General features: G+C 68.0%; 108 protein-coding genes and 1 tRNA gene (1 of these 109 running past the window's edge). 50 read left to right on the forward strand and 59 right to left on the reverse strand.

All coding sequences use genetic code 11. The annotated features are described in order from the left end of the window. Positions 1 to 369: 369 nt before the first annotated feature. Positions 370 to 1476, forward strand: coding sequence for a lycopene cyclase family protein (locus QH195_RS16455; protein WP_280436021.1), 1107 nt, complete (start codon positions 370 to 372; stop codon positions 1474 to 1476). Continuing rightward, positions 1476 to 2402 (forward strand): Ku protein, encoded by a 927-nt coding sequence (locus QH195_RS16460; protein ID WP_280422896.1) that lies wholly within the window; start codon positions 1476 to 1478, stop codon positions 2400 to 2402. Before QH195_RS16455 ends, QH195_RS16460 begins: the two co-directional genes overlap by 1 nt. 7 nt (positions 2403 to 2409) lie before the next feature. On the opposite strand, the gene QH195_RS16465 is transcribed toward QH195_RS16460, so the two are convergent. Then, on the reverse strand, positions 2410 to 2907 hold the full coding sequence (locus QH195_RS16465; RefSeq protein WP_280436022.1) for a GNAT family N-acetyltransferase: 498 nt from the start codon (positions 2905 to 2907) through the stop codon (positions 2410 to 2412). A gap of 175 nt (positions 2908 to 3082) precedes the next feature. Between QH195_RS16465 and QH195_RS16470 the strand changes: the two genes are divergently transcribed. Continuing rightward, complete coding sequence (locus QH195_RS16470; protein ID WP_280422898.1) at positions 3083 to 3988, forward strand: universal stress protein; 906 nt, start codon at positions 3083 to 3085, stop codon at positions 3986 to 3988. Between the two features lie 12 nt (positions 3989 to 4000). Here the strand turns inward: QH195_RS16470 and QH195_RS16475 are convergent, their stop codons facing one another. Next, the gene (locus QH195_RS16475; protein ID WP_280436023.1) at positions 4001 to 4912 is read right to left on the reverse strand and encodes a TIGR03564 family F420-dependent LLM class oxidoreductase; all 912 of its coding nucleotides are present in this window, start codon (positions 4910 to 4912) and stop codon (positions 4001 to 4003) included. Between the two features lie 180 nt (positions 4913 to 5092). On the opposite strand from QH195_RS16475, the gene QH195_RS16480 reads away from it, so the two are divergent. From QH195_RS16480 to QH195_RS16515, 8 genes are all read left to right on the forward strand, one after another. Further along, positions 5093 to 5983 (forward strand): alpha/beta fold hydrolase, encoded by an 891-nt coding sequence (locus tag QH195_RS16480; protein ID WP_280436024.1) that lies wholly within the window; start codon positions 5093 to 5095, stop codon positions 5981 to 5983. 375 nt (positions 5984 to 6358) lie between these two features. Then, the gene (locus QH195_RS16485; RefSeq protein ID WP_280436025.1) at positions 6359 to 7252 is read left to right on the forward strand and encodes an alpha/beta fold hydrolase; all 894 of its coding nucleotides are present in this window, start codon (positions 6359 to 6361) and stop codon (positions 7250 to 7252) included. A gap of 175 nt (positions 7253 to 7427) precedes the next feature. Then, positions 7428 to 7763 (forward strand): histone-like nucleoid-structuring protein Lsr2, encoded by a 336-nt coding sequence (locus tag QH195_RS16490; RefSeq protein ID WP_280436026.1) that lies wholly within the window; start codon positions 7428 to 7430, stop codon positions 7761 to 7763. 239 nt (positions 7764 to 8002) lie between these two features. Then, positions 8003 to 9070 (forward strand): alpha/beta hydrolase, encoded by a 1068-nt coding sequence (locus QH195_RS16495; RefSeq protein WP_280436027.1) that lies wholly within the window; start codon positions 8003 to 8005, stop codon positions 9068 to 9070. Between the two features lie 95 nt (positions 9071 to 9165). Beyond that, positions 9166 to 10221 carry a fused (3R)-hydroxyacyl-ACP dehydratase subunits HadA/HadB gene (locus QH195_RS16500; protein WP_280436028.1) on the forward strand — a complete coding sequence of 352 codons (1056 nt, stop codon included), beginning with the start codon at positions 9166 to 9168 and terminating at the stop codon, positions 10219 to 10221. Positions 10222 to 10297: 76 nt separating this feature from the next. Further along, positions 10298 to 10747 carry an SgcJ/EcaC family oxidoreductase gene (locus QH195_RS16505; protein ID WP_280436029.1) on the forward strand — a complete coding sequence of 150 codons (450 nt, stop codon included), beginning with the start codon at positions 10298 to 10300 and terminating at the stop codon, positions 10745 to 10747. Positions 10748 to 10810: 63 nt separating this feature from the next. Continuing rightward, a complete protein-coding gene (locus QH195_RS16510; RefSeq protein ID WP_280436030.1) occupies positions 10811 to 11113 on the forward strand; it encodes a hypothetical protein in 303 nt (100 codons plus the stop codon). Next, positions 11103 to 11432: a hypothetical protein gene (locus tag QH195_RS16515; RefSeq protein ID WP_280436031.1), complete on the forward strand. Its 330-nt coding sequence runs from the start codon at positions 11103 to 11105 to the stop codon at positions 11430 to 11432. The genes QH195_RS16510 and QH195_RS16515 overlap by 11 nt, the downstream gene beginning before the upstream one ends. Before the next feature lie 142 nt (positions 11433 to 11574). Here the strand turns inward: QH195_RS16515 and QH195_RS16520 are convergent, their stop codons facing one another. After that, complete coding sequence (locus QH195_RS16520; RefSeq protein ID WP_280436032.1) at positions 11575 to 11955, reverse strand: hypothetical protein; 381 nt, start codon at positions 11953 to 11955, stop codon at positions 11575 to 11577. A 171-nt stretch (positions 11956 to 12126) separates the two neighbouring features. Here QH195_RS16520 and QH195_RS16525 point away from each other — a divergent pair, with 171 nt between their 5' ends. Further along, complete coding sequence (locus tag QH195_RS16525) at positions 12127 to 13908, forward strand: thiamine pyrophosphate-requiring protein (protein ID WP_280436033.1); 1782 nt, start codon at positions 12127 to 12129, stop codon at positions 13906 to 13908. Between the two features lie 64 nt (positions 13909 to 13972). On the opposite strand, the gene QH195_RS16530 is transcribed toward QH195_RS16525, so the two are convergent. Continuing rightward, positions 13973 to 15076: a hypothetical protein gene (locus QH195_RS16530; protein WP_280436034.1), complete on the reverse strand. Its 1104-nt coding sequence runs from the start codon at positions 15074 to 15076 to the stop codon at positions 13973 to 13975. Positions 15077 to 15303: 227 nt separating this feature from the next. On the opposite strand from QH195_RS16530, the gene QH195_RS16535 reads away from it, so the two are divergent. Together QH195_RS16535 and QH195_RS16540 are read left to right on the forward strand one after the other, a co-directional pair. Continuing rightward, a complete protein-coding gene (locus QH195_RS16535; protein WP_280422911.1) occupies positions 15304 to 16143 on the forward strand; it encodes an SDR family oxidoreductase in 840 nt (279 codons plus the stop codon). Between the two features lie 112 nt (positions 16144 to 16255). Beyond that, on the forward strand, positions 16256 to 17617 hold the full coding sequence (locus QH195_RS16540; protein ID WP_280436035.1) for a cytochrome P450: 1362 nt from the start codon (positions 16256 to 16258) through the stop codon (positions 17615 to 17617). A gap of 240 nt (positions 17618 to 17857) precedes the next feature. On the opposite strand, the gene QH195_RS16545 is transcribed toward QH195_RS16540, so the two are convergent. From QH195_RS16545 to QH195_RS16565, 5 genes are all read right to left on the reverse strand, one after another. Beyond that, the gene (locus QH195_RS16545; RefSeq protein WP_280436036.1) at positions 17858 to 19390 is read right to left on the reverse strand and encodes an FAD-dependent oxidoreductase; all 1533 of its coding nucleotides are present in this window, start codon (positions 19388 to 19390) and stop codon (positions 17858 to 17860) included. Positions 19391 to 19453: 63 nt separating this feature from the next. Next, entirely contained in the window at positions 19454 to 20350 is an 897-nt protein-coding gene (locus QH195_RS16550; RefSeq protein ID WP_280436037.1) for a glycosyltransferase family 2 protein, read from the reverse strand. Between the two features lie 4 nt (positions 20351 to 20354). Continuing rightward, a complete protein-coding gene (locus QH195_RS16555; protein WP_280436038.1) occupies positions 20355 to 21368 on the reverse strand; it encodes a glycosyltransferase family 2 protein in 1014 nt (337 codons plus the stop codon). After that, on the reverse strand, positions 21365 to 22252 hold the full coding sequence (locus QH195_RS16560; RefSeq protein WP_280436039.1) for a polysaccharide pyruvyl transferase family protein: 888 nt from the start codon (positions 22250 to 22252) through the stop codon (positions 21365 to 21367). The genes QH195_RS16555 and QH195_RS16560 overlap by 4 nt, the downstream gene beginning before the upstream one ends. Positions 22253 to 23039: 787 nt before the next feature. Next, the gene (locus tag QH195_RS16565) at positions 23040 to 24428 is read right to left on the reverse strand and encodes an aldehyde dehydrogenase family protein (protein ID WP_280436040.1); all 1389 of its coding nucleotides are present in this window, start codon (positions 24426 to 24428) and stop codon (positions 23040 to 23042) included. A 124-nt stretch (positions 24429 to 24552) separates the two neighbouring features. On the opposite strand from QH195_RS16565, the gene QH195_RS16570 reads away from it, so the two are divergent. The 11 genes from QH195_RS16570 to QH195_RS16620 all read left to right on the forward strand — a co-directional run bounded on the left by QH195_RS16570 (position 24553) and on the right by QH195_RS16620 (position 37160). Beyond that, on the forward strand, positions 24553 to 25524 hold the full coding sequence (locus QH195_RS16570) for a glycosyltransferase (protein WP_280436041.1): 972 nt from the start codon (positions 24553 to 24555) through the stop codon (positions 25522 to 25524). 44 nt (positions 25525 to 25568) lie between these two features. Then, complete coding sequence (locus tag QH195_RS16575) at positions 25569 to 26789, forward strand: glycosyltransferase (RefSeq protein ID WP_280422919.1); 1221 nt, start codon at positions 25569 to 25571, stop codon at positions 26787 to 26789. Between the two features lie 87 nt (positions 26790 to 26876). Beyond that, on the forward strand, positions 26877 to 27869 hold the full coding sequence (locus QH195_RS16580; protein WP_280436042.1) for an NAD-dependent epimerase/dehydratase family protein: 993 nt from the start codon (positions 26877 to 26879) through the stop codon (positions 27867 to 27869). Between the two features lie 171 nt (positions 27870 to 28040). Further along, the gene (locus QH195_RS16585) at positions 28041 to 29663 is read left to right on the forward strand and encodes a carbamoyltransferase family protein (RefSeq protein ID WP_280436043.1); all 1623 of its coding nucleotides are present in this window, start codon (positions 28041 to 28043) and stop codon (positions 29661 to 29663) included. Continuing rightward, a complete protein-coding gene (locus tag QH195_RS16590; protein ID WP_280436044.1) occupies positions 29660 to 31159 on the forward strand; it encodes an HAD-IIIA family hydrolase in 1500 nt (499 codons plus the stop codon). The genes QH195_RS16585 and QH195_RS16590 overlap by 4 nt, the downstream gene beginning before the upstream one ends. Before the next feature lie 91 nt (positions 31160 to 31250). Next, positions 31251 to 32267: a glycosyltransferase family 9 protein gene (locus QH195_RS16595; RefSeq protein WP_280436116.1), complete on the forward strand. Its 1017-nt coding sequence runs from the start codon at positions 31251 to 31253 to the stop codon at positions 32265 to 32267. Then, positions 32264 to 32827, forward strand: a complete 564-nt coding sequence (locus QH195_RS16600; protein ID WP_280436045.1) for a D-sedoheptulose-7-phosphate isomerase — start codon at positions 32264 to 32266, stop codon at positions 32825 to 32827. Before QH195_RS16595 ends, QH195_RS16600 begins: the two co-directional genes overlap by 4 nt. After that, the gene (gene rfaE2, locus QH195_RS16605; protein ID WP_280422924.1) at positions 32824 to 34200 is read left to right on the forward strand and encodes a D-glycero-beta-D-manno-heptose 1-phosphate adenylyltransferase; all 1377 of its coding nucleotides are present in this window, start codon (positions 32824 to 32826) and stop codon (positions 34198 to 34200) included. Before QH195_RS16600 ends, rfaE2 begins: the two co-directional genes overlap by 4 nt. Positions 34201 to 34220: 20 nt before the next feature. Beyond that, a complete protein-coding gene (locus QH195_RS16610) occupies positions 34221 to 34910 on the forward strand; it encodes an SDR family oxidoreductase (RefSeq protein ID WP_280422925.1) in 690 nt (229 codons plus the stop codon). Then, entirely contained in the window at positions 34901 to 35851 is a 951-nt protein-coding gene (locus QH195_RS16615; RefSeq protein ID WP_280436046.1) for a glycosyltransferase family 9 protein, read from the forward strand. The genes QH195_RS16610 and QH195_RS16615 overlap by 10 nt, the downstream gene beginning before the upstream one ends. After that, on the forward strand, positions 35844 to 37160 hold the full coding sequence (locus QH195_RS16620; protein ID WP_280436047.1) for a UDP-glucose dehydrogenase family protein: 1317 nt from the start codon (positions 35844 to 35846) through the stop codon (positions 37158 to 37160). The genes QH195_RS16615 and QH195_RS16620 overlap by 8 nt, the downstream gene beginning before the upstream one ends. Positions 37161 to 37677: 517 nt before the next feature. On the opposite strand, the gene QH195_RS16625 is transcribed toward QH195_RS16620, so the two are convergent. Next, positions 37678 to 39717: a catalase gene (locus tag QH195_RS16625; RefSeq protein WP_280436117.1), complete on the reverse strand. Its 2040-nt coding sequence runs from the start codon at positions 39715 to 39717 to the stop codon at positions 37678 to 37680. Positions 39718 to 39981: 264 nt separating this feature from the next. Between QH195_RS16625 and QH195_RS16630 the strand changes: the two genes are divergently transcribed. The 3 genes from QH195_RS16630 to QH195_RS16640 all read left to right on the forward strand — a co-directional run bounded on the left by QH195_RS16630 (position 39982) and on the right by QH195_RS16640 (position 42980). Beyond that, positions 39982 to 40143 carry a hypothetical protein gene (locus QH195_RS16630; protein ID WP_280422928.1) on the forward strand — a complete coding sequence of 54 codons (162 nt, stop codon included), beginning with the start codon at positions 39982 to 39984 and terminating at the stop codon, positions 40141 to 40143. A gap of 89 nt (positions 40144 to 40232) precedes the next feature. Beyond that, a complete protein-coding gene (locus tag QH195_RS16635; RefSeq protein ID WP_280436048.1) occupies positions 40233 to 40949 on the forward strand; it encodes a PAS and ANTAR domain-containing protein in 717 nt (238 codons plus the stop codon). A 42-nt stretch (positions 40950 to 40991) separates the two neighbouring features. Further along, a complete protein-coding gene (locus QH195_RS16640; protein ID WP_280436049.1) occupies positions 40992 to 42980 on the forward strand; it encodes an erythromycin esterase family protein in 1989 nt (662 codons plus the stop codon). 14 nt (positions 42981 to 42994) lie between these two features. Here QH195_RS16640 and QH195_RS16645 read toward each other — a convergent pair whose 3' ends face one another. The 3 genes from QH195_RS16645 to QH195_RS16655 all read right to left on the reverse strand — a co-directional run bounded on the left by QH195_RS16645 (position 42995) and on the right by QH195_RS16655 (position 46656). Then, positions 42995 to 45040: a CocE/NonD family hydrolase gene (locus QH195_RS16645; RefSeq protein WP_280436050.1), complete on the reverse strand. Its 2046-nt coding sequence runs from the start codon at positions 45038 to 45040 to the stop codon at positions 42995 to 42997. A gap of 2 nt (positions 45041 to 45042) precedes the next feature. Then, a complete protein-coding gene (locus tag QH195_RS16650; protein ID WP_280436051.1) occupies positions 45043 to 46311 on the reverse strand; it encodes an ATP-grasp domain-containing protein in 1269 nt (422 codons plus the stop codon). 159 nt (positions 46312 to 46470) lie between these two features. Then, entirely contained in the window at positions 46471 to 46656 is a 186-nt protein-coding gene (locus QH195_RS16655) for a DUF2795 domain-containing protein (RefSeq protein ID WP_280422933.1), read from the reverse strand. A gap of 294 nt (positions 46657 to 46950) precedes the next feature. Between QH195_RS16655 and QH195_RS16660 the strand changes: the two genes are divergently transcribed. From QH195_RS16660 to QH195_RS16670, 3 genes are all read left to right on the forward strand, one after another. Continuing rightward, positions 46951 to 47493 (forward strand): STAS domain-containing protein, encoded by a 543-nt coding sequence (locus QH195_RS16660; RefSeq protein WP_280436052.1) that lies wholly within the window; start codon positions 46951 to 46953, stop codon positions 47491 to 47493. 124 nt (positions 47494 to 47617) lie between these two features. Continuing rightward, complete coding sequence (gene hrpB / locus QH195_RS16665; RefSeq protein ID WP_280436053.1) at positions 47618 to 50074, forward strand: ATP-dependent helicase HrpB; 2457 nt, start codon at positions 47618 to 47620, stop codon at positions 50072 to 50074. A gap of 109 nt (positions 50075 to 50183) precedes the next feature. Beyond that, positions 50184 to 51137 (forward strand): peptidase, encoded by a 954-nt coding sequence (locus QH195_RS16670; RefSeq protein ID WP_280436054.1) that lies wholly within the window; start codon positions 50184 to 50186, stop codon positions 51135 to 51137. A gap of 40 nt (positions 51138 to 51177) precedes the next feature. On the opposite strand, the gene QH195_RS16675 is transcribed toward QH195_RS16670, so the two are convergent. The 4 genes from QH195_RS16675 to QH195_RS16690 form a co-directional block, all read right to left on the reverse strand. Then, a complete protein-coding gene (locus tag QH195_RS16675) occupies positions 51178 to 51810 on the reverse strand; it encodes a hypothetical protein (RefSeq protein WP_280436055.1) in 633 nt (210 codons plus the stop codon). Between the two features lie 207 nt (positions 51811 to 52017). Next, positions 52018 to 52434, reverse strand: a complete 417-nt coding sequence (locus QH195_RS16680) for a DUF5313 family protein (RefSeq protein ID WP_280425874.1) — start codon at positions 52432 to 52434, stop codon at positions 52018 to 52020. Continuing rightward, a complete protein-coding gene (locus tag QH195_RS16685; protein WP_280425873.1) occupies positions 52431 to 52901 on the reverse strand; it encodes a MarR family winged helix-turn-helix transcriptional regulator in 471 nt (156 codons plus the stop codon). The genes QH195_RS16680 and QH195_RS16685 overlap by 4 nt, the downstream gene beginning before the upstream one ends. 326 nt (positions 52902 to 53227) lie before the next feature. Beyond that, positions 53228 to 53301 (reverse strand) — tRNA-Pro (locus QH195_RS16690). Positions 53302 to 53879: 578 nt separating this feature from the next. On the opposite strand from QH195_RS16690, the gene QH195_RS16695 reads away from it, so the two are divergent. Beyond that, positions 53880 to 54671: an alpha/beta fold hydrolase gene (locus QH195_RS16695; protein ID WP_280436056.1), complete on the forward strand. Its 792-nt coding sequence runs from the start codon at positions 53880 to 53882 to the stop codon at positions 54669 to 54671. A gap of 181 nt (positions 54672 to 54852) precedes the next feature. On the opposite strand, the gene xylB is transcribed toward QH195_RS16695, so the two are convergent. The 9 genes from xylB to eltD all read right to left on the reverse strand — a co-directional run bounded on the left by xylB (position 54853) and on the right by eltD (position 65183). After that, positions 54853 to 56298, reverse strand: coding sequence for a xylulokinase (gene xylB, locus QH195_RS16700; protein WP_280436118.1), 1446 nt, complete (start codon positions 56296 to 56298; stop codon positions 54853 to 54855). Between the two features lie 71 nt (positions 56299 to 56369). Beyond that, positions 56370 to 56831 carry a ribose-5-phosphate isomerase gene (locus QH195_RS16705; RefSeq protein ID WP_280436057.1) on the reverse strand — a complete coding sequence of 154 codons (462 nt, stop codon included), beginning with the start codon at positions 56829 to 56831 and terminating at the stop codon, positions 56370 to 56372. Further along, the gene (locus tag QH195_RS16710; RefSeq protein ID WP_280436058.1) at positions 56828 to 58546 is read right to left on the reverse strand and encodes a dihydroxyacetone kinase family protein; all 1719 of its coding nucleotides are present in this window, start codon (positions 58544 to 58546) and stop codon (positions 56828 to 56830) included. The genes QH195_RS16705 and QH195_RS16710 overlap by 4 nt, the downstream gene beginning before the upstream one ends. A 10-nt stretch (positions 58547 to 58556) precedes the next feature. Further along, on the reverse strand, positions 58557 to 59678 hold the full coding sequence (locus tag QH195_RS16715) for an ABC transporter ATP-binding protein (RefSeq protein WP_280436059.1): 1122 nt from the start codon (positions 59676 to 59678) through the stop codon (positions 58557 to 58559). Next, on the reverse strand, positions 59675 to 60808 hold the full coding sequence (locus tag QH195_RS16720) for an ABC transporter ATP-binding protein (protein ID WP_280436060.1): 1134 nt from the start codon (positions 60806 to 60808) through the stop codon (positions 59675 to 59677). Before QH195_RS16720 ends, QH195_RS16715 begins: the two co-directional genes overlap by 4 nt. Next, positions 60808 to 61674 carry a carbohydrate ABC transporter permease gene (locus tag QH195_RS16725; protein ID WP_280425867.1) on the reverse strand — a complete coding sequence of 289 codons (867 nt, stop codon included), beginning with the start codon at positions 61672 to 61674 and terminating at the stop codon, positions 60808 to 60810. Before QH195_RS16725 ends, QH195_RS16720 begins: the two co-directional genes overlap by 1 nt. A 3-nt stretch (positions 61675 to 61677) precedes the next feature. Continuing rightward, on the reverse strand, positions 61678 to 62637 hold the full coding sequence (locus tag QH195_RS16730) for a carbohydrate ABC transporter permease (protein WP_280490138.1): 960 nt from the start codon (positions 62635 to 62637) through the stop codon (positions 61678 to 61680). Positions 62638 to 62668: 31 nt separating this feature from the next. After that, on the reverse strand, positions 62669 to 64075 hold the full coding sequence (locus QH195_RS16735; protein ID WP_432278430.1) for an ABC transporter substrate-binding protein: 1407 nt from the start codon (positions 64073 to 64075) through the stop codon (positions 62669 to 62671). A gap of 31 nt (positions 64076 to 64106) precedes the next feature. Then, complete coding sequence (eltD, locus tag QH195_RS16740; RefSeq protein WP_280436062.1) at positions 64107 to 65183, reverse strand: erythritol/L-threitol dehyrogenase; 1077 nt, start codon at positions 65181 to 65183, stop codon at positions 64107 to 64109. Positions 65184 to 65301: 118 nt separating this feature from the next. Here eltD and QH195_RS16745 point away from each other — a divergent pair, with 118 nt between their 5' ends. After that, the gene (locus QH195_RS16745) at positions 65302 to 66294 is read left to right on the forward strand and encodes a sugar-binding transcriptional regulator (protein ID WP_280436063.1); all 993 of its coding nucleotides are present in this window, start codon (positions 65302 to 65304) and stop codon (positions 66292 to 66294) included. Continuing rightward, positions 66291 to 67052 carry an SDR family NAD(P)-dependent oxidoreductase gene (locus QH195_RS16750; RefSeq protein ID WP_280436064.1) on the forward strand — a complete coding sequence of 254 codons (762 nt, stop codon included), beginning with the start codon at positions 66291 to 66293 and terminating at the stop codon, positions 67050 to 67052. Before QH195_RS16745 ends, QH195_RS16750 begins: the two co-directional genes overlap by 4 nt. Here the strand turns inward: QH195_RS16750 and QH195_RS16755 are convergent. Next, on the reverse strand, positions 67045 to 68523 hold the full coding sequence (locus QH195_RS16755) for an FGGY-family carbohydrate kinase (RefSeq protein ID WP_280436065.1): 1479 nt from the start codon (positions 68521 to 68523) through the stop codon (positions 67045 to 67047). The genes QH195_RS16750 and QH195_RS16755 overlap by 8 nt on opposite strands. Before the next feature lie 345 nt (positions 68524 to 68868). Next, positions 68869 to 69456, reverse strand: a complete 588-nt coding sequence (locus tag QH195_RS16760; protein WP_280436066.1) for a TetR/AcrR family transcriptional regulator — start codon at positions 69454 to 69456, stop codon at positions 68869 to 68871. A gap of 87 nt (positions 69457 to 69543) precedes the next feature. Here QH195_RS16760 and QH195_RS16765 point away from each other — a divergent pair, with 87 nt between their 5' ends. After that, positions 69544 to 70545 (forward strand): saccharopine dehydrogenase, encoded by a 1002-nt coding sequence (locus tag QH195_RS16765; RefSeq protein WP_280436067.1) that lies wholly within the window; start codon positions 69544 to 69546, stop codon positions 70543 to 70545. An 81-nt stretch (positions 70546 to 70626) separates the two neighbouring features. On the opposite strand, the gene QH195_RS16770 is transcribed toward QH195_RS16765, so the two are convergent. The 4 genes from QH195_RS16770 to QH195_RS16785 all read right to left on the reverse strand — a co-directional run bounded on the left by QH195_RS16770 (position 70627) and on the right by QH195_RS16785 (position 73432). Then, positions 70627 to 70884: a DUF4235 domain-containing protein gene (locus QH195_RS16770; protein ID WP_280436068.1), complete on the reverse strand. Its 258-nt coding sequence runs from the start codon at positions 70882 to 70884 to the stop codon at positions 70627 to 70629. Next, positions 70881 to 71273: a DUF3618 domain-containing protein gene (locus QH195_RS16775; protein ID WP_280436069.1), complete on the reverse strand. Its 393-nt coding sequence runs from the start codon at positions 71271 to 71273 to the stop codon at positions 70881 to 70883. Before QH195_RS16775 ends, QH195_RS16770 begins: the two co-directional genes overlap by 4 nt. Continuing rightward, entirely contained in the window at positions 71270 to 71692 is a 423-nt protein-coding gene (locus tag QH195_RS16780) for a phage holin family protein (protein WP_280425857.1), read from the reverse strand. Before QH195_RS16780 ends, QH195_RS16775 begins: the two co-directional genes overlap by 4 nt. A 504-nt stretch (positions 71693 to 72196) precedes the next feature. Beyond that, positions 72197 to 73432: an FAD-dependent oxidoreductase gene (locus tag QH195_RS16785; protein ID WP_280425856.1), complete on the reverse strand. Its 1236-nt coding sequence runs from the start codon at positions 73430 to 73432 to the stop codon at positions 72197 to 72199. 255 nt (positions 73433 to 73687) lie between these two features. Between QH195_RS16785 and QH195_RS16790 the strand changes: the two genes are divergently transcribed. Then, entirely contained in the window at positions 73688 to 74365 is a 678-nt protein-coding gene (locus QH195_RS16790; protein ID WP_280436070.1) for a TetR/AcrR family transcriptional regulator, read from the forward strand. Between the two features lie 62 nt (positions 74366 to 74427). On the opposite strand, the gene QH195_RS16795 is transcribed toward QH195_RS16790, so the two are convergent. From QH195_RS16795 to QH195_RS16850, 12 genes are all read right to left on the reverse strand, one after another. Then, positions 74428 to 75381, reverse strand: a complete 954-nt coding sequence (locus QH195_RS16795; protein WP_280436071.1) for a LysR family transcriptional regulator — start codon at positions 75379 to 75381, stop codon at positions 74428 to 74430. A gap of 45 nt (positions 75382 to 75426) precedes the next feature. After that, positions 75427 to 76476, reverse strand: a complete 1050-nt coding sequence (locus tag QH195_RS16800) for an amidohydrolase family protein (protein ID WP_280436072.1) — start codon at positions 76474 to 76476, stop codon at positions 75427 to 75429. Next, a complete protein-coding gene (locus tag QH195_RS16805; protein ID WP_280436073.1) occupies positions 76473 to 77594 on the reverse strand; it encodes an FAD-dependent monooxygenase in 1122 nt (373 codons plus the stop codon). The genes QH195_RS16800 and QH195_RS16805 overlap by 4 nt, the downstream gene beginning before the upstream one ends. Before the next feature lie 31 nt (positions 77595 to 77625). Continuing rightward, the gene (locus QH195_RS16810; RefSeq protein ID WP_280436074.1) at positions 77626 to 78639 is read right to left on the reverse strand and encodes a cyclase family protein; all 1014 of its coding nucleotides are present in this window, start codon (positions 78637 to 78639) and stop codon (positions 77626 to 77628) included. Then, positions 78636 to 79622, reverse strand: coding sequence for a fumarylacetoacetate hydrolase family protein (locus QH195_RS16815; protein WP_280436075.1), 987 nt, complete (start codon positions 79620 to 79622; stop codon positions 78636 to 78638). Before QH195_RS16815 ends, QH195_RS16810 begins: the two co-directional genes overlap by 4 nt. Further along, a complete protein-coding gene (gene eno, locus QH195_RS16820; protein WP_280436076.1) occupies positions 79619 to 80932 on the reverse strand; it encodes a phosphopyruvate hydratase in 1314 nt (437 codons plus the stop codon). The genes QH195_RS16815 and eno overlap by 4 nt, the downstream gene beginning before the upstream one ends. Continuing rightward, positions 80929 to 81912, reverse strand: coding sequence for a phosphotransferase family protein (locus tag QH195_RS16825; protein ID WP_280436077.1), 984 nt, complete (start codon positions 81910 to 81912; stop codon positions 80929 to 80931). Before QH195_RS16825 ends, eno begins: the two co-directional genes overlap by 4 nt. Next, positions 81909 to 82901 carry a C-terminal binding protein gene (locus QH195_RS16830; protein ID WP_280436078.1) on the reverse strand — a complete coding sequence of 331 codons (993 nt, stop codon included), beginning with the start codon at positions 82899 to 82901 and terminating at the stop codon, positions 81909 to 81911. Before QH195_RS16830 ends, QH195_RS16825 begins: the two co-directional genes overlap by 4 nt. After that, a complete protein-coding gene (locus tag QH195_RS16835; RefSeq protein ID WP_280436079.1) occupies positions 82898 to 83842 on the reverse strand; it encodes a fumarylacetoacetate hydrolase family protein in 945 nt (314 codons plus the stop codon). Before QH195_RS16835 ends, QH195_RS16830 begins: the two co-directional genes overlap by 4 nt. Positions 83843 to 83891: 49 nt before the next feature. Continuing rightward, a complete protein-coding gene (locus tag QH195_RS16840) occupies positions 83892 to 84911 on the reverse strand; it encodes a VOC family protein (RefSeq protein WP_280425845.1) in 1020 nt (339 codons plus the stop codon). Between the two features lie 187 nt (positions 84912 to 85098). Next, positions 85099 to 85530, reverse strand: coding sequence for a GNAT family N-acetyltransferase (locus tag QH195_RS16845; protein ID WP_280436119.1), 432 nt, complete (start codon positions 85528 to 85530; stop codon positions 85099 to 85101). A 15-nt stretch (positions 85531 to 85545) separates the two neighbouring features. Beyond that, positions 85546 to 85710: a hypothetical protein gene (locus tag QH195_RS16850; RefSeq protein ID WP_280436080.1), complete on the reverse strand. Its 165-nt coding sequence runs from the start codon at positions 85708 to 85710 to the stop codon at positions 85546 to 85548. Positions 85711 to 85813: 103 nt separating this feature from the next. Here QH195_RS16850 and QH195_RS16855 point away from each other — a divergent pair, with 103 nt between their 5' ends. Beyond that, positions 85814 to 85951, forward strand: a complete 138-nt coding sequence (locus QH195_RS16855; protein ID WP_280436081.1) for a hypothetical protein — start codon at positions 85814 to 85816, stop codon at positions 85949 to 85951. 22 nt (positions 85952 to 85973) lie between these two features. Here the strand turns inward: QH195_RS16855 and QH195_RS16860 are convergent, their stop codons facing one another. Genes QH195_RS16860 through QH195_RS16870 form a run of 3 tightly spaced genes read right to left on the reverse strand, consistent with a single transcriptional unit; the run spans position 85974 to position 89193 of the window. After that, on the reverse strand, positions 85974 to 86846 hold the full coding sequence (locus QH195_RS16860) for a sugar phosphate isomerase/epimerase family protein (RefSeq protein WP_280425843.1): 873 nt from the start codon (positions 86844 to 86846) through the stop codon (positions 85974 to 85976). Continuing rightward, entirely contained in the window at positions 86843 to 88033 is a 1191-nt protein-coding gene (locus QH195_RS16865) for a dihydrodipicolinate synthase family protein (protein ID WP_280436082.1), read from the reverse strand. Before QH195_RS16865 ends, QH195_RS16860 begins: the two co-directional genes overlap by 4 nt. Beyond that, on the reverse strand, positions 88030 to 89193 hold the full coding sequence (locus QH195_RS16870) for a Gfo/Idh/MocA family protein (RefSeq protein ID WP_280436083.1): 1164 nt from the start codon (positions 89191 to 89193) through the stop codon (positions 88030 to 88032). The genes QH195_RS16865 and QH195_RS16870 overlap by 4 nt, the downstream gene beginning before the upstream one ends. A gap of 172 nt (positions 89194 to 89365) precedes the next feature. On the opposite strand from QH195_RS16870, the gene QH195_RS16875 reads away from it, so the two are divergent. The 5 genes from QH195_RS16875 (at position 89366) to QH195_RS16895 (ending at position 94512) form a co-directional block, all read left to right on the forward strand. Beyond that, positions 89366 to 90406: a LacI family DNA-binding transcriptional regulator gene (locus tag QH195_RS16875; protein ID WP_280436084.1), complete on the forward strand. Its 1041-nt coding sequence runs from the start codon at positions 89366 to 89368 to the stop codon at positions 90404 to 90406. Positions 90407 to 90628: 222 nt separating this feature from the next. Further along, positions 90629 to 91405, forward strand: a complete 777-nt coding sequence (locus tag QH195_RS16880) for an ABC transporter permease (protein ID WP_280436085.1) — start codon at positions 90629 to 90631, stop codon at positions 91403 to 91405. 44 nt (positions 91406 to 91449) lie between these two features. Continuing rightward, a complete protein-coding gene (locus QH195_RS16885) occupies positions 91450 to 92490 on the forward strand; it encodes an ABC transporter substrate-binding protein (RefSeq protein ID WP_280436086.1) in 1041 nt (346 codons plus the stop codon). A 17-nt stretch (positions 92491 to 92507) separates the two neighbouring features. Next, complete coding sequence (locus QH195_RS16890; protein ID WP_280436087.1) at positions 92508 to 93314, forward strand: ABC transporter ATP-binding protein; 807 nt, start codon at positions 92508 to 92510, stop codon at positions 93312 to 93314. Positions 93315 to 93354: 40 nt separating this feature from the next. Then, complete coding sequence (locus QH195_RS16895; protein ID WP_280436088.1) at positions 93355 to 94512, forward strand: glycerate kinase; 1158 nt, start codon at positions 93355 to 93357, stop codon at positions 94510 to 94512. 8 nt (positions 94513 to 94520) lie between these two features. On the opposite strand, the gene QH195_RS16900 is transcribed toward QH195_RS16895, so the two are convergent. Genes QH195_RS16900 through QH195_RS16925 form a run of 6 tightly spaced genes read right to left on the reverse strand, consistent with a single transcriptional unit; the run spans position 94521 to position 101255 of the window. Continuing rightward, complete coding sequence (locus QH195_RS16900) at positions 94521 to 95696, reverse strand: fumarylacetoacetate hydrolase family protein (protein WP_280436089.1); 1176 nt, start codon at positions 95694 to 95696, stop codon at positions 94521 to 94523. Next, the gene (locus tag QH195_RS16905; RefSeq protein WP_280436090.1) at positions 95693 to 96820 is read right to left on the reverse strand and encodes an extracellular solute-binding protein; all 1128 of its coding nucleotides are present in this window, start codon (positions 96818 to 96820) and stop codon (positions 95693 to 95695) included. Before QH195_RS16905 ends, QH195_RS16900 begins: the two co-directional genes overlap by 4 nt. After that, a complete protein-coding gene (locus QH195_RS16910; RefSeq protein WP_280436091.1) occupies positions 96817 to 98205 on the reverse strand; it encodes an aldehyde dehydrogenase (NADP(+)) in 1389 nt (462 codons plus the stop codon). The genes QH195_RS16905 and QH195_RS16910 overlap by 4 nt, the downstream gene beginning before the upstream one ends. Further along, positions 98202 to 98669, reverse strand: coding sequence for a MaoC family dehydratase (locus tag QH195_RS16915; RefSeq protein ID WP_280425832.1), 468 nt, complete (start codon positions 98667 to 98669; stop codon positions 98202 to 98204). Before QH195_RS16915 ends, QH195_RS16910 begins: the two co-directional genes overlap by 4 nt. Beyond that, entirely contained in the window at positions 98666 to 100015 is a 1350-nt protein-coding gene (locus QH195_RS16920) for an MFS transporter (RefSeq protein ID WP_280436092.1), read from the reverse strand. The genes QH195_RS16915 and QH195_RS16920 overlap by 4 nt, the downstream gene beginning before the upstream one ends. Before the next feature lie 25 nt (positions 100016 to 100040). Beyond that, positions 100041 to 101255 carry a CaiB/BaiF CoA transferase family protein gene (locus QH195_RS16925; protein ID WP_280436093.1) on the reverse strand — a complete coding sequence of 405 codons (1215 nt, stop codon included), beginning with the start codon at positions 101253 to 101255 and terminating at the stop codon, positions 100041 to 100043. A gap of 206 nt (positions 101256 to 101461) precedes the next feature. Here QH195_RS16925 and QH195_RS16930 point away from each other — a divergent pair, with 206 nt between their 5' ends. Beyond that, positions 101462 to 102502: a LacI family DNA-binding transcriptional regulator gene (locus tag QH195_RS16930; RefSeq protein ID WP_280436094.1), complete on the forward strand. Its 1041-nt coding sequence runs from the start codon at positions 101462 to 101464 to the stop codon at positions 102500 to 102502. 291 nt (positions 102503 to 102793) lie between these two features. On the opposite strand, the gene QH195_RS16935 is transcribed toward QH195_RS16930, so the two are convergent. From QH195_RS16935 to QH195_RS16945, 3 genes are all read right to left on the reverse strand, one after another. Next, a complete protein-coding gene (locus QH195_RS16935; RefSeq protein WP_280436095.1) occupies positions 102794 to 103714 on the reverse strand; it encodes a siderophore-interacting protein in 921 nt (306 codons plus the stop codon). Positions 103715 to 103895: 181 nt separating this feature from the next. Further along, positions 103896 to 104732 carry a mycofactocin-coupled SDR family oxidoreductase gene (locus QH195_RS16940; protein ID WP_280436096.1) on the reverse strand — a complete coding sequence of 279 codons (837 nt, stop codon included), beginning with the start codon at positions 104730 to 104732 and terminating at the stop codon, positions 103896 to 103898. 108 nt (positions 104733 to 104840) lie between these two features. Continuing rightward, positions 104841 to 105470: a TetR/AcrR family transcriptional regulator gene (locus tag QH195_RS16945; protein WP_280436097.1), complete on the reverse strand. Its 630-nt coding sequence runs from the start codon at positions 105468 to 105470 to the stop codon at positions 104841 to 104843. A 223-nt stretch (positions 105471 to 105693) separates the two neighbouring features. On the opposite strand from QH195_RS16945, the gene QH195_RS16950 reads away from it, so the two are divergent. Then, the gene (locus QH195_RS16950) at positions 105694 to 106971 is read left to right on the forward strand and encodes a cytochrome P450 (protein WP_280436098.1); all 1278 of its coding nucleotides are present in this window, start codon (positions 105694 to 105696) and stop codon (positions 106969 to 106971) included. A 48-nt stretch (positions 106972 to 107019) separates the two neighbouring features. Here the strand turns inward: QH195_RS16950 and QH195_RS16955 are convergent, their stop codons facing one another. Next, positions 107020 to 107697 (reverse strand): TetR/AcrR family transcriptional regulator, encoded by a 678-nt coding sequence (locus QH195_RS16955; protein WP_280436099.1) that lies wholly within the window; start codon positions 107695 to 107697, stop codon positions 107020 to 107022. A gap of 109 nt (positions 107698 to 107806) precedes the next feature. Here QH195_RS16955 and QH195_RS16960 point away from each other — a divergent pair, with 109 nt between their 5' ends. From QH195_RS16960 to QH195_RS16970, 3 genes are read left to right on the forward strand one after another with little or no spacing between them, the layout of a single operon-like run. Continuing rightward, positions 107807 to 108529, forward strand: a complete 723-nt coding sequence (locus QH195_RS16960) for a carboxymuconolactone decarboxylase family protein (protein ID WP_280436100.1) — start codon at positions 107807 to 107809, stop codon at positions 108527 to 108529. A 16-nt stretch (positions 108530 to 108545) separates the two neighbouring features. Continuing rightward, positions 108546 to 109376, forward strand: coding sequence for a mycofactocin-coupled SDR family oxidoreductase (locus QH195_RS16965; protein WP_280425822.1), 831 nt, complete (start codon positions 108546 to 108548; stop codon positions 109374 to 109376). Between the two features lie 38 nt (positions 109377 to 109414). Beyond that, a complete protein-coding gene (locus tag QH195_RS16970) occupies positions 109415 to 110893 on the forward strand; it encodes an aldehyde dehydrogenase family protein (protein ID WP_280436101.1) in 1479 nt (492 codons plus the stop codon). Positions 110894 to 110986: 93 nt separating this feature from the next. On the opposite strand, the gene QH195_RS16975 is transcribed toward QH195_RS16970, so the two are convergent. Then, positions 110987 to 111373: an MmcQ/YjbR family DNA-binding protein gene (locus QH195_RS16975; RefSeq protein ID WP_280436102.1), complete on the reverse strand. Its 387-nt coding sequence runs from the start codon at positions 111371 to 111373 to the stop codon at positions 110987 to 110989. A gap of 336 nt (positions 111374 to 111709) precedes the next feature. On the opposite strand from QH195_RS16975, the gene QH195_RS16980 reads away from it, so the two are divergent. Beyond that, positions 111710 to 112042, forward strand: coding sequence for a cupin domain-containing protein (locus tag QH195_RS16980; protein WP_280436103.1), 333 nt, complete (start codon positions 111710 to 111712; stop codon positions 112040 to 112042). A 52-nt stretch (positions 112043 to 112094) separates the two neighbouring features. On the opposite strand, the gene QH195_RS16985 is transcribed toward QH195_RS16980, so the two are convergent. Beyond that, on the reverse strand, positions 112095 to 112898 hold the full coding sequence (locus QH195_RS16985; RefSeq protein ID WP_280436104.1) for an IclR family transcriptional regulator: 804 nt from the start codon (positions 112896 to 112898) through the stop codon (positions 112095 to 112097). Between the two features lie 176 nt (positions 112899 to 113074). Between QH195_RS16985 and QH195_RS16990 the strand changes: the two genes are divergently transcribed. Then, positions 113075 to 113836: a CoA transferase subunit A gene (locus tag QH195_RS16990; RefSeq protein WP_280436105.1), complete on the forward strand. Its 762-nt coding sequence runs from the start codon at positions 113075 to 113077 to the stop codon at positions 113834 to 113836. Continuing rightward, a protein-coding gene (locus QH195_RS16995) for a CoA transferase subunit B (RefSeq protein WP_280436106.1) crosses the window boundary here: on the forward strand, positions 113833 to 114110 show its start. The gene runs 367 nt beyond the window's last position; only the first 278 of its 645 coding nucleotides appear in the window; it begins with the start codon at positions 113833 to 113835; its stop codon lies off the right edge, out of view. Before QH195_RS16990 ends, QH195_RS16995 begins: the two co-directional genes overlap by 4 nt.

The following is a 114110-nucleotide window of genomic DNA, read 5'->3' on the forward strand; positions in this document are numbered from 1 at the left end:
CCCCCCCCCCCCCCGCCCCCCCCCCCCCCCCCCCCCCCCCCCCCCCCCCCCCCCCCCCCCCCCCCCCCCCCCCCCCCCCCCCACCGGGGCGAGGGGCGGGCGGGCCCGCGTCGTCGTCGAACGACCCGTCGGATCCCGGACAACGCACCGACTGCTACTGATTGCGGCCGATCTACAACCGGACGCTGCGGCAGAATTCCTCACCACGACGGACGAACTGGTGACCGTGGGCGGAGATCGGCGATGGGATTCGTCATCGAAGAACGTCGATCGTCCCGGTCACAGCATCGTGAACGGCCGACCCCGGCAGAGACCTCGATCCGGCACCCCGCCGAGTCCGGGTCGCGCCGACCGTGTTTCCATCCTCCCGTGCACGCCGATATCGTGATCTGCGGTCTGGGCCCGGCCGGTCGGGCGCTCGCCCACCGGTGTCTGGCGAACGGTATGGCGGTTGTCGCGATCGATCCGAATCCACGGCGGCGCTGGCGAGCGACCTACGCCGCCTGGACCGACGAACTCCCGCCCTGGCTGGACAGTACCGCGATCGCGGCAACGGTCGCCCGGCCGCAGGCCCACGGCCGGCGCGCGCACGCTATCCCGCGGGCGTACACGGTACTGGATACCGCCCGGCTGCAGCACAGTCTCGACCTCGATGGGGCGACCGTGCTGACCGGGCGCGCCACCGCCCTCGGCCGGCACACCGTCACACTGGACACCGGTGAGATCTTGCGGGCCGGCCGCGTGATCGACGCACGCGGCCTGCGACGCGGGGCCGGCCGGGCCGAACAGACGGCCTACGGACTCGTGCTCGACGATCCCGGACAGAACGAACCTGCCCTGTTCATGGACTGGCGGTCCGACAACGGTGCCGACCCCGGCGCACCGCGGTCGTTCCTCTACACGATCCCGCTCGGCGGCGGCCGTGTCCTCTACGAGGAGACCTGCCTGGTGGGTACGCCACCGATCGAGCTCGGTGAACTCGCCGAGCGGTTGCGGTACAGGTTACGGGCTCGTGGTGTCCGAGTACGTGGGGACGAAACCGTCGAGCGGGTTCGCTTCGCCGTCGTGGGAGGCGCGCCGGGGGCGCGCCGATTCGGCGCCGCCGGCGGGTACCTGCACCCGGCCACCGGATACAGCGTCGGTTCGGCTCTGGCGGCGGTGGACGTTGTCGTGGCCGGTCACGCGGGAGCGTCGAATGCCGCGCGGGCCGTGTACCGGCTGCGCCGGGCCGGGCTGCGGGCCTTGCTCGCATTACCGCCGAGCGAACTTCCCGGTTTCTTCGATACGTTCTTCGACCTCGATATCGACCTGCAACGCGCGTATCTTTCCGGTCGCGACGATCTGCCCGGCACGCTCGCCGCGATGACCAGGTTGTTCGCGGCACTGCCCGGCCGTACCCGCGCGCGGCTCGCCGCGGCGACACTCCATCTTCCGGCTCTCTCGCACCCGGGGTCGGGTTCGGTCATCATGGAGTGATGCGGTCAATCTGGAAAGGCTCGATCGCGTTCGGGCTGGTCAACGTCCCGGTGAAGGTCTACACCGCCACCGAGGACCACGACATCCGGTTCCACCAGGTCCACGCCAAGGACGGGGGCCGGATCAAATACGACCGCGTCTGCACCGTCTGTGGGCAGTCGGTGAAATTCGCCGATATCGACAAACAATACGAATCGCCGGAAGGTGAGAAGGTCGTGCTCACCGACGACGATTTCGCGAAATTACCGGTGGCCGAGAAGCACGAGATCCCGGTTCTGCAATTCGTCCCGTCGGAGCAGATCGATCCGATCCTCTACGACAAGACCTACTATCTGGAGCCGGATTCGACCACCCCCAAGGCCTATGTGCTGCTGGCCGCCACGCTCGAGCGTATCGACCGCACCGCCCTGGTCCATTTCACGCTGCGGCAGAAGACCCGGCTGGCCGCGATGCGGGTGCGCGACGGAATGCTGGTGCTGCAGACGCTACTGTGGCCGGACGAGGTGCGCTCGGTCTCGTTCGAATCGCTGGAGGAGGCCAAAGCGCCCCGGCCGCAGGAAATCAAAATGGCCGAAACACTCGTCGAATCGATGTCCGACGATTTCGATCCTGATCAATACACCGACGAATATCAGGTCGAACTGCAGCGGATTCTGGAGGAGGCGATCGCCAGCGGTGACGGGAAGGTTCCCGAACGCGCCGAGGAACCGGCCGCGGAAGCCGATGCCGAGGTGGTCGATCTGGTCGCGGCGCTGCAGCGCAGCCTGGAGGCCAGCGGCGCCCGCGGTGAAGGAAAGTCCGGCGCCCGCGGTAGCGGAAAATCCGGCGGTACGAAATCCACCGGCGAGAAGAGCTCCGGCACCGCGAAGGCCCGCAAGACGACCCCACGCAAAACCGCGCAGAAGCGAACCCGTAAAGGCGCGTGAGCCCCGGTCACAGGGCTTGGATGAACCAGTCCAGGCAGCCCTCGGGGCCGATACTGCTGCGGTGGTAGTGGAATCCGAGCTGATGGGAAAGCGCGATCTCCGATTTGTTGTCCCTATCGATCCGCAGCACCGCTTCATCCGCCAGATCGTTACCGGCCAGATATCGGCAGGCCAGAACGACCGTACGGCCGGGCACTCCGCGGTCGCGCCACGGCGCGTGGATTCCGTAACTGATATCGGCCTGCCGTTTCGCCAGGAATTCCGGTTCCAGTGTCACATCCAGCGTCCCGGCCAGCGCATGCGACGAAACTTCTACCACGGCAAACGTTTTGCGAGGCCCGTCGGCTGCCCACTCCGCGGCGCACCGTTCGAATTCGGCCACCGTATTCGGTGTGCCGGGCCCGGCCGTCCGGCGCGCCGACTCCCGATCCTGGGCGGCCAAGTGGGCCGCGGCGTCGGCGACCTCGATCGGCCGTAGCCCGATCACCCCATCCGATATCAGCACGTGATCATGATCTGCATATTTCACGGCATTCGACAAGCCCCATGGACGGCGAGCCGCCGACGAGAATTCCGGGCCGCGCCGGAAAGACCGGCGGGCAACAATTCCGCGACACGCAATCGTGCAGACACGCCCGCAGTGCAGGGCCGGTGTGGTTTGCCGGGTGGATACTCGGCCTATGACCGATAACCCGGAGGATCCGCATCGGCTCGTATCCGCTGCCGTGGTGGTGGGCGTGGACGGAACTCCCGCCGCCCATTCGGCCATCCGCTGGGGCGCCACGGTGGCTGCCCGGCGAGGGCGGCGGCTCGTCCTGGCCTACGGGATGAATTCCACCCCGGCCAAAACCTGGCTGGTCGCCTATCAGCCGATGGTCGACGAGGCCGTGCAAACCCTGCGCACGCACGGCGAACAGGCATTGACCACCGGCGTGCAGGTTGCCCGCGAGGCGTCGCCGGGCCTCGCGCCCGACACTCTGCTCTCCGAGCACAGTCCCGCCAAGATGCTGATCGAATTGTCCAAATCCGCCCATATGGTCGTCCTCGGGTCACGCCGCGGTGGCGCCATCGCGCATCTGGGATCGACCATTCTGGCGGTCGCGGCGCACGGGCAGGGCACCATCGTCGCGGTCCGCGAGGACGCCGAGGACATCACGAGCGGCCCGGTGGTGGTCGGGATCGACGGCAGCCCGGTCAGCGATACCGCCGTCGCTGCCGCCTTCGCCGAGGCCTCCGAACGCGGAACCGAACTGGTCGCCGTGCACACCTGGAGCGATCTCACCTTCACCGAATTCGCCAGTACCGGGTTCATCGAGATACCGGCCGAAGACCTGCAGACCGCCGAACAGGCCGTACTCGCCGAGCGGCTGGCCGGATGGCAGCAGCGTTACCCGGAGGTCACCGTCCGGCGCGAGGTCTATCCCTCGACCCCGGCGCTGCATCTGCGCGAATGGTCCGAACGCGCCCAACTGGTCGTGGTGGGCAGCCGCGGCCGGGGCGGATTCCGTGGGTTGCTGCTCGGCTCGACCAGTCAGTCGCTGATCCAGCGGGCCGCCTGCCCGGTCATGATCACCCGGCCGGCCTGACCCGCCGCCCGCTCAGCCGAGCAGGCCGGCCAGTAGCGCCCGCGTACGCTGCGCCGCCGCGCCACCCGCGAAGACCGAGGCGACGAATTCGGTGGCGCCGGCGTCGAATACCTCCCGCACCCGGGCCTCGACCTGATCCTCGGTGCCGATGATCGCGAGGTCCGCGGGGCCGGCCGCGCCCTCGCGGTCCATCATCGCCCGGTAGGACGGCAGTGTGCCGTAGGTGGCGAACGTCCGCGCCGCCCGTTCGCGCGCGGCGTCGGCGTCGTCGGTCACCAGCACCGGCAGCGCGCACACGATACGGGCCGGTGGCCGGCCGGCATCAGCGGCGGCCGCGGTGATGGTCGGGGCGATATGTTCCCGGATCGTGGCCGGCCCGGTCATCCACAGCACGGTCCCGTCGGCGCGGCGCCCGGCCAGTTGCAGCATCCGGGTGCCCATGGCCGCCAGCAGAACCGGAATCCGGCCTTCGTCCGGGATCCCGAGTTCCAGATTCCCGGTCAGGGTTTCCCCGGTGTACGACACCGGCTGCCGCTGCAGCAGGGGGCCGAGAATCGAGAGGTACTCGCGCATATGGCGGGCGGGGCGCTCGAATCCGTACCCGAACATGTTCTCGATGACCACGCGATGGGACAGCCCGATTCCCAGGGTCAGCCGGTCCGGGCCCACCGCCAGCGCAGTCGTGCGGACCTGCTGGGCGAGCGCGCCCGGATGCCGCGGATAGGTCGGCACCACGGCCGTGCCGAGCTCGATATCCGGTATCCGACTACCTGCCACCGCCAGCGCGGTGAGCGCGTCGACGCCGAAGATATGCGACATCCAGGCCGATACGAAGCCTTCGTCGGCGGTCCGGCGCAGGTCATCGGTGAGCGCGCGCAGGGCGTCGCTCCCGGATCGTTCACTGAGCAGAATGCCGATCCGCACGGCGGGCCTCCTGGACGGCTCGTAGGGTATGGACCTCGAGGGGTTGCCGCCCCGACCCTAATGGACGGGGCGCGGTACGGCCCCGCGACGGACCGCGCGTGGCCGCAGCTGTTGCCGCGGTGACGCCGACGCGCCCGGGACCTGCTCGACCCGGGGACCGCGGCGGGGCATGCTGTGAGCATGGACGAGTTTGCGAGCTGGCGGTCGAACGGGCAGCGTTTCACCCATCGCGGACACCAGATCTTCTGGCGGCCCGGCGGGACCGGTTCCGCCGGAACACTGTTGTGCCTGCACGGTTTTCCCACCGCGTCCTGGGACTGGCATCGGATCTGGCCGGATCTGTGCGAACAATTCGCCCGCGTCCTGGCCCCGGACCTGATCGGATTCGGCTGGTCGGCCAAACCGCAGCACTACGACTACACGATCGCCGATCAGGCCGATCTGTGTGAACAGCTCCTGCGCGAACAGGGCGTCGACCGGTTCCACATCCTGGCCCACGACTACGGCGATACCGTCGCCCAGGAACTGCTGGCCCGCGATGCCGAACGCCGGGCCGGCAGCGATACCTCGCTGATCATCGAATCGGTCTGCCTGCTCAACGGCGGGCTCTTCCCGGAGGCCCACCGGCCGCGGCCCATCCAGCGCCTGCTGGCCGGACCAGTCGGCCCGCTGGTCGGCCGGTTCGGCACCGAGGGCACCTTCGCGCACAGCCTGGCCGCGGTTTTCGGTCCGGACAGCAAACCCGATGCCGACGAAATGCATCGTTTCTGGCTGCTGTGGTGCAGTAAGCACGGGAAACGCAACGGACACAAACTGATGGGCTATATGGCCGAACGGCGGACGCACCGGCAGCGCTGGGTGGGTGCGCTCGTCCGGCCGCAGGTACCGGTCCGGTTGATCGACGGCCTACGCGATCCGGTGTCCGGGGAGCGGATGGTGCGCCGCTATCGCCGTCTCGTCGACGAACCCGATGTGGTGGAACTGCCCGCTGTCGGCCACTACCCGCAACTGGAATCGCCGCAGGAGACGCTGCGCGCGTTTCACGAGTTCCACACGACCCGCGTCGGATAAGCGGGCTCGCCGGTCCACGTACGGACCGGGAGCGACCGAGCGCATCGCGAAGGTTCGGCGGTTTACCCCGCCGATTACCGGAAACATGACCGGTCGGCGCTCCGGGATTCGGTGCGCGGCATTCCCGGCACGGAGCCGTGTGAGGTACCGCCGGGATAATTCCGGCGGTACCTCACGCAGTTCGCGCGGTTCCGACCGGCCTCGCAAGAAACAACTTTCGCTGCCGCGGCCACGACCTCCGCGGGCCACAGCGCGACGAGGACCCGGTGTGTACCGCGCGGTGATACGGTACGGCCGGGTGCCGGGGTGGCGCCCGGGCTCCGCACCGGAGCCGCTCCCGGGGGCTCGGGGGAATTACCGACGAGGGGACGCCGCATGCTCGACCGCGAAGCCGTAACCGGGCCGGATCAGCACGGGCACGTCCAAGGGGTGTCGGAATGGGTGACCACCCGGGATGGGCGCCGGTTGCACACCATGGTCCTACCGGGTCCGCAGAACAACACGGCCCCGGTGGTCGTCTTCGAAGCGGGCGCGGCGGCCACCCGTTCCTCGTGGGGGCTGGTGCAACCGGAGGTCGGCCGGTTCGCTCGCGCCGTCGTCTACGACCGCGCGGGCCTGGGCCGTAGCCCTGCCGACCCGGCGGGCCGGAGCCTGGACCGGATGGCCGATGATCTGGTGGATGTGCTCGATCATTTCGGGCCCGGGCCGTTCGTGCTGGCCGGCCACAGCGCCGGCGGTGTGATCGCCCGGCTCGCCGCCGCCCGGCGGCTCGACCGCACGGCCGGGCTCGTGCTCGTCGATCCCACCGACGAGGCCGCGGATATGTTGTTCGGGCCCGCCTTCCGGCGGATGGAGCGCGTGGCGATCACGGTGAACGGGTGCCTCGCGCGGCTGGGCCTGCTGCGCCGGATGTTCGGCCGGCTGCTCGACGCGATGCCGGCGGATGTCCGTGCCGATATGGAGCGCGAGGCGTTCATCCCGGAGGTCATCCGTACGCAGGCGGTACAGGCCCGCACCTTTCTCGACGATCTCGCGGCCTGGCGTGAGGCACCTCCGGCTGCCGGCGATATCCCGGTCACCGTCATATCGGGCGCACGCGCGGGCGACGGGATGAACGCACGGGTCCGAGCGGCAGCCAATGCCGCGCACGCGCACCGCGCCGCCGTCACCGGCGGGCGCCATGTCCTGGCGCACAATTCGAGCCACTATCCCCCGATCACCGACCCCGGCGTCGTGGTCGAGGAGATTCGGCTCATCGCCGCGCCGTGAAGGCCGCGCGGCGGCAACCGGCACGGGATCGTCGCCGCAGGCTCCCCGGCCGACCGGATTCGATTCGCCGCCGCGGCGCAACGCCTGCCACCGGCCGCGACCGCCGCCGGTTCCGGTGCGCCGTAAGGATATCGCTACGATTGCCGGGACAATATGCCCACTTTCGGAGGACTGCATGGCGCGCAAGGTCATCGTTGAGCTGGTCGACGATTACGACGGAACTTCCCGGGCGGAGGAGACCGTCACCCTGGCTCTGGACGGTGTCACCTACGAGATAGATCTCTCGGCACGCAACGCCGGGAAACTGCGCGACATCGTCGGGGGGTGGGCTGCGCACGCGCGCCGGGTCGGCGGCCGGGTCACGAAGAGCAAACGTCCCGCCCAGGCCGCGACCGACACCCGGCAGACCCAGGCCATCCGCGAATGGGCCCGCGCGAACGGTATGGAGGTCTCGAACCGCGGCCGGATCTCCGCCGAGGTGATCGAGGCCTACAAAAAAGCGCACAAGTAGCCGGGGCGGGATTCCGGCGGCCATTCCGGCCGGCCGGAACCGGTCATAGGCGCACCGTCCCGGTGGCGTGACACATCACAAAAAGGTAACAGGACGCTCTCCGGAAGCGACACAGCAACCGGTATGCCGATGCCGTGGCAGGGCCACGCGTTGTTCGGCACCGGTCGGGAAGCGTACGGACGGCGGAAGCCGGCCGTACGCACGATGTGCTCACACCGGACGAAAGGCCCTGTTCTCTCATGCGATTGTCCCCGGCGACCCCCGCCCTCCGCAGCCGCCGCAGATTCTGGCTGGCCACCGCCGCGCTCGCCGTGATTATCCAGGCAATATCGCTGGTCAGCGGTGGCGCCCCCACCGCGCGGGCGGCCTTCGACCCCGCGGGTACGGATTTCTGGGTCGACTCCGCGATGGGCCCGATCAAATCCCGCGTGTTCCGTGCTGCCGACGGCAATACCTCCCGAGTGGTGTACGCGCTCGACGGTATGCGCGCCCGTGAGGACCTCAGCGGCTGGGAGATCGATACCGATATCGCCCGGGAGTTCACCAAATGGAATATCAATGTGGTGATGCCGGTCGGCGGACAGTCCAGCTTCTACACCGATTGGAACGCCCCCAGTACCTTCCTCGGCGTGCCGCCGGGAACCGGATCCGGGAACGGATCGTCGTCGGGTTCGGCGTCGGGCTCCGGCGGGTTGCAGGTCATGGCCGAGGGTCCCGGTAAGTCCTACACCTATAAGTGGGAGACCTTCCTGACCCGCGATCTACCCGCCGCATTGCGCGACCGGCTGGGTTTCGCGAGCCATCGCAACGGTGTCTTCGGCCTGTCGATGGGCGGTAGCGCCGCACTCACCCTCGCCGCGCACTACCCCGGCCAGTTCAGCTTCGCCGGTTCCTACTCCGGTTACCTGAACATTTCCGCGCCCGGTATGCGGGAGGCGATCCGGCTGGCGATGGTCGACGCCGGCGGTTACAACGTGGATTCGATGGCCGCCCCGTGGGATCCGAAGTGGCTGCATATCGACCCGTTCGTCGCCGCACCCGGTCTGGTCGCCAACAACACGCGACTATGGGTTTCGGCAGCCAGCGGGCTGCCCACCGCGACCGACGGCCCGAGTATCGGCACCGTCAACGGGATGGGCCTGGAAGCACTGGCGCTGGTGAACACCCGGGCATTCCAGGTACGGATGGCGACGCTGGGCGCGCAGAACGTGCACTACGACTTCCCCGCCCACGGGATCCACGCCTGGAACAACTGGGCCGATCAGGCGCTGCGGATGCTGCCGGACCTCTCGGCGCATATCGGGTAGCGGCCGTGGCGGGCACCCGGACGGCGACCAGCCTCGCGCCGGGTGCAAGGCACTTGCTCAGCATTGTTGTCATCGACTCGGTAAGGTTTGCACTCATGGGGCATGAGGATGTAATCGACTCCGCGGGCAGCACTTTCATCGCCGGCGAACTCCCGGTAGGAATGCGTTACCGCGCCCGCGACCATTACGTGGTCGGCCGGGAGAAGATCCGTGAGTTCGCCCGCGCCGTCCAGGATCACCATCCGGTGCACTGGTCCGAGGGCGCCGGGATCGATTACGGATACGACGGCCTGATCGCCCCGCCGACGTTCTTCTCCGTGCCCGGATTCCTGGCGCAGACCGAGATGTTCGAATCCGTCATGACCGGCTACGACCTGAGCCAGGTCATGCAGACCGACCAGGTGATCCGCTATCACCGGCCGATTCGGCCCGGCGACGCCCTGTCCTTCGAGGTCCATCTGGAATCGATGCGCCACGCGTTCGGTGGCGACCTCATGTCGTTCGAAACCGTGGTCACCGATCAGGACGGCGTGCTGGTTCTGGTTTCCCGGACCGATGTGGTGGGGCGTAGCGGTGTGGGCCCGGATCTCGGCGAGCTGGGCGCCGGTGTGCTCATGCACGGCTTCCGGCCTGGTGCCGGTCGGCCCGCCCCTGCCCCGCGGGCCGGTTCGCCCACCCGGACGGACGGTCCGCGGCCCGCGCTGCCCGGTACCGAGCCGACGGCCGGGCCGTATGTCCGCGATTTCGATACCGTCCGGGCCGGCGACGAGCTACCTGCCCGGACAGTGCGGTTCACGATCGGGGATCTAGTGAACTACGCCGGGGTATCCGGGGATCCCAATCCCATCCATTGGAGCGCCGAGGTCGCCGATCGCGTGGACCTGGAGTCGCCGGTGGCACACGGGATGCTGACCATCGGTACCGCCGCCGGTTTCGTCACCTCCTGGCTCGGCGACCCGGGTGCGCTCCGGGAGTACGCGGTCCGGCTGACCAGTCCGGTTTTCGTCACGCGGGAGGGGGCCGAAATCGAGTTCACCGGCCGGGTGAAGGCGACCGATCCGGCCACTCGGACCGCGACGATCGCGCTGACGGCCCGGTATCAGGGCCGCCGGGTTTTCGGGCGGGCGACGGCTGTCGTCCAGTTGCGCTGACCCGACCGAGCGTGTGCCGGTTGCCACAAACCGCCGTGCTTGACCACAACCTTTATTGAGGTTCCAAGCTGTTGACATGAGCGCAACAGCAGACGAACGCCCCACGGTCGAGGACAGCACGGTCGACCACACCGCCGATGTCGCCGCGATCCGGCAGTTGGTCACCGATGTCGAAACCGGCTACAACACCAACGACGCGCAACTGATGGTCAGCGGTTTCACCGCCAACGCCGCCGCGGGTAACGCGGTGGGCACGATAATCTCCGGATACGACGCCCTCCTGGACAGTGCCCGCCGCGGCCTCGCCGGTTTCCTGGCCGATGAATACGTCCGCTATGCGGTCACCGATATCGTCTTCCTCCGCCCGGATATCGCGATCGCCCACAAGGCCGCCCGCGCAGTCACCGCGGACGGCGAACCCATCGACCGCGATCCCGCGATGGTCGCGCTGTATGTCCTGGTCCGGGAGAACGGACGCTGGTGGGTCGCGGCGCGGCAGAACACCTTGGTGCCCGCCCCCGAATGACCGTATTCACCGGGACCGGCTCGTACCCGCGCGGGTAATACCGGGGTATTATCGTGATTGTCCGTGGATCACGGGCAATACGAATGGTGGGTCGGAGCGTACGACCTGCTCCACCGCAGCGGGATCGAGCCCTGGGAAGTATTGGAGGTGCTGTATTCGCCGCGGCGGTGGCCCCGGGCGGCGACGAGCCGCGAGGGACTACCCACCGCGACCGTCTGGGGTCGTACCGACGACGGTCGCGCCCTGATCGTGCTGCTGCGGTGGCTGCGCACCGATGCCAGCTGGCAGATCCTGCTGGCGAGCGCGATGCGGCCCCACCAGCTCGCCGAATACACCGCATGGGAGGCGACCCGAGATGATCGATGACGAACCCGACCCCGGCTACCCGCGGACTCCCGAGGCGGCCGAGGATTTCCTGAACACCCTCACCTACGACGACACCGCCGCCCTGCCGCCGCTACCGCCGACGACGGACCGTATCGAACAAGGCATGGTCGCCACCTCGTTCAAATGGACCCCGGACATGCGCGACCGGGTCCGGCGCAAGGCCGCCGAACACGGTGTGACGCCGTCCATCCTGATCCGCCAGTACATCGAAATGGGGCTGCTGGCCGAGCAATCCGAACGGATGATCCCGCTGGCGGACGCGGTACGCGCGCTCACCAGCCTGCCGCATTCGGCCTGATCCCGCCGAGGCTGCGTCAGCTCGCCGGAGCCGTCCACTCCGCGGGGCGCCGGCTCCGGACCGAGAGTTCGCGGCGGTGCGCTCAGGGCAGGTGCGGCACCGAGACCGGTCCGACCGCCGCGAGCGGAGCGGCACACCTTGGTCACGGCGCGGGCGGGGCTCCGGTCTGCGTACAGAACGGATGGCACGATCCCGGTGTCGGAGTCACCCGTGCGGGTTCGTCGCCGAAGTCCGCCGAACTCACCAGCACCATCACCACCAGCGCCCCACCGATGACGAGCCCGAAGATCAAGAGCGTGGGCCACAGCCAGGTCCGCATCGGCCGCTCCCGGACCACCGCCACGCGCGGTGCCATGGGGTCGGCCGGGTCCACCGGACTCACCGGGTCCCCCGCGTGCACCGGATCCACCGAACTCACCGGGTCGGCGGGGGTCATCGGGTCGACCGGATTCAACGGGTCGACCGGATTCAACGGATCGAGCGACCGCGCGGTATCGCGTTCGGGGCCACCGTGTTCGTTCATGCACAACCACCTCCAGGGGTTCTCCGGCACCGGTTACCCGAATACGGCCGCCGTTCACGTGCGCAGGTGATCCGGCCTACGGCGGCAGATCATGTCTCCGCTTGGTTGAACCGGCGTCGAGCGGGTAGGCCGCCCGCGACGCCGCGCCATCCACCAGAACCAGGAGGACACATGTCGCTGCAGGTGGGCGATTACGTACTGCAACGTCTCCGCGAATGGGGAGTCGACCAGGTCTTCGGTTATCCGGGCGACGGGATCAACGGTCTTGTGGCCGCCTTCGGCCGTGCCGACAACCGGCCCCGGTTCGTACAGGCGCGCCACGAGGAGATGTCGGCCTTCCAGGCAACCGGTTTCGCCAAGTTCAGCGGGAAGGTCGGGGTGTGCACCGCGACCTCGGGTCCCGGCGCCATCCACCTGCTCAACGGCCTCTACGACGCCAAACTCGATCATGTCCCGGTGGTGGCGATCGTCGGCCAGACCGCCCGCAGCGCGATGGGTGGTAGTTACCAGCAGGAAGTCGACCTGCAATCGCTGTTCAAGGATGTCGCCTCGGACTATCTCGTCGAGGTGAATGTCGCGAGCCAGCTGCCCAACGCGCTGGATCGTGCCTTCCGTACCGCGATGGCCCGCCGCGCGCCGACCGTCGTGATTCTGCCCGCCGACCTGCAGGAAGAGCCGTATCGGCCGCCGGAGCACGCGTTCAAACAGGTCCCTTCGAGCCCGCCCAGCAGCCAGCACAGCACCCTCACTCCGCCGGCGGCCGACCTCGAGCGGGCGGCCGAGGTGCTCGCCCAGGGCTCGCGGGTCGCGATGCTCATCGGGCAGGGTGCGCGCGCCGCGGCCGCGGAGGTGCTGGAGGTCGCCGAGCTCACCGGTGCGGGGATCGCCAAGGCGTTACTTGGCAAGGATGTCCTCTCCGACGAGCTGCCGTTCGTCACCGGGTCCATCGGACTGCTCGGTACCCGGCCCAGCTATGAGCTGATGCGGGACTGCGACACCCTGCTCATCGTCGGCTCCAATTTCCCCTACAGCCAGTTCCTGCCGGATTTCGATCAGGCCCGTGCGGTGCAGATCGATATCGACGGCGCGCTCATCGGGATGCGCTACCCCACCGAGGTGAATCTGGTGGGGGATGCGAAAGCCACTCTGCGGCAGTTGATCCCCTTGCTCGGGCGCAAGACGGATCGCTCGTGGCGGGACACCGTCGAGAAGAATGTCGCCCGCTGGTGGGAGACGGTCGCCCAGCAGGCGGCGGTGGAGGCGAAGCCGATCAACCCGATGCGGGTGGTCACCGAACTGTCCGAGCGGATTCCCGAGAACGCGGTCGTCACCGCCGATTCCGGCTCCTCCACCAACTGGTACGCCCGCTGCCTGCGCTTCCGCGGAGATATGCGTGGTTCGCTGTCGGGCACGCTGGCCACCATGGGGCCGGGTGTGCCGTATGCGATCGGCGCGAAATTCGCCCATCCCGACCGGCCGGTGATCGCCCTGGTCGGCGACGGTGCCATGCAGATGAACGGGCTCGGTGAGCTCATGACCATCGCGCGCTACCAGCACCTGTGGGAAGATCGGCGGCTTATCGTCTGTGTTTTCCACAACAACGATCTCAACCAGGTCACCTGGGAGCTGCGCGCCATGGGCGGGGCGCCGAAATTCGAGGAATCCCAGAATCTTCCCGATGTCCCCTACGCCGATCTCGCACACGAGATGGGTCTGGAGGGGATCGCCATCGACCATCCCGCCGATATCGGGGATATGTGGGACCGGGCATTGGCCACCGACAGTCCCACGGTGCTCGATGTGCGCTGTGATCCCGATGTGCCGCCGATCCCGCCGCACGCCTCCTACGAACAGATCAAGGATCTGGGGAAATCCTTACTGCGCGGCGACCCGGACGCCTTCCGTCTCATGGTGCAGGGCGCCAAGACCAAAGCCCAGGAACTCCGGATCTGAACCACTCGGTTCCCAAATCCTGCTCGTGACAGGCGGCGCCCATCACCGGATACCGCGCCGCCGTTCACGAGCCCTCCTGGTCACGCTGCCGATCGACCCAGCTGCGGCGCTCCCGGTCGCGGTAGCCGTAGGTGGCCTTACGGACGGTGAGATCGTCCTCCAGCCCCGACCCGACCGCGCCGGCCACGGTCCCCAGCGCGCTCGCCATCGCGGCAATGGTGAGATAGTCGCGTACCCCGACCGGCCCGCCGAGCACGGTCTCCAGATAAGCGGGCGGGATGACGAGAGTTACTGCCGCGCAGGTGATGACGAAGAGCACCGAGTAGAAGACCAGCGCGCCGATGGCCACCGTGACCGCTGTCCCGGTATTACGCAGCCGGAGCTCGCGGACCGGAATCGAGGCCTGGACATTCTGCCGTTCCCACAGGCTGTGGCCCACCACGATCCACACCGCCAGCGCGGTGACCGCCACGAGCACCACTCCGGTGAGCCGGAACCCGCCCAGTGCGGTCGCCAACTGCCAGATACTCGAGTAGAGCACGCCGAACGCGGTCCCGGCCAGTGATCCGGCCAGGGCCGAGGACAGTCCGACGAACAAACGCCACGGCCGGTTCGCGCGCACCATCCCGGCGAGCAGACCGGCGGACCGGAGCGGACCGCCCCGCTCCACGAGCACCGACCCCGCGCCGTCGTCCACGATCCGCACGCTCCGGAAAGGCGCCTGGTCCGCTGCCTTGTGCCCGGGATGCGTAGCTTCCGCGTCGTCGCGTAATGCCGCAACTATCCCGGCCGCCAGTGCCCGGAGCCGGGACCGCAGACGCAGGCCGCCGAGTGCGGGTAACGGAATCAGCGCGACCCGGTGCCGCAGATCCAGAGACGCCAGCACGACCCGGCCGTCACTGCGCAGCGGCAGGTCGGTCAGGCACAGGGCGAGATCCCAGGAGGTGTCGCGGACATGGCGGGCGGCCTTGTCGATCACGTACTCGACATCCGGATACATCGCCTCGAAGGGGTCGTCGAAAACCTCCACACGCCATTCGATTCCGTGGTCCTCCCCGGCCAGTGCCGCCGGCAGGGATTGCGCCAGATCTCGGGCCAAACGCGCGGGTAGGTCGGGATCCGCCACCACCCCGATGACCACTGTCCCGGGGCCCGAACTTCCTGTCACCACATCCTCCTGCTCCAGGGGGCTCGACGGCTCCGAAGTGGGCCGTGCCTCGAAGGAGGCGCTTCCCGATCAGGCCGAGCCCAAACCCGCGGCTCGGGCGCAGCGGCACACCGTGCGACCGGCCGGATCACGCCGGCCGGTTTCGATCACTACAGCGCGGCAATCCGGTGCTCGACCACTCCGGCATCGATACGGCGGGACTCGTTCGCCGCGGAAGGAGCACAGCAATGGGGTTCCCGGAACAGCAGCAAGAGGTACCCGGTGTCCAGTCGCGAATGACACCGATTCCGGATTGCGGCGAGCAGAGTTACCGCGGCAGCGGGAAGCTGACCGGTAAAACAGCCGTGATCACCGGCGGAGACAGCGGAATCGGCCGCGCCGTGGCCATCGCCTTCGCCCGCGAGGGCGCCGATGTCCTGATCTCCTACCTCGACGAACACGACGACGCCGGCGAAGTGGGCGCGCTGGTCGAGGAGGCGGGCCGCCGGGCGGTGCTGGTGCCCGGCGATCTGTCCGATCCGGCGCATTGCCGGACGGTGATCGACCGCGCGGTGGAGGCATTCGGCCGGGTCGACGTGCTGGTCAGCAATGCGGCCTATCAGATGACGCACAACACCCTCGAGGAGATCAGCGACGAGGAATTCGACTACACCTTCAAAACGAATGTCCACGCCTACTTCCACCTGGTGAAGGCTGTCCTGCCGCATATGCCCGCCGGCGGTTCGATCATCGGCAGTTCCTCGGTGAACTCCGATACCCCCTCCCCCACTCTGGCGCCCTACGCCGCCACCAAGGCCGCCATCGCCAACTTCTCCGCCAGCCTGGCGCAAATGCTCGGCGACAAGGGGATCCGGGTGAACAGCGTCGCGCCCGGGCCGATCTGGACCCCGTTGATCCCGTCCACCATGCCGAACGAAAAGGTCAGCGCGTTCGGCGACGATACTCCCCTCGGCCGGGCCGGACGCCCCGCCGAACTGGCGCCTGTCTACGTGATGCTCGCCTCCGACGACGGCAGCTATGTTTCCGGCGCGCGGGTGGCGGTGACCGGCGGCAGGCCGATTCTGTAAGACGGCCGCGCCACCGAGCCCGGATCGGGCTCTGTCCGCTGTTTCGCCGCGAGCGGTCCGGGTACGCGGACCGCGTCGGCGGGCGGCGCCGGCGACGGCGGAAGGAGACGGGATGGCCGATGTGCACGCGCACCGACTCACCGGGCTCCGGGCGGCCACCACGCTGGTGGACCTCGGTTTCCCGGCGATCAGCGCCGGGGTGATCGCGCGCCGCCGGCCCGTACTGGGCGTGCTGGAGCGGATCCAGGCCGACGAACGCGCGGCGCGGCGATGGGACAAACTGCGCGCCGAGTTCGGCCGCGGACCGGTCGAACTGGTCGTGCCCGGCCGGCGGGTGATCGTGATACTCGACCCCGAGGACGTGGGCCGGGTACTGGCCGGGGCGCCGGAACCGTTCGATCCGGCCAACCGGGAGAAACGGGCCGCGCTCGGGCAGTTCCAGCCGCACGGCGTGCTGGTATCGCAGGGACCGATCCGCGAACGGCGACGAGCCGTGAACGAAGCGGCGCTCGATACCGGTGTACCCCTGCACCATCTGGCCGAGCCGTTCGCGGCGAAGGTCGCCGGCGAAGCCCAGGACCTGCTCCAACAGGCCGGCCGGCGCGGCGTTGTGGGGGCAGCGGATGTCACGGCCGCGTGGTGGCGGCTGGTGCGCCGGGTTGTGCTGGGTGAGCGGGCCCGCACCGATGATGCCATCACCGATGAGCTGTGGCGGTTGCGTGGCGCGGCTAACGGGGCTTTCGGGGCGCCACCCTTGCGGAGAAGGCGAGACCGCTTCCTCTCCCGGTTGTACGACTATGTCGAGAACGCCGAACCCGGCAGTCTGGCCGGCGCCCTGGCCGATACCCCCGCGGGCGGGGCGATCGACCCGGTGGGGCAGATGCCGCAGTGGCTGTTCGCCTTCGACGCGGCGGGGATCGCGTTGTCGCGGGCACTGGCCCTGCTCACCGAGCATCCGGATCAGCGCGCTCGCGCCCGGGCCGACGCCGAGGATCCGGACCAGGTGCGGCTGCGGCCCTATCTGCGGGCGTGTGTTCTCGAATCGATCCGGTTGTGGCCCACCACCCCGGTGATCCTGCGCGACACCACCGAGTGGACCACGTGGCGTACGGGTTCAGAACAGTTCGCGCTCGAGCCCGGCGCGGCGCTGCTCATCCTGGTCCCGGCGTTCCACCGCGACCGCCGGTCGCTGCCGTTCGCCGACAGCTTCACGCCGGATATATGGCTCGATGGCCGCGCGGAACAGTATCCGCAGCTGGTGCCCTTCAGCGCCGGTCCGGCCGAATGCCCCGGACGGAATCTGGTCCTGTTCGTCACCAGCGCGCTGCTCGCGCACCTGCTGTCCGGACCCGAACTCCGGTTGTGCTCCCACCATCTCGCACCGGGTACGCCGCTACCGGCCACCCTGAACAATTACGGGCTGGAGTTCGCGGTCCAACCGGCGGGGTTACGGAGTGTAGCGCCACCACGCTGAGCTGGTTCCCCGGAATCGCTGTCATCATGTGACCGCCTCCGGCGGTGCGGGTCCGGCTCCGCACCGCCTTCTCGGTACGGAGCCGACGACAGGGGCCGTACCTCGGTGCCACGTGGGGACGTGGTTGTCGAGCTCGCAATCGTGACCCCACGCGCCGGCCGTTACGGTCAGTGCCGGTCGAGGATTCTCAGGCCCCGGGCCTGCATGTCGGCGCCGAGTTGTGGCGACGGAATACGGCGATCAGTCCTCGTCCGGATCGATCGGGTCCAGTGCGGTCGTCGCCGGGCCTTCCAGGACGTTGCCGTCGATATCGAAACGCGATCCGTGGCAGGGACAGTCCCAGCTGGTTTCGGCGTCGTTGAACGCGACCACACAGCCGAGGTGGGTGCAGACCGCCGAGACGGCGTGCAACCGGCCGTCGTGGTCCCGGTACACCGCGCTGCGCCGGCCGGACCGGCGCATCACCGCCCCGCTGCCCGGGGCGAGATCGGCGGCGGAATCGACGTATGCGCTCGGAGCGAGACGGTCACCGATCAGATGACGGCCCACCTCGAGACCGGATTTCAGCAGGGTGCCGGTCTCGACGCGAGGGTGCAGCCGGCGGGGGTCGTAGATTCCGGCCCACGGCAGCGGCTCTCCGGCCAGTTCGGCGGCGAGCAGCCGGCCGCCCATGATCCCGTGCGTCATCCCCCAGCCGCCGAATCCCGTGCTCACGTAGACGTGGCGAGTTCCGGGATGGAAGCGGCCGATATAGGGAAGGCCGTCGGTGGTGGTGTTGTCCTGTGCGCCCCAGTGGAAGTCCAGAGAGTCCACCGGGAAATGCGTCTGCGCCCAGCCGGCCAGGCGCTCGACGGCCGCCGCGGTCGATCCCACGCCCGGCCGCATATGTTCCCCGGTGACGATGAGCAGCCTGCGACCGTCACCGTACGGGGCGGTGCGGACGGAGCGGGTGTTCTCCTCGGGCGTGATGTACATCCCGTGCGGATCCGCGTCGGTGGCCAGCGGACCGGCGACCGCCAGTTCCCGCCGGGGCTGCAATCGCGTGAAATGCAGTGCCCGGTCGAATATCGGATAGTGCGTCGCCACCACCACATCGCGGGCACGCACCGTGGCACCGTGCTCGGTGGTCAAGCGGCAAGGGTCGCCCTCGTCCAGTCCGACCACCCGCGTCCGCTCGTAGATCGTTCCCCCGGCGCGGACAAGGTTCTCGGCCAGGCCGAGCAGGTATCGCCGCGGATGGAACTGGACCTGATCGTCCACCCGGATCGCCGCGGCCACCGGAAACGGGAGCCCGGTCTCGGTCACCAGCGATGCCGGCAGCCCGGCCTCGGCCGCCGCCGCGACCTCCGCCCGAATGGTCGCGGCTTCGTCCGCGGAGGTGACGTAGGTGTAGGCCGGTGCCCGTTCCAGTTCGCAGTCGATACCCAGATCGGCGGCCGTACGCACCAGATGTTCCACGGCGTTCTGCTGGGAACGGGCGTACAGGCGGGCGGTGCCGGCATCGAACGACGACCGCAACGAGTCGTACACCAGTGTGTGCTGAGCGCTGACCTTCGCGGTGGTGTAGCCGGTCGTTCCGCTGACGATACGGTCGGCCTCGAGCACGGTGACCGACCGGCCGGTGCTCGCGATCTCCCAGGCGCAGCAGAGTCCCGCGATACCGCCGCCGATCACGGCCACATCGGTGTCGAGATCCTCGGTGACCCGCGGGTACGCGGTCGGCCCGGTCGAGTGCATCCAGTAGGACTCGGCCATTCCGGTGGGTGCGTTCATGGGGCGCGGATACCCCGGCCCCGCACTTCGACACTTCGCGGAACCGGACCGGGCGGGAGCGGTTCAGCCCACGTAACGCCGGGCCGGTGAACGCGCCTGGGAGTCCTCCAGCAACAGGAGACCCGCCTCCACCTCGGCCGGTACCACTTCGCGTTCACGCAACACCCACGGCAAGCCGCGGACGGCCGCCAGGACGGCGCGGACGGTCGCCGCGTCGGCCGGTGCGGAACGCAGCACCGCCGCGGTCCGGCGGGCCGCGCTGCGCACCGGCCGGCGTAACCACAGAGTCCACAGGGTGTTCCGGATCCCGAGACCGCGCCGCCCGGTCGAATCCCGGAGCACCGACGGCGCGTGGTGGATCACCATGTCCTCGATCCAGCACATCCACCAGCCGTGCGCTGCCAGATCCAGTGCCAGCAATTCCTCCTCGCCGCCGAACCACAGCCGCCGGGAGAACCCGCCGACCTCGCGGAACGCACTCACCCGGAACGCGGACAGGGCGGCCATCACGCCGAGCAATGCCGGACCCGGCAACCAATCGGGGCCGGGGACGGGTGAATCGCGCAGTTCCGGCGTGATCGGATCCTCGCGTAGGTCGGGAGCGACCAGGCAGCGCCCGGTCACCGAACCGAGACCGGGGTACCGGTCGAGCAGATCGGCGGCACGGGTGAGGGCACCCGGCTGCCATTGGGTGTCGTCGTCGCAGAACGCGACATACGGTGTGCGTACACGCTCGACCGCGAGATTACGGGCGAGCGCACCCAGGTTCTCGCGCGCCCGGATCACCTGCACCGACGGGAAGGCCGCGGATACCGCGTCGGCTGTTCCGTCGGTGGATGCGTTGTCCACGAGGATGATCGGCGCCGCGTCGGGCAGGGTGGTCATCTCGGCGAGCGTTTCCAGCAGTTGCTCCCGGCGGTCGCGGGTCATGATCACCACCGTGATGCGGTCGGTGCCCATCCGGTCACTTCCTTTCCTCGGCGAGTTCCAGCATTCCCGCACCCCGCTCGACTTCCGGCGGCAACCGGCACCGCTGCGCCAGCGCCCACGGCAGCCGGCCCAGGACCCCCGCCGCCACCGGAACCGTCCGCGGGTCCCGTACCGCGCGGCCGAGCAGGCCTGCCGTTTCCGCCGCGCACTTCCGCAGCGGGCGGCGCATCCAGGTGATCAGCGCGTTGTTGCGCTGTTCGGCGCGCCTGCGCCACCCCGGCGGCGGACGCTGCGCCGAAGGATGGTGGTGAGCGCGGATATCGGCTACGTAGCAGAGTTGCCAGCCGGCGGCCGCCAGGTCGAGCGCCAGCAGTTTTTCCTCGGCGCCGAAATGCAGCAGCGGGCTGAACCCGCCGGCCCGCAGGTATGCCTCCCGGCGCACGATCGCCGCGCAGGCGAGGAACCCGAGAACCGAGGGCCCCGGCAGGTCGGCGGTCTGTCCCAGCGGGCTGGTCGCCATCAGTTCGTTGACCGGATCGTCCCGGTTTCCGGCACCGACCAGTGTGCGTCCCGCGACGAGACCGAGTCGCGGACAGGCGTCGAACAGTCGTTCCGCGCGGGTCAATGCGTCACCGGCCCACCACGAGTCGTCGTCGCTGAACGCGACATACGGTGTGCGAGCCCGTTCGACGCCGAGATTGCGGGCCGCGGCCCCGAGATTGCGTGGCAACCGGATCACCGTGACCCCGTCGAAGGTTCCGGCCACGGCGGCGGTGTCGTCTTCGGACGCGTTGTCCAGCACAAGGATCTCCGGGCGCGGCCGCAGCGCGCGCAACTCGGTCAGGGTACGCGCGAGTTCAGGAGCGCGGTTGCGGGTCGCGATCACCACCGTGGTGCGCGCTCCCCCGCCGTCGGCGTTCGTTGCCGCCGCCGGCCCCCGGCCCGCCGACGCTGCTCCGTTACCGGACGAAGTATTCACCGCGCCGCCGGTCGGGTGCCGCGGTGCGTGGCGGGTCGCGGCCTTCGCCGTATCGTCGGCCGGGCTCATGCGGAACGTCCCGGGAGTAGTTCGTCGAGGAGCGCGGCCGCCAGGGAATCGGCGGCCGGGAAATCGTTGCGCCGGGCGTGTTCGCGGCCCGCGGTCGACAGACACCACCGCCACCACCGGTCGACCACATCGGCGTCGAGCGCCTGTTCGGCCGGAATCAGTGCAGGCCAGCCCAGAGCAGCCGCCTGCGCGGTCACCTTTCCCCCGCCCGCGACCGGGTCCACCGCCAGAACGGGCACGCCTGCGCGCACAGCGAATACGAGACCGTGGAGCCGGGTGGTGACCACCGCGTCTAGTCGCGCGAAAACCGAGGCGAGCTGATCGGGGGTGCGGCACTGGCGCCAATCGTCGCCGGCGAGCCGGGTGTCCAGCGGTAACCGGGCGCAGTCCAGGCCGCCCAGCCAGCGCTCCAACGCCTCGTGCACCGAATCGTGCCGTCGCGCCGAGCCGTATTCCGCCTGTCCCGGGGCGAAGACCACGCCGATCACCGGAACGGTGCCGGTGATCGCCGATACCGATATATCCGGGCGGGCGGTACCCGGATCGTCGCGCGCCAGCACCCGGTGGAATCCGGTGACCGCCGCGTCGGCGGGGTCGAGTACCGATACGCCGACGGCGATGCGGCGGCAGCTCGCATATCGTTCGTGCAGGGTGCGCACCTGTTCGCCGTGCGCCGGTCCGCAGACGAAGACGAGATGCGAGTAGCGGCCGGAGTCGGCGTCGTCGAGATGCAGCGCATCGGGCCGGAACCCGGGACTCCACGCGGTCTCGTACGGAATCCCGGCCCCGGCCAAGGTCTCGCCGACGCGGCGCATGCTCAGCACATCACCGGCCGTCGCTTCCCCGTGCACAAAGCTGGACCATCCGGTCACCAGTACGCGCATGGTGCGCGCTTACCCGGTTCGCCGCGCGCCAATCGACCGAGACGCCCGGCATCCCCTCTCGACGACACCGGGCGGCATTCTCCAGGCACGCCACCGTTGGTCGGCGCCATTCGGCCCGGCCACGGCAACCCGTCCGCACCGACTGCCGCGCACCGCGCCGGACGGGAGGCGCTGGGTGGATCGGGCAGCCCGCTCTCCGATGTCGAACCTGCCGGTGTGCTGTCCACCCCGACGCTGACGACGCGGCGCCACCGCCGGGGGCCACCGGACAGGTGTTCGCGCTCGGGCCGCGAGCACACCGCGCGACGGCGCACAGGTTCCTGCTACCTGCCGGAGATCGCCCGCAGCCGCGGCCACCGCTGCCGTGACACGCGGGGTACCGACGCCGGCACAGCCGGCCAGAGGATGGGACCACCCGATAGGCGTCGGCGACGAGCTCGGCGATCTCCGCCCAATCCACCGGAACTGAACCCGATGTTGAAGCTGCCGAGGTCCGGTCGCACTCGAGCGCCCGGATCCCGGCGAACGACTCGCCTGCCTGCCCTGTTGCCCCGGGATATCTCTGCACACCGGCGCATCGGGTGTCCGAACGCGGCTCGGTAACCGGGCCGCGGTGCGCCCCATCTGGCCGACGGGCATCACCCCATCCGGTTCGGTGCCGGCCATGCGAGACAACCCGCGTGTCACCGAGTGTGTGGCGCATCAGCTGGACAAGGTCCGTTCGAGCGGGGCACTGGGATACCGGCGAGGCACAGCAGGCCGGCATGGCGGCCGCGCAGCCGACCGATTACCGCGGTGGCGGTTGCAGATGCACCACCTTGGTCCGGGTCATCTCGTCGAGTAGTTCGGGGCCGTAGCCGTATCCGCTGCCGCTGGCGCCACGAGGGTGGGCGGCGCCGCCGGGTGCGCCCCCGAATACCGCGTTGATCTTCACCGTGCCGACCGGCAGCTGCCGCCAGGCGGTTTGGGCATTCGCCATCGAGGAGGTGAGCACGGTCGCGGCGAGCCCGTAGTCGTCGCCGGCGGCTTCGGCGAGGCCCTGCTCGAACGTCGGGACGACCCGCACGGGTGCGACCGGGCCGAAAGTCTCCTCACGCATGATCCGCATCGCCGGGGTGCAGCCGGCCAGAACGGTCGCCGGGTAATGGGCGCCGGGGCCGTCCGGCACGGTCCCGCCCGTCAACGGTTCCGCGCCGTCGGTCACCGCTTCGCGCACCTGGGTGTGTACCTGTTCGCGATGGCGGCGGTCGACCAGCGGGGCCGTGGTCCGGGTGCGGGCAGCGGTGGCCAAAGCCGCCAGGAAGGGTTCGGCGATCGCTTCGTGAACGAATATCCGCTCCACGGCGACACAGATCTGCCCGGAGTTGGCGAAGGCGCCGAGTGCGGCCTGTTCCGCGGCCCATTCCGGGTCGACATCGGCGTCGACGACGAGCGCATCGTTACCGCCGTTCTCCAGCAGCACGTGTGCGCCGGTCGTGGCCGCGCTGCGGGCGATCGACCGCCCCGCGGCGGAACTTCCGACATGGGCGACGAGATCGATATCGCGATGTGCGGCCAGCGCCGCACCGACGGTGCCGTCGCCCTGCAGTGTCTGCAGTACTCCGTCCGGCAGCATGTTCGCGAGCAGTTCGCCCAGGAGGGCGCCGGTGTGCGGGGCGCGTTCACTCGGCTTGTACAGCACCGTGTTCCCGGTGACCAGAGCCGCGCCGAGCAGGCCACAGGACACCGCGACGGGATCGTTCCACGGTGTCAGCGCGACCACTACGCCGCGCGGTTCCCACACCATCAGGTCGGTGGCGTCGATATCGCCCTGCAGGCTTCTGCCCCGGTGTACCGGGCCGAGTTCGGCGTACTGCTCCAGCGTCGCCGCACCGGCCGCAATGCCCTCGGCGCCCTCGGTCCGTGGGCGTCCGGTTTCGGATTCGGCGAGCGCGGCGATCTCGTCGGCGCACGCCCGGAGCCGGGCGGCTCCCGCGCGTACCGCCGCGGCGCGTTCGGTCGCCGGGGTGCGTGCCCAGTGTGATTGCGCATGACGGGCGGCAGCGACCCGCTGGTCCACTTCCGCGATTCCGGTCATGGGTATCGTGCCGACGGCGCCGCCGGTGGCCGGGTCGAGGATCTCGATGTCGGTTACCGGGTACCGGATGGGTTCTGTGACAGTGCTCGGTCCGCTCATGCTCCCCGGCTTTGCCTGGAACAGCCGATTCAAACACCGGTGTCCGGCCACCGCGGAACAGACCCGCATCTTCCGCTCGACAGCGGCATGTTTGAACCGGCGGGAACCGGCAAGAGCTACCGACATGGTCGAGACGAGGCAGCTCAGGGTTCTGCTCTGGCACGTCCACGGCTCGTGGACCACATCGTTCGTCCAGGGTCGGCACCGGTATCTCCTCCCGGTCCTGGACGGTGGCGGACCGTGGGGCCGGGGCCGGTGCGGCCGCGACTGGCCGGCCGCCGAAGAGGTACCCGCGGACGCAGTGCGCGCGGCCGAGCCAGACGTGGTCGTGTTGCAGCGGCCGGAGGAAATCGAACTGACCGAACGCTGGCTGGGCCGCCGCCCCGGCACCGATATCCCGGCCATCTATGTCGAGCACAACGCTCCCCGCGACGGCGCGGCCACCAGCCGGCATCCGCTGGCCGAACGCACCGATATCCCGCTCGTGCACGTCACCCATTTCAACGATCTGATGTGGGACAGCGGGCGGGCACCGACCCGCGTGGTGCCGCACGGCATCGTGGACCCCGGGGCGCTGTACACCGGGGAGTTACCGCACGGGGTCGCGCTGATCAACGAGGCGGTGCGCCGCGCCCGGGTCACGGGTAGCGATCTGCTGGCCGATTTCGCCCGCGCGGGGCCGATCGATCTGTACGGGATCGGCGCCGGCGAGTTCACCCCGGCCGGACCCACCGCGCATACGGTACGCGGGATCGGCGATTTCGCCCAGGCCGAGCTGCATGCCGAGATGGCGCGCCGCCGGGTCTACCTGCACACCGCGCGGTGGACTTCCCTGGGCCTGTCGCTGCTGGAAGCCATGCACCTGGGTATGCCGGTGGTCGCCCTCGCCACCACCGAGGCGGTCGCCACCGTACCGCCGGAGGCCGGTGCGGTCTCCACCGATATCGCGGCACTCACCGCGAAATTCCACGAATTCCTGCACGAACCGGATCTGGCGGTCCTGGCGGGTAAGTCGGGCCGGCAGTTCGCTCTGGAGCACTACGGGCTCGGCGCCTTTCTGCGCCGGTGGGATGTCCTGCTCGCCGAAGTCACCTAGCCGAACATATCGAGGCCTCGAGCCGGGTCGGAAAGGGCGTAACGATGAAGATCGCGATGGTATCCGAACACGCCAGCCCCCTCGCCGCACTGGGCGGTGTCGACGCCGGTGGACAGAACGTCCATGTCGCCGAACTCGCCGCGGGCCTTTCCCGGCGCGGATACGAGGTGACCGTCTACACCCGTCACGAACAGCCCGATGCGCCGCGCACCGTGACCACCGAACAGGGCTACCGGGTGACCCGGGTACCGGCCGGTCCGCCGCGGCCGCTGCCGAAGGATGAACTCCTCCCCTATATGGAGGAATTCGGCGCGTATCTGCGCGCCGAATGGCAACGCCGGCCACCCGATGTCGCGCACGCGCATTTCTGGATGTCCGGTCTCGCCACGCTGGCCGCCAGCCGCCCCCTCGGTATCCCGATGCTGCAGACATTCCACGCACTCGGGGTGGTGAAGCGCCGCTACCAGGGGCCGAAGGACACCAGCCCGCCCGGACGGGTGGATCTCGAACGGCGGATCGCCGAACAGGCCGACCGGGTCATCGCGACCTGCACCGACGAGGTGTTCGAACTGGCCCGCCTGGGCCTGCCGCGTACCCGGACCTCGGTGATCCCGTGTGGTGTCGATCTCGAGCGGTTCACACCGGAAGGTCCGCGCGCACCGCGGTCGGGGCGGCATCGAATCGTCAGTGTGGGCCGGCTGGTGCCGCGGAAGGGTTTCGATATCGCGATCACCGCGCTCACCGGGCTGCACGATACCGAGCTGCTGCTCGTCGGCGGGCCGGACGACGGCAATCTCGCCGAGGATCCGGAGGCGGTCCGGCTGCTGGCGCTGGCGGCGGAACTCGGTGTCCGCGACCGGGTGCGGCTGGTCGGTCAGGTGCCGCGCCAGGAGATGGCCCCGCTGCTGCGTTCGGCGGATGTGGCCGTCTGCACCCCGTGGTACGAACCGTTCGGCATCACCCCGCTCGAGGCCATGGCCTGCGGGGTGCCTGTGGTGGCGGCGGCGGTCGGCGGCCTGACCGATACGGTTGTCGACGGTGTCACCGGCACGCTGGTCACCCCGCAGGCGCCCGACGAACTGGCCGACGCGGTCCGCGAATTGCTGGATTCGCCGTCGACCCGGCAGCGGTTCGGCCGGGCCGGGCGGGATCGTGTCCGCACGCGCTATTCCTGGGATCGGATCACCGTGGAGACCTTGCGGGCATACCACCGGGTGGCCGCCGCGACCGCCGCCGCCGGAACAGACCGGGAACAGGCCCAATGACAACCCGCATGCACCCGTGACGAGTCAGGGCAGAGGCCGGGACCCACCGATCGAATCGGCGGCCCGCCTGCCCGGGTAGGAGTGGATATGGCCCGAGATCGTGAACGTGCGCTGGTGACCGGCGGTGCCGGTTTCGTCGGCTCGCATCTGTGCGCGCATCTGCTCGATACCGGCACGGCCGTGCTCGCGCTGGACAATTTCGTGACCTCGGCACCGGACAATATCGGCGCCCTGCTGGACCGGCCCGGTTTCGAGTTCGTCCGCCACGATGTCACCGAACCGTTTCCCGCGATCGGTTCGGTCGATATCGTCTTCCATCTCGCTTCCGCGGCTTCCCCGCCGGATTACCTCCGGCTGCCCCTCGAGACACTGCGGGCGGGGTCGGTGGGCACGGCCAACGCGCTCGAACTCGCAGAACGCCAACGGGCCCGTTTCGTACTGGCCTCGACGAGCGAGGTATACGGCGACCCGGGGGTCCACCCACAGCCCGAGACCTATTGGGGTCATGTCAATCCGGTGGGCCCGCGTAGTGTCTACGACGAAGCGAAACGGTACGCCGAGGCCTTGACCATGGCCTATCGCCGCGAACGCGGGGTGAACACGGCGATCGCCCGGATCTTCAACACCTACGGGCCGAGGATGCGGGTCGACGACGGCCGGATGGTCCCCACCTTCATCGCCCAGGCGTTGTCCGGGGCACCGCTGACCATCGCCGGGACCGGCGAGCAGACGCGGTCGCTGTGCTATGTCGAGGACACGGTGCGCGGGCTGCACGCGCTGGCGGGTTCCGGGCATCCCGGTCCGGTGAACATCGGCAATCCGCATGAACTCTCGGTGCGGGCGCTGGCCGAGGAGATCCGTTCGGCGGTCGGGAGCCGATCCACGCTGGAATACATCGAGGGCGCGGTCGACGATCCGCAACGCCGATGTCCGGATATCACAGTGGCCCGGCGTGAACTCGATTGGCAGCCGCGGGTCGACCGGGGAGAGGGCCTGCGCCGCACGATCGACTGGTTCGCCGGGCACACGGTATCGCCGGCGCACACGCTGAGCCCGGTGACCGGTCGCTCGCCGCACTGAACTTCCGGTGGCTGCGCGGCGCCGGAAACCGGCGTAATCGCCACGCTGAGCGATCCACGCAGTCGCCGCTGGGTAACGAAGCGAGGCGCCCCGGTTTGCCGCTCGATTCGCCGGGTAGCGCCTAGAACGAATCGGCGGGCCGAGCCCGCGTTCCGAGTGGAAAGGCAGCCGGTGCGCATATTAGGTGTGAACGCAGTGTTCCACGATCCCGCGGCCGCGGTGATCGTGGACGGCGAAATCGTCGCCGCCGCGGAAGAGGAACGATTCAGCCGTCGCAAGCACGGCAAGCGGCCCGTGCCGTTCTCGGCGTGGGAGATGCCCGAACAGGCCGCGGCCTGGTGCCTGGAACGGGCCGGTCTGCGGCCCGGCCAGCTCGACGCGGTCGGCTACTCCTACGATCCCGACCTGGTCGACCATTCCCTGGGCGGTCTGGATGCCTCCAGTGAGGAGACCCGCACCGATTACGCACGCCGGGCGCCCGCGTTTCTGCGGGCCGCGCTCCCCGGCCTCGACCCCTCGATCGTGCGTTTCGTCCGCCATCATGTGGCACATGCGGCGTCGGCCGCACTCGCCGCTCCGTTCGGTGATTCGGCCGTGCTCGTGGCCGACGGCCGCGGTGAGAGTCAGTCCTATCTCGCCGGGGAGTACCGGGACGGCAAATTCGTCGAGCTCGCGGCCCAGCGCCTCCCGCATTCGCTGGGACTGTTGTACGAGGACCTCACCGAACATCTGGGATTCGCCCGCTCCAGCGACGAGTACAAGGTGATGGCGCTGGCGTCCTACGGCACGCCGCGGTTCCTCGATCGATTCCGGGAGCTGATCTACACCACATCCGACGGTGGTTTCCGTACCGAACCGGTGCGCTGGGACGTTTTCGCGCCCGCCGTCACCGGCGGGGAACTCGGCCGCGACCACGCCGACCTGACGGCGAGTGTGCAGCAACGCCTCGAGGAAGTGCTGCTGGAACTCACCTCATGGCTGCACCGCCGGACCGGGCAACCGAATCTGACACTGGCCGGCGGTATCGCGCTCAACTGTGTGGCGAATACCCGGCTGCACGCCGAAGGCCCCTACGACCGGATCTGGGTCCAGCCCGCGGCAGGTGATGCGGGTACCGCGCTGGGCGCGGCACTCCAACTGGCCACCGAATTCGGGGAACGACCCGCCCCGATGCGCGGGGCCGACCTCGGTCGCGAATGGTCCGACGCCGAGCTCGAATCGGTGCTGCGAACAGCGCAGATCCACTACACCCGGCCCGCTGATATCGCGAGCGAGGTGGCGGAAGCGCTCGCGGCGGATCAGGTGGTGGCCTGGTTCCAGGGCCGGGCCGAATTCGGTCCGCGTGCGCTCGGGCACCGGTCCCTGCTCGCGCATCCCGGCCGGGCGGCGAACCTGGAACGCCTCAACGATGTGAAGGGCCGTGAACAGTTCCGGCCGGTCGCGCCGATGGTGCTGGCCCACCGCGCCGCCGAGATCTTCCACCGCGGCCCGTTACCGAGCCCGTACATGTTGTTCGTCCACGACGTTGATCCCGCTTGGCGGGATCGGATCCCGGCCGTGACCCATGTGGATCACACGGCACGAGTCCAGACCGTCGATGCCGCGGACAGCCCGCTCACGGCGCGGATGCTCGCGGAATTCGACCGCCGCACGGGACTTCCCGTCGTGGTCAACACGAGCCTCAACACCGCCGGGCGGCCGATGGTCGATTCCCCGCGCGATGCCCTCGAATGTTTCGGTTCCGCGCCGATCGATCTGCTCGCTCTCGGCCCGTTCCTGGTGCGGCGCCGATGAAGGGCCCGCAGCTGGACTACAGCATCGTCATCCCGACCATGGGCCGGGACAGTCTCCGGCTGCTGCTGGAAGCGCTCGCCACCGCCACCGGCCCCGCACCCCGGGAGATCATCGTGGTGGACGACCGCCGCGACGGCGAAGGACTGGCGCTGCCTCCGGGACTTCCACCGGCGCAGGTGATCCGCTCCGGCGGCCGGGGCCCGGCGGCCGCGCGCAACGCCGGATGGCGGCACGCCACGGGCACCTGGATCGCTTTCCTCGACGACGATGTGCTCGTCGGCCCCGATTGGCCGGCGCGGCTGGCCGGTGATCTGCTCGGGCTGGACGATTCCACGGGCGCGTGCACGGCACGTATCGAAGTCCCGCTGCCGCCCGATCGCCGGCCCACCGATGACGAACGGGGCACCGCGGGCCTGGCGAGCGCGCGCTGGATCACCGCGGATATGGCCTACCGCCGGTCGGTCCTCGACGCGGTGGGCGGTTTCGACGAACGGTTCCCCCGCGCCTACCGCGAGGACGCCGACCTGGCGATCCGGGTCTGTCTGGCCGGTTACGCCATCGCGACCGGCGAGCGGGTCACCGTCCATCCGGCGCGGAACTCGGGTCCCCTGGCCAGCCTCCGCGCACAACGCGGGAACGCCGACAATGCGCTGATGCGGCGCAAGTACGGCGCCCACTGGCGCCGGCGTATCGGCGAAGGCCCCGGCCTGCTCCCCCGGCACGCGCTCACCACGGCACTCGGCGCGGCCGCCCTGGCGTCCGGCATCACCGGAAAGCGCCGTACCGCACTGGGTCTGGCCGCCGCATGGGCGGCACTCACAGCCCATTTCGCGCTACGCCGCATCCTGCCCGGGCCCCGCACGCCCGGCGAGATCACGCGGATGACGGTGACCAGTGCGCTCATTCCCCCGGCCGCGTGCTGGCACCGGTTGCGCGGAGAACTCCGGCACCGCAACGCCACCCATCCCGCGCCGCACGCCCTGCTGTTCGACCGGGACGACACCCTGATCGTCGATATCCCCTATCTCGCCGATCCGGCCGGCGTCCGGCCGGTGCCGGGCGCCGCGGACGCGCTGCGGATATTGCGCGCGGCCGGTGTCCAGCTCGGTGTCGTGAGCAATCAGTCCGGCGTCGCGAAAGGACTGATCACCCCAGGACAGCTGGCAGCGGTGAACCAGAGGGTCGAGGAACTACTCGGCCCGTTCGCGACCTGGCAGGTCTGTGTGCACGGCGAGGACGACGGCTGCGCCTGCCGTAAACCGGCACCCGCCATGGTGCGGCGTGCCGCGGCCGATCTCGGGGTCGAGGTGGGCCGGTGCGTGCTCATCGGTGACACGGGTGCCGATATCGCCGCCGCGTTATCGGCCGGGGCGCGGGCCATTCTGGTGCCCACCGCGCGCACCCGGCCCGAAGAGGTGCGGCGCGCGCGGGCCGAGGCGCAAGTCGCGCGCGATCTCAACGAAGCCGTCCGATTGGCCTTGGCGGGTGCGTCGTGACGGGCCGCGCACAGGCGATGCCGGAGCTCACCGGAACCCACCTGTCGGTATCGGGAGGTGCGCTGTGACCGATCGTGTCCTGGTGGCGCGGATGGACAATGTCGGCGATGTCCTGCTGGCGGGTCCGTGTATCCGCGCGGTGGCCGCCGGAGCCGGCCATGTCACTCTGCTGGCCGGGCCCCGCGGCCGGGCCGGCGCCGAACTACTGCCCGGTGTGGATCGCATCGTCACCTGGTGCGCACCGTGGATCGATCCGGAGCCACCACCGGTCTCCGCGGCCGGGACCGGCGCATTCGTCGACGAGCTGCGCGCACTGGAACTGGATCGGGCGCTGATCCTCACGTCTTTCCACCAGTCGCCCCTGCCGCTCGCCCTGCTGCTCAGGATGGCCGAAGTCCCGTGGGTCGGCGCGATCTCCGAGGACTACCCGGGATCGCTGCTGGATCTCCGGCATCGGGTCGACGGCGATCCGCCCGAGGCGGAGCGTGCGCTTTCCCTCGCGACGGCGGCCGGGTTCCGGCTACCGCCCGGTGACGACGGGAAACTCGCGGTCCGCGAGCCGTTGCCGGATACCCGCGCGCTCACCGGCGGACCGGGTTATGTGGTGGTGCATCCTGCCGCATCGGTACCCGCGCGGCAGCCGTCGGCGTTGCGGTCGGCGGCGATGGTCACCGCGCTCATCCGGGCCGGACACCGGGTGATCGTGACCGGGGGTCCCGCCGACCGGCCGCTCACCGCCGCGGTCGCCGGAAACCATGCCGTCGATCTCGGCGGGCGAACCGGCCTCCCGGAACTCGCCGCGGTACTGCGGGACGCAACCGTTGTGGTGGCACCCAATACCGGCCCCGCGCATCTCGCCGCGGCCGTCGGCACGCCGGTGGTCTCCCTGTTCGCGCCGGTAGTGCCCGCCGAGCGGTGGGCGCCCTACGGCGTTCCGGTGATCGTCCTGGGCGACCAGGCGGCGCCGTGCCGGGACAGCCGCGCCCGGGAATGCCCGATCGCGGGGCATCCGTGCCTGGAGTCCATCACCCCGGATCAGGTGGTGCGGGCGGCGGAAGAACTCAGCGCGGACCGGGGTAGGGGTCTGCAGACAGGAGGTGTGTCGTGATCGAGGAACATTTCGCGGCGCTGTGCGCAGCGCTGCAGCGCACCAGTTCCTTCGCTCCGAAAATCAGCGGATGGGGGCGTGAGCTGGCGGCCGTGCTCGACAACGGCGGCCGGTTACTCGCCTGCGGAAACGGCGGCAGTGCGGCGGAGGCCCAGCACTTGACCGGGGAGCTGGTCGGCCGGTTCAAACACGAACGGCAACCGCTGTCGGCGATCGCCCTGCATGCCGACACTTCGGCGGGGACCGCCATCGTCAACGACTACGGCGGGCACGAATTGTTCGCCCGCCAGGTCCGCGCGCACGGCCGGCCCGGTGACGTGCTGATCCTGTTGTCGACCAGCGGTACCAGCCAGAACGTGGTGGCCGCCGCGAAAACCGCCCAGGAACTGGGGGTCACCACCTGGGCGATGACCGGGCCGGTGCCCAACCCGTTGGCGGCACTGTGCGACGACGCGATCGCGGTGGACGCGGCGACCACCGCCACGGTGCAGGAAGTGCATCTGGCGCTGGTGCACGCATTGTGCGCGGCGCTGGACGAGGCATTGGGGATTCCGGCGTGAAACCGCTGGTCGTCCTCGGCGATACCCTGCTCGACGTCGATATCGAAGGCGCCGCCAACCGGTTGTGCCCGGAGGCACCGGTTCCCGTGGTGGATGTGGAACGCCGCTGGTTGCGCCCCGGTGGCGCCGGACTCGCCGCGCTGCTGGCCGCCCGATCCGTCGCCGAGGTCGCGCTGATCACGGCCACCACCGAGGACGACGGCGGCCGCAGCCTGCTGCGGCTGCTCGGCGAAGAGGTCGATGTCGTGCCGATGGTGCTGCGTGGTGAGACGGTGCGGAAGACGCGGGTGCGGGCCGGGGGCCAGTCGCTGGTCCGGCTGGATACCGGTGACGGCACCGCGGATGCCGGGCCGGTGAGTTCCGCGGTGGTGCGGACGCTGCGGTCGGCCGGGGCGATCCTGGTCGCCGATTACGGCCGCGGGGTGGCCGCACACCCGCGGATCCGGCGCCTGCTCACCGAACTCGCCCGGGCCGTGCCGGTGGTGTGGGACCCGCATCCACGCGGACCGGCGCCCACACCGGGGGCCTCGCTGGTCTCGCCGAATCTGAACGAGGCCCGCCAGTTCGCGCCCGGATACGCCGAACCCGACGAATTGGCGAAGGTGCTGCGCGACGAGTGGTCCGCCGATTCGGTCGCGGTGACGCTCGGTTCGTCCGGGGCGGTGCTGGCCAACGGTAAACGGCTGGCGGCCATACCCGTGCCCGCGGCGATCCGCAGCGCGGACCGTATCGCGCCCGATACCTGCGGTGCCGGTGACCGGTTCGCCTCGGCCGCCGCCGCGGCCCTGCTGGACGGGTCCACGGTGGCCGACGCGGTGACCCACGCCGTGGACACGGCCGCGCGATTCGTCGCGACCGGCGCCGCCACCACCCTGTCGACCTGCGACGGTCCCGCGGCGACCACCGCCGAGGAGACCGAAACCGCCGGGTCGGCGTTCGAGGTGGCGGCCGCGGTCCGGGACCGGGGTGGCCGGTTGGTCGCCACCGGCGGTTGTTTCGATCTGCTGCATCCCGGCCATGTGAGCCTGTTACGCCAGGCGCGGGCCATGGGTGACGCCTTGATCGTCTGTCTGAACTCCGACGATTCGGTACGCCGGCTGAAGGGAACCGGCCGGCCGATCGTCGCCGCCCGCGACCGTGCCCGGCTGCTGCTCGAGCTTTCCTCCGTCGATGCCGTCGCGGTATTCGACGAATCCGCGCCGAGCGCCCTGCTGGATCGGCTACGGCCCGATATCTGGGTCAAGGGCGGCGACTATTCCGAGGCGGAACTACCCGAAGCCGAGGTGGTCCGCCGGCACGGCGGCGAGGTGGCGCTGATCCCCACTGTCCGCGGTTATTCGACGACTCAGCTGGTCAGCCGGTCTCGCGGCTGACCCGACCACGAAGGAGTGCGATGCGAACACTCGGCAACATCCTGATCACCGGTGGCGCCTCCGGACTCGGCGCGGCGGTGACCGCGGCGGTCCTCGAACGCGGGGGCCGACCGCTGGTGATCGACCGCGATCAGCCGGAGACAACGGTCGATTTCGTCCGAGCCGATCTCGCCGACAGCGCGGCCGCGGAAAACGCGGTACAGGAACTGTCCGACCGCGTGGACGGCCGGATCGACGGCGTGTTCACGGCCGCGGGCACCGATGCCTGCGGACGTCTGGACGAGGTGCCGGCCAAGGATTGGGAACGGGTGATCCAGGTGAACCTGCTGGGGACAGTCGCCGTGGTGCGGGCCGCGCTCCCGGCGCTGCGGGCGAATCGGGGCACCGTGGTGACCTGTGCGTCCACGCTCGGCATCAAGGCGGTGAGCGACGCGACCGCCTACTGTGCCTCGAAATTCGGGGTGGTCGGCTTCACTCGCGCCCTGGCCGCCGAAACCGCCGGCGAAGTGGGAGTCACCTTGCTGATTCCCGGCGGTATGCATACGGCGTTCTTCGACGGGCGTGCCGAACAGTACAAACCACCGCCGGACGCGAAACTGAACCAGCCCGCCGATGTCGCGCAATCGGTGTTGTTCGCGCTGAGCCAGCCACCGGGCTGCGAGGTCCGCGAACTCGTCGTCTGCACCTCGGAAGAGGGGTCGTGGCCCTGAGCGGATCGATTCTCGTGTTGCGGGCACTCGGGCTCGGCGATCTGCTGACCGCGGTGCCCGCACTACGTGGGCTGCGGGCGGCCTACCCGGACGACCGGCTGGTACTCGCCGCGCCCGAGTCACTGCGCGGGCTGGTGGAGTCCGTCGAGGCGGTCGACGAACTGCTGCCGACTCCGGGGCTGGGGGCGCTGCGGTGGCCGGGCCCGCCGCCCCGGCTGGCGGTCAATCTGCACGGCAAGGGTCCGGAGAGTATCCGCGATCTACTGGCGTGCGGACCGGATTCGCTGCTGACCCACCGCCATCCGGATTTCCCGGACCTACCCGGCCCGGAGTGGCGGGCGGATCTGCACGAGGTGGATCGCTGGTGCCGGCTGCTGGAACACCAGGGGATAGCCACCGATCGCGACGCGCTGCGGCTCCCGGCCCCACCGGTACCGGCGCCGGTCTCGCGGGCGATCGTGATCCATCCCGGCGCCGCCTATCCCGCGCGGCGCTGGCCGCCCGAACGTTTCGCGCGGGTGGCGCGCACCTTGAACGCCGACGGCCGGCCGGTCGTGATCACCGGGTCGCGGGCGGAGGTGCCGCTGGCGAACTCCGTTGCCGCGCAAGCAGGTCTACCGCCTTCAGCGGTGTACGCGGGCCGCACCGAGCTACCCGAACTCGCCGCGCTGGTGGCCGAAGCGGAACTGGTGATCTGCGGTGATACCGGCGTGGGACATCTCGCCACCGCATTCGGAACACCCTCGGTACTGCTGTTCGGTCCCACCCCGCCCCGCACCTGGGGCCCACCGGTCACCGCGCGGCACCATATCGCGTTGTGGGCGGGCAGGATCGGCGATCCGCACGCCGATCGCCCGGATTCCGGGCTGCTCATGGTGCGGCCCGAACGGGTGCTCACCGCCGCGGCCGAAGTACTCGGAAAGGGGGCACGCCATGGGTAGTCGCGTCGGCGTGGTCGGCGCCGGATATGTGGGACTCACCAGCGCCGCGTGTCTGGCCCATCTCGGGCATCACGTGATCTGTGTGGACAACGACGAAGCCAAGGTCGAGCGGCTCCGGGCGGGGTCGGTATCGATCGTCGAGCCGGGACTGCCCGAACTCGTCGGCGAGGGCCTGGCCGAGGAACGGCTCGCCTTCACCACCGATCCGGGGTCACTGACCGAGGCCGAAGTGGTGCTGTTGTGCCTGCCCACACCCATGGGCGAGGGCGGCGAGGCCGACCTGGAAGTGCTCGACCGTGCCCTCGACACGCTGGCCACTGTGCTGCGCCCGGACTGCACCCTGGTCACCAAATCCACCGTTCCGGTCGGAACAGCGGCCCGGCTCGCCGAATCGCCCGGTCTCGCCGGCCGGGCCGTGGTCAGTAACCCCGAATTCCTCCGCGAAGGTCACGCGGTGCACGATTTCCTGCACCCGGACCGTATTCTCGTCGGCGCCGGCGACGAGCACACCGAGGCCGCCGACCGGGTGGCCGGGTTGTACGCGGGCACGGGAGCCCGGGTCGTCCGATCCGATACCGCCAGCGCGGAACTGGCGAAATACGCCAGTAACGCCTTCCTCGCGGTGAAGCTCTCCTTCGTGAACACGATGGCCGATCTGTGCGAACGCGTCGGCGCCGATATCACCCGGGTCACCGACACCATGGGCATGGACGACCGGATCGGCCCCGATTTCCTCGCTCCCGGCCCCGGCTGGGGCGGCTCGTGCCTGCCGAAGGACACCCGTGCGCTTCTGCGCGCCGCGGAGGCCGAGGGCGTGGATTTCGCGCTCGTCCGCGACGCGGTCCGGGCGAACGACCGCCAGCAGGCGATGGTGGTGCGCAAGATCCGGTACGCGGTCACCGGAGCGGTGGACGGCGCCCTCGCTGGCACCCGGATCGGCGTACTGGGCCTCGCCTTCAAAGCCGGCACCGGCGATCTGCGCGACTCCCCCGCGGTGGCGGTCGCGCGGCAGCTCTGCCGCCAGGGGGTCACCGTTGTCGCCTACGATCCGTGCGTCCCCGCGGGAACGCCGGGCCTGAACCCCGTGCAGGTGGTCGACGACCCGTATCTGGTGGCAAAGGACGCGTCCGCACTCGTGATCCTCACCGAATGGCCCGAGTTCCGGGCGCTGGACTGGGCACGCCTGGAAGCCGTGGCAGGCCAGGCGGTTGTCGTCGACACCCGCAACCTACTCGATGGAAATACCCTGAGCCACACCGGTTTCCGGGTGATCGGTATCGGTACCAGCGAATCGGGACCATCCGCCTGAGTCTCGGATCCCCGGCGGCTCACGCTGTGCCGGAGATTCCAGTGTGCCGTTCCGCAGACCGCTGCCCGGGCGTTCGAGCCCTCCATCCCGGCACTGGCCGGTCAGAGCGAACTCCCACCGCGTTGTGGCTGACGGGAGGCCCGACGGCCGACTCACGTCGGCGCCCACGACCTCGGCCGGACTGGAAGCACCCGGATAGATCAACCGACTATCGGTCGCGGAGCATGGCAGGCGGGTTCGGTGAACCGGCGGGTCAACAGGTTGGCCGCGATGCTCGATCGCCTACGCCCACCGCGGATCTACCTGCCGAGGGGGTCGGCAGACAGCGGCCCTGCCGTGCGCAAGCGGAAAGCCACTGCGAATCGCCGCCGCACGAGTCGCGGAACCGAGCGGCCGATCAACACCTCGGATCTGCCGAGCTCGAGCCCGGTTACTCACGTACAACGCACAGTGCCCGGCCGGCGCGTGGTCCAGCGTCGGCCGGGCACCGCTCTCCGTTTACGCGGCGTCCGCGCGATCAGGCGGGTATCGCCGTGGTGTCGCGTTCCCAGACGCGGTGACCGGCGAGGACTGTGGCGAAGGATTCCACGAATCCGTCGGAGACCGTTTCACCGGCCTGGATCACACCGTCGACCGGAGTGTCCGGCTCGGATGGGACCGCGATACCCCCGGCCCGCAGCACTTCGGCACCCGCACCGAGCGCCGCCACCGGTTTGGCGTGCTTGTACGCCTCGGTCACGAAATGCACCGCGGGGCCCGCGGCGGCGAGGGCGCGGGCGGAGGCGTCACCCCCGGCCACGACCACTGCGTCGTAGAGCACCGATGCCATGGTCGCCAGGGTTTTGTCCACGGTCAGGCTCCCGTCGGCGGCGCCGCGGAGCTGACCGCCGTGTTCGGCCAGCACCTCGGTTTCGGCGCCGCGTTCGCGCAGCGCCGTGCGCAGCCGCTCGACGCCCGCCGCATCGACTCCGTCGGCCGCCAGGACGGCGATCTTGCGGGTGGCGATGGTGGGCGGTGGATCCTTCACCTGCGACAACGCCGGCGACAACGGCACGTCCTCCACCGGGCCGGCCTCAGGAGTGGGCAGGCCGAGCCGGTCGGCGACGCGGCTCGCCAGATCGGGGTCGACCAGGACCAACTGCTCGAGCGCATGCTCGCGGATCTCCACCCGCTGACATTTGCCCAGCTCGAAGGCGAACGCGGAGACGATGTGCTCGGCCTCGGGCGGGGTCATACTGCGCCAGAACATCCGGGGCTGACGGTAGTAGTCCTTGAAACTTTCGCTGCGCACCCGGATCGTCTCGCCCTCCACCCGCCGCGTGTAGTGGCGGAACACATCCTCGTCGGCGAGCGCCGGGCATCCGCCCCCGATGGTGTTCTTCGTGTAGAAGGCCTGGCCGTGCGGAATGTCGTGGCGACTGTATCCGTCCTGCTGATGCGTGCGGACATCGGCCAGCGGCCGGTTCACCGGGAGATGCGCGAAATTCGGCCCGCCGAGACGGATGAGCTGGGTGTCCAGATAGGAGAAATTCCGCAGCTGCAACAGCGGGTCGTTGGTGAAATCGATACCGGGGACCACGTTCGCCGTGTGGAAGGCGACCTGTTCCGTTTCGGCGAAGAAGTTGTCCGGGTTGCGATCGAGCACCATCTCGCCCACCGGGCGCACCGGCACCTGTTCCTCCGGGATTATCTTCGTGGCATCGAGCAGATCGAAATCGAAATCGAATTCCTGGTCTTCCGGAACCAGCTGCACACCCAGTTCCCAGCGGGGGAAATCACCGGCCTCGATACTGTCCCACAGATCGCGCCGGTTGTAATCCGGGTCGCGCCCGGCCACCTGCTGGCATTCGTCCCACACCAGCGAGTGCACGCCGAGGGCGGGCTTCCAGTGGAATTTCACGAAGGTTCCGCGGCCTTCGGCATCGACGAACCGGAATGTGTGGACGCCGAATCCCTGCATCATCCGGTAGCTGCGCGGCAGGGCCCGGTCCGACATCAGCCACATGATCGCGTGCAACGTTTCCGGCTGTTCGGCCACGAAATCCCACAGCGTATCGTGCGCCGATTGCGCCTGCGGGATCTCGTTGTGCGGTTCGGGTTTCACCGCGTGCACGAAGTCCGGGAATTTGATGCCGTCCTGGATGAAGAACACCGGGAAATTGTTGCCGACGAGATCGTAATTTCCCTGTTCGGTGTAGAACTTCGTGGCGAAACCACGCACATCGCGCACCGTATCGGCCGAACCGCGCGATCCGGCGACGGTGGAGAAACGGACGAAGACCGGGGTGCGCGTGCCCGGGTCGGTCAAGAATTTCGCGACCGTGTATTCCGCCAGCGAATCGTCGTACGGCCGGAAATACCCGTAGGCCCCGGCCCCGCGCGCATGGACGACACGTTCCGGAATGCGTTCGTGGTCGAAATGGGTGATCTTCTCGCGGGCATGGAAATCCTCGAGCAGCGTGGGGCCCCGCGCGCCGACGCTCAGCGCGTCGTCGGTGTGGTCCACCCGGACCCCCTGCTGTGTGGTGAGATACCCGCTCTCCCGGTCCTGCCGCAGTGGGTCGAGCTGTCGTTGTTTGGGGTCGGTATCGCCCCGGCCTTCGCCGAGCGGGCGCTGCGCCGCCTCCGACGCGGCGGGTGTCGCGGATCCCTGCTCCGGTGTTCGGTCCACGAATTGTCCTCCTCGATGGCGTGCCCGGCCGTACCGTGCCCGGCCTGTGAGCGTGGTCGTTTCCCGCTCGGCGGCTTCCCTGATCCGCGGGCGATAAACACCGGGCGCGTGGGCTGTGTGACGCGCCGCCGGGCGGGTATCCACCCGGCTATGAACAGACCGGACCCCGATCCCCGGACCGCGGACGATCGAGACGAACCCGATTTCGCCGAGGAGCACGCCGAGCCCACGCACGCCGACGAACACCCCACCGGCGAACAGATCGAAACCGACGAGTCGACACCGAGGGGACACAGCGGCATGGATTCGTGACCGGCGTTCCCCGGCGTCCACCGACCTGCCGGCGTGCTCGGCAGCGGTCGGCCGAAGCGGCGCGGGCAGCACGGAGGATAATCACAGCCATGAACGCGCGGGATGAGCTGCCGGAATCCGAAGTCGAACTCGTGGAGCGGGTGGTCGGCGCCGGCGATCCCCTGCAGGTCGGCCGCTTCCGGTACTATTTCGCGACTCGAACCTGGGAATGGTCGGCAGAAGCCGCGCGAATCCACGGCCATCCTCCGGAGGTCCGGCCCACCACGGAGTTGCTGCTCTCGCACAAGCACCCCGACGACCGCGACCGCCTCGAGGCGATGATCCTCTCGGTCGAGGACGGCGGCCCCTTCTCCAGCCGGCACCGCATCATCGATACGGCGGGCTACATCCGGGAGGTACTCGTGGTGTCCGAGCCCATGCTCGACGAGGCCGGCGAACCGATAGGTACCGAGGGCTTCTACATCGATCTGTCGGACACCGCCGCCGAATACCGCCGGGAAGCCCTCGACGACACCCTGCCGCAGGTGCTGGATGCCCGGATCGTCATCGAACAGGCCAAGGGTGCGCTCATGCTCGCCTACGGAATCAATGCCGATCAGGCGTTCCACGTGCTGCGCTGGCGGTCGCAGGAAACCAATATCAAATTGCGCCGGATCGCCGAACGAATGGTCGCGGCGCTACCCGGTATCGCCGACGAGGAGGTCCGACTGCGGACCCGCCTCGACCATGTGCTGCTGACCCTGCACCGCGATATCGAAGCGGGCGACACCGACGGCGACTCCGCCGCCGCGCCGGCACGTTCCTGACCGGCCCTGTTTGCCCACGCCGACACCGGGTAGCGCGGCCACATGGCGACAAGCGCTTTCCGTGACCGTCGCGAGGCCGGCCGGACGCTCGCGACGCTACTGGACCGGTTCCACGAGCCGGATACCGTCGTTCTGGCCCTGCCCCGGGGTGGTGTGCCGGTGGCCTACGAGGTCGCGCAGGCGCTGGACGCGCCGCTGGATGTGCTGGTCGTCCGCAAACTCGGTTCCCCCGGTAACCCGGAGCTGGCGCTGGGCGCGATCGCCAGCGGCGGCGTTCTGGTCACCAACGGCGATGTCCTGGCCGCGGAACAGGTGGGCCCGGATGTCCTGGAACGGATAGCCCGTGCGGAGGGCCGGGAGCTGCGCCGCCGGGAACAGGCCTACCGGGGCGAGCGGCCGCTGCTCGATGTCACCGGCCGGACGGTGATCCTGGTGGACGACGGCCTGGCGACCGGCGCGACGATGGACGCTGCGGTCCGCACGGTGTACCGGATGCATCCGGCCCGTGTGGTCGTCGCGGTTCCCGTCGCACTCGAGGCCACCTGTGCCGGACTGCGCGGACGCGTGGACGATATGGTCTGCGCGCACATCCCCGCCGGTTTCTCGGGGGTGGGCGCGGAGTACCAGGACTTCACCCAGACCTCCGACGCGGAGGTCCGCGACCTGCTCGACCGGGCCGCGCGCCTTCCGGCGGGCGACCAGGGCGCCGCCGCCACCGGCCCGGAGATGGCCGTCCGGACCGCCGCGACGCCGTTGCCCGACGGCGTCCCGTCCGACGAGGTCCTGCTGGACCTGGTGGGTGATGCCCGGTTCATGCTGATCGGCGAGGCCACCCACGGCACCTCGGAGTTCTACGCCGCCCGGGCCCGGATGACGCGCACCCTCATCGAACGGGCCGGGTTCGACGCGGTGGCCGTGGAGGCCGACTGGCCCGACGCCCACCGCGCGAACCGCTATATCCGCGGCACCGGTGACGACGGCGACGCCGAGCAGGCACTGCGCGGGTTCCAGCGCTTCCCGATGTGGATGTGGCGCAATACGGTGGTCCGGGATTTCGTCGAATGGCTCCGCGCGTACAACCAGCGCGATCCGGCGCGCACTGTCGACTTCTACGGGCTCGACCTCTACAGCATGCGCCGCTCGGCCGCGGAGGTGATCGCCTACCTCGACCGCGTCGACCCCGCCGCGGCGCGGCGGGCCCGCGACCGGTACGCCTGCTTCGACCAGCACACCGATGAACAGCACTATGGCTATGCCGCCGCATTCGGCGCCGGCGACGACTGTGCGGATGCGGTTGTCGCACAGCTGGCGGAGCTGCAGCGGATGAGCGCCCGGGAACTGCGCACCGACGGGCAGGCCGATCCCGACGAACGGTTCTACGCCGAACAGAACGCCCGTCTGGTCGCCGCGGCCGAACAGTACTACCGGGCGATGTTCGGTTCGCGGGTGTCGTCGTGGAATCTGCGCGACGAACATATGTTCGCCACCCTGACGGCATTGCGCGGGCATCTGCGCCGGCGCACCGGTTCCGACGCTAAAATCGTTGTGTGGGCGCATAATTCGCATCTCGGCGACGCGCGGGCCACAGAACTGGGTTCCGCGGGTGAATTGAACCTCGGGCAGCTGGTCCGGCAGAATTGCCCCGGCGAATCCCGCATCCTGGGCTTCACCACCCACACCGGCACCGTGCTGGCCGCCGACGAATGGGACGGCCCGCCCCGGGTGAAACGGGTCCGGCCGTCGCTGCCGGGCAGTGTGGAGAATCTGCTGCATCGCGCCGGGATCGAACGGTTCCTGCTGCGCTTCGACCGCGAGCCGATCCCCGCGCTCGACGCTCCCCAGCTGGAACGCGCCATCGGAGTGATCTACCGCCCGGACAACGAAAGGCGCAGCCATTACTTCCACGCCCGGCCGGCGGACCGGTTCGACGCACTGCTGCATATCGACGAAACCACCGCCCTGACACCGCTGGACCTCGTCGCGCACCGCGGGCCGGACGAGCCCGGGGACACCTATCCCCACGCCGTCTGACCCCCGGGCTCCCACTACACCAGGTCGCGAGGTATCCGGCGATGCCAGTTCTGTGAGTACACCCGCTTCTGGGCGGTGCGAGGATCGGCGGCCGGATCGTCCAATTCGTAGGCGTCGAGTTCGGCGTCGATAATGAACTCGGCCGCGGTACAGCGCAGCGTGGTGTGCGTGGTGACCTCGGTACGCCAGTCCGCCCGTTCGAACCGGCGCACGGTCCGGGTCTCACCCCACACCGAATCCGGGGCGTTGCCGCGGAAGCTGAACCATTCGGTGGTTGCCCGGCGCACGACGGTACCGGTGTCGTCTAGCCGGATCGTGCCTTGGTCGTTCTCGATCTCCAGCGTCGAAACTCCCGTGGCCAGATCGCGTTCGACCTTCCAGTGATGCCGGCCGGGTTCCAGATGCGTCGACGGCGCCTCGGGCGCGGCCTCGGCGGGTTCGAAGGGCCGCAACCGGCGGTCCTCGGCACGCGGCGGCCGGTGCGGCAGCGTCAGCGCGCTCTGCCCCGTGGTGATCGTGAGCGTGGCCGGTTCCGGCGACGGCCAGGCCAGCGGCCAGTACGACGACGAGATCGACAACCGGATCCGGTGACCGGGTGGGAAGGAATGCGCCAGCCCGTTCAACGGCACTCGCACGCGGTAGCTGCGGCCCGGTTCCAGTGCCTTCGGCGCCGCGCTGCCGTCCCGGTGGGTGAGGTTCAGCAGCCCGTAGGTCACCCGCGTGGCCTCACCGTTGGGTGCGACATCGGACAACCGCGCCGCCACCATGGCGTTCGGCCGGTCGGCCGATACCGTCAGCTCCAGGGCGGGCACGCCCAGCACTTCGAAAGTTCCGGCCAGGGGTTCGGTTTCGAACACCAGCGAGCCGCCGTCTTCTTCCCGCTGATCGGCGGGCAGGTCCGGAGTGGCCGCGTAGGAGGCCCATTTCCCGGCGAACATACCGACGCTCAGCGGCGACTGCACATCCATACGGCGGTGTTCGGCATGGTCGGCATCTTCGGTCAGGGCGTACCGGGTGAGCGTGAAGTGGCGCGGGGTCAGGTTCGGCGACGGCCAGCCGGGTTCGCCGACCCAGCGGCCGGGCCGGTCGGCGTAGGACGGGTGTGGCGAGACACTGTCCTGCATCCACGCCCGCAGCATCGGCTCGTCCATGACGCCGCTGTCGCGGCCCTTGAGCCAGTGATCCCACCAGCGCACCGTTTCCTGCAGGAACCCGATCGCCGGCCCCGGCACGCCCAGATGCGGGTACTTGTGCCCCCACGGCCCGATCAATCCCCGCCGCGGCACCTCGAGATGTTCCAGCAACCGGAAGATCGCGTTGGTGTACCCGTCGGCCCAACCGCCGACGGCCAGCACCGGGCACTGCACGGCTCGATAGTCCTCGTTCACCGACGCCCGTTTCCAGTAGTCGTCGCGATGCTGGTGTCCCAGCCAACGCTCGATCCACAGTCCGCTGCCGGCGAGGCGTTCGTGCCACTGCTCGCGCCAGCGGTCCCCGACGATCGCGGGGTCCGGCGGCAGGCTGTTGAACGCGAACATCACCGTCGCCTCGGACAAATTGTCCGACAGCAGGCAGCCGCCCATGTAGTGCATATTGTCGACGTAGAGGTCTTCGGTCGCCGACGCGCTGATGATCGCCTTCAGCGCGGGCGGACGGCGGGCGGCCACCTGCAGGCTGTTGAATCCGCCCCAGGAGATTCCCATCATTCCGACGTTGCCGTCGCACCAGGGCTGCGCGGCCAGCCATTCGATCACATCGCAGGCGTCCTCGTGTTCGACCGGCAGGTATTCGTCGGTCAGGACACCGTCGGAATCACCGCTGCCGCGCAGGTCCACGCGCACACTCGCGTAGCCGTGCCCGGCCAGGTACGGATGGTTCAGAGCGTCCCGGGCACGAGTGAGGTCCCGCTTCCGATAGGGGATGTACTCCAATACCGCGGGCACCGATTCGTCGGTATCCGGCCGCCAGATACGGGCCGCGAGACGGGCACCGTCGCGCATCGGGATGAACACATTCTCGATTTCACGCACCCCGTAGGGGAAAGTCTCGACGGTCTGCAACCTCAGTGGACCTCCTCGAATCCGAACGGCAGCGCTTCGATCGCGTCGTGGTAGCGCTGCTCGAGCTGGTCGGCGTCGGGCGCGCCGATATAGAGCGTGGCAAGTTTGTAGCGGTAGGCGTCCTGATTCGGCAGTTCGGAGAGCTTCTCCCCGACCTCCACATCGATCTTCACCACAGTTCCCGGAAAACGGCTCCGCAATGCGGCGATCTCTTCCTCACTCGGAACTTTGGTGACGATCCCGTCCTGGTAGCGCGGCACCAGGCACTGGGCGGCCACCGCGAATTCGCCCTTCCGGTGCGGCATCCGGGGCGGATTACCCAGCGCCACATCGATGGCGACACGATGGTTGGAACTGCCGTCCACCTTCGCGAACAGATCGCTGTGCGATTGCGAGATACGGGTGTTGACCTCGATCAGCCACAGTTTCCCGGTATCGGCGTCCCACATGAATTCGGAGTTGAAGCAGCCGTTGTCGAAGCCGGTGTGGCGCAGGTAGCGCTCGGTCACATCGATCATCCGCTGCTGGATATCCGGGGGCACTGTCCGCGCCGGGTAGTCGAGATGGGTGAAACTGCGTCCCTCGGCATCCTTGCGCATATCGAACACACCGTGCACGTGATACTCGCCGCGGAACATCGAACCCTCGGGCGCGGCCTGGGTGCCGGTGACGATCTGCTCGGCCAGGCAGGTGCGTCCTCCGGCCATCCGGATATCGCCGGGTATCTCCACCCGAGACAGCGCCTGGTCGAACGGGTCGGCGATCCGGCCGATCTCCGCCCGGATCTGCTGTACCGCGGACGCGAATACCTCCGCGTCCGGGACCTCGAAACCGAGCTGCGAGGAATGCGATTTGATCGGCTTCACCCAGAAGGGGAACGGGATGTCGATGCGGTCGAGCGCATTGTCGTCGAACGGGTCGAATGCGCAGAATTCGGGAACGCATTCGGGAACGACTTCACGTTGCAATATCCGGCTCCAGTATTTGTGCTCGTTCTTCAGCACACTTTCCAGGGTCGGTGCGGGCAACCCGTTTTCACGCGCGAGGATGGGCACGATCACACTGGTCGGGAAATCCCAATGCGCGATAATGGCATCGACCGACCCGCCGAAGGCACGGAGCTCCGCGCGAGCCCGATCGAGCAGTTCATCGAAATCGAGTTCCTCTGCGGATATCAGCGATTCATAATCGAGCAGTCCGTGCAGTGATATTCCCCCCGGGATATCGACCGTTCCAATTTCTCCGCGCTGGGTCTCGGTGAGAGCCGGCACAAAAATATTCTTCTTCACTCGCGCCGGATATCCCGGACGGTCCGGGCCAAACGTGCAGGGGCGGGTTCGGGTCGATACATCCGCGACAACGACCGGGTGGGGCCCACCTGCCGGTACGGCCCCACCCGGACAACCGCTGCACTCGCGGCCCGGAAAGACTCAGAATATTGCCTGGCTGACCGCGTTCGGTCCGTCGAACGTCTTGTCCGGAAGCGCCTCCAGGGCGTGCAACACCTCCGCGTCGGCTCCGTTGTTCTCCGCGGCGGCGACCAAGCCGTCACGATCACAGGGGTAGTCGATACCGGAGAGATACTTCTGGACTTGGATCGGGCTGAGCTGGCTCATGGTGAACTCCCTTCTCGAAGGTTCGGGGACGCACAGTGCCACGAAAGGCCGGCCCGGCCGTTCCCGGTACCGACCGGCGACAGCACGCTGCCGCCGGCGGGCGGCCTACCCGGCCACGAACCGGGCAAACCCGCACCGAATCGAGGTACCGAGATCGCCGGCGAACTCCGCCGACCTTCACCCGTAACCGGTTCAGTGGGCTAGGGTGGAAAACGGTCACCGGTTCGCCTTGAGACACGCAGGGTCGGTGTGACCGCGATGCGCGAACGCATCCTGAGCCGAGTCGGGTGCATTATGAATCCCAATACCAGCTCCTCGTCCTCTCCTTCGGCCCACGCCGCGTCCTCGTATACGCGCACACCCGAGCAGCGACTGCTCTTCCGGGTCCGGCGCCGCGGCGAGATCGTGGTCCTGTCCGTCCGCGGTCAAGCCGACGCGTACACCCTGGCGCTGTGGCGGCAGCAGGTGGGAAAAGCCGTCGAGACCGCGGCGGCCGAGCGCGGCGCGCTGATCGTCGACACCACCAGGCTCGAGTTCCTGTCGCTGCGCACCCTCGCCGCGCTGGCCGAGGACGCGCAACACTATCGGCGTGACGGGGTCGAGATATGCCTGGTCACCCCGAACCCGCGGATCGCCCGCCTCGCCGGCGCCGATCCGCGGATCGCCCACCTAGCGGTCTGCACGACGGTGGTCGGCGCACTGACCTCGCTGCAGCTTCGCCGCCGGACCGAACGCCCGCCGGACCGCCCGCGCCCGTACCGGACCCCGCAGATCACCCGCGAAGAACCGGAAACCGAACACGATCGCCTGCTCCGCGAGCTGGCGCGACGGAACTGATCCGCACACCCGCCGAACCACGGGCCGCTCGGCCGCCCGGACAAGCGAGAGGAGGCGCTGTCTTCTCGGGAAGGTGGAGCGGTCGATGGGGCAGCCCGGCGCCGAGGCATCACACTGTTCGGTGATGAAACTGCCCGAGCTTCCTGATCTACCGATCCGTGGTGTTCTCGATCGCCTTGTCGAGACGCTGACCGCACACGAGACGGCTGTCCTGGTCGCGCCCCCGGGAACCGGCAAGACGACCCTCGTCCCCTTGGCGCTGGCCGCGAGCGCCGAGGGGCGAGTACTCGTGGCCGAGCCCCGGCGGCTGGCGGCGCGGGCCGCAGCGGGGCGGATGGCCGCGCTACTGGGCGAGCAGGTGGGTGAAACGGTCGGCTACTCCGTCCGGGGAGACCGCCGGGCCGGGCGGCGGACACGGATCGAGGTCGTGACATCCGGGCTGCTGGTTCGGCGGTTACAGGACGATCCCGAGATGGCCGGGGTCGATACCGTCGTGCTGGACGAATGTCATGAGCGGCATCTCGACGCGGATCTGCTGCTGGCGTTACTGCTGGATGCACGGGCCGGGTTGCGACCGGATCTGCGGGTGCTCGCCACCTCGGCCACCGTCGCTGCCGACCGTCTGGCGACGCTGCTGGGTGACGACCGTCCGGCGCCGGTCGTGCGGGTCGAGGGCCGCACCCATCCCGTGGACACGACATATCTCCCGCCGTTGCCGCGGGAGCGCAGAGAAGCACACGTCGCGCGCGCCACCCGGGCCGCGCTCGCCGGGACCGACGGCGACGTGCTGGTCTTTCTCCCCGGCGCAGCCGAGATCCGGAAGACGACAGCACTGCTGGCCGGCCTCGACGGCGTGGATATCGTTCCGCTGCACGGGCGGCTGCCGGCGGCACGGCAGGACACGGCATTGCGGCCCGGCCCTCGGCGTCGCGTGGTGCTGTCCACGGCGGTGGCCGAGTCCAGCCTGACCGTGCCGGGCGTCCGGGCAGTCGTGGATTCGGGGCTCGCGCGGGTGCCGCGTATCGATCGGGCGCGGGGGCTGTCCGGACTGGCGACGGTCCGGGTTTCGGCGGCGGTGGCCGGCCAGCGCGCCGGACGGGCCGGTCGCGAGGCCCCCGGCCGCGTGTGGCGCTGCTGGCCGGAATACGAGCACGCCACCCTGCCCGCCTATCCCGAGCCGGAGATCCGTACCGCCGACCTGACCCGGTTGGCGTTGGAACTGGCGTGCTGGGGCACCGCCGACGGGCACGCCCTCACCTGGTGGGACGCGCCGCCGGCCGGCGGGCTGGCGGCCGGCCGCGAGGTCCTGCACGTGCTGGGAGCCGTGACCGAATACGGCGAAGTCACCGACCGCGGGCGGCGGATGGCCCGGGTCGGATTACATCCCCGGCTGGCGCGCGCCTTGCTCGACGGGGCGGCCGTGGCCGGGGCGCGCGCGGCAGCGGAAGTGGTCACCGTCCTCGACGACGACACCCATGTGTCGGGAGTCGATCTGGTAGCCGGTCTGCGAACGCTGCGGCGCGAGCAACCCCCGCGCTGGCGGCGCGAGGTCGAACGCCTGGCCCGATCGGTCGAGGGACCGGAGGGTGTCGACGACCCCGCCTATGTCGTCGCGCTGGCCCATCCCGAACGGCTGGCGCGCCGCCGCGGCCCGGGTTCGGCGAGCTACCTCATGGCCGGCGGCACCGCCGTGACACTGCCCGCCGGCGCCGGGACAGGGGATGCGGAGTGGCTGGCGGTCGGTGTCGCGACGCGTGATCCCGGGCGATCCGAGGGGTATATCCGGCTGGCGGCGGTCGCCGATGAACAGCTCGCACGGCGTGCCGCAGCGAACCTGGTCACGACCGCCGACGAAATAGACTGGGTCGACGGCGACGTGGTAGCGCGGCGGATCGAACGCCTGGGGGCGATCACCCTGTCCGAACGACCACTGCGCGACCCCGATCACCACAAGCTCGCCGCGGCCGTACGGCGCGGCCTGGCCTCCACCGGACTCGGCGTGCTGTTCTGGAACGCGGAGGCCGTCGCCCTCCGGCAGCGCCTCGGCTTTCTACAGCGCACCCTCGGCTCCCCATGGCCACCGGTCGACGACGAATCGCTGCTCGCCGCCGCCGACCTCTGGCTCGGTCCCGAACTCACCACCGCCCGCCGCCGCGCCGACCTCGAACGTATCGACGCCGGACAGGCACTCCACCGTCTGCTGCCCTGGCCGGACGCCGCCAGGATGGAGGAGCTGGCACCGGATCGCCTGGAGGTCCCCTCCGGTAGCCGCCTCCGTCTGGACTACTCGGCCGACCCGCCGGTACTCGCGGTCAAAGTGCAGGAAGTCTTCGGCTGGACAGAAACTCCACGGCTGGCCCAGGGCCTGGTCCCGATCGTGCTGCACCTGCTCTCCCCCGCCCGGCGCCCGGTCGCGGTCACCGCGGACCTGGCGTCCTTCTGGCGTACCGGCTGGCCGCAGGTCCGCGCCGATCTCCGCGGCCGCTATCCCAAACACGCCTGGCCCGAGGACCCCACCACCGTGCCCGCCCACCGGGGTACTGCCCGCAACGCGGCCCACAGCCGGCCCGGATCACCCTGACACTATCCAGCCGGGGCGCCGGAGCGATTGCGCTATGGTTGCCAGAGCGCTCCGCATCGACGTCGGGTAATTATCGAGCTCAGCTCGCACCGGGAGGTCAGGGGTGAGGATGTATCGCACGCTCACACTTGTCGCAGCTGCTTTGCTCGCCGTAGCGGGTTGCGGCGACGATCCGCACACCGGCGTGCCCCGCTCCCCGGAGATTCCCGCCCCACCGCCGCAATTCTGGTCGGCACCCGCCGATACCCCGCAACAACAGGCCGCCGTCGCCCAGGCGACTCGGCAGATCGACGTCTGCGCCCTACTCCCCCGCGATACGCTCGACGTCCTGGATCTCGGCGACATCCAGAACGTAACTGTCGGCCTGGACTCGTGCCGAGCCGCCCTCGGCGAACCGCCCCCGGCCGAAGCCGCCACCCTCACCTGGCATTCGACCCTGCTGCCCCCGCTTGCTCCCAGACTCGGTATCAACAAGCAGCTCGGCGACGTGAACGTCCTGCTGGTGCCCGATCGCGACCCGGGCGCACGCGCCTGTGGCGCCACCGCCCGCTTCCCGTCGGGCGCCGCGTTCTACCTCGGTCTCTCCGTCCCGAACCGGGATTCCTGCGCGGTCGCCGATAGTTTGCTGCCCGGTATGATCGACCGCTGGCGGCAGTCGCCGGCCCAGGGCACCTCCCCCGATACCGTCACCACGGTCCTGCTCGGCGCCGATCCGTGCGCCGTCCGCGCGAAACTGGACGGCACCGCCGATACCGACCAGCGCCGGCTGACCCAATGCCTGTTCCGGTATCGCAACGAAACCGTCACGGTGGCCTACGATTACCGCGTCACCGACCAGGTGCGCGCCCGCGCCACCGAGGAGAAGATCGACAACCGCACCGTGTTCCGCACGACATCGCTCTACGACAGCAGTATCCCCATCTACTCCGCCGTCGTCGGCCCCGAATTGCCTTCCGACAGCACAGCGTTCGTTCCCCGCGTACCGGCCGTCGAAGTCACCTCGGCCACCGACGACGTCGCCCGGCAGGTGATGTCGCAGGTTCTGACCCTCTTCCCTCAGTAGACGAGCGCGCGACCGTCCGGTCGCGCGGCCGCGGCCGTTCTCACGCCGACCCGCCGTGCAGTCCCGGTCGTCCCTGGAAGCCGGGCCGGTCGACCCGGGGATCGGTGGCAACTCGGGCGTGAGCCGGTGCATCGGCTACCCGGCGCCCCTCGACCGTCTCGACCTCGCGCCGCCCGAAGGCGATATCGCGAACGCTACGCACCGACAGCCTTCCGAGCGAGGTCGCGGCGAAGAACAGGATCAGCGCCCCGAGCCCGTAGAAGAACGTCAGCTGCACGAAGGCTTGCTTCCATTCGGAGCCCGCGACGGGTTCGCCGATATCGCCGAGTCCCAACGGACCGGCCAGCAACGGCCCGATCACGAACCACGCACCGGCCGCCACGGCCAGCCACGCTCCCGCACTGGCCACGACCCGGTTCCGGCTCAGCAGCATGAGCAGCCCACCGATTATCGCCACCACTCCCGGCAGCACCTGCAGCCAGCCGCGCGCCGCCGACCACACCCACGGCTCGTCCGGTGTATACGCAAAATCGAAATACGGCCCGATGAACGGGATGAGCGCGCCCCAGATACCCAGCAACAGAACGGCCAGCCCACCCAGGGCACCACGGCTGCGCGGAATATGCACGCGGCCCGCGCGCCCGGTGGTAACACTTTCGTCGACGTCTCTCATGACGCCTCCAATCATCGACAACAATGCCGACCTCGCAGTACCCGGGCCGGGCAGATCTACGCAGGTTCCGCCGCCGACACGGGCCGATGGATACCGCATCCGCCCCGGGAGCGCCGGTGCCACGTAACCGGTCGAGGGCGCGGCGCCGCCGACAGCATCTCGAGTCGCACGCGGGCGTCTCCGCGGCGGGCCGATTCTGCTGTCGTGTCAGCCGCGGTGGTAGCGCCTTTCATAGCTTGCGCGTTCCTCGGCGGCGCGGCGATGCCGGTCCGGGTCGGCCAGCGCGGGATCGAGACCGTGCTTGACCAGGACATGGCGCCGGTGCACATACACCAGCGCGACCGCGAAGAAGGCCAGCGGGAGGAACACCAGCGCGGCCATCGAGACACCCATCCACCACGGACCCGGCACCAGCGCGAACAGGCACAGGAACGGGATCGGGGGTAGCAGGAAACGTTGCAGGTACCGCCGGGTGGCGCCCGGACCGGTCTGGTCACGAAGAACCCACTGCTGCATCGAAGACGGCAGCGGCTCACCGAAGACGTAGCGGATTCGCTGGGTCGGTGTGGGAGTCCGGTCGCTCACCGGGCCCTCCTCCTGCCGGCGGCTCAGGGGTGCGTTCATGATTCCTTCTCCGGGTGCACGAGCGCTGCTCGCCGGGCCGCCTCGTTCACGCGGCCGAGCACTTCGCGAAGTTCCTCGAGGTCGCTCAGTTCCACACCGAGCCGATCGACCACAGCGGGCGGGATCCGCTCGGCTTCCCGGCGCAGCGCCCGCCCCGCCTCGGTGAGATCGACCACCACGGTCCGCTCGTCACCGGGGTCCCGCCGCCGGGTGACGAGACCGGCGCTCTCCAAGCGTTTGAGCAGCGGCGACAACGTGGGCGAATCGAGCTGAACAGCCTCCGCGACGGCCTTGACCGACATCGGCCCCTCACCCCACAGCGCCAACATGACCAGATACTGCGGGTGGGTCAGACCGAGCGGTTCCAGCAGCGGCCGGTAAACAGCAAGCACCGAGCGGTTCGCCACGGCCAGCGCAAAACACACCTGCCGCTCCAGCCGCAGCGGGTCATCGATCTCCGCGGTCATCACACCTCCATTGGTCGCTACCCACCCGAACATAACCCGCGAACAGTTAATGCACAAACTATTCGAGCGTGATCTCCGGCAAGGCTGCCCCATCGGTTGCCGGGACAGCCGGACCGACGAGCCGCCAGATCGCACAGGCACGGACTTCGGGATGTAATGGGCGACGATGATCGTTCGGCACGCTCTCATCCACGCGGACCAGCAGCCCGCAGACCCCCGAGCTTTTGGACCGTCAGAGGCGCACTGGTTCCGAGCAGGTCCCGATCTTCGATTGCCGCAATAGCAGAGAATCCCTCCCCACGCTGGTGGGAAGGGATTTCCGGTTGTCGGGCTGACAGGATTTGAACCTGCGACCACTTGACCCCCAGTCAAGTGCGCTACCAAACTGCGCCACAGCCCGCCGCACCCCTCCGGGGTGCTCGATGAGATTACCTCACAGTCGTTTGTGACTACTAATCGGCAGGTCAAAGGGGGTGAATCGGCCTGCGCAGGCAAACCGGCCAGGGACCTATCGCGGATCCGGCGTTCGGGACGTCGAAGCGGCTACCCGGAAGATCCAAAATCCGTTGAGAACATGGGCAAGAGCATGTTCAGTCAGCACATGGGAATTGCGCGCCGAGGAACACGGATCCTGAAACTCGATGGCGAACGCTACAGATGGGTGGTGTCACCGGACGATGAGCCGGGCTTGGGGATTGTCGTGGAGATAGCCGAGGGACACGGACAGCGGATGGTCACCTGGGTCGACCACGGCACGATAATCACTCCGCGCTTGGTCGCGCGGGCCGTACACAGAGCACTCCACCGGGGCTGGAATCCGACGCAGCGGGGTACGCAAGTCGTCTATCGGATCGAGGGCAGGGGACAGAAGCAACGTCCATGCAGGTCTGCGCGCATGGCTGCCATGACGGTCTCTGCGCAGGTAGACAGCTGAGCTACTGCACCCGCCGACAAAAGAGAAGAAGGGGCAGGCAGCCGATGCCATACGCGACAACACCGGACGGAATCCGCATCGCCTACCAACTCCAAGGCAATGGACCAGCGCTGGTCCTGTTATCAGGCCAGGCCAACAACCATCGCTGGTGGGACGCGGTCCGCGCCGACTTCCACCTTGCCCGCAGCACACTCACTCTCGACTACCGCGGCACCGGCGACAGCGACAAGCCGGACACACCCCACAGCACCGACCTGTTCGCCGAGGACGTCATCGCCGTCCTCGATGAGCTCGGCATCGACCGAGCCGATGTCTACGGCACTTCCATGGGAGGTCGAGTAGCCCAGCAACTCGCGGCCCGGCACTCGCACCGGGTCAGTGCGCTGGTTCTCGGCTGCACCTCACCCGGCGGCCCGCACAGCATCGAACGTGGCAACGATGTGCGCGAGACCCTGGCCCAGCCTCACCTCGCGGCCGCACGGCAAGCCCTGCTGGAGCTGATGTATACGCCGCACTGGCTCGCCGACCACCCCGGCCCACACCACACAGTCGGTGACCCCGGCATGCCCGCATACTCCCGACGCCATCACCTGGCGGCCAGCAACCGCCACAACGCCTGGGACCTGCTCCCACGCATCGGTGCACCTACTCTGGTCGTCCACGGAACGGGCGACTTGCTCAACCCCGTCGCCAACGCACCCTTGCTCGCCGATCGCATCCCGGGCGCCCGGCTGCACCTGATCCCCGAAGCCCGGCACGCCTACTTCGAGGAATTCCGCGCACACGCGAGCCCCCTGGTTCTGGACTTCCTCACCACCGGCCGGCACGGGCTGTAGAAGCGCCGGAGCCACCCAGCACTCGGCCACCGCGGACGCGAACAGTCCGCAGCGGCCGGATGTCTCAGAACCTTGGCAATGAGACGGTTGTTGCACCGACGGCTTCGTCGTCGCGCTCGTGAACTACATCTTGGAGGGAGTCTGCCCAAAGCAGAGTGGTCCGACATCGCTCGACAACACCCTAGGAACCGGCGACCTGGGCGGCCACTCGTCGATATCGGGCGAGCACCCCCGAGTTCCGCTGTGCGGTGTAGGTGCCGACGTCGGATACCGGCCAGGTCGGTGGTCGGTGTCCACCGGACAAGATCCACGCCGCTTGCCGTGCGGCACCGTCGGCGACATATTCGCCGGGTTGCGGAACATGCACGGAGACCCCGAGTACGGACGGGGCGATCTCACGAACCGCGGCCGACCGGGCGCCACCGCCGACCAGAGTGATCTGCTCGATCGAAACGTTCTGTGCACGAACAGCTTCCAATGCGTCGGCCATCAGGCAGAGCAGACCCTCGACCGATGCGCGCGCGAAGTTCTCTCTTGTCATGGAGGACAACGTCATACCATCGAGCACGCCGGTGGCGTGGGGAAGGTTCGGTGTCCGCTCTCCTTGCAGGTAGGGCACGTGGACCATGCCGCCCGCGCCCGGGGCGGCGCTCAATGCCAGCGCATCGAATTCGTCGTGGTTCACACCGAGTACCACGGCCATGGCGTCGAGAACCCGCGTGGCATTGAGTGTGCACGCCAGTGGCAGGAATTTGCCGGTGGCATCGGCGAATCCGGCCACCGAACCGGTGGGATCGGCCGATCGATGCTCCGAAACCGCGGCCACCACACCGGAGGTACCCAGCGAAAGGAAAACCCGGCCGACGTCCAGTCCGAGTCCCAATGCCGCCCCGGCATTGTCACCGCACCCGGGCCCGATCATCGTGCGGGAAAGGCCGAGTCGGGAACCTCCCATACCGGCCTGCTCACAGGGACCGTGGACGCGGGGCAGCATCAGGGAGCGGATATCTTCCTCGTGGCGCCGCAGAGCCAGTGCGAGCAGGTCACGTCGGTAGGTTCCGGACACCGCGTCGAAGTAACCGGTCCCCGAGGCGTCGGAGCGGTCGGTCACCAGATCGTCCAGGGAGCCGGCGCCGCGCAGGCGCCAGGTGAGCCAGTCGTGCGGCAACGCCACCGCCGCGATGCGCGCGGCATTGCCGGGCTCGTGGTCCGCCAGCCACCGCAGTTTGGCGACGGTCAGCGCGGCCACCGGCACCGTGCCGACAGCCTCGACCCAGCGGCGAGCGCCCAGCACACGGTCGCCGTCACCGAGTTCCCGGACGAGTGCGTCGGCCGCGTCGGCGGACCGCGTGTCGTTCCACAGCAGGGCGGGCCGGATGACCCGGCCTTCCTTGTCGAGACACACCATGCCGTGCTGCTGTCCGCCGACCGACACCGCGGCCACGTCGTCGAGCCCACCTGCTCGCTCGAAGGCGAGCTGCAGCGATTTCCACCAGTGCTCCGGGTCGATCTCGGTACCTGACGGGTGTTCGGCGGCACCGTGGCGAACCAGCCGGCCGGAGTCGGCGTCGCGTACCACTACCTTGCATGCCTGGGTCGAGGAGTCCACACCGGCAACCAGCGTCATCTGTCGCGTCACGAACATCCTCCAATCAACAGATCGGTCGGCACCGGGGCCGCCGACGGGGCGAGCTCGGATCAGTATTTTTCGTAGCTGCCGATGGCGGCGACCTTCGCCGCCGACGCCGATTCGGGGTCGAAGTGGTATCCGAGCCATTCCTTGGCCAGCCGGCGAGCCAGTTCGAGGCCGATGACGCGCTGCCCGAAGCACAGCACCTGTGCATCGTTGCTCAGTACCGAACGCTCCACCGAAAGGCTGTCGTGCGCGGTGACCGCGCGAATCCCCGGTACTTTGTTCGCGCTGATCGCCACACCGAGGCCGGTGCCGCAGATCAGCAGTGCGCGATCCGCTCCGCCGGCGGCGATCGTCCGCGCGGCGGTGACCGCAACATGCGGATAGGCGGTGTGCTCACCGTTTCCGATGCCCACATCGATCACTTCGGCGACCCGGTCGTCTGCCTCGAGATCGGCCTTGAGGGCGTTCTTGTAGTCGAGCCCGGCGTCATCGCACCCGACCACGATCCTGAGCAATTCGGTCATCGGTGCGCTCCTTCTGTGATGATCGGTTCGAAGAAATCGGCGACGACTCGCGCGCATATCGCCAGTGAGATCGCGCCCGCGTCGGGGCTGCCGATACTGCGTTCTGCGAGCGGGCGAGCCCGGCCCACTTTGGGACGCAATTCGGCCGTCGCGCGGGCTGCGGACTCGGCGGCGGCGGCCGCACTGCGCCAGGACGCACCGCTTTCGGCCACCTCGACGAGCGGCAGCAGGGCGTCGAGCATGGTCTTGTCGCCCGGTCGGGCTTTGCCCAGGCGAGCGAGCGAATCGTAGGCGGCGCGCAGTCCGGCGACGATATCGGCGTCGGTAGGGCGGCCGGCATCACCGAGCCGGTCCCCCAGTGCGGTCAGCGCCGCACCCCACAGCACGCCCGAGGTGCCGCCCGCCTGCGCCGCCCACGCTTCACCGGCCGCCTCGAGCACTCCGCCCTGGCCTGCCCCGGTTGCGACGGCCGCGTCGGCGGCAGCGCAGGCCGCGGCAGTGCCCCGGACCATGCCTCGCCCGTGGTCGCCGTCGCCGGCGATCGCGTCGATGCGGCCCAGTTCCTGTTCCGCCTCGACCATTGCCGACGCGACAGCGTGCAGCGCCTCGGCGAGGGCGACGCCGCCCTGTCGTGCGGCGTCATCCGCCGTCGCCACCGTATCCGCGTGGTGGTGGGTGTGGGTGACGGCGCTGCGGCGAGCGATCGGCGGAGCCTCGACGATGCTTCCGCGGCGATACGCCGGGGTATCCGCCGGCGCGGTCCAGAACCGCTCCAACTCCTCGTCGAGCCACATCACGGTCAACGAGCATCCGGCCATGTCGAGGCTGGTCACCAGCTCGCCGACCTCCGGCTGGACCACCGTGTAGCCTGCCGTGCGCAGCAACTCGGCCACGGTCGCCCAGACCACGAACAATTCCTCGTACTTGGTGCGCCCGAGACCGTTGAGAATCACCGCGATTCGTGAACCGGCGCCCGCCGGCTTCTCCTTCAGCACCCCGGTCACCAGCAGTTCGGCGAGTTCACCGGCGCTCGGCATCTCGTGCGTGGCGACGCCCGGCTCGCCGTGAATTCCGAGACCCAGCCCCATTTTTCCCGCTTCGACGGTGAACAGCGGCGTCGAGGCACCGGGCAGAGTGCAGCCGTCGAAGGCGACGCCGAGTGTCCGCGTGTTGTCGTTGGCCAGGGTCGCGACCCGGAATACACCGTCCAGGTCATAGCCCGCCTCCGCCGCCGCGCATGCGCATTTGAACACCGTGAAGTCACCCGCGATACCACGCCGCGCGGCGATATCGTCGGCTGATCCGCTGGCGATATCGTCGGTGACGGCCACGTAACGGGCCGGGATGCCCTCGGCGTTCAACTGCTCGACCGCCAAACCGAAATTCATCACATCGCCCGCATAGTTGCCGGTGGTCAGCAAGACCCCGGCGCCGCCGTCGGCGGCTCTGGCCACCGAGGCCGCGGCGGCTGCCGAGGGGGAGGTGAAAATGTTGCCGACCACTGCGCCGTCGGCGAAACCGCGACCCACCAGCCCGCAGAACGCGGGATAGTGGCCCGTTCCCCCACCGACGACCACAGCGACTTTGCCCGGCGGCGGCGCAGACGCGCGAACCACCCCACCCGGAACACCGGTGACGTATCCCGCGTTGGCGTCGAGAAATCCGGCCAGCATATCGTCGGTGAACGATGCCGGGTCGTTGTACAGCCGCGTCATCAGATGCCCTCTATCGCAATCGTTGTCCGGATTCGGGATCGAACAGGTACACCCGTTCCGGCGGTACCGTCAGCGCGACCTGCTGGTGCACCGCGAAGTTCTGCTGGGCCGGGGTCTCGACCAGTACGGGCTCCGCGACACCGGGTACCTCCAGCGCCGCGCGGCCGAACTCCATCAGGTGTTCGAAGTAGCGCACCGACGCCGTCAGCCGGCCGGGGCCGGCCGGCTCGGTGGAGAGCCGGCTGTCCTGTGGCCGGATACCGACCTCGACCTGCTGACCGTCCTCGACCGTCGAGACAGCGACGGGTACCGTACCGCTGCCGATCTGGACGACCGTGCCCGCACCGTCGCGGCGGACCACACCGTCGACGATGTTGATCTGCGGCTCGCCCACGAATCCGGCGACGAAGCGGTTGGCCGGATCGTCGAAAACCTCGTCGGGTGTGCCGAACTGCTGGATGATTCCGCCGTCCATGACGGCGAGCCGGTCGGCCAGGCTCAGCGCCTCCACCTGGTCGTGGGTGACCACGATCGTGGTGTAGCCGAATTCCCTTTGCAGTACCTTCAATTCGCGCCGGACCCGCTGCCGCGCCGAGGCGTCCAGATGCGAGAGGGGCTCATCCAGCAGCAGTACCGGCGGATTCCGGACCAGCGCCCGTGCCAGCGCGACCCGCTGCTTCTGCCCGCTGGACAGGCTAGCGGGCCGCAGGTCGAGCACATCCTGTAGTTCCAGCCGCTGCGCGATATCGCTGACGAGCCGGTCGGCGTCCGCGACCTTGCGCGCCTTCAACCCGTAGCCGAGGTTCTGCCGCACCGATAGCGGCGGATACAGGGCATAGCTTTCGAAACCCACGCCCACACCGCGCTTCCCGGGCGGCAGGTTGGTGATGGTGCGGTCGCCGATGCGGATGTCGCCGCTGGTCACCGTCTCGAGACCGGCGATCATACGCAGAGTGGTCGTTTTCCCGCAGCCCGATGGACCGAGCAATGCGACGAGTTCGCCGGGTTCGATATCGAGCTCGATGCCCTTGACCGCCTGGAAGCTTTCCCGGCCGCGTGCGACGTAGGTCTTGGTGAGGCGCTCGAGGGTCAACCGCTGCGCCGTCGACCCGTTTCTGGTTTCGACTGTCATCGCCGCTCCTGGGAGTTGGATGCGGCAGCACCGAGACGGAGACTGTCGCTGCCGGGTTCGCCTGCTTCGAAGATGTGCACATCGGCCAGCGGTATCGTCACCACCACGGTGCCGCCCTCGCGAATATGCGGTCCGCCCGGGGACAGCGCGATCAGCGACGTTTCGCCGATATCGACGGAGACCTCGATACTGCGCCCGAGTCGTTCGGTCAGCGTGATCACGCCGGTCAGGTTCGCCACCCCGGGTGCGGTGCTTGCTACGGCGGCGAGGGTGATATCGCAGGGGCGAATGCCGAGCCGGACAGCGCTGCCCGTGCGGAGGCCGAGTTCGGTAGGCACCGGAATCTCGATACTGCTTCCGGGTACCCGCAGCGCGCCATCGTCGACGATCGCATCGACGATGTTGATCTCCGGCTGGCCGAGCGCTTTGGCCACGAAGGTGTCGATCGGCCTGCGCCAGATGGTTTCCGGCGTATCCACCTGCACCAGCTTGCCGTCGCGCAGGATGGCGATTCGGTCGCCCAGCGCCAGAGCTTCCTGGTAGTCGTGGGTGACGTAGACGGTCGTCGTATTCGACATCCGACCGAGCTCGCGCAGTTCCGCTCGCATGGCCGCACGCAGTTTCGCGTCCAGATGAGACAGCGGTTCGTCGAGTAGATAGACGTCCGCGGGCCGGATCAGCACCCGGCCGAGGGCCACGCGCTGGCGCTGCCCGTTGGACAGTTCCCGTGGAAACCGCTGCTGCAGATGGTCGATGCCGAGCGTCACAGTGACGGCATCGACGCGCTCCTGTTGCTGAGCCGCGGAGTACTTCCCGTTACGTCCAGAGCGCAGCGGGGAGGAAAGGTTCTGCGCCACCGTCTGCTGCGGATACAGGGCGTAACTTTCGAACGCCATCGCCACATTGCGGTGATAGGGCTCGATGTTCGTCATATCCGCGCCGCCGATATGTACCGAACCACCATCCACCTGGACCAGCCCGGCAATCGATTTCAGCGTGGTGGTCTTACCCGCACCAGAGGGACCGAGGATGACGAAGAATTCGCCGTCGGCGATATCGAGCGATAGATCGTCGATGCCGACTGTCTTACCGTAGTGCTTGGTGAGTCCGTTGACCGTCAGCTCCGCCATCAGGATTTCACCGCCCCGAAGGAGAGACCGCGCACCAGGTATCGCTGGATGGTGAGCGCCAGAATCAGTGGTGGCAGGGCCGCGATCACCGCGGCAGCAGCGGTGAGGTTGTAATACGCCTGTCCGCCACCGCCGAGGTACTTCGTGATCGCCACGGTCACGGTGGCGGCATTGCTGTCGGCCAGGATCAGCGGGAACACGTAGTTGTTCCAGGCGAAGATGAACGCGAGCAGTGCCGCGGCGGCGATACCCGGCCGCACGAGCGGCAGCGCGACCATCACGAAGGCCCGCCGGCGGGTGTACCCGTCCAGCAGTGCGGCCTGTTCCAGATCCTCCGGCAGATCCTGGAAATAGGACCGCAGGATCCACACCACCAGCGGCATCGTCACCAGCTGGAGCACCCACACCATGCCGACCTTGGTGTCGAACAGGCCGATCTGGTTGTAGATGACGAACAGCGGAACGATCACCATCAGTTCGGGAGCGAACCGGAACGAGAGCATGGTGAACATCAGGTCGTTGGAGCCTTTGTACTGCCACCGGCCCGCCGCATAGGCCGCGGGAATACCGATGACCAGGGAAACGATCACCGCACCACCGCAATTGAGCAGGCTGGTCACCAGTGCCGCTTTGAAGTCCACGCTGGTGAGTTCGGTGCCCTTCCCGCTCAGCACCGTGCTGAAGTTCTCCAGGGTGGGGCTGAACGTGAAATAGGTGGTGGTCTGTTGCGCCGGCGTCTTCAACGCCAGCAGGACCATCCACACGATGGGGAACAGCGAGAAGACGAACCAGCCGATCAGCACGATATCCGCGCCCACGGAGGCCGGGGTGAAACGGCGCTGCCCGGGTAAGAGTTCCTTGGCCATGATCTACGACTCCGCTCCGGCAGCGCGACGCTGCGCCTTTCCGAGCACGCTCACGAGGACGCGTGCGGTGATGAACACGATCACCCACAGCAGGAACATGTAGGTGCTGCCGCGGGAGTAATCGAGGTTGATGATGGAGTCCTCGAAGGCCCCGATCTGCAGGGTCCGCGTCGCTACGCCAGGCCCCCCCGAGGTGAGGACGTAGACCGCGTCGAAAACCTTGAGGTTGTCCATGAAGCGGAAGATGACCGCGACCAGGATGTAGGGCCACAGCATCGGCAGCATGAGCTTGCGGAACATGTAGAACCAGCTCGCGCCGTCCACCGCCGACGCCTCGAACGGCTCCTTGGGCAGCGAACGGATGCCGGCGAGCACCAGGATCGCGACGAACGGAGTGAAGATCCACAGATCTACCAGGATCACCGACCACAGGGCATTGCCACTGCTGAGCCAGTCGAAGGTGGATCCGAGACCGAGGATGTGGTTGAGCACGCCGAACTGCGGGTTGAACATCAGCTTCCAGATGACGGCCGCGATCACCGGCGCGATCATCAGCGGCAGGATCAGCACCTTCTCGAAAATCCGCCCGATGAAGCTGGAGCGGTTGAGCAAGAGGGCAATGCCGACACCGACGAGCGTCTCCAGGACGGTGGCCACTACCGCGAAGGTGCCGGTGACCCGGACACTGGTCCAGAATTCGACGTCACCCAGCACGCTCACGTAGTTGCGGATTCCGACGAAGATCGGATCAGGGTTCACCGCGGCGTAGTTGAGCACCGAGTAGTACGCGCCGATCACGAACGGGTAGAGAATCCCCACGACGATCAGCACCGCCGGAATCGACAGCAGGTACGGCCGCAGCGACCGCCGCCATCGCGGCACCTCCGGAGGATCAGTTCGCTTCGCTGCACCCGGCTTTTCCGGGTCGGCATGTGACGGTGGACGAACCGATTGAGTGGTCATGTCGACCTCCCTTTCTTCGACCCACGCCGGGTCAGAGATTGACCTTCGACGTACAGGTCTTGGCCAGGCTGGCCAGTCGGGAACGGGCGCTCGCACCGCCGTAGATGTCCTGCAGCGCGACGGACCAGTCCTCCGTGGTGTCGAAGAACTTCTTCTGCGGCGTGAACTGAATCTTCGAGCTGCCGATCACCGTCTCGAAGGCTTCGAGGTAGCCGGGCATCCCGCCGAGCTGCTGTTTGAACACACCGTCGAAAACCGACTTGCGCACGGGATCGGCGAAGATCCCGCCCCGCACGGCTTTCGAGAGGGCTTCCTTACCCGTGACCCACTGGATGAACAACCAGGCCGCATGCTTGTTCGTCGACTGTGCGTTCATTGCCAGCGACCAGGTCCACAGGTTGGTGTTGTAATTGCCCCCCGGGCCGGCAGGGCCCGGATACCAGCCGATATTGCCCGCTTGCGCACTGGCACCCGGCTTGTTCTTCGGGTAGGTCGCGCTGTCGGCGTCGTAGACCATCATCGCGGTGCCGTCACCGAGGTCGCCGGTGGCCTGGGGATAGTCGTAGGTGGTCCACGACGTCGGCCCGGCCAGGCGCTGCATTTCGATCCATTTCTCGGTGAAGTCCACCGAGGCGTCCGAGGCCATGGCGGCCTCGAGCCGGCCGTCGACGAGTTCGTAATCCTTCGCGCCCTCCCTGACGAATTGCGTCATGAAGCCGGGATGGATGGTGGCCCACGACTTGGATCCGCGGGTGGCGATGCCGTACCGGTTCTGGGAACGGTCGGTGAGATCGACGGCCAGCTGGATGAAATCGTCGAAGGTGTCCGGCAACGTGATCTTGCGCTGGTCGAAATAGGCCTTGTTGTAGGCGACCACGTTGTTCTCGAAGCCCCACGGGATCGCCCACTGTCCGCCGGTACCGAGCGGACTTCCGAGTTCGAAGTCCCATCGGGTGGAGGTGCGCAGACCCTCGTAGATGTCCTCGAAGTCGTACGCGTCACTGGTGGCCGAGGAGTTGGCGATCCACGGGGCCAGATCCTCCAGCCAACCGGGCGGCCCGTACTGCCAGATGAAGTAGGCACCCAGCATGAAGACATCGTGTTTGCCGGTGCCACCGGCCAATTCGGTGTTCAGCTTGGTGAAGTAGTCGGCCTCCGGTACCAGATCGGTGTCGACCGTGATGCCGGTCAGCCGGGTGAACTCGGCGAGCAGTGGTTGCAGCGACTGCTGGTACGGGTGCGGGGTCTGCAACAGGTGCAGAGTCGTCCCCTCCGCAGCGCGCCAGTCGAAGGGTCCGCTCACCTCGCCCGCACCGTTGACGGCCTCGAATCCGCCACCCACACCGCAGGCCGAGAGCACCGGTAGTGCCGCGGCGGCCGCACCGGCCAGGCCCAAAGCCCGTAGCATGTCCCGGCGCGAGAACTGATTTCTGCTCATATATCTGTTCCTCATCGAACTTCTCGGCAGGTCAGGACGGAATCAGCGAAACCTTCACCGATTCGGTTCCGCTGGCCACCAGATCGAGACCTTTTTGAAAGTCGCTGAGCGGTAGCTGATGTGTACAGATCTTGTCCATCGGCAAGATGCCCGACTCGAGCATGCGGATGGCGGCCGGCCAGCAGTGCGGGCCCAGATGCGCGCCGCGCACATCGAGCTCCTTGTCGTCACTGATGATGCTCCAGTCGACGGAGACATCACTGCCGAATACGCCGTACTCGACGTAGGTTCCCAACTTGCGCAACAGGTTCAAGCCCTGCGGCACGGCGGAGGGATGGCCGGTGCCTTCCAGGTAGACGTCGGCACCATAGCCGTCGGTGAGTTCCATGACAATGGCCTGGGCGTCCTCGTCGCGGATGTTGATCACCATATCGGCGCCGCACTCACGAGCCAGCAGCAACTTCTCCGGCGCCATATCCAGCGCGATGACATGGGCAGGACTCTTCGCCCGCGCACCGGCCACCATGCCGAGACCGATCGGACCACAACCCGCCACCACCACGACATCGTCGAAGGTGATACCCGCCCGCTCGACCGCGTGCAGTGAACACGACAGCGGCTCGGTGAATGCGGCGTGTGCGGCCGGAAGGTCCTTGGACACCTTGTGCACCAGCGCTTCCGCGGGGTAGACCATGAACTCCGCCATAGCGCCCGGGGTCCGGCGCTTGAAACCGTAGAGGTCGTGCGGTTTGCACATGTGGTACTGCCCGCGTAGGCAGTACCGGCATTTCCAGCACGGCACGATCTGCTCGGAGACCACTCGGTCCCCTACCTCGACGCCCCAGCGCGCGGCGCCCGCGGCATCGATCTGCACGATTTCACCGACGAATTCGTGACCGGGGATCACCTCCGTCTCGGCCCACGCGGGGCGGTTCTCATCGCCCCAGAACTTCGGCGCCCCGTGGTAGCACTTCAGATCGCTCGCACAGATGCCCACCGCCTCGACCCGCACCAACGCTTCGCCGGGCCCCGGTACCGGAACGGGAACCTCTTGCAGCCGATAGTCCTCGGGACCGTGGCAGATCACCGCTTGCATCGTCTCCGTCATCACCACTGCCCTTCATCCCTATGTTCGCGATCACACTAACCCAGGTCGGCACATTGGTCCAGAACGAATGTTCACGGAATTATTGGCGTGAACTGATGTGCAATGCGATACTTCTGCCATGCACAGCAGCTCCGAAACTCGTGCGCCGACAAGCGCCGAGGGTGGCCGCTTCGCGCCGTCGCAGCTCTACGCGGCCGCGAAAATGTACTACGACGAGGACGCCACCCAGGCCGAAGTCGCCCATAAGCTGGGCGTGAGCCGGGCGACCGTGAGCAGGCTGCTGTCCGAAGCCCGCCGCCAGGGCATCGTCCACATCGAAGTCCGCGCACCCCATGCCGACGACCGCGGCGATCTCGCGAACACCCTCGCCGATGCGATCGGGTTGCGACGGGTGTATCTGTCCGCGCCGCTACCCGCGCCGACCCCCGCCAAGCCGACCGTGGAGGTAATGGGCAGCTACCTCGCACCCGCAGTCTCACGCGCACTTTCGGAGGTCGGGCTGGTCCCCGGAGACGTGCTGCTGGTCTCGTCTGGACGCACCGTCCACCAAGTGGCGCAGTTCGACCTCGAACGCATCCCCGGTGTCCTCGTCACCCCCACCGTCGGTGGCAACGACCAGCCCGAGGAGTGGTATCAGACCAACGAGATCACCCGGCTCATCTCCAACAAACTCGGCGGCCGGCCGAACTACCTGTTCGCACCCGCCCTCCCCGGACCCGAGCTCTACGACACCCTGCATGCCGATCCGTCCATTCAGCGGGTGCTGAATCTGTGGCCACGGGCGCGGTGCGCGCTCATGGGCGTCGGTGCGCCGCCGCTGCTGCGCGATGACATACCACAGTTCGTTCCCACCACCTCCGCATCCCTGCGCGAAGCGGTGGGCGATGTGTGTTCGCGGTTCTACAACCGGGAAGGCGAACCCGTCGACTTTCCCGGCCGCGAACGGCTGATTGCCGTGGAATTGTCCGTGCTGCAGAAAATCCCGGTGGGGATCGCCGTGGCCGTCGGCGCGGACAAGGTGACCCCGATTCTCGCCGGGGCGCGCGCCGGGTACTTCAACCAGCTCGTCACCGATCCATCGACCGCACAACAGCTTTTGGAGAGTCTGTGAACTCGATTCGCCTCGACGGTAAGCGCGTACTGATCACCGGTGCGTCGAAAGGCATCGGAGCCGATATCGCCGAGACTTTCGCGAATGCGGGGGCCTCGCTGGTGCTGTCCGGTCGTGACCAGGACACATTGGACGTTCAGGCCCGGCACCTGGCGCAGCAGTACGGGGTTCGCGTCACGGCAGTGGCCGCCGACCTCGCCGATCCGGGCGCTCCCACCCGATTGGCCGCGGAGGCCGGCGCGGTATTCGGGGGGCTCGACGTGCTCGTCAACAACGCGGGCATCTCACATCCGGAGATGGTCACCGATCTGACGGCGGCATCGTTCGACGAGGTCCTCGCCGTCAATCTGCGCGCTCCGGCACTGCTCGCCGCCACCGTGGGTGCGGCGATGGCCCGTGCGGGCGGCGGATCGATCGTGACCGTCGCTTCCGCGGCCGCCCTGCGCGCACTGCCCGAGCACTACGCGTACTGCACGTCGAAGGCGGGCCTGGTGATGGCGACCAAGGTGCTGGCACTCGAGCTCGGGCCCGACGGCGTGCGCGCGAACTCCCTGTGCCCCACCATTGTGCTCACCGATATGGGCCGCAAAGTCTGGGGCGAGGAAACGAAGGCTGCGCCGATGCTGGCCCGTATCCCGCTGGGCCGCTTCGCCGCACCCGCGGAGGTGTCCGCGACAGCGCTGTTCCTCGCCTCCGACCTCGCCTCGATGATCAACGGCGTCGACGTTCCGATCGACGGTGGTTACGCGGTCAGCTGAGCCGAGTCAGGGTATGCACCTGGTCCCGGGTGGCCGGATACAGCTGCAGCCATGTCTCGTACAGGGCGTCGTATCGCTCGCGGTATTCCGGGTTCGGCGTAATCTCGCCGGCTATCCGCGTCCAATCCGTCTCCGGCGCGACCAGTCCCACACCGATAGCGGCCAGCAGGCCGTCACCGTAACTCGCGCCGATGGTCTGTTCCGGCTGCAGCTGGGTCAACCCGGTGATATCGCTGAGCGCCTGCGCCCACACCGGACTGCGCAGCCCCCCACCGACGCCGACCGCCCGCAAGACCGGCGAATCGGCGTTGTCGAACATCTCCAGAATCTGGCGGATCCCGAAAGAGATTCCCTCGTAGGCCGCGCGGAACAGATGACCACGCCCGTGCCGCAGCGTCAGTCCGGCGACGATACCGCGCGCGTCGGGATCGAACACCGGCGTGCGCTCACCGGCCAAGTAAGGTAGCACCAGCAAACCCTCCGAGCCCGGCGGCACGGCCGCGGCCTCGGCCATCAGTACGTCGAATGGGGCCCCGCCGGTCACCTTCTGCAACCAGTTGGCCAGCGTACCCGCGGTCGATGTTCCCGCCGCGAGCGCGAAAGTGCCCTCCTGGACACCCGTCGTCGTCCACAGCGCCGGGTTCGTATGGAACGTTTCCAGCACCTGCACGAGGAACATCGTCGATCCGTACATCAGCATGAGGTCACCGGGATCGCGCACACCCACGCTGAATGCCTCGGCATAGGCATCCACGGTGCCCGCGACGACCGGCGTGCCCGCCGGAATCCCGGTCTCCGCGGCCGCCCGCGCGGTCACCACGCCGACCACCTCCGACGGCCACACGAGCCGGGGCAGCGGCAACGCGCCCAGAACTCGCCCGGCCCATTCGGCGTTCCAGTCGAAGTCGCGAATCGAATACAGTGGATCGCATTGGCTGGCCGTGTGATGGTCCTGAACATACTCACCGGTCAGCTTCGCCACGACGAATGAATTCGAGCCGTACCAGCGGCGGGCACGAGCGAACACCTCCGGCTCGTTCTTGCGCACCCATTCGATCTTCGGGCCGACCGCCTGACTCGACAGCGATTTGCCCGTCCGCGACAGAATCTTCTCCGCGCCGAACAACTCGGTGAGTTCGGCGATCTCCACCGACGCCCGGGTGTCGATGCCGTACAGAATGGCGGGCCGTACCGGCTCGAGATCCTCGTCGCACAACACCAGGCACGGACCGACACCGCTGACGCACATCCCGGCGATCCGCGCCCCCGACGGTATGGCGGCCATCAGTGTGCGGCTGATCGCGCACACCTCCGCCCACCACAAGCCCACCGCGTCGACCTCGGCCCACCCCGGCCGCGGCATCGACATCTCATGACCCACCTGATGCTCGGCAACCACCACTCCATCCGGGCGCACGAGCACCCCCTTACTACTCCCTGTCCCCATATCGATACCGACGAACAGATCCACAAACGTCAGCTTAGGGGCTGCTGCACGGATAGGAGACACGATCCGGCTTGCCGACAGGCGAGCCTGGCAGGCAGCTATCGTGCCCAAGCCCTACCCGCAGGAGTTCCGTGACGATGTGGTCCGGGTCGCCCGCCATCGCGAAGAAGGCGTGAGGCTGGACCACGTAGCCGCCGATTTCGGGATCCACCCGATGACGTTGACGAACAGGCCCGACTGTTCCGACCGTCGCCAGGGATCCGGTAGTCGAGTGACCGCAGGTTCAAATCCTGTCGGCCCGACCATAGAAACCGCTCACCGACTCCGCTGCGGCGGTCGGGATCAGCTCGGCGAGCACCTGCGGTATGACTATCCGGTGCCCCCCTCGAGCCTGCCGAGGATGACGCCGGTCAGCGCCGCGACGGCGTCGTCGACGGTCGCGATCCCACGGTGCAGCTCCGCGGCAATGGCCTCGGCGGCACCGAATACGCCGACGCAGTGCAGCCGCAGTGCAGCCCGGTTCAGGCCCGAGTACGGCGCCAGCGCATCGGCCATCGAATCGGTGTAGCCGTCGAGCATCTCGTGCTGAACGGCCTCCATTTCCGGATCGCCTTTCAAAGCCGCGGAGACGGCGTTCAGCTCCGGCATGTCGGTGGCGCAGGCGAAGTACGCGACGCTGACCGCCCTCGCGATGCCCACCGCTGTCCGGGGGGCTTGTTTCAGTCCCTGCACGGTGACGGCCCGGTGCCGTTCGTCGAGCCGCCGGTACAGCGCGAGCAGCAGCCCGGGACGGGTGCCGAAGTGGTCGTACACGACGGGCCTGCTGACTCCGGCCGCCTCGGCGAGCGTGGGCAGCGTCAGCCCGTCGGCGCCATCGGCGCGCACGATCGCCAGGGCCGCGTCGAGCAACTGCTCGCGCCGGGCCTGCTTGGACAGGCGGGTCGATGTGGTGGTCATTGCCCTCCTCGTGCGCCTCTTGCCCGAGATTACTACAAAATGTAGGTTACAAAATGTAGGTACCGGCGTATCGAGAGGGAAATACTCATGGAACAGCGGAAATCTGTTTTGCTTCTGGGCGGTTCGGGGCAGGCGGGCTCGGATACCGCTGCCCGCTTGCGGCGGTGGTACCCGGAGCTGCCGTTGACCGTTGCAGGCCGGAATCCGGAACGCGCGCAGCGGGTGGCCGACGAACTGGGCGGTGCCACCGCGGTAACCGTCGATATGGCGCGTGACGATCTCGGGCTGCCCGCGGGTCGAGAGTATTCGGCGGTGGTCGCGACACTGTGGGACAGCAGGCTGACGGGGTTACGCTTCGCGCAGGATCACGGCGCACCGTACGTCGGACTGTCCAGCGGCCTGATCGATATCGCGCCGGAGATCACCGCCGGTGTGCAGCGCCCTGGCGCAGCACCGGTACTGATGGCCGGCCACTGGGCTGCGGGTGTCATCACACTCACGGTGCTGGAGTGGTCCCAGAAGTTCGACCGGGTCGACACCATCCGGATAGGCGCGATACTCGATGAGAACGACGCGGGCGGACCCGCGGGGCTCGCGGATCTCGAACGCTGGGCGGAGGTCACCTCGGCCGGGTACGCGCGGCGCGACGGGGTGTTCGCCTGGACCGCCGCGGCCGAAGCGCAGGTGGAACTGCGCAGCCTCGACGGCACCGCGCTCACCGGCCGGACCATCCCGATCCTCGACGTGACAAGTCTGGCATTCGCGACGGGTGCACCGAACGTCGAATTCGCCTTCGCGGTCGGTGAATCCGCGGGTTCGCGCCGTGGCGAGGCGCCGTCGGTCGAGGTCCGGATCGACCTCGAAGGGAGAGGACCGGCAGGCGCACCGCTGAGTATTACCCGGTACGTGGTCCACCCGGGCGGCCAACGCCCGCTGACGTCGCTCGGCCTCGCCCTGGGTATCGAACGTTTGCTCGGGCTGCGCGGCGATGCGGTGGCGCCGGGCATCTACACTCCCGAGGCACTGCTCGACCCGGCCTATGCAGTCAAACAACTGGTGGACGTGGGAGCCACCTTCGTCGATGTGTGAGGCGGCAAACCGGAGATCGTTCGGGGTCCCGATCAGCGGCCGACCGGCCGCCAGCTGGGATCACCGCTCGGCGATCGGTCATCAGTCCGGCCACTTTCCGGTCATCCGCTGGTAGGCGACCGCTCCGGCACGGTCCACGGAGGCTTTGACCAAGCCGAAGATCGCGCCTTGCAGAGCGGCCGCGAACAGGACCTCGCGCCATCCGTAAGCGCGGGACGTCGCGTCCGGCGCCTCGTCTTCCCCACTGGCTCGACGCCACACCTGGCGGAACACGGCGTGCGCCACGACGCCGCCGAGGCCGCCCGCCAGCATCCCGATCGGCTTGTACAGGGCACTCACGACACCCTCCTTCGCAGTATCAGCCACGTCACCAGCGCGGCCGCGGCGGCCGCCGATGCGGCCGGGATCGGCCGGGAGCGCAGGAACTCGGCTGCGCTCCGGCCGCGCTCGGCCAGCGGTTCCGGTGTACGCGCTTCGGTGCGCACAAGCAGGTGGTGAGCCCGGTCCTTCACCTGTTCGGAGCTGTCGCGGACACTCCGCTCGGCCAGGGCGACCTGATGGCGTACACCGTCGGCGGCCTGGTGCACGGTGTCCTGGGCCCGCGCCCGGACATCGAGCTTTGCGGTCAGTTCGTCCACGGTTTCGCGAAGTTCCCGGCGAACCTGGTCGCGGTCCTGCCGTAGCGCCTCCCGATCGTTCTCGGGCGCGTGCCGGTCGCTCTCGGTCATCGCTGCCTCCTGGGGGTGATGGTCTCGATATCGGTGCGGGCGCCGGCCAGAGCGTCCTCCGGCAACGGCGGCGTACTCGCCGCGATATTGCGCTTGCCGACCCAGGTGAGGGCCGCCCCGACGGCCAGCAGGGCGGCGCCGACGATCAGCGCCGCTGCCCAGGCCGGCAGTATCAGCGCTACAGCCAGGACAGCGGCGGCAGCCAAGGCCGCGCCACCGTAGAACGCCAGCAGCCCGCCCGCGCCCGCCAGACCGGCGCCTTTGGCCGCGGCGGCTGTCTTCTCCTGCATCTCCAGCCGTGCCAGCCGCATCTCATCGCGCACCAGGCGGCTCACCTGGATGGTCGCGACGTCGACGAGTTCGCCGACCGATCGGCCGTCCGCCGACCCCCGGGTACTCGGTTGGGTCGTCTGAGTCATGTGTTTCCTCCTTACTACGGTTCGTCGCGGTGCGGCAGAATCGGTCCCGGCTCGGCGTCCGGCCTTGCTCGATTCGCCGCCCATGCGCCGGATCGGCGTCGAATTCCCGGGATCCGATGCCGGACCGTACCCCTCGACATCCGAACTCACCTCCCGTCCGGCGCCGGATACCCGGGGCGGTGGCCGCCAAACGAAGCCGCCGGTCACCCGGCCGGGCCGCAGGTGCGATCGACCGGCCGAGCCGATATCCGGCGAGGTGGTTCGGGTTCTCTGCTGGACAGAGAACGAGGCAGTTGTACCCAGAAACCGCCGGCGATCAGGCCGGTCCGGAATACGGTCAGGTCCAAGCGCTCACACCTGCAACACTCACCTTCATGGCAAGACCATTCTCCGCCTGCCCGAGCTGGTCGGGGCAGAACGGTTCCGGTCGCCGGTTCGACCGGTGAGGCTTTTCGGCACTTCGGCGCCTGTGGTGTAGGGCGAGACTGTTGCGGACAGCGTTGGTCAGGAGCGTAGGGCGGTGAAGCGTTGTTCGGTTTCGTCGATCAATGCGATCTGCTCGATGATCTCGCCGGGGCTGGACTCGCCTACCACTTTTTGCAGTAACGGAGTGTGGTCGAGGATGGCATCGCGTAGCACGCGCAGTGGCCTTGGGGTGTGGTGGAACAGTTGCCCGATGTAGTACGCCTGGTTCGATTGCCGCGCGGTGTGCGGCTTGCGAGGTTTCTCGTACCGGGCCAGGGCTGCTGTCACCGCGTCGTGGTCGGTCAGGTCGACCCCGGCCAGGGTGCGGCCGATGAAGTAGCCGTCCTCGGTGGCCATTCCCGCGCCGTAGGCGGCGTACGGGGAGGTCGGGTGGGCGGCGTCGCCGGCCAGCGTGATCCGGCCCGAGGACCATCGACCGATGGGTTTGCGATCGCGGATCGGCCAGCGCTGTATATTGCCCGGGTCGGTCGCATCGATCAGCGTCGTCAGCGGTGCACCGAATTCGGCGGCCAGCATTCTCGCTCTGGTCCCGATGTCCTCGGTGAACTCGGTGCCGGCGTCGTGGGCTTCGAGTACCCACCACTGGTAGCCGTACTCACCGCGGTGGAGCATCCCGCTCCAGGTGCCCTGGACGGTGCGGCTGTGGTTGAGGATGTTCTCGTTGTATTCGACGCCGTCGATCTTCTTGCCGAGGACGAATCCGGCGAGGACGTGCAGATTGTGCTCGCGCTTGGGTGAATCACCCCACAGGGTGCGGCGGACCAGGGAATCGATACCGTCCGCGCCGATCAGTACGTCCGCTTCTTCGGTAGCGCCGTCGGACATGTGCAGGCGGACCCCGCTGCGATCTTGTTCGAAGCCGGTGACACCGCGGTTGAACTGGATCACGCCTTCCGGCAGGGTCGCGAGCATGCGCTCATAGAGCTCCCGGCGCAGCAGTCCGATATAGCCGCCGTGGTAGTCGCGAACGATATCGTCGGGCAGCTGGATCCGGGCCCGTCGTTTTCCGCGGTGGCTGCGGAATTCGGTGAAGCAGCCGGAGCCGAGGCCGTCGGTGTCGACACCCATCAGCCCGAGCGCTTTGATCGGCCCGGGCCACAGGTTGAGGATATTTCCCGCTACCCGCGCATGTGGGTAGCGCTCGAACACGGTGACCTCGTGGCCTGCCTGACGCACGGACAGTGCGGTGGCCATACCCGCCGGGCCCCCGCCGATCACCGCGACCCTGCCGTTCTTCGTTGATTGCCGGGCCATCTCTGCCTCTCTTCCAATAACTCCCGGCTGTTTCCGAAGCTGGTGCAGCACCTGCCCTTTGGACACATTCGGGCGGTATCGGTGACTGTGCCGGGGAGTCCGACTGATTGATTCTGGTTCCGAGTCGCCGACCGCCTTCGGAATCCCGGGGCGGAAGCCGCGCCGGCCGGGCCGGCGGTTCGAGGACCTTTCCGATAAAACCGAAGTGATCACTTCGGTTACGGACAATGATGTGCGCCGTGTCACCATTTGTCAATGGCCTCCCGCAAATCCCCCGAAATGCCAGAACGCGACATGGCAACCCCGGAGGTTCCCGAGACACTCGCGATCAGGCAGCCGCGGCAGAAGCGCAGCCGTGAAGCATGGCAGCGGGTGCTGGAGGCCGGCATCACGCTGCTGGAGTCTGCGGGCTACGGCGGCTTCACGATCGCGGCGCTCAGTGAAACGTCCGGCATCAATCCGCGCGCCATCTACGAGCGCGCGTCGAGCAAAGAGGCCTTGTTTCTGGCCGTCTACGAACACAAGATGACGCAGATGGCGAACGATCGGGACCGCTTGTTCCGCGAGGCGCAGGAGCCGGGATTGCCGCCGCGGGAAGTGATCGGCCGGGCAGTCGCCGCCGTGCTGCTCCTGTTCGAGCGAAACGCCGAGTTCCTCCGGCCGGTCATCGCGATCGCGCCCGAGCATCGCGTGGTTTTCGAACGGGGCAAACGACATACCGCCCTGCTGGGGGATATGTTCGTCGCCGCGCTGGAGCGCACCGGCCTGCTGACCGGTGACTCGACACCCGCGTGGCAAGCCTTTCGTGCCGTTTACGCGATGGCCGTGCTGCGCACGATGCAGGGTGCTGATTTCATCAGCCCGGCGCCGACGCTCGACGAGGAGATCACGTCCTCGACAACGATGGTCGACCAGTATTTACGGGCTGAGTGAGCAGGCGAATCAGCTCGGCACGTGGCGATGACAGGAGCGCCGTGGCGGTAACAGACGGTCGCTCAGGACTTCGGCAGCCCGATCCGGACCGGATGAATCGGTCCGGTGGCTTCGTCGCGGATTTCGCGGCAGACCTGCTGGATCGACTCACGGAGCCAGGTGTTGGCGGGGTCGGTGGTGTGCAGGGGATGCCAGAACATGGCCTCCACGACCGGAATCTCGAGCTCCGCCACGAATTCCACGACGGCCACCGACAACCCGGTGGCCAAGCGGGTCGCCAGCAGGCGCGGGACCAGTGCCACGAGGTCGGTGCCTTCGACGAGGAACGGCAGGATCTGCCAGCCCGATACCCGGGCGGCCACGACCGGGGTGACACCGGCGTCGGCGAGGAACTGCATGGGCGGTGTCGTCACGCCGGGGCCGAATTCGCCGGCGGCGTGTGGCACGGCGGCGAGATCGTCGAGGGTCAGTTCGGCGCGCTCGAGCAATGGGTTGCCGCTGTCCATGACGGCCACGAACTCGTCGCGGAACAGCTGCCGGTAGCTGCCGCCGAAATCGAATCCCATCGGACCCACGAGGACATCCACCTGGCCGAATGCCTCGAGGCCGAGGTCGATTCCTGCGGTGGGGACGATATCGACCGATACGCGGGGCGCCTGCCGGGCGATCAGGCCGCGCAACGGCCGGATCACGACCGTGGTCGCGTAGTCGGACGCGGCGAGGACGAAGGTGCGGTCGGTCTCCGCGGGATCGAACTCCGATCGCATCTGCATCGCATCCTGGACTCGCGCCAGGGCCTCCTGGACGGCCGGCGCGAGACTGCGAGCGAACGCGGTCAAGGTGTACTCGCGTCCGGCGCGGACCAGGAGTTCGTCGTCGAAATGCCGGCGTAGCCGGGCCAGTGCCGCGCTCATCGCCGATTGGCTCAGGTGCACGCGTTCGGCAGCCCGGGAGACGTTGCGCAGTTCGAGCAGCGCGTGCAGATGCGGCAGCAGGTTCAGGTCGACTTCCTTCACCGGCACTCCTCCGCCCTGCCCCCGCTGTTCTGTCCCTTCGAAACCCTACGTGGCCGGGTTCTCCCGGTCTCCGGTGTCCGGCAGCAGTGCCGCGGCATTGCCGGACAGTACGGCCCGCACGACCTCTTCGGGCAGGCCCGCGTCCCGAACCGCGCCGACGGGGTTGTCGGTTCCCATATCGAAGGGAAAGTCCGAACCGAGCAGCACACGCGTGGGCCCGGCCACCCGGATCAGCTCCGCGAGCTGCCCGCTGTCGTGGGTGAGCGAATCGAACCAGAGCCGCCGCAGGTAGGTCGACGGCAGCTGCCGGCAACGGCGGGCGTCGGGGCGTACCCGCCAGGCATGGTCGGAGCGCCCGATTGCCGTCGGAAGGTACCCACCGCCGTGCGCGGCGACCACACGCAGACCTGGATAGCGATCCAGGACACCGCCGAAGATCAAGTGGGACAGTGCTACCGCGTTCTCGGCGGGTTGCGACACGATGTTGGCCAGGTAGAACCGGTCGAGCCGTTCGTCGAGTGAGCACCCGAACGGATGCAGGAACACGACGGCGCCCGCCGTCTCGGCGGCCGCCCAGAACGGGTTCAGTGCCGGATCGGACAGTTCCACGGTGCCGGCCTGCCCGCCGGTAGCGGAGGCGCCGAAGGACCCGATCTCCACGCCTCGCAGTCCGCGGCCGAGGGCGTCGTCGAGGGCGGGAACCAGCTGTTGCGGATGCTGTAGCGGAGCGACACCCAGTCCGAGAAGCCGGCCGGGGGCTCGGCCGACCAGCTCGCCGATGGCCGCGTTCACGCGTTGGGCCACGTCCAGCGCGTCGGCCGGACCGAGGAACGGGTAGTAGTGGGACGGCGACGGCGACACCAGTTGGATGTCGACCTCGGCGGCGTCCATCGCGGCCAGGCGGGTGGGCAGGTCGGTCAGGAGCTGCCACCGCTCGCCGATCATGCGCCCCGATGCGGCGAAGGACTCGGGTCCGTTGCGGCGGGCGTCGAGCTCTTTGGCGGCGGCGAGGCCCTCCGGGTCGAGTTCGGCGACGTAGGCTTCGACGGCCGGTAGCAGGACGTGCGCGTGCACGTCGACGATCGGCCCCGTCATGCCGGTTCCTTCACCATGTGCGCGACGCGCTGGATGACCTCGGCCACGTCGCCGCGATGGCCGTCGACCATCCACTGCACCAGCTGGGTGGAGGATTCGACCACGGTCCTGGCTCGGTCGAACCGGCGTTCCCGGAAGCGGGTGAACACCGCGTCGAGTGGTGCGTCACCGGCGAACAGTTCCTCTACGAGAACCGCGGCGTCTTCCAGGGCCATGGCCGCCCCCTGGGCGATCGTCGGCGGGCAGTTGTGGATGGCGTCGCCGATCAGGACCACCCGGTCTCGATGCCAGGGACCGTCGACGAGATGGGTGGTGAACCAGGTGTAGTTGGCCGGGGTGTTCTCGTCGATCGAGTCGGCGATCTGTTTCCACGGACCGCCGTAGCCGGCCGCTAGTTCCTTCACGATCAGCGGTCCCTGCGTGCTGTCGCGGACCTGGGCGTCCTCGACGATATAGGCGTAGATCGAATCGTTGCCGGTGGGGCAATATCCGGCGAGGTGGTGCGGGCCACCGTAGATCAGGTCGGTGCGCACGACATCGGTGGGACGCGGGACCACCACACGCCAGGCACCTACGCCGGTGGGTCGAGGGACGATATCGATACCGAGCAGGCCCCGGGTGGGCGAGTTGATGCCGTCGGCGGCGATCAGCAGATCGTAGGACCTGCGATCCCCGGATGCCGTGACCGCGGTGGCGGTGTTCTCGGACGAGTCGATGCCCACCACGTCGGCGCCGTATCGGACCCGGCCGCCGGCCGCGTCGAGCCGGTCGCGCAGGATCGCGGCGAGTTCGGGCCGGTGCATTCCCACGGTCGCCGGAAGGTCGTCCCCACCGGTCCGCACGTCGTTCATGACGACCAGGACGGTGGCTTCGGGGTCGGGGGCACGCAGGCCGACGGTATCGAAGGAGTATCCCCGGGACTCGATCCGGTCCCACACGCCCAGTTGGCGCAGGATGCGTAGCGCGTTGCCTTGCAGCGTAATTCCCGACCCGACTGTTCGGGGGCCGTCGGCGCGTTCGAGGATCTCGACATCGATACCGCGGTCGGCCAGCAGGATACCGGCCGACAGTCCGGCGATACCGGCGCCGATGATTCCTACCTTCTTCGTTGAGGGCATGGGCGGGTGCCTTTCTAGCGTGTCTTCGTTGTCACACGACGGCGATGGGATTCACCGGTGACCCGACCGCGCCGGTGACCGGGAGCGGTGCGGCGACGAGGAATGCCTCGTATCGGCCGGTGCGGGCGCAGTATTCGGCGAGGTCGTCGAGATTCCACATCTCGCCGATATAGAGACCCATATGGGGGATGACGATCTGGTGCAATGGCTGGAAGGCGCCGTTCAGCTCGGTGGGCCGCACCTCGAAGCCCCAGGTGTCGGTGGCGATGGCCGCGATCTCCCGATCGTGCAACCAGGGGGCGGAGCGGAACGACAGGCCGGGCGCGGCGCCGCCGGCGTAATCACCCCACCCGTCGCGCCGCGTGCGGCTGTACTGGCCGGTGCGGACGAGCAGGATGTCCCCATGTCCGACCTGGGAGGAGACGCCCTGCCGGTCGATAATGCGGTCGAGCAGCTCGGGGGTGAGTGCGAACCCGTCCGGCAGTTCGGGATGTTCGAGTCCTAGTTCACCGGCGAGGGCGCGGCCGGCGTCGAGGAGTACGGCGCGGCCCACGATCCGGTCGGCGGCGGTTTCGATACCGGTGACCTGGTCGCCTTCGGACGTGACGACGGCTCCGGCGCGGCGGCCGTTCCAGGCGCGGCCGTGGTCGAAGATGTGACCGAGCCCGTCCCACTGGGTCGAGCACTGCAGCGGCATGGCGATCACATCATCGGCCCCGCCCATTCCGAAGGGGAAGCCCTGATCGCCGAATTCGGCGTCCAGACCGGTGTCGGTCATGGTGTGGACGGGGTTGGTCCGTCGCCGCCATCCCTTCTGCGGACCGTTGGTGTCGAACGATTGTGCCAGCGAGAACGTGCGGCCGGTGGTGACGAGCCGGGCCGCGCGGACCCGGGCGGCGTCGTCGAGGAAGTTGAGCGTGCCGTGGACGTCGTCGTCGCCCCAGCGACCCCAGTTGCTACACCGGTGGGCCATTGCCTCGATAGTGGCGGCCGGATTCTCCGGGTCGAAGAGCGGCGAGGTGTCCGTGGTGATGTCGGAGGTCATGGTGTGGCCTTCTTTCCCGGTGTTGCCCGGCAGGTGTTGCGGAGCGTTCCGATCCCGGTGACGGATGCCTCCATCACGTCGCCCGGAGTGAGCCAGCGCTGCCACTTTCCGCCGTTGCCCGCGGGGCTGCCGGTGAGGATCAGGTCGCCGGGCAGCAAGGGAGTGATGGCGGAGGCCTGGGCGATGAGGGTGGGGACGTCGAAGAGCATGTTGGCGGCGCGGTCGTGTTGCATACGTTCGCCGTTGAGCCGGAACTCGATCTCGAGATCGCGGTAGTCGCCGAGGTTCTCGGCCGGGATCACGAAGGGCCCCACGGGCAGGAATGTGGGCCGGTTCTTCGCGCGTAGCCAGTCTCCGCCGAGTGGCCGGTGTTCGGCGGGGAATTGCAGGTCCCGGGCGCTGACATCGTTGGCGACGGTGTAGCCGGCGACGAAGTCGAGGGCATTGTCGCGGGTGACGTTGTCGGCGACCGCACCGATGACGACGACGAGTTCGGCTTCCCAGTCGGTCTGCCCGGATTCGGGCACGAGCAGGACATCGTCGTCCGCGCCGCACATCGCCGACGCCAGGCCCGTGAAGAAGAACGGGCTGCCCGTCCGGGCGCGCTCGTCCATCATCGCCGCGGCCGCCGCCTCGAGCTCTTCGTCGGTGCGGGTATCGTCGGCGGCCTTGCCGGAGACGATGATCTCGGCGACATGGGTGCGGTAGTTCGCTCCCGCCTGGAAGATGTGGCGCGGTTGTACCGGCGGCAGAATGCGGAGCTGCGCCAGCGGGGTACCCGCGGTGGACGCATGCGCGGCGAGAGCGGGCAGCTCGGTCCGGGCGGTATCCCAGGCGGCGAAAATATCTGTGGTCGTGGCAATCCCGGCACCCAGTCGCCCCGGCGGGATCTCGGCCACGCGATCGCCGGCAACCACGCCGGCGAATGTTCGCGTGCCGTCGGCGAAGGTGCCCAGCCCGTAGCTCTCCACTACCCTGTTCATGCGCGTCCCCGATCGCCGGCCGGACCCGTGATGGCGGCGGCGCCTGCGTATTCGATCTCATCGCCGAGTTGGGCTTCGATCTGCAACAGCCGATTCCATTTCGCGGTGCGTTCGGAGCGCATGGTGGACCCGACCTTGATCTGGCCGGTCCGCCAGCCCAGGGCCAGATCGGCCAGCCAGGCATCCTCGGTTTCCCCGGACCGCGCGGAAAGCACGGTGCGGTAACCGTTGTCCTGCGCCAGCCGGACCACTGTGCGGGCGTCGGAGAGGGTGCCGGTCTGATTGGGTTTGACGAGCACGGCGTTGGCGACCTTGTCCCGAATACCGCGACGCAGCCGTTCGGCGTCGGTGACGAAGAAGTCGTCACCGAGCAGTTGCCGGTGGCCGAGTCGCTCGGTCGCCCGCGCCCAGCCTGCCCAGTCGTCCTCGCCGAGTGCGTCTTCCAGGGAGATGATCGGGTAGTGCGCGCACCAGTCGGCAAGCTCGTCGACCAGTTCGGCCGCACTGAGCCGGCGACCCCCTTCGGCGGCCAGGACGTAGTGCCCGTCCTGTGTGAGGAACTGGGTGGCGGCGATATCGACCGCGATCCCGATATCCGCGCCGGGTCGCAGTCCGGCGCGCTCGATTCCGGCGACCACCATGTCCAGCGCGGCCCGGTTGGTCGGCAGTACGGGCCCGAGCCCGCCTTCGTCGGCGATCAGCGCGACCGAATGACCGTGCTCGGCCAGCACATCCGCGGTGCCCCGGCGGACGCGGGCGCTGAATTCGACGGCCTCGGCAAACGTCTGCGCCCCGACCGGGACGGCGAGGAAGTCCTGCACATCGATCGAGCGGCCGGCATGGGCGCCACCGGAGATGATGTTGACCATCGGCAGCGGCAGCAGCGGCTCGTCCCCCGCTGCCGCGACCAGCCGGTAGAGCGGGATGCGCCGGGCATCGGCGGCGGCCAGTGCGGTCGCGACCGATACTGCCAATACAGCATTGGCGCCCACCTCCCCCAGGTCCGGTGTCCCGTCGGCGGCCCGCAGCGCGGTATCGACCACGCCACGGTCGAGGGCATCGAGGCCCCGCACGGCCTCGGCGAGAATCGTGGTGGCATTCGCTACGGCGCGCTGCACGCCCTGCCCGGAGTAACGGGTGCCGCCGTCGCGCAACTCGCGCGCTTCGTGGCGGCCGGTCGAGGCCCCGGAGGGAACGTAGGCCTGCCCGCGCGCCCCGCCGGCCAGCAGCACCTCACACCCCACGGTGGGTTTTCCGCGTGAGTCGAGTCCCTCCCAGGCGGTGATATCGCGGATAGCGGTGTCGGTCATGCGAGGAGCCTCCAAGCGTCCGGTAGTGAATGAGGGGGATCGCCGAGCAACCGGCGGCCGAGCGAGCGGGCGGCCACCTTTCCGGGTTCGTCGAGGTAGTCGACCGGGCTGCGGCCGTCCACCCGGGCCAGCACGAGGCAGCCGGTTTGGCGGATCACCTGGGCCATCGACTCGGGATCGGTGCAGTTCCAGGCGTCGAGAAAGGTCGCCGCCGCGGCGCGGTAACGGTCACCGTCGTGGGGCCGGCGGATGCTCTTGAGTAGCAGGTGCCCGACAATCCAGGCAGGATCGAAGGCCGGATCGCCCAGATGGGCGACTTCCCAGTCGATGACCCACAGCTCGGCATCGGAGTCGCCGACGAGCACGTTCTTCGGTGAATAGTCACCGTGCACCAGGCATTCGGTGGTTTCCGCCATGACCGCGACCGTCCGATCGATCTGCGGTACGAGTTCGGGATACCGGCCGCGGATCTGCCGGTGAAACGGATCGACCCGCAATTGCTCGAACGCGGTCCGCGAGCCGAACTCTTCCCGTAGCCGGTCGACCCGGCCGGCCGCGTTCCGTTGCAGCCGCGCGAGGAACTCGCCGAGCCGGGCGGCCACGTGCACATCGATCACACCGGCCATCAAGTCGGCTTTCCAGGTATGCCAGTGGTCGGGGGCCCGGCCGATGACCAGGAAACCGTCGGACAGATCCAGCACGGGTGGCACCGATTCCGGCGCGATTGTCGCGGCCAGGCGCAGCGCGCGGCCCTCGGTGGTCAGCCGGCCCACATCGGCTTCCCACTCCTGCCGGACCCGCAACCGGCTCAGGGCTCGTTTGACCACGACATCGACACCGTCACCGGTGACCGCGACTACATCGTTGGAGACTCCGCCGGTGAGCGTGCGCACGGTCAGAACGGCCTCGGGGGCAGCGAGACCCCGGGCGCGCAGATGTGCGGTGACCGTATCGGTCAGGCCGGCGTACTCGGTGCTCATCGCACCAGCTCCGGGGTGCGCAGAGCCGGAGAAGTGAGAACCTCCGGATTGACGATCGATTCCGGTCGGCGACCGGCGAGCACGTCGACGACGTGCTGGGCAGCGGTACGCGACAGATCGGCCATCGACCCGTCGGAACTGAATGCGTAGTGCGGGGTGAGCACGGCGTTGGCCATGGTCCGCAACGGGTGATCCGCCGGCAGTGGCTCGGGTTCGGTGACATCGAGCCCCGCACCGCCCAATCGACCTTCCGAGAGCGCCGCGGTCAGCGCGACGGTATCGACCAGTCCACCGCGCGAGGTGTTGAGCAGCAGCGCTGTCGGTTTCATGAGCCCGAGCTCACGCGCGCCGATCACTCGGTGAGTAGACGAGTTCAACGGCAGATGCAGCGAAACGACATCGGCGGCCGTGAGCAGTTCGTCGAGGGAACCCACCGCGGTGGCGCCCGCGATCTCGCCGCCGTGGCGGCGGAGTGCCAGTACATCCATCCCCAGCGCCGCCACCCGGGGAATCAGAGCCGACCCGATCGCACCCGCACCGACGATGCCGAAGGTCTTGCCACGTAACCGGACCGGCACCGGGGCGAGATTGCGATTCCAGCGACCCGCCGCGGTGTCGGCAGCGAACGGCACCAGCCGCCGCGCCAGTGCCAGCAGCAGCAGCAACGTATGATCGGCGACCTCGTCGACGCAGTACACCGGCACATTCGTCACCACGATGCCCAGTTCACCGGCCCGGGCCACATCGATGTTGTCCACACCCACGCCGAACCGCGCCACGGTCCGGCAGCGCGGTGCGTTGTCGAGCACCGCGGCGGGGACCTTCGCGAAGCAGGTGGCAATGGCGTCGACATCCGCGGCCGATGCCGCCAGCGATGCCGGATCGGTGGATTCCGCGACCACCATCTCGACCCCGGCCGCGTCGAACACCGCACGCTCGACATCGACGGTGGCCGCGGGATGGTCGGTGATCAGCACCCGATAGGTCATGCCTGCCTCCACGCACGGATCGGCCGCACCGCAGCGGCCTCGACGATGCGGTTGCGGGTCTCGCCGAGTACATCGACCGTTGTAGTGACCACATCACCCGGCCGCAGCGCCGGACGTACGTCACGGCCGTGCCTGCCCCACAACTCCGCCAAGCACCCGCTGCGGCAGGTTCCCGAGCCCAGCAGATCACCCGGCCGGATCTCGGTGCCCCGCGACGCGTACGCGGCCAGCGCCGGGAAACTCCACGCCATGTGATCGAGCGTGTCCTCCCCGACCGTCTCCCCGTTGACCGCGACCGTCATCCGCAGGTCGAAGGACGGGCCCGAGGCCCGGGAGGCGAGTTCGTCGGCGGTGACGAAGAACTGACCGAGAGCGGTCGCGGTGTCCTTGCCCTTGGCCGGGCCCAGACGCAGCCGCATTTCGTGGAACTGGACATCGCGGGCGGAGAAGTCGTTGATCACGACATAACCGGCGATGTGCTCGGCAGCCTCCTCGACACTCAGGTCACGGCCTGCCGCGCCGACCACCGCACCCACCTCGAGTTCGAAGTCGAAATCGGTGCAACCCGGTGCGATCGGCACGTCCGCGTACGGGCCGGTGACGGCATAAGGGTTGGAGAAATAGAACGTCGGGATCTCCCAGAACTCCGCGGGCACGGTGGCATTGGGGTCCAGCAGCTTCACCACGCCCGCCGTATGTTCCGGAAACGTCGAGAAATCCCGGAACGTCGGCGGATCCAGCGGTGTCAGCAGCACCGCATCGTCCAAGCCGGTCACCGTCGTCCGCCGCGCCAGCGCCCGGTCGGCAGCGTCGTGGATTCGGCCTCGGTCACCGAGCAGAGCCGCCAGCTCGGTCTCCGGTTCGAGGTCGACGAGCAGGTCACCGTCGGCGAGCACCGCCAGGATGGGCCCGTCGGCGGTCTGCCGGCGTGCGATCTTCACTCCGTTACTCCTTCACTACACAGCGACACCGGATACGAAAGGGGGCGAATCAGCCCTGGCCGGGTTTCGCGTAGGGGTTGAGCAGTTCGGCTTTCATCTCGTCCGAGGCTCCCTCCTCCGTCGCCGTGAAACCTTCGGCGAGCGGGAAGGATTCGGTCATCGAATGCGGCATGGCGCCGTTGCGGTAGAGGTTGTTCGAGCCTTCGGACGGCTTCCAGGTATGCGGTTCCCAGTCCGGTACGTAATTGCGGTATCCGCCCGAATTCAATTCGATGCGCATCGAACTCGGCTCGCGGAAGTACAAGAAGTTCTGTTCGCCTATACCGTGGATGGAAGGCCCGTACTCCATGGCAGTGCCGCGTTCCATCAGCACATCCGCGCACACCAGCAGCTCCTGATAGGTGTCCACCCAGAACGCGACATGGTTGATGCGACCGGCCCGCTCCGAAGTGTCGAGAACCACCCCGAGATCGTGCGACTTCTCGTTGGTCGTCAGCACACCGAAAACGGTGATGGGCGCTTCCTCGAGCTCGGTGAAGGCCATCGTCCGGAATCCCAGCACTTCCGAGTACCAGGCGCAGAACGCACGCACATCGGAAGCCGCGATCGTGACGTGATCCAGGAACCGGGGAGCCCCGGCATGCGCGGAGCGCTTCTCCGGCCGGTCCGGATAGATGGACTCGAATTCCGGTTCCGCGGTGAACTTCTCCACGTCGTAGAACAGGCGCATCGGGTGACCGTAGGGACCGGTGAACTCGTAGGCCCGGCCGAATCCGAACGCCCCGGTCGTCCACTCCCCCTCGATCCCGGCGGCCTCGATACGTTCGGCGGCCTGCTCGAGCGCCTCGGTACCGGTTGTCCGCCACGCCATCCGCCGCAACGCCGGTTCGGGACCCTCGACGAGAACCAGGCTGTAGGTGTAGTAGTCGCCCCAGCAACGGAGATACACACGACCATCGACCTCATGGATAGCCCGCATCCCGAACTGCTCGACATAGAAACGCGCCGACGCGGCGACGTCAGGGGTGGTGATTTCGACATGGCTGAGGTGAGCCAGCAGGTGAGACACGGTTCTGTCCTTATCGACGGTTCGACTGACTGTGGTCCGAGTCACCAGTGTCAGCGCAGTCGACCGAAAGTGGAACAGGGTCTCGCGGATACCAGCTATCTATGCGGTAGATAGTGCCGGAGATATGGCATCCGCCCGCCCAGCAGGGTCGGCGACACATTCGCGCCGGCCCGTGATCCGGCGCCTACTACGAGTCGACGGCCGGTTCGAGTTTCATCGACACGAGTTCGGTGAAACCGGCACGTCGCGCGAAGCCCACCTTCTTACGCTTGTACACCGTGAAGCCGAGCTTGGTGTAGACACCGAGCGCGGCCGCGTTCGTATCCTTGATGTCCTCGAGCACGTACTCGCGATACCCGGGCAGGCCCACCAGATGGCGAAGCAGCGCGGTGGCGACACCCCGGCCCTGATAGGCGGGCTCGGTGGCGACGAACCCGATCTCGGCGCGGCCCGGCCGGGCATCGACGGACGGGGCCATGAACCATTTGCGGATGACCAGGTAACCGAGCAGCCCACGCGGCAGCCCGAGGTGGTGCCGGATTGCGCGCCATCGCGGGGCGAACAGGGTCTGGTCGTCCTCGGTGAGCGAGGCGAGGCCCGCCGGCTCTCCGTCGACCAGTGCGACGTAGAACCGTTAGAGCACCAGCATGTGCTCGAACGCGTCCGCCAATGTGCGGGTATTCCGCGAGAACGCGACGAAATCGGGTGCGAAGCTGCGCACGTAGACCTCGGTGATGCGGCGCCGGTATCCCTCGCCGAGCCTGTCACCCCGCTCGACCACGACCATCGACTCGACCATTCCTGTCCACTCCGCCTGTCACGCAACCGCATCGGTCCCGAACATCCATTCATGAACCTCACAGATGATCCCATCACGGCTTCGGTCCGTGCGCGGTATCTGAGTGAACGGGCCGGCTCGGGGCCCGCGACTCGAGGCCGCCGAGGTGAGCCGCTACCACTACAAGGTGATCTTCAAGCCGGAGACCATCATCCCCGACGTCGAACGTCCGTGCACCGGGATCCGGTACCTGGTGCGGTAGCGCTCGGCCTCTTCGGCCCGGTTCAGTCCACGAGGGCAGGAAGAACCAGGTCTCGGTAGCGCTGCTTCATCGTCTCGAGCACTTCCCGACCGTCGGCGGCCCAGATATCCGCGTTGAAGATCTCGACCTCGACGTCGCCTCGGTAACCGGCGCTGCGAACCCACCGGCCGATGGTCGGGAAGTCGATGACGCCGTCGCCCATCATGCCGCGGGACAGCAGCGGGTCGGCGGTCATCGGGTTCAGCCAGTCACATACCTGGTACGAGCTGATCCGTCCGGCGGCGCCGGCCTGGGCGATCTGTTCTTCGAGGGCCGGATCCCACCAGATATGGAAGGTGTCGACCACGACGCCCACGGTCTCCGCCGGGTGCGGCTGGGCCATCGCCAATGCTTGGGACAGGGTGGAAATCACTGCCCGGTCGGCACAGAACATCGGGTGCAGAGGCTCGAGGGCGAGCCGGATGCCACGTTCGGCCGCGTACGGTGCCAGCAGTGCGAGCCGTTCGTCCACTCGCGCTCGCGCGGCGGCGAGGTCGCGATCGGGTATACCGCCCACCACCATCACCAGTTCCCGCGTGCCCAGGGTCGCCGCGTCGTCGATGGCGCGGCGGTTGTCGTCCAGCGCCGCCCGCCCGTCGCCCGGCTCGGTCAGAAAGCCGCCGCGGCACAGGCTGGAGACCCGCAACCCCGCATCGGCGACGATCTTCGCCGCGGCGGCCGCACCGATCTCGTCGACCCGATCGCGCCACAGTCCGATGGCGCCCAGCCCCGCCCGGGCGGCACCGTCCACCGCCTCGGCGAGGGTCCACCGTTTCGTCGTCGCCGTATTCAGCGACAGCGACCGGAACGGATCGGACAGATCGTAGGTACTGTGCCGGGCCGCAACAGAAGTCATGAGGTCAGTCCGTTCAGTTCGAGGTAGACGCGCATGCGGTGCGCGGCCAGTTCCGGGTCGGACAGGAGACCGGCCTTGTCCGCGAGCCGGAACAGTTCGGCCAGATGAGTCACGGAGCGGCCCGTGGACAGGCCGCCCACCATCGAGAAACCCGGCTGCTTGTCGTTGAGCCAGGACAAGAACGCGATCCCGGTCTTGTAGTAGTACGTCGGTGCGGTGAAGATGTGACGCCCCAGTTCCTGTGTGGCGCTGAGAATTTCCGACGCACGGGCCGCATTGCCGTTGTCGAGTTCCTGGAGCGCGGTGGACGCGGCCGGGTAGATCGCCGCGAAGATGCCGAGCAGCGCATCCGAGTGCCCGTGCGCGTCACCGATGATCAGCTCCGGGTAGTTGAAATCGTCGCCTGTATACAGCCGCACGCCCTCGGGCAGGGCACGGCGCAGGGCGATCTCGTGCGCCGCGTCCAGCAGTGAGACCTTGACGCCGTCGATCTTCGATCGGTTGTTCTCGATGAGCGTGCGGAACGTCTCGGTGGCGGTATCGATATCGGGGCTGCCCCAGTATCCGTGCAGCGCGGGATCGAACATGGTGCCGAGCCAGTGCAGGATCACCGGCCTGTCCGCACCGGCCAGCAACTTCTCGTAGACGGATATGTAGTCGGCGGCCGAGCGTGCCACCTGGACGAGTGCCCTCGAGGCCATCAGGATCACCTGAGCTCCGGCGTCGGTGACCACGTCGATCTGCTCACGATAGGCGTCGACGATCCTGGCGAGTCCGGCCGGTCCGGTAGGTAGACCGGCGAGGTCGAGCTGATCGGTTCCGGCTCCGCAGGCCAGCCGGCCACCGGCCGAGGCCGCCTCGGCACCGGATCGCCGGATCAATTCGGCGGTCGCCTGCCAGTCGAGGCCCATGCCGCGCTGTGCGGTGTCCATGGCATCGGCGACGCCGAGCCCGTACGACCACAGTTCGTGGCGGTAGGCCAGCGTCGCGTCCCAATCGACGGCCGCCGGAGCACCCGGTGTGTTGTCCGCTGTGGCGCGTGGAATCACGTGCGCGGCAGCGAAGGCCACACGCGAGGTGATCGGCCGGGCCGGCCGAGTCCACGCGCCCGGCGCACCGAGAACGTACGGTTCGAGCCGGCCACCGGTGGGCAGTAGGACCGAGACCCCCGTGGATGCCGCGGTCACAGCGTGACCTCCGGGATCTCGATCCGGCGGCCTTCGGCGGAGCTGCGCAGGCCGAGCTCGGCCAGTTGTACGCCGCGTGCGGCGGAGAGCATCCCGTAGCGGTGCGGCCGTCCGTGCACCACGTCGGTGAGGAACTCCTCCCATTGCAACTTGAATCCGTTGTCCAGGTCCGCGTTCGCCGGCACTTCCAGCCATTGGTCGCGGAACGGCTCGGTGACCGGGAGATCCGGATTCCAGACCGGTTTGGGCGTGTGCGAGCGATGCTGGGCGACACATTTGCGCAGGCCGGCGACGGCGGAGCCGTGCGTTCCGTCGATCTGGAACTCGACGAGCTCATCGCGGTACACGCGGACCGCCCACGACGAGTTGATCTGCGCGATCACGCCGTTCTCCATCTCGAAGATTCCGTAGGCCGCATCGTCGGCGGTCGCCGGATACGGCTTGCCCTGTTCGTCCCAACGCGTGGGGATGTGCGTGGCCGCCTTCGCGGTGACCGCCTCGACCTTGCCGAGCAGGCCCTCCAGCACATAGTTCCAGTGGCAGAACATATCGACGACGATGCCGCCGCCGTCTTCGGACCGGTAGTTCCAGCTGGGTCGCTGGGCGGGCTGGCCGTCGCCCTCGAAGACCCAGTAGCCGAATTCGCCGCGCAGCGAGAGGATCCGGCCGAAGAAACCTTCGTCCACGAGCCTGCGCAACTTCACCAGGCCCGGGAGGTAGAGCTTGTCGTGCACGACTCCCGCCGTGACGCCCGCGTTCGCCGCCACCCTGGCGAGTTCGACTGCCTCGGTGAGCGTTTCGGCGGTCGGCTTCTCGGTGAAGACGTGTTTACCCGCTTTCATCGCCGCGGCCAGCGCTTCGGCGCGACGGGACGTGACCTGTGCGTCGAAGTAGATGTCGATCGACGGATCGGCGATGACGGCGGCGGCGTCGACGCTCCATTCGGCGACCTCGTGTCGTTCGGCGAGCTCGGCGAGCTTGGCGGCATTGCGGCCGACCAGTATCGGCTCCACCTGGATACGGGTGCCGTCCGGGAGCTGTAGCCCGCCGGCGTCGCGGATCGGCAGGATGGATCGCACCAGGTGCTGGCGGTAGCCCATGCGTCCGGTGACGCCGTTCATGGCGATGCGGAGCGTGCGCTGCGGAGTGGAATCGGGCATGGCTGGGTGCCTCTTCTGATTTGCGTGGCTGACGACCGCGGAACGGGTCGTGGAGGTGCGGTGGGACCGCATCTGTCGAGTGGACAAGTCAGCGTCGGAATGCGCTTTCCAAGCTATGCTAGTCCCGAAGTCCGGTCAACCCCACGAGTACGAGAGAACGAGGCACGAAGCCATGGCGGCTGTGAGATTGCAAGATGTCGCGACCCGGGCGGGCGTCTCCCAGGCGACCGCGTCCCGGGTACTCAACGGCTCGTCACGGGTGCCCGGCGAAGGCGTCGCCGACCGGGTCCGCGCCGCCGCCGCCGAATTGGGATATGTGGCAAATGCCCAGGCCCAGGCCCTTGCACGGTCCTCGACCGGACTCATCGGACTCGTCGTGCACGATATCGCCGACCCCTACTTCTCCTCGATCGTGCAGGGCGTCCAGGCAGCCGCACGCAGGGCCGGCAAACTCGTTCTGCTGTCCAGTACACAACGCGATTTCGATATCGAACGCGAATCCGTGAGTACCTTCATCTCACACCGCGCCGATGCGATCATCCTGGCGGGTTCCCGGCAGAGCGGGGATCTCGACCGCGATCTCGAGAAGGACTGCGCACGATATCTGGACAACAACGGCAAGGTGGTCGTCATCGGCCAACCGCTCCCGTTCGGAGCCGCCGTGGAGCCCGAGAACCACGCTGCCTCCGCTCAACTGGCGCATGCCCTGCTCGAGCAGGGCCACCGGGATTTCGCCGTCATCGGTGGTCCGGGCAATATCAGGACCGCCGTCGACCGGCGCAACGGCTTCGTCGAAGCGCTCGCCGCACAGGGCGTGACACCGCTGGTGGAGATCGCGGGCGATTTCTCCCGTGACGGTGGTTTCAGCGCCGCGCGCCGCCTCGCCGCCGCGCTGGACCTGCAATCCGGCCAGGCCGGCGGTATCGCGCCCTGCGTTTTCGCGGTCAGCGACGTGATGGCGATCGGCGCGATCGCGGCATGGCGGGAACTCGGCCTCACGGTGCCCGATGATGTCTGCGTCGCCGGGTTCGACGATATCCCGACACTGCGCGACCATGTGCCCGGCCTGTCGACGGTGGCACTGTCGTTGGTCGAGATCGGCGAACGGGCCGTCGCGCTGGCACTCGACGACTCGGCGACGGCCTCGCATACTCACGAATTCGTGCCCGGCCGCGTGATCCTGCGCGACAGCAGTATTTTGCGACGGGCCTGACCTGCGACAACTCGAAACCCTTGACACTGTGCGTCCGGTCACACTAGCCTCGGTTCCAGCGTCGGAAAGCGCATTCCCGGCGGGTGTAGTGCGAACCCCGCTCCACTACTAGCTTTAGGACTCCAGATGGCGGTAGTCACGTCCGTCGAGGCCGGTTCGTCCGCACCGAAAGCGACGCAACCCGTTCGCACTCGGCGCCGGAAACTCCCATCCCTCTCCACAATGTGGTCGACCGTATGGCGGCCGCTCGCCCTGGTGGCGGTGCTCGTCGTCGCATGGTGGGCCGTCACCGCGTTCGAGTTCGTCGAGCCATACATTCTGCCGTCACCGGCGGATACCTGGCGCACAGCGGCCGACAACTCGGCGTATCTGCTCGAGAACACCTGGGTCACCACCTACGAAACGGTGGTCGGCTTCGTTATCGCCGCGGTGATCGGCGAAGCCGTCGCGCTGGTGATGATCTACTCCCGCGGTGTCGAGCGAACGATGTACCCGCTCATCCTCTTCGCCCAGGTCATCCCCAAGATCGCGATCGCGCCGCTGTTCATCGTCTGGCTCGGGTTCGGCACCAGCCCCAAGATCCTGGTCGCCGTACTGATGGCATTCTTCCCCATCGTCATCGCCGGTATGGCCGGGCTGCGCTCGGTCGATCCCGAGATACTCGAACTCACTTCCACCATGGGCGCGAGCAACTGGAAGACGTTCGTCAAGGTCCGTTTTCCGGCATCGCTGCCGCAATTGATGTCCGGTCTCAAAATCGCCGCCACTCTCGCGGTCACCGGCGCCGTCGTCGGTGAATTCGTCGGCGCGAACGAAGGGCTCGGCTACGTCATTCTGCAGGCCAACGGCAATATCGACACAGCAATGCTGTTCGCCGCCCTGATCATCATGTCCATGCTGGGCATCATCCTGTTCGCGATCATCGAAATCGCCGAACAGTTCCTCATTCCCTGGCACGCCTCGCGCCGATCCACGGCTTCGGCCGTCGGCGCGGCATGAGCCTGTCGAACAACACCTATCAGTGCCACAGCTGGAGAACTCGCATGAAATTCCGAACTCGCACACTCACTACCATCGCCGCCGCCGCGGCCGCCTCGCTCCTGGTATTGACCGGCTGCGGGGGCGGCGGGAGCCAGGCGAAGGACCCCGGCACCGACGGGGAGACGACCGCGGTATCGCTGATGCTCAACTGGTACCCCTACGGTGAGCATGCCCCGTTCTATTACGGGGTGCAGGAGGGCATTTTCGCCAAGCACGGCATCGATCTGACGATTTCGGCCGGCCAGGGCTCCACCAAGACCGCGCAGGCGACCGGTTCGAAGCAGACCGACTTCGGCTGGGCCGATACCCCGGCCGTCCTCAGCAATATCGACAAGGGCGTCAAAATCAAGAGCGTCGGGGTCTTCCTCCAGACCACGCCCTCGGCAGTCCAGGTATTCGCCGATTCGAATATCCGTACCCCGGCAGATCTGGCGGGTAAAACCATTGCCGTCTCCGCGGGCGACGCACCGACCACGACCTTCCCGGTCTATCTCGACAAAGCCGGCGTCCCGGCTGATCAGGTGACCCAGCAGAGCCTCGATTCGGCGGGCAAGATGTCGGCGATGCTCTCGGGTCGTGTCGACGGGCTCATCGGGTTCGCACACGACCAGGGCCCCACCATTGCCAACAAGAGCGGCCGAGAAGTCCGCTACCTGCGGTATTCCGATCAGGGCCTGAGCTTCTTCAGCAACGGGCTGATCGCGAACCAGGCCACCATCGAGTCCTCGCCCGAACTGGTGCAGGCCATGGTGGACGCGACCAGCGAGGCCTTCGCCGCCGCGGTCGCGAAACCGGAGGCCGCGGTCGCGGCGATGGAAGGCAAGGATCCGCAACTGCCGCCCCAGGCGGTACTGCTCGAGCAGTGGCAGCAGACCATCCCGCTACTCAGCACACCGGAGACCGCGGGCACGGCACCGGGTACCAATTCCGAAGCCGATTGGCGCGCCACCGTCGATGTCCTCAGCAATGCGAGGCTCCTCGACAAAGCCGAGGACCCCGCCAAGTACTGGGAATCGAAGTTCACCCCCACCAGCAAGCCGTGACCGGAGCAGGTGACGATATGAGCACACCCACCGACACTCTCACCCGCGCCGATACCGCGGTCGCGGTAACGGATCTGACCGTACGGTTCTCGTCCAAGCGCGGCGAGGTCACCGCGCTCCACGAGGTAGGACTCCAGGTCCGTCGAGGCGAGTTCGTCTCGATCGTGGGCCCGTCCGGCTGCGGCAAGTCGACGCTGTTGAAGGTTGTCGCCGGCCTCACCGATGCGAGCAGTGGCAGCGTCGAACTCGGCGGTGCCCCCGTACGCGGGCCACAGCGCAATATCGGCTATGTATTCCAGCGTGCGGCACTGCTGGAATGGCGGACCGTCCGCAAGAACATCCTGCTCCAGGCCGAGATGCGCGGTTTGAACAAACGGGCGGCCGAGGCCGAATGCGCGCGCCTTATCGAGATGACCGGGCTCGGCGGATTCGAGAACGCCCTTCCCCACGAACTCTCCGGCGGTATGCAGCAGCGGGTTTCGCTGTGCCGAGCGCTGTTGCACGAGCCGGAAGTGCTGCTGATGGACGAGCCGTTCGGGGCGCTGGACGCGCTCACCCGGGAACGGATGAATATCGAGCTGCATCGGATCTGGCGGGAAACCGGCACGACGGTCCTGTTGGTCACCCATTCGGTGGCCGAGGCCGTCTACCTCGCCAACCGGGTGGTCGTGATGAGTCCGCGGCCGGGCCGGATCGTCGAACTGCTCGACGTGGACCTGCCCGCGCACCGGGAGTACGCCACGACGATGGAGCAGCCCGAGTTCATCAGGGTCGCCAACCGGGTCCGGGAACTACTCGGTTCGGCGGCGGCGCACGCGGACTGATATTCGATCCCCGCCCACTCGCTGAAAGGAGTTCGACCGCGTGAAGGTTCTGGTTGCCCCGGACAAGTTCAAGGGAAGCCTCTCCGCATCCGAGGTGGCCGACCGGCTGGCGGAAGGTTTGGCGACGGCGGGGGTCGACAGTTACCGGATGCCGCTGGCCGACGGCGGCGACGGGAGCGTCGACGCCGCGGTCGCGGCCGGGTTCGTTCCGCGTCCGGTGACGGTGGCAGGGGCGGGGGGAACACCGACATACGGGCGGATCGCGGTCTCCCGCGGTACCGCGGTGGTCGAGGTCGCCAACACCTGCGGCCTCACCACCCTGCCGAGCGGTCGTCCGCTGCCGTTGGACGCGAGCAGCCTGGGTATGGGACAGGCCATCTCGCAAGCGATGCGATATCGGCCGCGCCGGCTGGTCCTCGCCCTCGGTGGCAGCGCCGGCACCGACGGCGGGATGGGACTGCTCGCCGCGCTCGGCTATACGTTCGCCGACGCGAGGGGAAATCGATTACGCGGGTGCGGACGGTCTCTGGGGCGAGTCCATACGATCGACTCGTCGCGGGCCGCGAAACTCACCGGGGTCGAGATCGTGGTCGCCGGCGATGTCACCAATCCTCTGCTCGGGCCGGACGGTGCGGCGGCGGTGTACGGGCCGCAGAAGGGGGCCACCGACGACGAGGTGCGGTTTCTCGAGGCCGGCCTGAACAACCTCGTCCGAGCGTTCGCCCGCAGCGGCTATCCGGAGGCGACGACCGCCGCGGCTACGGCCGGGGCGGGGAGCGCAGGGGGAATCGGCTTCGCCGCGTTACTGCTGGGCGCCGAAATCGTCTCGGGCGCCGACTACTTCCTCGATCTGCTCGGATTCGATCACCATCTACCCGGTTGCGACCTGGTGATCACCGGGGAGGGAAGTATCGATGAGCAGACACCGAACGGCAAACTGCCCACGGTGGTTGCCCGCCGCTCACGCCCCGTTCCGGTCGTCGCTGTCGCAGGTCGGAGCACACTGCCCCAGAGCCGTTGGCAAGCAGCCGGATTCACCGATATTCATACCCTGGGCGACTACACCGACCGGGATACCGCCGACGACACCGACCTGACCCGGCAGCTGCTGACCCGAATCGGCCGACAGATCGGCCGTGCCGCCGCATACGGTCCCGAAGTGGTCGGCGATGACCGATGGTCGAGCGCCCGCAACTGAAGGATGGGCTAGAGGAGGCCACGCCGGGACAGGCTGCGGAACAGGTCGGCGGTGCCGAATTGCCACGGCTCACAGTTGTCGCTGGTACGTACCCGGTTGATCAGGCCGCCCAGGGCGGGGGCGCTGATGGTGACCAGGTCGTCGATGTGATGGGTGAATCCGAGTCCCGGTTCGGCCCGGTCCTGGACAGGAGCGAACATGGTGCCGAGGAACAGGACGACACCGTCCGGGTACTGATGGTGGCGGCCCATGAGCTGGCGGATGAGATCTTCCGGATCGCGGCTGATCTCGGCCATCGACGATTCGGCGCGCAGGGTGAAACCGTCGGTCCCGCGAACCTGCAATGTCACCGTCAGCTTGCGCACCGCGTCGAGATCGAAGGTGTCGTCGAACAACCGGACGAACGGTCCGACGGCAGCCGAGGCATTGTTGTCCTTGGCCGCGGTGAGCAACAAGGCCGATCTGCCCTCGAAGTCGCGTAGGTTGACATCGTTGCCGAGGCAGGCGCCGACGGCCCGGCCGGTGGACGAGATCACCAGCACCACTTCGGGTTCCGGATTGTTCCAGGTCGAACGGGGGTGCACACCGATATCGGTGGCGGTGCCGACACTGGCCATCGGCGCGGATTTGGTGAAGATCTCGGCGTCGGGTCCCAGACCGACCTCGAGGTACTGACTCCACCATCCCTCGGCGACCAGTAACTCCTTGAGCCGGGCGGTTTCTGCCGACCCCGGTTCCAGCGCGGACAGATCGGTGCCGACATGTTCGGTGATCTGCTCGCGCACCCGGTCGGCCAGGGTGACGTCACCGCGGCAGCGTTCTTCGATGACACGTTCCATCAGCGAGACGACGAAGGTGACACCTGCGGCCTTGATCGGTTGCAGATCGATCGGGCTGAGCAGCCTGGGTGTCCCGGACCGCCGGGATTCCGCCGGAGTGCAGGCGGCGATATCGGTGAGCGATCCGAGGTCCGGGCCGTCGCAGTCGCGGACGAACGCGGCGGGATCGTCGTACTCGGCGAGGTCACGCACCGTGGCGACCCGGGCGGTGATATCTGTCAAGCGACCGTCGCGCACCGTGACCACACTGGGGCCCTCGGGGCACATCACCCGCCCGACGAGAACGGAGCGGTCGTGGTCGGCGGGCAGGAGCATGTCGGCGGCCGGTGGCCAGGTGGTGGTCACGATACGGTCCTCGATGTCGTGGCCGGTGCGAGGCTGCGCTCGTAGCTCTCGTTCACCTCGCGGGTGAGCCGGCCGATGTCGCGGTGGTCGAACAGGCAGGCGCGCACGGCCGCGGCGCCCGCGTTCTGGAAGTCGATGGCGCCCGCGTGGCGGGGCCGGACCCAGGCGTCGTCGATGGTCGCCCGGGTCGTCCGGTAGAAGTCGTGGCTGCCGGCGTTGACGGCGTCGTCGTCCCAAGCGCCGGTGAGCCCCGGCTGACCCTCCTCTTCGACGATGAATCGACGCTGGGTGTCGGCGGTCATGAGCCAGCGCAGATGATCGAGCAGCGTCCGGTCCGGTGTACAGCGGGCGCTGATCGCGATGCCGGTGCCGCCCAGCACCGATCCGTGACGACCCGCGCGGCCGCGCGGCGCATCGGCGAACCACAGTGGGCGGGGCCGGCGGGCGTAGTTCACGTAGCCGTAGATATGCGGGCAGAAGTCCGGACCGCCGCCGCCGGACATCCGCTCCAGTACTGCGATGGGGTTGTCGTTGCCCTCGACCGGACGGTCGGAGACGAAGTGGCGCAGGATTTCGATCGCGCCGCCGTATTCCGCTTCCGTGAGGAACGTGTCACCGGCGCCGGGTGTGGCGCCGTCCCCCACCGCGATACCGCACAGGGTGAGAAAAAGGTGGGGCCCCGAGGTCGGTAATGCCGCGGGGATTTCACCGGCCAGTTCGACCGCTTCGGCCCAGGTCCGTGGAACGGGGATACCGGTGTCGCGCCGGACCGAAACCTGTGTGGCGGCGTCCAGTGGTAAGGCCCAGATATGTCCGGCCATCTCGTAGGACCGGGCCGAGGGCCCGACGCTCGCGGCTCGCCACGCCGCGAGTTCCGCCGCTGGGAAAAGCGCGTCGAGCGGTTGCAGCGCCCCGGTCTCGATCGCCTCACCGATATGCGGATGGTCCAGTACGACCAGGTCGTAGCGCCGGGCGGTCTCGGCGATGGGCGCCGATTCGAACCCCTCCAGTGGCTGGATATCCCAGCGGATATCGCAGGCGGGTGCGGCCGGGTGCTGGGTCGCGGCACGCAGTGCCCGGTAGCCGCGGGGATGATCCCAGGTCAGGCCGGTCCAGCTCGTCATCCGCGCAGCTCCTCGGGAAGCGTTGCGGTGGGCAGGTTCTGGTAGGCGACCGGTCGGGCGAACCGCAGCGCAGCCGCGGTGCCGACCGAGGTCGAAACGGGTGCGGTGGTGGCGGGCCAGGGACCGCCGTGCTGCTGGGCATCGCTCACCGTGACGCCGGTGGGCCACTGGTTCCAGATGATCCGGCCGGTCCGTTCGGTCAGGAGGTCGATCGCGGCGGCAGCCTGATCGTCGACCTCGTCGGCGCCCTGAACCGTCGCGGTCAGGCTGCCCTCGATCAGTTCCAGAACCGCGAGCGCCTGGGCGGGATCGTCGTATTCGACCAGTACCGCCGCCGGTCCGAAGATCTCGGTGGTGACGAGTGCCGGATCCGCCAGGGCGGCGGGCGCGGTGGTGGTGAGGATATGCGCGGCCGGTGCGTCCGGCGCGGAAGGCCCGGTCCGGGCGGTTTCGATATCCGGGTGTCTCGCCACCGCTGCCAAGGCCGCGCCGAACCCGTCGGATATCCGCGGATTGAGCATCGGTCCCACGGCGGGCAGGTCGAGCCGGTCCAGGAATCCGGCCAGGTCCGGAACCAGCACGACTCCCGGCTGGGTGCAGAACTGCCCGGTTCCCGTCGTCGCGGATTCGGTGAACCCGGTGACGATCTCGTCCGCCCGCTGCGCCCACCCCGCCCGGGTGACGAGCACCGGGTTGGTGCTGCCGAGTTCCCCGTAGAACGGGATGGGGTCCGGACGCGACACCGCCAGGTCGAACAGGGCGCGTCCGCCCGCCTCGGAACCGGTGAACCCGACCGCGCGGATCCGCTTGTCCAGTACGGCGGTGATACCCGCCTGTTTCCCTTCGATCAGGCCGAATACACCCTCGGGTGCCCCGGCGTCACGCAGCCGTTCGGTGACGATGCGGGCGGTGGCCCGGGAAAGTTCCGGATGGCCCTCGTGGGCTTTGACCACCACGGGGCAGCCCGCCGCCAGCGCGCTGACGGTATCGCCTCCGGCGACGGAGAACGCGAACGGGAAATTGCTCGCCGCGAACACCAGGACCGGGCCGATCGGCACATGGCTACGCCGGATATCGGGGCGCGGCCCCATCGGCCAATCGGGATCGGCCGGATCGATCCGCACCTCGAACAAGGTGCCCTGTTCGAGGCGTTCGGCGAAGAGCCGGGCCTGGAAGGCGGTGCGTACCAGCTCGTTACGCAGTCGCGGGAGCGGCAGTGCGGTTTCCCGGTGGGCGAGTTCGGCGAGTTCGGCGGCGCCGTCGTCGAGTCCCTGGGCGATCGCGCGCAGCTGGCTCGCGCACTGCGCGGCCGTGGCGCGGCGGGCCGGCCGGCGGGCGAGATGGGCTGCGGCGAGTATGTGTTCGACGGCCGCGGTGTCGGTCATGAGTTGGGCTCCTCGGAATGCGGTGTGCGGTCGACGGCGAGCACGTGTTTGCAGACGAGCACGGTGTCGCCGCGCTGGTTGACCCCGGTGTACTGCTTGGTGACCAGCCCGATGCGCGGGTTGCGGTGTTCGGCGAGGTCGACGACTTCCGAGGTCGCGCGAACGGTGTCGCCGGGCAGTACCGGGCGGGGAAAGCGGATGCGGTCGTAGCCGTAGGCCACGGCGCGGCCGTTGTACTCGACGGTGAGCCCGACCACCACGCCGAAGGTGAGGACGCCGTGGGCGATCACGTTGCCGAACCTCGGCTCCGCGAAACCGGGGTCGGTGTGGGCGGGATGGTGGTCTCCGGTGAGATCGGCGAACCGGGCGATATCGGCGGCGGCGATCACTCGGGTGCCACCCGTGCCGGTCTCCCCGATCGTGTACTCCTCGAAGTACCGGTCCTCGAATTGCGGGGTGGTCATACCTTCGCTCCTGCGATGACGGTGCCGGTCGGCTGGGTGGTCACATGGTTGAAGTGGTCGTCGCTGTCCTGATCCGCGTCGCTGCGGTAGCGCTTGGAGAGGTAGACGGAGACGAATGCGACGGTCGCCATGACCACCATCCACACCGCCACCGGCCACCAGTGCCCGAAACCGGCGAACATGGCCGTGGCGATCAGCGGGGTGGTGCCGCCCAGCAGAGCGCCACTCACCTCTCGGGCGAAGGCGACTCCCGAGTACCGCATGGCAGGCGGGAACATTTCCGCCAGGAACGCGGCCTGCGCCGCATAGCAGGTGGCCACCGCGCCGACGAAGCAGATCACCAGCGCGAGGATGATCAACGCGGGTACCCGGGTGTCGATGAGGGCGAACATCGGGAAGGCCCAGATGATGCCGAATCCGGCGCCGAACAGGAACAATCTGCGCCGTCCGAAGCGGTCGCCGACCCGGCCGAATACCGGCATGAACGCCGCACCCGCCACCAGCACCACGGCATTGATACCGAGCCCGGCCATGGCCGCGAGGCCGATATCGTTGGTCAGGTAGCTCAGTGCCCAGACCTGCGGGATATACGAGAAACCCGAGAGCATGAAGTTCGATCCGAGACTGAGTGCCAGCCGGCCCTTGGCCGTCCGGAACAGCTCCAGCAGCGGAATTTTCGTATCGTCCTTCTTCGCCTGTTCGAAGCTCTCGGTCTCCGTGACGCGGCGCCGGATGTACAGGCTGATCACCAGCATGACCAGGCTGAGCAGGAACGGTATCCGCCAGCCCCACTGCTCGAAGTTGTCGCCGGTCAGCCAGAGCACGATCTGGAAGGTGCCCAGCCCCAGGGCCGAGCCGAGCCACACACCCCCGCCCGACCAGGACGCGTAGAACCCGCGACTCCCGCGCGGTGCCGCCTCCGAGGACAACACCACCGCGCCGGCATATTCGGCGCCCGCGCCGAGTCCCTGGATGATCCGGAGCAGGACCAGTAGAACGGGAGCGGCCAGTCCGATCGAGTGGTAGCTGGGTAGCAGCCCGATGAGCGCGGTCGACACACCCATGATGCCGAGCGTGACGATCATGACCGGTTTCCGGCCGATCTTGTCGCCGAGATGCCCGAAGACCACGCCACCGAAGGGCCGGGCGAAGTAGCCGACGGCGAAGGTGGCGAACGACGCGAGCAGACCGGTCGTGGGACTGGCGTCGACGAAGAAGTAACTGTTGAAGACGAGGGCCGCGGCCGCGCCGTAGAGCGCGAAGTCGTACCACTCGACGAGACTGCCGACCGCGGACGCCGCTGCCGCGCGGCGTGCCTGCTGAACCGGTGGGGCGGTTGTACTCATGAAGGGATCTTTCGGTGATGCGTCGTCAGGAATTGCGCGCGACGACGGGAGACCGGTGGCGGTGGATGGTGCCGGTCGATTCGAGTTCCTCGATCCGGTCGATGCTCACGCCGAGCTCCAGCAACACTTCCTGGGTGTGCTGGCCGTTCAGCGGCGCCGGCCGGTAGACCTTCTGGGTCTGGTTGCTCAGCCGGAACGCGAAACCGGGGGTCACCACGGTGCCCTCGGTCGGGTGGTCGTATTCGACGAAGGAGTTGTTGTGCCGGACCTGCGGATCGTCGCGGAGCTGGGTGTAGTCGTAGACCGGGCCGACCCATACCCCCGCGCCGCCGAGGGCGTCGAGCCAGTGCGCGGTGGTATTCGCCGCGAGGTTCTCGGTGACCAGCGCGGAGATCTCGTCGCGGTGGGTGAATCCGTCGCGTTCGGCGTCGTAGGCCAGGAACCGGTCGTCGCCGAAAACCTTCGCCAGTGCGTCCATTTCCGCGAAGGACAGCGCGAGATAGCCGTCCGAGGTGGGGAAAACGCCGTAGGGAGCACGGATATAGGAGTGGGCGTGGATCTGATCGGTCGGTTCCTGCCGGACCCCGCCGACCGTCGCGACACTGATCTCCTGCATCTGCGCGGCGATGATCGAATCCAGCATATTCGCCTCCACCAGCTGGCCGTCACCGGTGCGTTCCCGGTGGAACAGCGCGGCCATGGCGCCTTCGAAGGCCGAGTAGGCGGTGATGGCGTCGGCCAGGAAGAACGGTGCCGGGCGCGGCGGTTCGCCGTGGCGGCGGGCGCTGGCCAGGCCCCCGCTCATCGCCTGGAGAAGCACGTCCTGGCCGGGCCGGTCGGCATACGGCCCGGTGGTTCCGTAACCGGACATCGACACGTAGACCAGGTCGGGTTTGATCGCCCGCAGGGTTTCGTAGTCGACGCCGAGCCGATCCGCCACGCCCGGGCGGTAGTTCTGCAGGAAGACATCCGCACCGCGCACCAGTTCGTACAGCAACTCGCGACCCGCCGGGTCCTTGAGATTCATCGATAGCGAACGCTTATTGCGGTTCAGCGAGAGGAACGAGGCATTGACCTCGTTACCGCGGGCGCCGCCGGCCGAAACATGGCGCTGCCATTCCCCCGTCACCGGTTCCACCTTGATCACATCGGCTCCGAGATCTGCCAGTTTCTGCGCGGCGAACGGCCCGGCCATGGCGATCGACAGATCCAGCACCCGGATACCGTCCAGCACATTCATCCTGCTACTCCCTGCCTCGGGACCACTGTACGAGTAGTCACATGGTGTTCTGCGCCACGGATGTTAGCGGTAACGTTAGCGGTAACGCAATACCGTCCAGTCGACCGGCTACGGATCGGTGAACACTCCGCGCACGACCCGGACCGTGCGCAGCGGTATGCTCCGCACACAGCAAGGACAGCGTTTCGGGAGGTGGCGTGGCCGGAGTGGAACGACGACGGCGGGTTCGCGCCAAATCGTCCACGAAATCGGTCACCATGCAGGATGTCGGGCGGGCGGCCGGGGTCTCCGCGCAAACCGTCTCGCGAGCCCTCAGTTTCCCCGATCAGGTCTCCGAGGAGACCCGGCGCCGCGTACAGCGCGCCATCGCCGACACCGGCTATCTGCCGAATCTGGCCGCCAGCAGTCTGGCGTCGAACCGCAGCCGCACCATTGCCGCCATCCTGCCGGTCATCTCGACCTCGATCTTCTCCGATACGCTGCGCGCCGCCGCGGGCCGGCTCAACCCCGCCGGATACCAGTTGATCGTGGGCTACACCGATTACCACCCGGAACGCGAGGAAGACCTGGTACGCGGCTTCATCCAGCGGCGCCCGGACGGCTTCTTCATCGTCGGCACGCTGCATACCCCGGAAACGTTGCGGCTGTTACGCGCCTACGGTGCGCCCGTCGTCGAAACCTGGGACTGGATCGACGAACCGATGGACACCCTGGTCGGTTTCTCGAACGAATCCGCGACCGGCGATCTGGTCCGGCATCTCGTGGACCGCGGCCACCGCGCCCTGGTGTTCGCCGGTACCTTCGGCTCCGGCGACGCCCGTGCCATCCGGCGCCGCGACGGATTCACCCGCGCCGTGGGCGAACTACTGCCGGACGAGCCCGTCCGCATCGTCGACCTGCCGGACCGCGATATCTCGATGGACACCGGTATCGACCTGCTCGACGCCGCCCTGGGACGCTTCCCGGAAGCGACAGCGATCATGTTCGCCACCGACGTCCTCGCCACCGGCGCCGTTCTCGCGGCACAGCGCCGAGGGATCGCCGTACCGGATCGCCTGGCCATCGCCGGGTTCGGCGATTTCGAGATGTCCCGGCATCTCAACCCGGCCCTCACCACGGTGAGCGTCGATGTCGACGCAATCGGCACCAAGGCCGCCGAACTGCTGCTGGCCCGGTTGGCCGGTACCGCGATCGAGTCTGCCACCGTAGACGTCGGCTACCGGATCGTCACCCGCGAGAGCGCCTGAGCATCAGCATCTCTCGCGAGTGCGGGTGACTCGGCCCGGCGGTGGGGCGATGACGTCGACGGCACACAACGGCAACGATCGAAATCGGGCACCTGCAGGGCCTGCTCGATCTGCTCGCCTCGGACATGGGGCCCCTGGGTCACGACAGGAGGCGGCCCCCGCAACCTATCGCGGGGCCGAAGCGGTGGCCTGGCCCGCCTGGCTGAACAACCCCGTCGAGATGGCGGTCGCCGGCGGCGCCGTGCGAGACCTTCCCGCCGGGCCCGCGGTCATCGGTGGCCGAGGTCAGCGCTAAACCGCCCGGGACCCGAGAACGAGATCAGGACCGGCGTCGCCCAGGTCGATGGACTCGGCCAACTCCGGGTCGCGGATATCGGCACCGGCGGTGGCGGCATGCCGGTAGGCGATCAGGTTCACGGAATCGTTCTCGGTGCTGGTGATGCCGCGTTTCCAGTAGGCCCGGGCAAGGAGGTCGGAGCGGTCGACTCCCCATACACCGACGGCATGCGCACGGATATCGCGAACCTGGGCAGCCTCGGCAGCGATCCAGACCTGGGTTCGGCGACCGCCGGATATCGAAGCGGGGGTGTGGCCGAGGACCCGGGTGATATCGGCGAAGTGGTGCAGCGTCAGGTTCGAATGCGCCGGAACGAGTGCGATATCGGCAGGATCCGGGGTGGCGATGTAGGCCGATACGGCATGGTCCGGGTCGAGACCCTCGAGGATGGCGGAGATGGCCGGGAGTGCGGTGCCGTCGCCGATCAGCACATGATCGCGGATTCCGGCACCGACCGCCCATTCGGGTCGCATCCCGGACAGCGATACCGGGTCGCCGGGGCGCGCGGCGGTGAGCCAGTCGATTCCCACGCCGTGGTCGTGCCGGGCCACATCCATGGTCAATCGGCATGCCCGCGGATCGAACGCGCGGACGGTGAAGGCACGGAGCACCGGCTGCACGGTATCGGCGGGCCATTCCGGAAGCCCGGACTCGCCGCGCACCGGTGTTGCCACCGCGGAATCCCGCGCAGGTGGCAGCATGAGTTTGAACGCATCGGCCGGATGCGGGTCGCGATATTCGTCCAGATCCGGTCCTTCGAGGACGACGCGAGTGTATCCGTGGGTCAAGGGCTCGATCCCCGCGACGAACAACTCGAGCGACAACAACCGACGGCCCTGTGATCGTTCCCAGATCCCGGCCTTGATCGACTCCACCGCACCCACCTCTCGATAATTAGGGTAGGTAACCCTAATTTCGATGGTAACGCAAAGTCCAGCGCACATGCGAAACCCCACGAGGCGATCTCGCCGTTCACCTCGACGTGGCGACGCCGACAGCAGTGACCGGCGTCGCCACATCCCCGCGCAACCGCCCGGCCACCGGGCCCACGGCTCACTACTTCAGGAGACTTCCCGCGTCGACCGGCAGTGGAAGTCCGGTGATGTAACGGGCTTCGTCGGAAGCGAGGAACAGTACCGCGTTGCTGATGTCCACCGGTTCCACCCAGCCCACCGGCAGGACGTGCATGAGCTGGGCAACGGGGGCGAAGTCGTCGGGGCCGGGGTTCTCCAGATCCGGCCGGAACAGTTTCATCGTTCCTTCGTTCATGAACATCGGAGTGTTGACATTGGTGGGCAGCACCGAGTTCACCCTGATGAAATGCTGACCCAACTCCACGGCAAAACTGCGCATCAAGCCGATGACGCCGTGTTTGGCGGCGATGTAGTGTCCGGTGTTCGGGTATGCCTTCAGACCGCCTACCGAGCTGGTCAGGACGATCGACCCCCCGCCGGCTGTCAACAGGTGGGGCACACCGGCTTTCACCGTTTTCCACACCCCGGAGAGGTTGATATCGATCATGGTCTGCCAGTCGGGTTCACTGGTCTTGTCCAGGGTCTCGCCACCGTTGCCGATACCGGCGTTCGCCACGATGACGTCGAGGCGACCGAGCTGTTCCACCCCGTTGTCGAGTGCGGTCTTCAGGGCGTCGTAGTCGCGGACGTCGACCTGTTCGGTCACGATCCGCCGCCCGTGATTCTTGACCAGATCGGCGGTCTCGGCCAGATCTTCCGGTGTCGACGGGGCGATATCGTCACTGCCACTGACCGGCGCACAGACGTCGACGGCGATGATGTCGGCACCTTCCTGCGCCAGCCGGACCGCGTGACTGCGCCCCTGTCCGCGTGCTGCTCCCGTGATGAAGGCGACCTTGCCTTCGACCCGACCGGCCATGTTCTACCTCGTTCTGTCGTCGAACGGCCGCCACGCAGAACCGGCGGCCGCGAAGATCGAGCAAATTTTGATCGATCGATAAAACTGTGACACCGGCGGCAGGAACTGTCAACGACGAACCGGTTGTTCAGGGTGGCGGGCACCTCCGGCGGTCGCGACCGGCGGCCGATATCGGCTCATCAGGTCCTCGACGAAATCACGCAGTTCGTCGTGCCCTCGGCGCATCCCCACAGCGCCTTCATTGCAGAGGATCCGGGCCGCGCCGGTGAGCAACATCGACACGACGACAGGCGGGAACTGGGCGAGGTCGACCCCGCACGAGCGCAGAACGAGCGTGACAGCAGCGGTTTCGATATCACGGACCCGTTCGGCGAACACCTTCAGCTCCGCCCCCACCGCCTTACGATGGTTGGCCAACGCCATGAACTCGGTGTTCAGCTGGGTGAACCGGGCATCAGTGTTGATCTCCCACAACACCTGCAGCGGGTCGTCGGCGGTGAGCGCCTGCCGCATCCGGTCCAGCGCCTTTTCGCCACCGGCACGCATTACCGCGACGAACAGGTCGTCCATCGTCGGGAAGTAGTAGTACACCAGGGTCGATTTCACCCCGGCCACAGCCGCGACCCGGCGCGAGGTCGCCGCGGCGTACCCCTCCTCACGGATGATCTGAGCGGTCGCCTCCATCAGCCGCAGCCTGGTCCCGGTGTCGTCGGCTTTGCTGGCACGCTTCGTAGGCATTCAGTGGCACCGCCCGAATTCGAGGCCGACCGGCCCCTTCGCGAAAGAGGCCCCAATCCTTGACTGCCCGAAATGCCACATGGTAACCATGGTGCACTCTAACATTTTATCGATCGATCAACTTCTGCCGAGACCGGCGCCGGCCACCTCGAGCTGATCGACGAAACAGCGAACGGTCCCCGCGGCGTTGCCGCGCGGACCTGCACCGAAAGGCTGCGAGCCGATGACCGACCTTGCCGCACGGGATTTCTTCTCCGACGAAGCCATCGCGCAGGACCCCTACGCGTACCTCGACCAGCTGCGCAGCCGGAACCCGGTGTTCCGTGAACCCCACTACGGGGTTGTCGCGGTCACCGGCTACCAGGAGGCCAACGAAGCCTTCCGCAACACCGCGGACTTCTCGGCGTGCATCTCCATCGGCGGACCGTTCCCGCCGCTGCCGTTCGAGCCGGCCGGCGACGATATCTCCGCCCAGATCGCCGCACACCGCCATCTGTTCCCGATCTTCGAACATATGGTGACCATGGACCCGCCCGAACACACTCGCGCGCGGTCCCTGCTCAATCGCCTGCTCACCCCGAAACGGCTGAAGGAGAACGAGGACTACATGTGGCGGCAGGTCGACCGCCAGCTCGACGAATTCCTGGGCACCGGACGATGCGAATTCCTCGGCGAGTACGCGAAACCGTTCGCCACCTTGGTGATCACCGACCTGCTCGGCGTACCCGAAGCCGACCGGGAGCGGTTCCGCGAGACCCTGGCCGGCGACGACCGGTCCGGCAGGCGCCCGGGCGCCCTGGACCACGAACCGGTCGGCAGCAATCCACTGGAATGGCTGGACGAGACGTTCAGCGCCTATATCGCCGATCGCCGCCGTACACCCCGCACCGATGTCCTCGGCACCCTGGCGACAACTCACTATCCGGACGGCACACTGCCCGAGATCATCGACGTCGTACGCCCCGCGACATTCCTCTTCGCGGCCGGCCAGGAGACGGTGACGAAGCTGCTCAGCTCCGCGGTACGGGTGCTGGCCGAGCGCCCGGATCTGCAGCAGCGACTCCGTGCCGACCGTGGTCTCGTCGGCAATTTCATGGAGGAAGCGCTGCGGATCGAAAGCCCCACCAAGGTCGACTTCCGGCTCGCCCGCCGGTCCACCTCGCTCGGCGGTGTCGATATTCCCGCCGGCACCGTGGTCATGCTCTGCATCGGAGCCGCCAACCGCGATCCCCGCAAATTCGACGAACCCGGCGAGTTCCGAATCGACCGCCGCAATGCCCGCGAGCACATCGCCTTCGGCCGGGGTATCCACACCTGCGCCGGAGCCCCACTGGCGCGGGTGGAGGGTCAGGTCACCCTCAACCGGATGCTCGACCGGATGAGCGATATCGCGATCGACGAGAGCGCACACGGCTCCGATTCCACGCGCCGGTTCGAATACGAGCCGACATTCCTCCTACGCGGACTACGCGACCTCCACATCACCTTCACCGCGGCCTGAACTCCCGTCGCGGATCCCGGCGGGGAGGCCAGACCCCTCGCCACGGCGTTACGGAAGCGTACGCAGGGTAGGTCGTTCGGTCCCGGAGATCTCGAGCGCGGCCAGGGTCTCGGCCGAAGGCGGTGTGGCCAGTTCGGCCACCAGCGTATCCAGCAGCTGACCGACGTGGACCGCGAACGGCGCTACAACCGAACCCATCCGGCGCATACGGTGACGGTCCGCGCAGATATGCAGGCAGATGGCCGACGCCTGATGAATACGGATATCTCGCAGGGGCTGGGGAACATGATCGATCAGCGCCCCGACACGTGCGTAATAGGCGCGTTCGGAGTCGCGATGCGTGGCGGGCAGTTTGTCCAGCGGGTGCATTTCCCGCACAAGCTGTTCGAGGAACGACAGGTAGTAGCAGTCGTCGTCCTCGGCCAGTTCCATCAGTGGCAGCTGGTGGGCCTCGACGACCCGCCGCAGATCACCTTCCGGGACACGGGCTTCCAGCAAACGGCGGCGCCGTGTCAGGTCCTCGACACGGTTCAGCAGGATCGCATCGATCAATCCCTGTTTCGATCCGAAGTGGTATTGCACCGCCGATTTGTTGCCCATTCCGGCTTCGTCACCGATCCGGCGCAGCGGGACTCCGTCGAGTCCGTGTACCGCGTAGAGCCGCTCCGCGGTGAGCACGAGCTGCTGCTTGGCGGAGAGACCTACTCGGGGACCTGACTCGATCATGAATCCATCAAACCACCCCTGTACTTTTTAAGTCCTTGGCCTTAATGTCGAATCTGTCACATTAATATTAAGTAGATAGGTAGGCGTTATGGGGAGCTACCGGTCCGTGATGACCGTCGACCCACCCGAAGCCGGCACCCCCTTCGAGCGCGCGGCCCGCGAGTTCGTCATCGACCAGGTGTGGGCACGGCCGGGGCTGGCGCGCCGCGAACGGCGGTGGGTCACCCTCACCTGCGTCGGCGCGGCCGATGCGCCACAGCCGATCGAGGACCAGGTCTTCGCCGCCCTCAACAGCGGCGATATGACCATCGACGAGATGCTGGAATTCGCCCTGCATTTCGCGGTGTACAACGGCTGGCCCAAGGCGTCCCATCTCGAAGGCGTCATCCGGCGGCAATGGGCCCGCATACAGAGCGAGCGGGGACTCGACGCCGCGATCCGGCCGCCGGACAACGCGAGCCTGGGCTCGGCCGATTGGACCGAACGCATCGCCGAAGGCACCCGGGAATTCATCGAGGTCAATATGATCGACGCCCCCTCGCCGGAAACCCCTTATATCCATGCCGGGATCCTGAACTTCGTCTTCGGCCATGTCTGGCAACGGCCCGGCCTCAGCCGGCGTGATCGCCGGTTCATCACCGTCGCCTCTGTCGCCGTCTGCGATGCCGCCCTGCCGCTGGCTTCTCATGTCGGCTCGGCACTGGAATCCGGCGATATCACCAAGGCCGAGATGGACGAGGTCGTCCTGCAGCTCGCGGCCTACTCCGGTTTCGCCAAAGGCGAGGCCCTGCACGCCACGGCCGAAACCGCCTGGGCCCGGCTGGGCCACTGAGAGAGGAATATCCACCATGTCAGGATTGGACGGACGCGTCGCGTTCATCACCGGAGCAGGCCGCGGTCAGGGCCGCGCCCACGCCGTACGCCTCGCCCGCGAAGGCGCCGATATCATCGGTATCGATATCTGCGAGAACGTCGCCTCGATGACCTACCCCAACGCGAGTGAAGCGGACCTCGCCGAAACCGAGAAGCTGGTCCGGGGTCTGGGCCGCACCATGATCGCCCGCAAGGCCGACGTCCGCGACTATCACGCCGTCTGCGCGGCGTTCCAGGACGGATACCAGCACTTCGGCCGCCTCGACATCATCGTCGCCAACGCCGGAATCATCCGGATGGGCCCGGAATCCGACGATTTCCTCGCCGACTGGAACGACGTCATCGACACCAACCTCACCGGTGTCTACCACACGATCCGCGCCGCACTGCCGGCCCTGCGCGAGGGCGGGCGCGGCGGTTCCATCGTCATCACCAGCTCCACCGCCGGACTGAAGGCATCCCCCTCGCTCAACGCCAGCGGTAATGCCTACGCCGCCGCGAAGCGCGGCGTCGTCGCACTGATGCAAGGGCTCGCGGGCCATCTCGCGCCCGAATGGATCCGCGTGAACACCATCCATCCGACCGGTGTCGCCAGCGGTATGACCCATAACGACGCCATGCGCGAACTGATGGAACAAGCCGCCGCCGGTGGCCAGAACTCGATCTCCGGTATGCAGAACGCACTGCCCTTGCAGATGCTCGAAGCCGAGGACATCGCGAACGCCGTTGCCTACCTCGTCTCCGACGAAGCGAAGTTCATCACCGGCGTCCAATGGCCGCTGGACGCCGGCTTCATGATCCGCTGACCGCGCCACCGGTCACCACACCGACGACAGAGACCGCCATGACCTCCAGCCCCGCCACCCCGATCCCACCGGAGACTCTGCCCACCGGCCTGCTCATCGCAGGCGAATGGGTCCACGGTGCTTCCGGAGGCACCCACCAGCACATCTACCCCGCGAACGGCCGGCCCAACGCGACCGTCGACCTGGCCGGCGCCGCCGAAATAGACGGTGCGGTTCGATCCGCCGCCGAAGCGCAACGCGAATGGATCTCCTACACCCCCGAGCGGCGACGCGATCTCATGATCGACCTCGCCGACGCCCTGCACGCCGACACCGAGCACATGGGCCGGCTGAACGTGCACGACTTCGCGGTCCCGATCAGGATGAGCCCCGGCCACGCCGCACTCGCCGAGAAGTACCTCCGCTACTACGCCGGCTACATCGACAAAGCCAACGGCGCGAGTACACCGGTCTCCGATAAATTCGATGTCAACCTGGTCGAACGCGAACCCTATGGCGTGGTCGGTGTCATCGCGCCGTGGAACGGGCCACTGGTCGTCATCGGTCTCGCGGTCTCGGCCGCACTGGCCGCCGGAAACGCCGTGGTACTCAAACCTTCGGAGATCTCCCCGTTCACACCGCTGCGTTTCGGTCGGCTCTGCCTCGACGTCGGCATGCCCCCGGGGCTGGTCAACGTCGTTCCCTCGGGTCCGGAGGGCGGTGATGCGCTCGTCCGTCACCCCGGAGTGGACAAGATACATTTCACCGGCGGTGGACACACCGCCCGCACGGTCCTCGCCGCCGCCGCGCAGCAGCTCACCCCCGTCGCCACCGAACTCGGCGGCAAATCGGCGAATCTCGTCTTCGCAGACGCCGACCTGGACCGAGCAGCACAACTGGCCGCATTCCAGGGACCGCTCGGCCAGTCCGGGCAGAGTTGCGCCTGCGGCAGCCGGATCCTCGTGCAGGACTCGATATACGACACGTTCATGGAGAAGTTCCTGTCCGTCGTCACTTCCGCCACCGTCGGCGACCCGTTCGACCCGCTGACCCTGGTCGGTCCCGTGGTCAGCCGAGCCGCCACCGACCGGATACTGAACACCATCGACCGCGCTGTCACCGAGAAGATGGGGGAACTCGTCACCGGAGGCCGCCGCCTCGGTGGCGACCTGGCCGACGGCTACTACCTCGAACCCACCGTCTTCGCCGAGGTGGACAACCGGTCACCGCTGGCTCGAACCGAAACGTTCGGTCCGGTCGTCTCGGTACTCCGATTCTCCGACGAAGAACAAGCCATCGCTTTGGCCAACGACACCGATTACGGACTCAACGCCTACGTCCAGACCCGTGACCTGACCCGTGCACACCGGGTGGCCCGCCGACTCGCCGCCGGATCCGTCTGGATCAACAGGAACAGTGACCTTTCTCCGCAGAGCCCGTACGGCGGGTACAAGCAGAGCGGCACCGGCCGCGCCGGCGGACTCGAAGGACTACACGAATTCCAGCAGGTCAAGAACATCCGCGTCGCCATGCCGTGACCTCTGGCCGGGCGCGGGTTCAGCGGAGGCAGGACGCGGGGCAGCGAACCGGCCGACCGGCGGTTGCCGTTTGCCGCTCGGCACCGGGAAGGGTCATGGTTCTCCTCGCACGAATCGCTTCGGGTCCACCGGCTGCTGATCCTTCGGGAGTTTTTCCACGACCAGCAGATACGATTCCGTCACCAGATCGTCGACCAGCGCCGCGTCGATGTCATCGCCCGGGGTCAAGGTGATCCAGTGCCGCTTGTTCATGTGATAACCGGGCGCGATGTGCTCGTAGGACTCCCGCAGCGCTTCCGCTTCACCCGGCTCGGCCTTCACTGTCACCATGGGCTCACCGGTCATCTGCGTGAGCAGCATGAAAACCTTTCCACGGACTTTGAAAACATCCCAGTCCGGACCGAACGGGTGTTCCAGACTCGCACCGGGTAGCTCTCGGGCCCGAGCCGCCGCCCGCTCTTGCTGTTCCGTTCCCCGCATACGATCACCCCTTCCGGTTTCACAAATTGCCGATCGGAACGCTTGTTCAGCGTGGCCGCGCGATTCCGAGGGTACGGTTTCTCCCTCCGGTCGACGGTGGCCGAGGTTTGTATCGTATCCACCACCATCTCGGCCGTTACTGTCCCCGCGGCTACTGGGATGGCGGCCGGGGTGCTCACCGGAGGACCTTTCCGGCTCGACGATGCCGCGTAGGTCCAGCACTTTCTTGATCGCGAACCAGGGCGACCTCCGCCGGCGGGCCGTGGTGCCGTCGTGCAGCACACCGCCCCGGCTACTGTGACACTACGCAGTGAGAAGGGGTTCACCATGGCTGTCATGCCTTCGCGGGCTCGCAAATTCAGTTCGGCGATGGGTGAGGACGCCGTCCGCTTCGGCGACCGGATCCTCATCGCGCCCGGTTTGGACAAAGAGGCGGGCGGGTCGATGAGCGCCTACACGTCGTTCTTACACGCGGGCGCGCGTGCCGAGCTGCCGGCTGCCTACGCGGAGGTCTGGGTGGTGCTCAGCGGAGCGCTGCGGGTGGGCGAAGACAGCGACACCGTGACGGTTCGTGCGGGTGAATTCGTGCACATTCCGGAGCAGACGCCCGGGGTCGTCGAGGCCCTCGAAGACACCACCATGGTGTGCGTGTCGGTGCCCGCTCATTGACGAGGGCCGCGGCAGTCCCTGCACCATCCGGGTGGCAGTTCGACGGCCCCGATCAAGAAGGGCCCGGATTCAGCGTGTGCGGCCCGGCGGGGCGCCGGCGTAGCTCCCGCGAGAGATGGTGCGCATGGCGGAGTAGCAGACCGCCCAGCTCGCCGCGGCGGTCGGCGCGGAACCGGCTCTCGACTCCGGTGAGACTGAGTGCCCATCGGGGCTCGTCGCGCTGGTCGAAGACCGCCGCCGCCATGCCCCAGCTGCCCTCGACGAGCAGGCCCGGATTCACACACCACCCGGATTCCCTTGTGGCGGTGATGCGCTGGACCAGCTCGGGGCGTGCGTGGGGGGCGCCCCAGTCGGTACTCAGGTCGGTCCGGGCGAGATAGTCCTCGATATCCCGGTCGGGCAGGTGTGCCAGGATCACCAATCCTGCCGAGGCGACACCGAGGGGAAAACGGATGCCGGGGTACAGCACGTGGGACCGGAGCGGGAAACTGCCCTCCTCACCGGCCAGGCATACCGTCTCGTCACCGCGGCGGACGGACAGGAATGCGCTCTCTCCGGTCTCCCTGGCGAGTACCCGCAGCACCGGCCGGGCGGCATCGCCGATGTCGTAGCGCTCCGCGGCGAGCGAGCCCATGAGGAACAGTTCCGGGCCGAGGAGCCATCGCCCCGTTCCGGCGTCGCGGTCCAGAAAGCCTTCCTCGGCGAGGGCGACGAGCAGGCGGTGGGCCGTGGGCCGCGCCAACCCGGTCCGGCGTGCCAGATCGCTGGTGGTCACTCCCTGATCACCTTCTGCGGCGACCGCGCGCAACAGGGCGGCCGCGCGCCCGAGGACCGACGGGTTCGGCTCTGCGCTCATCCCTCCATCCTACGTTCACTGAGTGGACGTAGAACTGGCACAGCGTCCACACGATGAGCAATACCTGCTTCGGTCAACCTGAACCCTTGCCAGTTCAGACCGGTGAATGTTCTCGTGGAAGAACCTCGGCAGCAGCGTTTGCTGAGTGGACATACAAGACGAGAGGCAAGCTGGGAATGGAACCGAAAGTGGTGGGGAACGCCGCCGCTGCCGTCGCCGATATCGGTTCGGGAGCGACTCTGGCGGTCGGCGGATTCGGGCTGTGCGGCGTCCCGGACGCCTTGATCACGGCCATCGCCGAGGGCGAGGCCACCGGCTTCGAGGTCTACTCCAACAACTGCGGGGTCGACGACTACGGGCTGGGAATCCTGCTGTCCGCCGGTCGTATCGCCCGGGTGACCGCCTCCTACGTCGGCGAGAACAAGGAGTTCGCGCGCCAGTACCTCGGCGGCGAACTCGAGGTCGAACTCCTCCCGCAGGGCACGCTCGCCGAACGACTACGCGCCGGTGGCGCGGGTATCCCCGCCTTCTATACACCGGCCGGGGTCGGGACACCGATCAGTGAGGGCGGGCTGCCGTGGCGGTATGGGCCGGACGGTTCGGTCGCGGTCGCCTCACCGCCGAAAGAGGTGCGAGTGTTCGGTGGCCGGCGCTATGTGCTCGAGGAGAGCATCGTCGCCGATTACGCCCTCGTCCACGCCGCCGTCGGCGATACCGACGGCAACCTGGTGTTCGAGAAAACGGCGCTGAACTTCAACCCGCTGGCCGCGATGGCCGGGCGGGTGACCATCGCCCAGGTCGAGGAACTCGTCGCCCCCGGCGAACTCGATCCGGCGCATGTGCATCTGCCGGGGGTGTTCGTCCAGCGGATCGTGCACACCGGACCGCAGAACAAACGAATCGAGAAGCGCACCGTACGGCAGGAGGCCACCCGATGAGCTGGACACGCACCGAAATGGCAGCCCGCGCGGCCCGCGAACTCCTCCCCGGTGAATATGTCAACCTCGGCATCGGCCTGCCCACCCTGATTCCCAACCACCTGCCCGACGGCGTGAAGGTCGTCCTGCACAGCGAGAACGGCATCCTCGGCACCGGCCCCTACCCCACCGAGGATGCGGTCGACGCCGATCTCATCAACGCCGGAAAGGAAACCGTCACCGTCGAACCGGGCGCCGCGTTCTTCGACTCCGCACTCTCGTTCGGCATGATCCG

The sequence above is a fragment of the Nocardia carnea genome, assembly GCF_029868855.1.
GTDB classification, from domain to species: Bacteria; Actinomycetota; Actinomycetes; order Mycobacteriales; family Mycobacteriaceae; genus Nocardia; species Nocardia carnea_A.

Bases quoted from the DNA above. Each gene is read 5' to 3' on its own strand.
- QH195_RS16775 (WP_280436069.1), bottom strand. From the start codon at position 71,273: ATGACCGAGAGCGACCGGCACGCGCCCGAGAACGATCGGGAGGCGCTA.
- QH195_RS16655 (WP_280422933.1), bottom strand. From the start codon at position 46,656: ATGAGCCAGCTCAGCCCGATCCAAGTCCAGAAGTATCTCTCCGGTATC.
- QH195_RS16620 (WP_280436047.1), top strand. From the start codon at position 35,844: ATGGGTAGTCGCGTCGGCGTGGTCGGCGCCGGATATGTGGGACTCACC.
- QH195_RS16975 (WP_280436102.1), bottom strand. From the start codon at position 111,373: ATGCGGGGAACGGAACAGCAAGAGCGGGCGGCGGCTCGGGCCCGAGAG.
- xylB (WP_280436118.1), bottom strand. From the start codon at position 56,298: ATGACGCTGGTTGCCGGTGTGGACTCCTCGACCCAGGCATGCAAGGTA.
- eno (WP_280436076.1), bottom strand. From the start codon at position 80,932: ATGACCGACACCGCTATCCGCGATATCACCGCCTGGGAGGGACTCGAC.
- QH195_RS16520 (WP_280436032.1), bottom strand. From the start codon at position 11,955: ATGAACGAACACGGTGGCCCCGAACGCGATACCGCGCGGTCGCTCGAT.
- QH195_RS16965 (WP_280425822.1), top strand. From the start codon at position 108,546: ATGTCAGGATTGGACGGACGCGTCGCGTTCATCACCGGAGCAGGCCGC.
- QH195_RS16910 (WP_280436091.1), bottom strand. From the start codon at position 98,205: ATGACCGACACCGCGGCCGTCGAACACATACTCGCCGCAGCCCATCTC.
- QH195_RS16860 (WP_280425843.1), bottom strand. From the start codon at position 86,846: ATGACTTCTGTTGCGGCCCGGCACAGTACCTACGATCTGTCCGATCCG.
- QH195_RS16830 (WP_280436078.1), bottom strand. From the start codon at position 82,901: ATGACCTATCGGGTGCTGATCACCGACCATCCCGCGGCCACCGTCGAT.
- QH195_RS16590 (WP_280436044.1), top strand. From the start codon at position 29,660: ATGAAGGGCCCGCAGCTGGACTACAGCATCGTCATCCCGACCATGGGC.
- QH195_RS16925 (WP_280436093.1), bottom strand. From the start codon at position 101,255: ATGAATGTGCTGGACGGTATCCGGGTGCTGGATCTGTCGATCGCCATG.
- QH195_RS16555 (WP_280436038.1), bottom strand. From the start codon at position 21,368: ATGAGCCCGGCCGACGATACGGCGAAGGCCGCGACCCGCCACGCACCG.
- QH195_RS16565 (WP_280436040.1), bottom strand. From the start codon at position 24,428: ATGAGCGGACCGAGCACTGTCACAGAACCCATCCGGTACCCGGTAACC.
- QH195_RS16705 (WP_280436057.1), bottom strand. From the start codon at position 56,831: ATGACCGAATTGCTCAGGATCGTGGTCGGGTGCGATGACGCCGGGCTC.
- QH195_RS16685 (WP_280425873.1), bottom strand. From the start codon at position 52,901: ATGACCGCGGAGATCGATGACCCGCTGCGGCTGGAGCGGCAGGTGTGT.
- QH195_RS16800 (WP_280436072.1), bottom strand. From the start codon at position 76,476: ATGACGGGGCCGATCGTCGACGTGCACGCGCACGTCCTGCTACCGGCC.
- QH195_RS16735 (WP_432278430.1), bottom strand. From the start codon at position 64,075: ATGAGCAGAAATCAGTTCTCGCGCCGGGACATGCTACGGGCTTTGGGC.
- QH195_RS16575 (WP_280422919.1), top strand. From the start codon at position 25,569: ATGAAGATCGCGATGGTATCCGAACACGCCAGCCCCCTCGCCGCACTG.
- QH195_RS16955 (WP_280436099.1), bottom strand. From the start codon at position 107,697: ATGATCGAGTCAGGTCCCCGAGTAGGTCTCTCCGCCAAGCAGCAGCTC.
- QH195_RS16915 (WP_280425832.1), bottom strand. From the start codon at position 98,669: ATGACCACCCCGCAATTCGAGGACCGGTACTTCGAGGAGTACACGATC.
- QH195_RS16535 (WP_280422911.1), top strand. From the start codon at position 15,304: ATGGGGTTCCCGGAACAGCAGCAAGAGGTACCCGGTGTCCAGTCGCGA.
- QH195_RS16760 (WP_280436066.1), bottom strand. From the start codon at position 69,456: ATGACCACCACATCGACCCGCCTGTCCAAGCAGGCCCGGCGCGAGCAG.
- QH195_RS16730 (WP_280490138.1), bottom strand. From the start codon at position 62,637: ATGACCACTCAATCGGTTCGTCCACCGTCACATGCCGACCCGGAAAAG.
- QH195_RS16675 (WP_280436055.1), bottom strand. From the start codon at position 51,810: ATGAGAGACGTCGACGAAAGTGTTACCACCGGGCGCGCGGGCCGCGTG.
- QH195_RS16640 (WP_280436049.1), top strand. From the start codon at position 40,992: ATGGCGACAAGCGCTTTCCGTGACCGTCGCGAGGCCGGCCGGACGCTC.
- hrpB (WP_280436053.1), top strand. From the start codon at position 47,618: ATGAAACTGCCCGAGCTTCCTGATCTACCGATCCGTGGTGTTCTCGAT.
- QH195_RS16825 (WP_280436077.1), bottom strand. From the start codon at position 81,912: ATGAGCACCGAGTACGCCGGCCTGACCGATACGGTCACCGCACATCTG.
- QH195_RS16765 (WP_280436067.1), top strand. From the start codon at position 69,544: ATGGAACAGCGGAAATCTGTTTTGCTTCTGGGCGGTTCGGGGCAGGCG.
- QH195_RS16885 (WP_280436086.1), top strand. From the start codon at position 91,450: ATGAAATTCCGAACTCGCACACTCACTACCATCGCCGCCGCCGCGGCC.
- QH195_RS16880 (WP_280436085.1), top strand. From the start codon at position 90,629: ATGTGGTCGACCGTATGGCGGCCGCTCGCCCTGGTGGCGGTGCTCGTC.
- QH195_RS16805 (WP_280436073.1), bottom strand. From the start codon at position 77,594: ATGCCCTCAACGAAGAAGGTAGGAATCATCGGCGCCGGTATCGCCGGA.
- QH195_RS16785 (WP_280425856.1), bottom strand. From the start codon at position 73,432: ATGGCCCGGCAATCAACGAAGAACGGCAGGGTCGCGGTGATCGGCGGG.
- QH195_RS16810 (WP_280436074.1), bottom strand. From the start codon at position 78,639: ATGACCTCCGACATCACCACGGACACCTCGCCGCTCTTCGACCCGGAG.
- QH195_RS16695 (WP_280436056.1), top strand. From the start codon at position 53,880: ATGCCATACGCGACAACACCGGACGGAATCCGCATCGCCTACCAACTC.
- QH195_RS16630 (WP_280422928.1), top strand. From the start codon at position 39,982: ATGAACAGACCGGACCCCGATCCCCGGACCGCGGACGATCGAGACGAA.
- QH195_RS16595 (WP_280436116.1), top strand. From the start codon at position 31,251: ATGGACAATGTCGGCGATGTCCTGCTGGCGGGTCCGTGTATCCGCGCG.
- QH195_RS16670 (WP_280436054.1), top strand. From the start codon at position 50,184: ATGTATCGCACGCTCACACTTGTCGCAGCTGCTTTGCTCGCCGTAGCG.
- QH195_RS16710 (WP_280436058.1), bottom strand. From the start codon at position 58,546: ATGACGCGGCTGTACAACGACCCGGCATCGTTCACCGACGATATGCTG.
- QH195_RS16990 (WP_280436105.1), top strand. From the start codon at position 113,075: ATGGAACCGAAAGTGGTGGGGAACGCCGCCGCTGCCGTCGCCGATATC.
- QH195_RS16495 (WP_280436027.1), top strand. From the start codon at position 8,003: ATGCGATTGTCCCCGGCGACCCCCGCCCTCCGCAGCCGCCGCAGATTC.
- QH195_RS16460 (WP_280422896.1), top strand. From the start codon at position 1,476: ATGCGGTCAATCTGGAAAGGCTCGATCGCGTTCGGGCTGGTCAACGTC.
- QH195_RS16790 (WP_280436070.1), top strand. From the start codon at position 73,688: ATGGCCTCCCGCAAATCCCCCGAAATGCCAGAACGCGACATGGCAACC.
- QH195_RS16745 (WP_280436063.1), top strand. From the start codon at position 65,302: ATGCACAGCAGCTCCGAAACTCGTGCGCCGACAAGCGCCGAGGGTGGC.
- QH195_RS16815 (WP_280436075.1), bottom strand. From the start codon at position 79,622: ATGAACAGGGTAGTGGAGAGCTACGGGCTGGGCACCTTCGCCGACGGC.
- QH195_RS16890 (WP_280436087.1), top strand. From the start codon at position 92,508: ATGAGCACACCCACCGACACTCTCACCCGCGCCGATACCGCGGTCGCG.
- QH195_RS16550 (WP_280436037.1), bottom strand. From the start codon at position 20,350: ATGGGCACCGACCGCATCACGGTGGTGATCATGACCCGCGACCGCCGG.
- QH195_RS16540 (WP_280436035.1), top strand. From the start codon at position 16,256: ATGGCCGATGTGCACGCGCACCGACTCACCGGGCTCCGGGCGGCCACC.
- QH195_RS16480 (WP_280436024.1), top strand. From the start codon at position 5,093: ATGGACGAGTTTGCGAGCTGGCGGTCGAACGGGCAGCGTTTCACCCAT.
- QH195_RS16660 (WP_280436052.1), top strand. From the start codon at position 46,951: ATGAATCCCAATACCAGCTCCTCGTCCTCTCCTTCGGCCCACGCCGCG.
- eltD (WP_280436062.1), bottom strand. From the start codon at position 65,183: ATGACGGAGACGATGCAAGCGGTGATCTGCCACGGTCCCGAGGACTAT.
- QH195_RS16970 (WP_280436101.1), top strand. From the start codon at position 109,415: ATGACCTCCAGCCCCGCCACCCCGATCCCACCGGAGACTCTGCCCACC.
- QH195_RS16560 (WP_280436039.1), bottom strand. From the start codon at position 22,252: ATGCGCGTACTGGTGACCGGATGGTCCAGCTTTGTGCACGGGGAAGCG.
- QH195_RS16505 (WP_280436029.1), top strand. From the start codon at position 10,298: ATGAGCGCAACAGCAGACGAACGCCCCACGGTCGAGGACAGCACGGTC.
- QH195_RS16960 (WP_280436100.1), top strand. From the start codon at position 107,807: ATGACCGTCGACCCACCCGAAGCCGGCACCCCCTTCGAGCGCGCGGCC.
- QH195_RS16850 (WP_280436080.1), bottom strand. From the start codon at position 85,710: ATGGTCGAGTCGATGGTCGTGGTCGAGCGGGGTGACAGGCTCGGCGAG.
- QH195_RS16905 (WP_280436090.1), bottom strand. From the start codon at position 96,820: ATGACGAGCTGGACCGGCCTGACCTGGGATCATCCCCGCGGCTACCGG.
- QH195_RS16525 (WP_280436033.1), top strand. From the start codon at position 12,127: ATGTCGCTGCAGGTGGGCGATTACGTACTGCAACGTCTCCGCGAATGG.
- QH195_RS16570 (WP_280436041.1), top strand. From the start codon at position 24,553: ATGGTCGAGACGAGGCAGCTCAGGGTTCTGCTCTGGCACGTCCACGGC.
- QH195_RS16470 (WP_280422898.1), top strand. From the start codon at position 3,083: ATGACCGATAACCCGGAGGATCCGCATCGGCTCGTATCCGCTGCCGTG.
- QH195_RS16920 (WP_280436092.1), bottom strand. From the start codon at position 100,015: ATGAGTACAACCGCCCCACCGGTTCAGCAGGCACGCCGCGCGGCAGCG.
- QH195_RS16720 (WP_280436060.1), bottom strand. From the start codon at position 60,808: ATGGCGGAGCTGACGGTCAACGGACTCACCAAGCACTACGGTAAGACA.
- QH195_RS16940 (WP_280436096.1), bottom strand. From the start codon at position 104,732: ATGGCCGGTCGGGTCGAAGGCAAGGTCGCCTTCATCACGGGAGCAGCA.
- QH195_RS16870 (WP_280436083.1), bottom strand. From the start codon at position 89,193: ATGCCCGATTCCACTCCGCAGCGCACGCTCCGCATCGCCATGAACGGC.
- QH195_RS16580 (WP_280436042.1), top strand. From the start codon at position 26,877: ATGGCCCGAGATCGTGAACGTGCGCTGGTGACCGGCGGTGCCGGTTTC.
- QH195_RS16485 (WP_280436025.1), top strand. From the start codon at position 6,359: ATGCTCGACCGCGAAGCCGTAACCGGGCCGGATCAGCACGGGCACGTC.
- QH195_RS16985 (WP_280436104.1), bottom strand. From the start codon at position 112,898: ATGAGCGCAGAGCCGAACCCGTCGGTCCTCGGGCGCGCGGCCGCCCTG.
- QH195_RS16610 (WP_280422925.1), top strand. From the start codon at position 34,221: ATGCGAACACTCGGCAACATCCTGATCACCGGTGGCGCCTCCGGACTC.
- QH195_RS16945 (WP_280436097.1), bottom strand. From the start codon at position 105,470: ATGCCTACGAAGCGTGCCAGCAAAGCCGACGACACCGGGACCAGGCTG.
- QH195_RS16780 (WP_280425857.1), bottom strand. From the start codon at position 71,692: ATGACTCAGACGACCCAACCGAGTACCCGGGGGTCGGCGGACGGCCGA.
- QH195_RS16635 (WP_280436048.1), top strand. From the start codon at position 40,233: ATGAACGCGCGGGATGAGCTGCCGGAATCCGAAGTCGAACTCGTGGAG.
- QH195_RS16680 (WP_280425874.1), bottom strand. From the start codon at position 52,434: ATGAACGCACCCCTGAGCCGCCGGCAGGAGGAGGGCCCGGTGAGCGAC.
- QH195_RS16490 (WP_280436026.1), top strand. From the start codon at position 7,428: ATGGCGCGCAAGGTCATCGTTGAGCTGGTCGACGATTACGACGGAACT.
- QH195_RS16980 (WP_280436103.1), top strand. From the start codon at position 111,710: ATGCCTTCGCGGGCTCGCAAATTCAGTTCGGCGATGGGTGAGGACGCC.
- QH195_RS16875 (WP_280436084.1), top strand. From the start codon at position 89,366: ATGGCGGCTGTGAGATTGCAAGATGTCGCGACCCGGGCGGGCGTCTCC.
- QH195_RS16515 (WP_280436031.1), top strand. From the start codon at position 11,103: ATGATCGATGACGAACCCGACCCCGGCTACCCGCGGACTCCCGAGGCG.
- QH195_RS16500 (WP_280436028.1), top strand. From the start codon at position 9,166: ATGGGGCATGAGGATGTAATCGACTCCGCGGGCAGCACTTTCATCGCC.
- QH195_RS16950 (WP_280436098.1), top strand. From the start codon at position 105,694: ATGACCGACCTTGCCGCACGGGATTTCTTCTCCGACGAAGCCATCGCG.
- QH195_RS16545 (WP_280436036.1), bottom strand. From the start codon at position 19,390: ATGAACGCACCCACCGGAATGGCCGAGTCCTACTGGATGCACTCGACC.
- QH195_RS16715 (WP_280436059.1), bottom strand. From the start codon at position 59,678: ATGACAGTCGAAACCAGAAACGGGTCGACGGCGCAGCGGTTGACCCTC.
- QH195_RS16725 (WP_280425867.1), bottom strand. From the start codon at position 61,674: ATGGCCAAGGAACTCTTACCCGGGCAGCGCCGTTTCACCCCGGCCTCC.